This is a genomic window from Aliidiomarina sedimenti (genome assembly GCF_003986955.1).
Taxonomy (GTDB): Bacteria; Pseudomonadota; Gammaproteobacteria; order Enterobacterales; family Alteromonadaceae; genus Aliidiomarina; species Aliidiomarina sedimenti.
The window spans coordinates 57,672-171,807 of record NZ_PIPN01000006.1 but is presented as its reverse complement, the minus strand read 5'-3'; the positions used below and the strand labels follow the sequence as shown (position 1 = coordinate 171,807).

Annotated in this window: 110 protein-coding genes, 1 other RNA gene, 1 pseudogene and 1 riboswitch (2 of these 113 only partly in view); of the genes and pseudogenes, 76 read left to right on the top strand and 36 right to left on the bottom strand. The window is 52.1% G+C overall.

Annotated elements, in window-relative coordinates:
- The 3 genes from CWE12_RS13000 to CWE12_RS12990 all read left to right on the top strand — a co-directional run.
- Nucleotides 1-244: the end of a hypothetical protein gene (locus CWE12_RS13000; protein ID WP_126790140.1), read on the top strand. Its footprint begins 266 nt before the window's first position; the window shows 244 of its 510 coding nt (coding positions 267-510); its start codon lies off the left edge, out of view; it ends in the stop codon at nucleotides 242-244.
- Nucleotides 244-450: a helix-turn-helix transcriptional regulator gene (locus CWE12_RS12995; RefSeq protein WP_126790139.1), complete on the top strand. Its 207-nt coding sequence runs from the start codon at nucleotides 244-246 to the stop codon at nucleotides 448-450. The genes CWE12_RS13000 and CWE12_RS12995 overlap by 1 nt, the downstream gene beginning before the upstream one ends.
- A 117-nt stretch (nucleotides 451-567) precedes the next feature.
- The gene (locus CWE12_RS12990; RefSeq protein ID WP_126790138.1) at nucleotides 568-768 is read left to right on the top strand and encodes a hypothetical protein; all 201 of its coding nucleotides are present in this window, start codon (nucleotides 568-570) and stop codon (nucleotides 766-768) included.
- A 5-nt stretch (nucleotides 769-773) separates the two neighbouring features.
- Here CWE12_RS12990 and CWE12_RS12985 read toward each other — a convergent pair whose 3' ends face one another.
- The 3 genes from CWE12_RS12985 to CWE12_RS12975 form a co-directional block, all read right to left on the bottom strand.
- Nucleotides 774-1,307 carry a cytochrome b gene (locus CWE12_RS12985; RefSeq protein WP_126790137.1) on the bottom strand — a complete coding sequence of 178 codons (534 nt, stop codon included), beginning with the start codon at nucleotides 1,305-1,307 and terminating at the stop codon, nucleotides 774-776.
- Entirely contained in the window at nucleotides 1,304-2,347 is a 1,044-nt protein-coding gene (locus CWE12_RS12980) for a catalase family peroxidase (RefSeq protein ID WP_241984209.1), read from the bottom strand. The genes CWE12_RS12985 and CWE12_RS12980 overlap by 4 nt, the downstream gene beginning before the upstream one ends.
- Nucleotides 2,348-2,414: 67 nt before the next feature.
- Nucleotides 2,415-2,873, bottom strand: coding sequence for an ion channel (locus tag CWE12_RS12975; RefSeq protein ID WP_157981982.1), 459 nt, complete (start codon nucleotides 2,871-2,873; stop codon nucleotides 2,415-2,417).
- Between the two features lie 259 nt (nucleotides 2,874-3,132).
- Between CWE12_RS12975 and CWE12_RS12970 the strand changes: the two genes are divergently transcribed.
- Nucleotides 3,133-3,684 carry an Hsp20/alpha crystallin family protein gene (locus tag CWE12_RS12970; RefSeq protein ID WP_126790135.1) on the top strand — a complete coding sequence of 184 codons (552 nt, stop codon included), beginning with the start codon at nucleotides 3,133-3,135 and terminating at the stop codon, nucleotides 3,682-3,684.
- A gap of 83 nt (nucleotides 3,685-3,767) precedes the next feature.
- On the opposite strand, the gene CWE12_RS12965 is transcribed toward CWE12_RS12970, so the two are convergent.
- On the bottom strand, nucleotides 3,768-4,397 hold the full coding sequence (locus CWE12_RS12965; protein WP_126790134.1) for a peroxiredoxin: 630 nt from the start codon (nucleotides 4,395-4,397) through the stop codon (nucleotides 3,768-3,770).
- Between the two features lie 271 nt (nucleotides 4,398-4,668).
- Here CWE12_RS12965 and CWE12_RS12960 point away from each other — a divergent pair, with 271 nt between their 5' ends.
- Nucleotides 4,669-5,418 (top strand): SAM-dependent methyltransferase, encoded by a 750-nt coding sequence (locus tag CWE12_RS12960; protein ID WP_126790133.1) that lies wholly within the window; start codon nucleotides 4,669-4,671, stop codon nucleotides 5,416-5,418.
- Nucleotides 5,419-5,542: 124 nt separating this feature from the next.
- Complete coding sequence (locus CWE12_RS12955) at nucleotides 5,543-7,420, top strand: hypothetical protein (protein ID WP_126790132.1); 1,878 nt, start codon at nucleotides 5,543-5,545, stop codon at nucleotides 7,418-7,420.
- A gap of 1 nt (nucleotide 7,421) precedes the next feature.
- On the opposite strand, the gene CWE12_RS12950 is transcribed toward CWE12_RS12955, so the two are convergent.
- On the bottom strand, nucleotides 7,422-8,372 hold the full coding sequence (locus tag CWE12_RS12950) for a D-2-hydroxyacid dehydrogenase (RefSeq protein ID WP_126790131.1): 951 nt from the start codon (nucleotides 8,370-8,372) through the stop codon (nucleotides 7,422-7,424).
- Between the two features lie 247 nt (nucleotides 8,373-8,619).
- Between CWE12_RS12950 and pyp the strand changes: the two genes are divergently transcribed.
- Genes pyp through CWE12_RS12930 form a run of 4 tightly spaced genes read left to right on the top strand, consistent with a single transcriptional unit; the run spans nucleotide 8,620 to nucleotide 12,437 of the window.
- Nucleotides 8,620-8,997, top strand: a complete 378-nt coding sequence (gene pyp, locus CWE12_RS12945) for a photoactive yellow protein (protein WP_126790130.1) — start codon at nucleotides 8,620-8,622, stop codon at nucleotides 8,995-8,997.
- Between the two features lie 11 nt (nucleotides 8,998-9,008).
- A complete protein-coding gene (locus CWE12_RS12940; RefSeq protein ID WP_126790129.1) occupies nucleotides 9,009-10,274 on the top strand; it encodes an AMP-binding protein in 1,266 nt (421 codons plus the stop codon).
- Complete coding sequence (locus CWE12_RS12935; RefSeq protein WP_241984208.1) at nucleotides 10,271-11,839, top strand: HAL/PAL/TAL family ammonia-lyase; 1,569 nt, start codon at nucleotides 10,271-10,273, stop codon at nucleotides 11,837-11,839. Before CWE12_RS12940 ends, CWE12_RS12935 begins: the two co-directional genes overlap by 4 nt.
- A gap of 55 nt (nucleotides 11,840-11,894) precedes the next feature.
- A complete protein-coding gene (locus CWE12_RS12930) occupies nucleotides 11,895-12,437 on the top strand; it encodes a DUF924 family protein (protein WP_126790128.1) in 543 nt (180 codons plus the stop codon).
- On the opposite strand, the gene CWE12_RS12925 is transcribed toward CWE12_RS12930, so the two are convergent.
- A complete protein-coding gene (locus CWE12_RS12925) occupies nucleotides 12,434-14,335 on the bottom strand; it encodes a hypothetical protein (RefSeq protein ID WP_126790127.1) in 1,902 nt (633 codons plus the stop codon). The two genes, CWE12_RS12930 and CWE12_RS12925, sit on opposite strands and share 4 nt — an antisense overlap.
- 174 nt (nucleotides 14,336-14,509) lie before the next feature.
- Here CWE12_RS12925 and CWE12_RS12920 point away from each other — a divergent pair, with 174 nt between their 5' ends.
- On the top strand, nucleotides 14,510-14,953 hold the full coding sequence (locus CWE12_RS12920) for a hypothetical protein (protein ID WP_126790126.1): 444 nt from the start codon (nucleotides 14,510-14,512) through the stop codon (nucleotides 14,951-14,953).
- A 4-nt stretch (nucleotides 14,954-14,957) separates the two neighbouring features.
- Here the strand turns inward: CWE12_RS12920 and CWE12_RS12915 are convergent, their stop codons facing one another.
- The gene (locus tag CWE12_RS12915) at nucleotides 14,958-15,863 is read right to left on the bottom strand and encodes a pirin family protein (protein ID WP_126790125.1); all 906 of its coding nucleotides are present in this window, start codon (nucleotides 15,861-15,863) and stop codon (nucleotides 14,958-14,960) included.
- A gap of 9 nt (nucleotides 15,864-15,872) precedes the next feature.
- A complete protein-coding gene (locus tag CWE12_RS12910; RefSeq protein WP_157981981.1) occupies nucleotides 15,873-17,534 on the bottom strand; it encodes a S1 family peptidase in 1,662 nt (553 codons plus the stop codon).
- 135 nt (nucleotides 17,535-17,669) lie between these two features.
- Between CWE12_RS12910 and CWE12_RS12905 the strand changes: the two genes are divergently transcribed.
- The 10 genes from CWE12_RS12905 to CWE12_RS12860 all read left to right on the top strand — a co-directional run bounded on the left by CWE12_RS12905 (nucleotide 17,670) and on the right by CWE12_RS12860 (nucleotide 25,655).
- The gene (locus CWE12_RS12905; protein WP_126790123.1) at nucleotides 17,670-18,266 is read left to right on the top strand and encodes a DUF6990 domain-containing protein; all 597 of its coding nucleotides are present in this window, start codon (nucleotides 17,670-17,672) and stop codon (nucleotides 18,264-18,266) included.
- A gap of 409 nt (nucleotides 18,267-18,675) precedes the next feature.
- Nucleotides 18,676-18,975, top strand: coding sequence for a hypothetical protein (locus CWE12_RS12900; RefSeq protein WP_126790122.1), 300 nt, complete (start codon nucleotides 18,676-18,678; stop codon nucleotides 18,973-18,975).
- Between the two features lie 27 nt (nucleotides 18,976-19,002).
- Nucleotides 19,003-19,332 (top strand): hypothetical protein, encoded by a 330-nt coding sequence (locus CWE12_RS12895; RefSeq protein WP_126790121.1) that lies wholly within the window; start codon nucleotides 19,003-19,005, stop codon nucleotides 19,330-19,332.
- 212 nt (nucleotides 19,333-19,544) lie between these two features.
- The gene (locus CWE12_RS12890; RefSeq protein ID WP_126790120.1) at nucleotides 19,545-19,814 is read left to right on the top strand and encodes a hypothetical protein; all 270 of its coding nucleotides are present in this window, start codon (nucleotides 19,545-19,547) and stop codon (nucleotides 19,812-19,814) included.
- A 603-nt stretch (nucleotides 19,815-20,417) separates the two neighbouring features.
- On the top strand, nucleotides 20,418-20,738 hold the full coding sequence (locus CWE12_RS12885) for a hypothetical protein (protein ID WP_126790119.1): 321 nt from the start codon (nucleotides 20,418-20,420) through the stop codon (nucleotides 20,736-20,738).
- Between the two features lie 290 nt (nucleotides 20,739-21,028).
- Nucleotides 21,029-21,448 carry a hypothetical protein gene (locus CWE12_RS12880; RefSeq protein ID WP_126790118.1) on the top strand — a complete coding sequence of 140 codons (420 nt, stop codon included), beginning with the start codon at nucleotides 21,029-21,031 and terminating at the stop codon, nucleotides 21,446-21,448.
- Between the two features lie 119 nt (nucleotides 21,449-21,567).
- Nucleotides 21,568-22,239, top strand: a complete 672-nt coding sequence (locus CWE12_RS12875; RefSeq protein WP_126790117.1) for a haloacid dehalogenase type II — start codon at nucleotides 21,568-21,570, stop codon at nucleotides 22,237-22,239.
- 44 nt (nucleotides 22,240-22,283) lie between these two features.
- Nucleotides 22,284-22,562, top strand: a complete 279-nt coding sequence (locus CWE12_RS12870; RefSeq protein ID WP_126790116.1) for a hypothetical protein — start codon at nucleotides 22,284-22,286, stop codon at nucleotides 22,560-22,562.
- A gap of 91 nt (nucleotides 22,563-22,653) precedes the next feature.
- On the top strand, nucleotides 22,654-23,676 hold the full coding sequence (locus CWE12_RS12865) for a porin (protein WP_126790115.1): 1,023 nt from the start codon (nucleotides 22,654-22,656) through the stop codon (nucleotides 23,674-23,676).
- A 50-nt stretch (nucleotides 23,677-23,726) separates the two neighbouring features.
- Nucleotides 23,727-25,655 carry a methyl-accepting chemotaxis protein gene (locus CWE12_RS12860; RefSeq protein WP_126790114.1) on the top strand — a complete coding sequence of 643 codons (1,929 nt, stop codon included), beginning with the start codon at nucleotides 23,727-23,729 and terminating at the stop codon, nucleotides 25,653-25,655.
- Nucleotides 25,656-25,708: 53 nt separating this feature from the next.
- Here the strand turns inward: CWE12_RS12860 and CWE12_RS12855 are convergent, their stop codons facing one another.
- Nucleotides 25,709-27,250: an amidase family protein gene (locus CWE12_RS12855; RefSeq protein WP_126790113.1), complete on the bottom strand. Its 1,542-nt coding sequence runs from the start codon at nucleotides 27,248-27,250 to the stop codon at nucleotides 25,709-25,711.
- A gap of 201 nt (nucleotides 27,251-27,451) precedes the next feature.
- Between CWE12_RS12855 and CWE12_RS12850 the strand changes: the two genes are divergently transcribed.
- From CWE12_RS12850 to CWE12_RS12815, 8 genes are all read left to right on the top strand, one after another.
- Nucleotides 27,452-28,543 (top strand): porin, encoded by a 1,092-nt coding sequence (locus CWE12_RS12850; RefSeq protein WP_157981980.1) that lies wholly within the window; start codon nucleotides 27,452-27,454, stop codon nucleotides 28,541-28,543.
- Between the two features lie 82 nt (nucleotides 28,544-28,625).
- Nucleotides 28,626-29,654 (top strand): substrate-binding domain-containing protein, encoded by a 1,029-nt coding sequence (locus CWE12_RS12845; RefSeq protein ID WP_126790111.1) that lies wholly within the window; start codon nucleotides 28,626-28,628, stop codon nucleotides 29,652-29,654.
- A 154-nt stretch (nucleotides 29,655-29,808) separates the two neighbouring features.
- Nucleotides 29,809-31,200, top strand: a complete 1,392-nt coding sequence (pstC, locus tag CWE12_RS12840) for a phosphate ABC transporter permease subunit PstC (RefSeq protein WP_126790110.1) — start codon at nucleotides 29,809-29,811, stop codon at nucleotides 31,198-31,200.
- Between the two features lie 12 nt (nucleotides 31,201-31,212).
- Nucleotides 31,213-32,562 (top strand): phosphate ABC transporter permease PstA, encoded by a 1,350-nt coding sequence (gene pstA, locus CWE12_RS12835; protein WP_126790109.1) that lies wholly within the window; start codon nucleotides 31,213-31,215, stop codon nucleotides 32,560-32,562.
- Between the two features lie 33 nt (nucleotides 32,563-32,595).
- Complete coding sequence (gene pstB / locus CWE12_RS12830) at nucleotides 32,596-33,390, top strand: phosphate ABC transporter ATP-binding protein PstB (RefSeq protein ID WP_126790108.1); 795 nt, start codon at nucleotides 32,596-32,598, stop codon at nucleotides 33,388-33,390.
- 25 nt (nucleotides 33,391-33,415) lie between these two features.
- On the top strand, nucleotides 33,416-34,132 hold the full coding sequence (gene phoU, locus CWE12_RS12825) for a phosphate signaling complex protein PhoU (protein ID WP_126790107.1): 717 nt from the start codon (nucleotides 33,416-33,418) through the stop codon (nucleotides 34,130-34,132).
- 2 nt (nucleotides 34,133-34,134) lie between these two features.
- Nucleotides 34,135-35,388, top strand: a complete 1,254-nt coding sequence (gene arsJ / locus CWE12_RS12820; protein ID WP_126790106.1) for an organoarsenical effux MFS transporter ArsJ — start codon at nucleotides 34,135-34,137, stop codon at nucleotides 35,386-35,388.
- An 85-nt stretch (nucleotides 35,389-35,473) separates the two neighbouring features.
- Nucleotides 35,474-37,138, top strand: a complete 1,665-nt coding sequence (locus tag CWE12_RS12815; RefSeq protein WP_126790105.1) for a dipeptidyl-peptidase 3 family protein — start codon at nucleotides 35,474-35,476, stop codon at nucleotides 37,136-37,138.
- Nucleotides 37,139-37,198: 60 nt separating this feature from the next.
- Here CWE12_RS12815 and CWE12_RS12810 read toward each other — a convergent pair whose 3' ends face one another.
- Nucleotides 37,199-39,349 carry a BCCT family transporter gene (locus CWE12_RS12810; RefSeq protein WP_126790104.1) on the bottom strand — a complete coding sequence of 717 codons (2,151 nt, stop codon included), beginning with the start codon at nucleotides 39,347-39,349 and terminating at the stop codon, nucleotides 37,199-37,201.
- A gap of 91 nt (nucleotides 39,350-39,440) precedes the next feature.
- Here CWE12_RS12810 and CWE12_RS12805 point away from each other — a divergent pair, with 91 nt between their 5' ends.
- Nucleotides 39,441-41,342: a CASTOR/POLLUX-related putative ion channel gene (locus CWE12_RS12805; RefSeq protein ID WP_126790103.1), complete on the top strand. Its 1,902-nt coding sequence runs from the start codon at nucleotides 39,441-39,443 to the stop codon at nucleotides 41,340-41,342.
- A 105-nt stretch (nucleotides 41,343-41,447) separates the two neighbouring features.
- Here the strand turns inward: CWE12_RS12805 and CWE12_RS12800 are convergent, their stop codons facing one another.
- Complete coding sequence (locus tag CWE12_RS12800; protein ID WP_126790102.1) at nucleotides 41,448-41,657, bottom strand: cold-shock protein; 210 nt, start codon at nucleotides 41,655-41,657, stop codon at nucleotides 41,448-41,450.
- Nucleotides 41,658-41,977: 320 nt separating this feature from the next.
- Here CWE12_RS12800 and CWE12_RS12795 point away from each other — a divergent pair, with 320 nt between their 5' ends.
- Both CWE12_RS12795 and CWE12_RS12790 read left to right on the top strand, forming a co-directional pair.
- Nucleotides 41,978-43,042 (top strand): cysteine synthase A, encoded by a 1,065-nt coding sequence (locus CWE12_RS12795; RefSeq protein WP_126790101.1) that lies wholly within the window; start codon nucleotides 41,978-41,980, stop codon nucleotides 43,040-43,042.
- A 288-nt stretch (nucleotides 43,043-43,330) separates the two neighbouring features.
- Nucleotides 43,331-44,848, top strand: coding sequence for a methyl-accepting chemotaxis protein (locus CWE12_RS12790; protein WP_126790100.1), 1,518 nt, complete (start codon nucleotides 43,331-43,333; stop codon nucleotides 44,846-44,848).
- A gap of 31 nt (nucleotides 44,849-44,879) precedes the next feature.
- Here CWE12_RS12790 and CWE12_RS12785 read toward each other — a convergent pair whose 3' ends face one another.
- Together CWE12_RS12785 and CWE12_RS12780 are read right to left on the bottom strand one after the other, a co-directional pair.
- Nucleotides 44,880-45,347, bottom strand: coding sequence for a GNAT family N-acetyltransferase (locus CWE12_RS12785; protein WP_126790099.1), 468 nt, complete (start codon nucleotides 45,345-45,347; stop codon nucleotides 44,880-44,882).
- Nucleotides 45,347-46,795 carry a RimK family protein gene (locus CWE12_RS12780; protein WP_126790098.1) on the bottom strand — a complete coding sequence of 483 codons (1,449 nt, stop codon included), beginning with the start codon at nucleotides 46,793-46,795 and terminating at the stop codon, nucleotides 45,347-45,349. Before CWE12_RS12780 ends, CWE12_RS12785 begins: the two co-directional genes overlap by 1 nt.
- Before the next feature lie 163 nt (nucleotides 46,796-46,958).
- Here CWE12_RS12780 and hemH point away from each other — a divergent pair, with 163 nt between their 5' ends.
- The 3 genes from hemH to CWE12_RS12765 are packed head-to-tail and all read left to right on the top strand — an operon-like array spanning nucleotide 46,959 to nucleotide 50,375.
- Nucleotides 46,959-48,044, top strand: a complete 1,086-nt coding sequence (gene hemH, locus CWE12_RS12775; protein WP_126790097.1) for a ferrochelatase — start codon at nucleotides 46,959-46,961, stop codon at nucleotides 48,042-48,044.
- Between the two features lie 28 nt (nucleotides 48,045-48,072).
- Complete coding sequence (locus tag CWE12_RS12770; protein WP_126790096.1) at nucleotides 48,073-48,591, top strand: TIGR03546 family protein; 519 nt, start codon at nucleotides 48,073-48,075, stop codon at nucleotides 48,589-48,591.
- A gap of 2 nt (nucleotides 48,592-48,593) precedes the next feature.
- Complete coding sequence (locus CWE12_RS12765) at nucleotides 48,594-50,375, top strand: TIGR03545 family protein (RefSeq protein ID WP_126790095.1); 1,782 nt, start codon at nucleotides 48,594-48,596, stop codon at nucleotides 50,373-50,375.
- Nucleotides 50,376-50,451: 76 nt separating this feature from the next.
- Here the strand turns inward: CWE12_RS12765 and CWE12_RS12760 are convergent, their stop codons facing one another.
- Together CWE12_RS12760 and CWE12_RS12755 are read right to left on the bottom strand one after the other, a co-directional pair.
- Nucleotides 50,452-51,747: a GntP family permease gene (locus CWE12_RS12760; RefSeq protein WP_126790094.1), complete on the bottom strand. Its 1,296-nt coding sequence runs from the start codon at nucleotides 51,745-51,747 to the stop codon at nucleotides 50,452-50,454.
- 74 nt (nucleotides 51,748-51,821) lie between these two features.
- The gene (locus CWE12_RS12755) at nucleotides 51,822-52,439 is read right to left on the bottom strand and encodes a trimeric intracellular cation channel family protein (protein ID WP_126790170.1); all 618 of its coding nucleotides are present in this window, start codon (nucleotides 52,437-52,439) and stop codon (nucleotides 51,822-51,824) included.
- Between the two features lie 182 nt (nucleotides 52,440-52,621).
- On the opposite strand from CWE12_RS12755, the gene CWE12_RS12750 reads away from it, so the two are divergent.
- The 4 genes from CWE12_RS12750 (at nucleotide 52,622) to secF (ending at nucleotide 57,517) form a co-directional block, all read left to right on the top strand.
- Complete coding sequence (locus CWE12_RS12750) at nucleotides 52,622-54,196, top strand: sigma 54-interacting transcriptional regulator (RefSeq protein ID WP_126790093.1); 1,575 nt, start codon at nucleotides 52,622-52,624, stop codon at nucleotides 54,194-54,196.
- Nucleotides 54,197-54,340: 144 nt separating this feature from the next.
- Nucleotides 54,341-54,676 carry a preprotein translocase subunit YajC gene (gene yajC / locus CWE12_RS12745; RefSeq protein WP_126790092.1) on the top strand — a complete coding sequence of 112 codons (336 nt, stop codon included), beginning with the start codon at nucleotides 54,341-54,343 and terminating at the stop codon, nucleotides 54,674-54,676.
- Nucleotides 54,677-54,700: 24 nt separating this feature from the next.
- Nucleotides 54,701-56,551, top strand: a complete 1,851-nt coding sequence (gene secD, locus CWE12_RS12740; RefSeq protein WP_126790091.1) for a protein translocase subunit SecD — start codon at nucleotides 54,701-54,703, stop codon at nucleotides 56,549-56,551.
- Between the two features lie 9 nt (nucleotides 56,552-56,560).
- On the top strand, nucleotides 56,561-57,517 hold the full coding sequence (secF, locus tag CWE12_RS12735; RefSeq protein ID WP_126790090.1) for a protein translocase subunit SecF: 957 nt from the start codon (nucleotides 56,561-56,563) through the stop codon (nucleotides 57,515-57,517).
- Between the two features lie 48 nt (nucleotides 57,518-57,565).
- Here secF and CWE12_RS12730 read toward each other — a convergent pair whose 3' ends face one another.
- The 4 genes from CWE12_RS12730 to CWE12_RS12715 are packed head-to-tail and all read right to left on the bottom strand — an operon-like array spanning nucleotide 57,566 to nucleotide 61,905.
- Entirely contained in the window at nucleotides 57,566-58,003 is a 438-nt protein-coding gene (locus CWE12_RS12730; RefSeq protein ID WP_157981979.1) for a Csu type fimbrial protein, read from the bottom strand.
- Between the two features lie 23 nt (nucleotides 58,004-58,026).
- A complete protein-coding gene (locus tag CWE12_RS12725) occupies nucleotides 58,027-60,726 on the bottom strand; it encodes a fimbria/pilus outer membrane usher protein (protein ID WP_126790088.1) in 2,700 nt (899 codons plus the stop codon).
- Nucleotides 60,689-61,441: a fimbrial biogenesis chaperone gene (locus CWE12_RS12720; RefSeq protein WP_126790087.1), complete on the bottom strand. Its 753-nt coding sequence runs from the start codon at nucleotides 61,439-61,441 to the stop codon at nucleotides 60,689-60,691. Before CWE12_RS12720 ends, CWE12_RS12725 begins: the two co-directional genes overlap by 38 nt.
- Entirely contained in the window at nucleotides 61,441-61,905 is a 465-nt protein-coding gene (locus CWE12_RS12715) for a Csu type fimbrial protein (RefSeq protein ID WP_126790086.1), read from the bottom strand. Before CWE12_RS12715 ends, CWE12_RS12720 begins: the two co-directional genes overlap by 1 nt.
- Before the next feature lie 175 nt (nucleotides 61,906-62,080).
- A riboswitch (cyclic di-GMP riboswitch) is annotated at nucleotides 62,081-62,169 on the bottom strand.
- A 282-nt stretch (nucleotides 62,170-62,451) separates the two neighbouring features.
- On the opposite strand from CWE12_RS12715, the gene yaaA reads away from it, so the two are divergent.
- The 8 genes from yaaA to CWE12_RS12670 all read left to right on the top strand — a co-directional run bounded on the left by yaaA (nucleotide 62,452) and on the right by CWE12_RS12670 (nucleotide 67,940).
- Entirely contained in the window at nucleotides 62,452-63,228 is a 777-nt protein-coding gene (gene yaaA, locus CWE12_RS12710; RefSeq protein WP_126790085.1) for a peroxide stress protein YaaA, read from the top strand.
- Nucleotides 63,229-63,239: 11 nt separating this feature from the next.
- A complete protein-coding gene (locus CWE12_RS12700) occupies nucleotides 63,240-64,103 on the top strand; it encodes a DUF3014 domain-containing protein (protein ID WP_157981978.1) in 864 nt (287 codons plus the stop codon).
- A 15-nt stretch (nucleotides 64,104-64,118) separates the two neighbouring features.
- Nucleotides 64,119-64,700 carry a 1-acyl-sn-glycerol-3-phosphate acyltransferase gene (locus CWE12_RS12695; RefSeq protein ID WP_126790084.1) on the top strand — a complete coding sequence of 194 codons (582 nt, stop codon included), beginning with the start codon at nucleotides 64,119-64,121 and terminating at the stop codon, nucleotides 64,698-64,700.
- Nucleotides 64,700-65,365, top strand: a complete 666-nt coding sequence (locus CWE12_RS12690; protein ID WP_126790083.1) for a hypothetical protein — start codon at nucleotides 64,700-64,702, stop codon at nucleotides 65,363-65,365. The genes CWE12_RS12695 and CWE12_RS12690 overlap by 1 nt, the downstream gene beginning before the upstream one ends.
- Before the next feature lie 125 nt (nucleotides 65,366-65,490).
- Complete coding sequence (gene ribH / locus CWE12_RS12685; protein ID WP_126790082.1) at nucleotides 65,491-65,955, top strand: 6,7-dimethyl-8-ribityllumazine synthase; 465 nt, start codon at nucleotides 65,491-65,493, stop codon at nucleotides 65,953-65,955.
- 11 nt (nucleotides 65,956-65,966) lie between these two features.
- Nucleotides 65,967-66,386, top strand: a complete 420-nt coding sequence (nusB, locus tag CWE12_RS12680) for a transcription antitermination factor NusB (RefSeq protein ID WP_126790081.1) — start codon at nucleotides 65,967-65,969, stop codon at nucleotides 66,384-66,386.
- Nucleotides 66,387-66,400: 14 nt separating this feature from the next.
- Complete coding sequence (gene thiL / locus CWE12_RS12675; protein ID WP_126790080.1) at nucleotides 66,401-67,378, top strand: thiamine-phosphate kinase; 978 nt, start codon at nucleotides 66,401-66,403, stop codon at nucleotides 67,376-67,378.
- Between the two features lie 88 nt (nucleotides 67,379-67,466).
- The gene (locus tag CWE12_RS12670) at nucleotides 67,467-67,940 is read left to right on the top strand and encodes a phosphatidylglycerophosphatase A family protein (protein WP_126790079.1); all 474 of its coding nucleotides are present in this window, start codon (nucleotides 67,467-67,469) and stop codon (nucleotides 67,938-67,940) included.
- Here the strand turns inward: CWE12_RS12670 and dxs are convergent.
- Genes dxs through CWE12_RS12655 form a run of 3 tightly spaced genes read right to left on the bottom strand, consistent with a single transcriptional unit; the run spans nucleotide 67,935 to nucleotide 71,017 of the window.
- Nucleotides 67,935-69,797, bottom strand: coding sequence for a 1-deoxy-D-xylulose-5-phosphate synthase (gene dxs / locus CWE12_RS12665; RefSeq protein WP_126790078.1), 1,863 nt, complete (start codon nucleotides 69,795-69,797; stop codon nucleotides 67,935-67,937). The genes CWE12_RS12670 and dxs overlap by 6 nt on opposite strands.
- 3 nt (nucleotides 69,798-69,800) lie before the next feature.
- On the bottom strand, nucleotides 69,801-70,715 hold the full coding sequence (gene ispA / locus CWE12_RS12660) for a (2E,6E)-farnesyl diphosphate synthase (protein ID WP_198675759.1): 915 nt from the start codon (nucleotides 70,713-70,715) through the stop codon (nucleotides 69,801-69,803).
- Between the two features lie 47 nt (nucleotides 70,716-70,762).
- Nucleotides 70,763-71,017 carry an exodeoxyribonuclease VII small subunit gene (locus CWE12_RS12655; RefSeq protein ID WP_126790077.1) on the bottom strand — a complete coding sequence of 85 codons (255 nt, stop codon included), beginning with the start codon at nucleotides 71,015-71,017 and terminating at the stop codon, nucleotides 70,763-70,765.
- 289 nt (nucleotides 71,018-71,306) lie between these two features.
- Here CWE12_RS12655 and pomA point away from each other — a divergent pair, with 289 nt between their 5' ends.
- The 4 genes from pomA (at nucleotide 71,307) to CWE12_RS12635 (ending at nucleotide 74,937) form a co-directional block, all read left to right on the top strand.
- Complete coding sequence (gene pomA, locus CWE12_RS12650; protein WP_126790076.1) at nucleotides 71,307-72,065, top strand: flagellar motor protein PomA; 759 nt, start codon at nucleotides 71,307-71,309, stop codon at nucleotides 72,063-72,065.
- Nucleotides 72,066-72,068: 3 nt separating this feature from the next.
- Nucleotides 72,069-72,995: a flagellar motor protein MotB gene (locus CWE12_RS12645; RefSeq protein WP_126790075.1), complete on the top strand. Its 927-nt coding sequence runs from the start codon at nucleotides 72,069-72,071 to the stop codon at nucleotides 72,993-72,995.
- 129 nt (nucleotides 72,996-73,124) lie between these two features.
- Complete coding sequence (gene thiI, locus CWE12_RS12640) at nucleotides 73,125-74,600, top strand: tRNA uracil 4-sulfurtransferase ThiI (protein ID WP_126790074.1); 1,476 nt, start codon at nucleotides 73,125-73,127, stop codon at nucleotides 74,598-74,600.
- Nucleotides 74,593-74,937: a VanZ family protein gene (locus CWE12_RS12635; protein ID WP_157981977.1), complete on the top strand. Its 345-nt coding sequence runs from the start codon at nucleotides 74,593-74,595 to the stop codon at nucleotides 74,935-74,937. The genes thiI and CWE12_RS12635 overlap by 8 nt, the downstream gene beginning before the upstream one ends.
- Here the strand turns inward: CWE12_RS12635 and srmB are convergent.
- Entirely contained in the window at nucleotides 74,934-76,157 is a 1,224-nt protein-coding gene (gene srmB / locus CWE12_RS12630; RefSeq protein ID WP_126790072.1) for an ATP-dependent RNA helicase SrmB, read from the bottom strand. The genes CWE12_RS12635 and srmB overlap by 4 nt on opposite strands.
- Before the next feature lie 136 nt (nucleotides 76,158-76,293).
- Here srmB and CWE12_RS12625 point away from each other — a divergent pair, with 136 nt between their 5' ends.
- Entirely contained in the window at nucleotides 76,294-77,118 is an 825-nt protein-coding gene (locus tag CWE12_RS12625; RefSeq protein WP_157981976.1) for an HDOD domain-containing protein, read from the top strand.
- Nucleotides 77,119-77,133: 15 nt separating this feature from the next.
- On the opposite strand, the gene rdgC is transcribed toward CWE12_RS12625, so the two are convergent.
- Both rdgC and CWE12_RS12615 read right to left on the bottom strand, forming a co-directional pair.
- Complete coding sequence (gene rdgC, locus CWE12_RS12620) at nucleotides 77,134-78,030, bottom strand: recombination-associated protein RdgC (RefSeq protein ID WP_126790070.1); 897 nt, start codon at nucleotides 78,028-78,030, stop codon at nucleotides 77,134-77,136.
- A 50-nt stretch (nucleotides 78,031-78,080) separates the two neighbouring features.
- A complete protein-coding gene (locus CWE12_RS12615; RefSeq protein WP_126790069.1) occupies nucleotides 78,081-79,817 on the bottom strand; it encodes a sensor histidine kinase in 1,737 nt (578 codons plus the stop codon).
- Between the two features lie 268 nt (nucleotides 79,818-80,085).
- On the opposite strand from CWE12_RS12615, the gene phoB reads away from it, so the two are divergent.
- Entirely contained in the window at nucleotides 80,086-80,772 is a 687-nt protein-coding gene (gene phoB / locus CWE12_RS12610) for a phosphate regulon transcriptional regulator PhoB (protein WP_126790068.1), read from the top strand.
- Entirely contained in the window at nucleotides 80,773-82,089 is a 1,317-nt protein-coding gene (phoR, locus tag CWE12_RS12605) for a phosphate regulon sensor histidine kinase PhoR (protein ID WP_126790067.1), read from the top strand. It begins immediately after the preceding gene.
- A 41-nt stretch (nucleotides 82,090-82,130) separates the two neighbouring features.
- Here the strand turns inward: phoR and serA are convergent, their stop codons facing one another.
- The 3 genes from serA to CWE12_RS12590 form a co-directional block, all read right to left on the bottom strand.
- Complete coding sequence (gene serA / locus CWE12_RS12600) at nucleotides 82,131-83,363, bottom strand: phosphoglycerate dehydrogenase (RefSeq protein WP_126790066.1); 1,233 nt, start codon at nucleotides 83,361-83,363, stop codon at nucleotides 82,131-82,133.
- Between the two features lie 12 nt (nucleotides 83,364-83,375).
- Entirely contained in the window at nucleotides 83,376-84,029 is a 654-nt protein-coding gene (gene rpiA / locus CWE12_RS12595) for a ribose-5-phosphate isomerase RpiA (RefSeq protein WP_126790065.1), read from the bottom strand.
- Between the two features lie 95 nt (nucleotides 84,030-84,124).
- On the bottom strand, nucleotides 84,125-84,736 hold the full coding sequence (locus CWE12_RS12590; RefSeq protein WP_126790064.1) for a 5-formyltetrahydrofolate cyclo-ligase: 612 nt from the start codon (nucleotides 84,734-84,736) through the stop codon (nucleotides 84,125-84,127).
- An 83-nt stretch (nucleotides 84,737-84,819) separates the two neighbouring features.
- On the opposite strand from CWE12_RS12590, the gene CWE12_RS12585 reads away from it, so the two are divergent.
- The gene (locus tag CWE12_RS12585; RefSeq protein ID WP_126790063.1) at nucleotides 84,820-86,394 is read left to right on the top strand and encodes an amidohydrolase family protein; all 1,575 of its coding nucleotides are present in this window, start codon (nucleotides 84,820-84,822) and stop codon (nucleotides 86,392-86,394) included.
- A complete protein-coding gene (locus CWE12_RS12580) occupies nucleotides 86,387-86,851 on the top strand; it encodes a PH domain-containing protein (protein ID WP_126790062.1) in 465 nt (154 codons plus the stop codon). Before CWE12_RS12585 ends, CWE12_RS12580 begins: the two co-directional genes overlap by 8 nt.
- Nucleotides 86,852-86,855: 4 nt before the next feature.
- Here CWE12_RS12580 and ssrS read toward each other — a convergent pair.
- Together ssrS and zapA are read right to left on the bottom strand one after the other, a co-directional pair.
- Nucleotides 86,856-87,040, bottom strand: a non-coding RNA gene (gene ssrS / locus CWE12_RS12575) — 6S RNA.
- Between the two features lie 14 nt (nucleotides 87,041-87,054).
- Nucleotides 87,055-87,378, bottom strand: a complete 324-nt coding sequence (gene zapA / locus CWE12_RS12570) for a cell division protein ZapA (RefSeq protein ID WP_126790061.1) — start codon at nucleotides 87,376-87,378, stop codon at nucleotides 87,055-87,057.
- 197 nt (nucleotides 87,379-87,575) lie between these two features.
- Between zapA and CWE12_RS12565 the strand changes: the two genes are divergently transcribed.
- Genes CWE12_RS12565 through CWE12_RS12550 form a run of 4 tightly spaced genes read left to right on the top strand, consistent with a single transcriptional unit; the run spans nucleotide 87,576 to nucleotide 91,985 of the window.
- Nucleotides 87,576-88,148, top strand: coding sequence for a UPF0149 family protein (locus tag CWE12_RS12565; protein WP_126790060.1), 573 nt, complete (start codon nucleotides 87,576-87,578; stop codon nucleotides 88,146-88,148).
- Between the two features lie 44 nt (nucleotides 88,149-88,192).
- Complete coding sequence (gene pepP / locus CWE12_RS12560; RefSeq protein WP_198675757.1) at nucleotides 88,193-89,515, top strand: Xaa-Pro aminopeptidase; 1,323 nt, start codon at nucleotides 88,193-88,195, stop codon at nucleotides 89,513-89,515.
- 42 nt (nucleotides 89,516-89,557) lie between these two features.
- Nucleotides 89,558-90,796, top strand: coding sequence for an FAD-dependent monooxygenase (locus CWE12_RS12555; RefSeq protein ID WP_126790059.1), 1,239 nt, complete (start codon nucleotides 89,558-89,560; stop codon nucleotides 90,794-90,796).
- Between the two features lie 4 nt (nucleotides 90,797-90,800).
- On the top strand, nucleotides 90,801-91,985 hold the full coding sequence (locus CWE12_RS12550; RefSeq protein ID WP_126790058.1) for an FAD-dependent oxidoreductase: 1,185 nt from the start codon (nucleotides 90,801-90,803) through the stop codon (nucleotides 91,983-91,985).
- A gap of 18 nt (nucleotides 91,986-92,003) precedes the next feature.
- Here CWE12_RS12550 and CWE12_RS12545 read toward each other — a convergent pair whose 3' ends face one another.
- Nucleotides 92,004-92,837 carry a LysR family transcriptional regulator gene (locus tag CWE12_RS12545; protein WP_126790057.1) on the bottom strand — a complete coding sequence of 278 codons (834 nt, stop codon included), beginning with the start codon at nucleotides 92,835-92,837 and terminating at the stop codon, nucleotides 92,004-92,006.
- Between the two features lie 140 nt (nucleotides 92,838-92,977).
- Here CWE12_RS12545 and gcvT point away from each other — a divergent pair, with 140 nt between their 5' ends.
- The 6 genes from gcvT (at nucleotide 92,978) to CWE12_RS12515 (ending at nucleotide 101,117) form a co-directional block, all read left to right on the top strand.
- Nucleotides 92,978-94,066 (top strand): glycine cleavage system aminomethyltransferase GcvT, encoded by a 1,089-nt coding sequence (gene gcvT / locus CWE12_RS12540; RefSeq protein ID WP_126790056.1) that lies wholly within the window; start codon nucleotides 92,978-92,980, stop codon nucleotides 94,064-94,066.
- Between the two features lie 69 nt (nucleotides 94,067-94,135).
- On the top strand, nucleotides 94,136-94,525 hold the full coding sequence (gene gcvH, locus CWE12_RS12535) for a glycine cleavage system protein GcvH (protein ID WP_126790055.1): 390 nt from the start codon (nucleotides 94,136-94,138) through the stop codon (nucleotides 94,523-94,525).
- 98 nt (nucleotides 94,526-94,623) lie between these two features.
- Nucleotides 94,624-97,506 (top strand): aminomethyl-transferring glycine dehydrogenase, encoded by a 2,883-nt coding sequence (gene gcvP, locus CWE12_RS12530; protein ID WP_126790054.1) that lies wholly within the window; start codon nucleotides 94,624-94,626, stop codon nucleotides 97,504-97,506.
- 398 nt (nucleotides 97,507-97,904) lie between these two features.
- Complete coding sequence (locus tag CWE12_RS12525) at nucleotides 97,905-98,501, top strand: DUF6988 family protein (protein WP_126790053.1); 597 nt, start codon at nucleotides 97,905-97,907, stop codon at nucleotides 98,499-98,501.
- Nucleotides 98,502-98,622: 121 nt separating this feature from the next.
- Nucleotides 98,623-99,966 (top strand): hypothetical protein, encoded by a 1,344-nt coding sequence (locus tag CWE12_RS12520; protein ID WP_126790052.1) that lies wholly within the window; start codon nucleotides 98,623-98,625, stop codon nucleotides 99,964-99,966.
- Nucleotides 99,967-100,025: 59 nt separating this feature from the next.
- On the top strand, nucleotides 100,026-101,117 hold the full coding sequence (locus CWE12_RS12515) for an SIR2 family protein (protein ID WP_126790051.1): 1,092 nt from the start codon (nucleotides 100,026-100,028) through the stop codon (nucleotides 101,115-101,117).
- 244 nt (nucleotides 101,118-101,361) lie between these two features.
- On the opposite strand, the gene CWE12_RS12510 is transcribed toward CWE12_RS12515, so the two are convergent.
- Nucleotides 101,362-101,700: a helix-turn-helix transcriptional regulator gene (locus CWE12_RS12510; RefSeq protein ID WP_126790050.1), complete on the bottom strand. Its 339-nt coding sequence runs from the start codon at nucleotides 101,698-101,700 to the stop codon at nucleotides 101,362-101,364.
- Between the two features lie 598 nt (nucleotides 101,701-102,298).
- Here CWE12_RS12510 and CWE12_RS12505 point away from each other — a divergent pair.
- The 6 genes and pseudogenes from CWE12_RS12505 to CWE12_RS12480 all read left to right on the top strand — a co-directional run bounded on the left by CWE12_RS12505 (nucleotide 102,299) and on the right by CWE12_RS12480 (nucleotide 105,338).
- Nucleotides 102,299-103,303: a hypothetical protein gene (locus CWE12_RS12505; protein WP_126790049.1), complete on the top strand. Its 1,005-nt coding sequence runs from the start codon at nucleotides 102,299-102,301 to the stop codon at nucleotides 103,301-103,303.
- Nucleotides 103,304-103,449: 146 nt separating this feature from the next.
- Nucleotides 103,450-103,689: an addiction module protein gene (locus tag CWE12_RS12500; protein WP_126790048.1), complete on the top strand. Its 240-nt coding sequence runs from the start codon at nucleotides 103,450-103,452 to the stop codon at nucleotides 103,687-103,689.
- A complete protein-coding gene (locus CWE12_RS12495; protein ID WP_126790047.1) occupies nucleotides 103,686-103,985 on the top strand; it encodes a type II toxin-antitoxin system RelE/ParE family toxin in 300 nt (99 codons plus the stop codon). Before CWE12_RS12500 ends, CWE12_RS12495 begins: the two co-directional genes overlap by 4 nt.
- A gap of 66 nt (nucleotides 103,986-104,051) precedes the next feature.
- Complete coding sequence (locus CWE12_RS12490; RefSeq protein ID WP_126790046.1) at nucleotides 104,052-104,240, top strand: hypothetical protein; 189 nt, start codon at nucleotides 104,052-104,054, stop codon at nucleotides 104,238-104,240.
- Between the two features lie 102 nt (nucleotides 104,241-104,342).
- Nucleotides 104,343-104,918, top strand: coding sequence for a DUF4269 domain-containing protein (locus tag CWE12_RS12485; protein WP_241984207.1), 576 nt, complete (start codon nucleotides 104,343-104,345; stop codon nucleotides 104,916-104,918).
- 168 nt (nucleotides 104,919-105,086) lie between these two features.
- Nucleotides 105,087-105,338 (top strand): annotated as a pseudogene (locus CWE12_RS12480) (type II toxin-antitoxin system prevent-host-death family antitoxin).
- 175 nt (nucleotides 105,339-105,513) lie between these two features.
- On the opposite strand, the gene CWE12_RS12470 reads toward CWE12_RS12480, so the two are convergent.
- The 4 genes from CWE12_RS12470 to CWE12_RS12455 form a co-directional block, all read right to left on the bottom strand.
- Nucleotides 105,514-106,167: a polysaccharide deacetylase family protein gene (locus CWE12_RS12470; protein WP_126790045.1), complete on the bottom strand. Its 654-nt coding sequence runs from the start codon at nucleotides 106,165-106,167 to the stop codon at nucleotides 105,514-105,516.
- Complete coding sequence (locus tag CWE12_RS12465) at nucleotides 106,145-106,735, bottom strand: YkoP family protein (RefSeq protein ID WP_126790044.1); 591 nt, start codon at nucleotides 106,733-106,735, stop codon at nucleotides 106,145-106,147. The genes CWE12_RS12470 and CWE12_RS12465 overlap by 23 nt, the downstream gene beginning before the upstream one ends.
- 76 nt (nucleotides 106,736-106,811) lie before the next feature.
- Nucleotides 106,812-108,146 (bottom strand): MGDG synthase family glycosyltransferase, encoded by a 1,335-nt coding sequence (locus CWE12_RS12460; protein ID WP_126790043.1) that lies wholly within the window; start codon nucleotides 108,144-108,146, stop codon nucleotides 106,812-106,814.
- A gap of 9 nt (nucleotides 108,147-108,155) precedes the next feature.
- Nucleotides 108,156-108,917: a TVP38/TMEM64 family protein gene (locus CWE12_RS12455; RefSeq protein WP_126790042.1), complete on the bottom strand. Its 762-nt coding sequence runs from the start codon at nucleotides 108,915-108,917 to the stop codon at nucleotides 108,156-108,158.
- Nucleotides 108,918-109,163: 246 nt separating this feature from the next.
- Here CWE12_RS12455 and CWE12_RS12450 point away from each other — a divergent pair, with 246 nt between their 5' ends.
- The 4 genes from CWE12_RS12450 to CWE12_RS12435 all read left to right on the top strand — a co-directional run.
- Entirely contained in the window at nucleotides 109,164-111,110 is a 1,947-nt protein-coding gene (locus tag CWE12_RS12450; protein ID WP_126790041.1) for a sensor domain-containing diguanylate cyclase, read from the top strand.
- Entirely contained in the window at nucleotides 111,041-111,700 is a 660-nt protein-coding gene (locus tag CWE12_RS12445) for an EAL domain-containing protein (RefSeq protein ID WP_126790040.1), read from the top strand. Before CWE12_RS12450 ends, CWE12_RS12445 begins: the two co-directional genes overlap by 70 nt.
- A 25-nt stretch (nucleotides 111,701-111,725) precedes the next feature.
- A complete protein-coding gene (locus tag CWE12_RS12440; RefSeq protein WP_198675756.1) occupies nucleotides 111,726-113,348 on the top strand; it encodes a methyl-accepting chemotaxis protein in 1,623 nt (540 codons plus the stop codon).
- A gap of 134 nt (nucleotides 113,349-113,482) precedes the next feature.
- On the top strand, nucleotides 113,483-114,136 hold the 5' portion of the coding sequence (locus CWE12_RS12435; RefSeq protein ID WP_126790039.1) for a VC0807 family protein. The gene runs 75 nt beyond the window's last position; 654 of the gene's 729 nt are visible here — the first part of the coding sequence; its start codon is at nucleotides 113,483-113,485; the stop codon falls past the right edge of the window.

Sequence of the window (114,136 nt, the reverse complement as noted above, 5' to 3'; positions counted from 1 at the left end):
GCAGGCACTTGCAGCTGGTTACAGAATGGTAAGCTGGGTGCTGGTTGTGACGTCGCTGATTGTATTTTTCATAGCAGACGACATAGTGAGTCACTTGCTTTCTATAGAAGTTACGTTGACGCAACTGGGTGGTTCGTATGTATTGCTTGCGGCTCTAACCTGGGCTGTAACCATTATGCGTTTACTTAAAGATGATGGTGAAGACGCGTTGGACAGCGAGTCTATTGACTCGCGGAACCTGTAATGGAAGAAGCCTATAATCGCATTGCCATTGAGCGCAAACTGCGCGGCCTGTCACAGCAGGAGTTGGCGGATGCAATCCGGGTCTCACGTAAAACCATCAGCACCATTGAAACACGGCGCTTCACCCCGTCCGTGGTGGTGGCATTGAAACTGGCCTATTACTTTGAAATGCCGGTTGAGACTCTGTTTACCCTGACTAAAGAGTAGCCTGGCTAAATGTATCTGACTGATAACTTGCTGAATCTTGGTTGTGAACTGGGGTGAGCGGGCTACACTTTTGCTACTGACTTCGTATTGACGTGATACACATACAAAGGTGAACAGATGCCCACAACCGCCAAAGTTTTAACTGCGCTTTTAGTTCTCGGAACGCTTTTTGTTGCGATTTTTCTGGTGGTCTATTTTGCCTTGCTTGGGCTGGTTTTTATCCCGCTAGTACTGGGGCTGGCCTACCTCTTATTCAGAGGCATTAAAGCCAGCGCCAGTGACGCAAAAAGCGCGGCTAACGATAAAAGCTCTCAGTGAAATCTTTAACGTTTCCACATTGACTTCAACACCCCGTCCTGACGCAGCAGACCATGCTGCAGGGCGGCGGCAATGTGAACCACCAGCAACGCAATCAGCGCATAGGCTACCCAGCTGTGCATCTCTCGGAAGACGCCATACCAGACTAAATCCGCTGACATCAGCGGTGGCAGCATAAAGACGCCAAAGACATCCACTGCACGGCCCGCGGCACTTTGCATCAGGTAGCCGCTGATTGGCATGGCAAACAGCGCGGCATACAACAGAACATGAGAGGCTTTGGCTGCAAAGACCTGCCAGCCCGGCAGATCAGCGGGTAGCGCGGGCACCCGACTGCGCAGGCGGTTGATTAAACGCAGGAGCACCGCTACCAACGCGACCACTCCAAATGCTTTGTGCAACGCCAGCACCGTCGGCTGCCAGGTTTGTAGCGACTGCACCATGGCAAGTCCGGCAAAAATCATCGACAGCACCAATGCCGCCATCCCCCAGTGAAAAATACGCATGCTTAACGGAAAGGTCGTGACTGGCTGTGTCATTGTTGTTGCTCCTTGCCTAACCAGGTTTCCCGCGCCCGCCGACGATACGACTCAGCATAGGAGGCAGAACGGGCGCGCAGAATTGGGTCATTCGTCGCCTGCATACCGCGCGGCAGAATAAGTGGGTCAAAATTGAGGTTATTGCAGATTGCGGCGTCTTGCTCTAACTGGCGAATGACCAGTTGTCCGGCGGTTATCTGCTGACGAGACTCAGGCCAGGGCTGAGTCGGGTCATTTTCATCATCGTCACTGCTGGCCAAAGTAAAGACCAAATCAAAAACGATAGTGCCGTCCTCTAACTGGTCGCGAACATCCAGCGCCAGTGCGTTGGCAGCCTGGTCGGTATCAGCATACTGGTTCTCGTCAATCTGCACAGTAGGGACGGCGGCCCAGCGCACGGCCTGCTGTTCGCCTTGCTGGTTGATCAGGTAGAAGGCGTTGATGCTGTGATACTGCTCGCTGGAAAAACTCCCACTGGGCTGGTATTGAGCACTCCAGCGGCGAAAGTTCTCAGTTTCCGGGTGATTAGCAAAAAACTCGGCAATACGCTCGGGATTACGCTGTCCGGTTTCAGGGTCGGGCATTAAGGTTTGCAGTTGAGCATAGAAGTCTTCCGGGGTACCAACCGCCATAACTGGCGGGGTATTCATCGCCGTTCGCCATTGCTGGTCAGAGCCTGCATCGAAGCTGAGGGCGAGGCTACGCACGCCAGACTCGAGATCAGGTGCGCTTGGGTTACCGCCGCCAATCGAGAAACGGCCAATAAAAGGCGTACTGCCAATTTCAAATAGGGTAGAGCGGGTGTGGGCAGCAAGCTCGCCCGTGGCGATGAAGTCGCCGCGCACGCAAACCCCTTTGGCATGAGCACGGCGGAAGCCCAGATGCGGGTTTTCGCCTTGCTGGAAATCAACAAATTGCTGAGCCGTGACCTGCTTCTTACCAAACACACCAGCGGCATACAGGAAAGCACAGATTAAAGCGATTACTGCAAAACCTATAATCGCGATGGAGGTTACTTTGTGGCGTGGAATCATCGACATACGTTCACTCGTAGTAGTTGTACTGATTGCTTAACGTAATAAGCCATGGGCAGGATCACTGTGGCTATTATAACCTATTATCCAGCCGTTCTTTCCATTGGCGCTGCATTTCCAGAAAGGTGATCGACGCAGACCAGGTAATCAGAGTAAACCCGGTGAGTGACAAGGTACCAAAAAGAAAGCGAATACTCCCGGCGGGAAGAATATCGCCGTAGCCCAGAGTGGTGAAAGTAACCGCTGATAAGTAAACCAAATCCAAAAAGTTTACTGAGGAGCTGTACACAATGGAGCCACTGTCAGGAAGCATCAAAATGACATGAGCGGCGGAGGCGAACAGCCAGATTTGTGCAATGTGGGTCAGAATAAGCGTAAAGATAAGGTACAGCATTCTGCGGTGTCGCTGCTGGGAGGGGCTATCAAGGCGTTTGACCATCCAGGTTGAAACTTCGTGGTGCAGGGTAACGGCAATAATGACCGCAAATACCGTGATACCTACGATAGCGAAATCAGTATAGGTAAGATTCATATTCATTCCCGTTGTGGCGACTAAGAAGCTGAGTACTCAGTATAAACGAATTCATCATTCATCTTCCCATTGCATACTCACCGGCAGCCCGGGAGGCGCATTATTGATAAGGGCCAAACAATGCATGACCTCTGCTTGAGTTGTACAAAAAACACTCTATATAAATAGTTGAGGCTAGAGGCTCTGCTGTGAGTTTGCAGGCGGGCCTCTCAGTTATCAAGCACCCTTAAAACACAGATGAATATAGAGGAGGTTTACCATGAGCCAGAAGTCTTGGTCGGAATCAAAACTTGCGCCGTGGAACTGGAACAAGCATGAAGAACAAAAGCAGGCGGTCAGCGACGGTAGTGAAACCCACCCGATTGCGCGTTTTCATCGTGATATTGATCGTTTGTTTGCAGACACCTTTCGCTCGTTGAATGTGCCGGATCTGTTTGACCGTGGGGCGAAACATGAATCACTCTGGAACGGGTCGGCGCTGTTGCGACCGAACCTTGATATTCAGGAGCATGCGGATCACTACGAGCTGTCGGTGGAACTGCCTGGGGTTAGCAAGAACGATTTGAAACTGAACCTTGAGGGCAATTTATTATCCATCAGCGGTGAGAAAAAGCACGAGTCAAAGTCAGGTGAAGAGGGCAAGTACCATCGCATAGAGCGCAGCTATGGCAGCTTCGCGCGAACCTTGACCCTGCCTGATGATATTGATAGCAAGAGCATCAAAGCATCATTTAATGACGGCGTACTGAAGATCGAGATTAAACGAGTCAAAGGCAAGGAAAGCGCTGCCTCGGAAATTCCAATTGCTTAACAGTCAGTTTTTTAGAACCTGCAGAGACCAGAACTGAAAACGCCGCTTCCTGAAATGGAAGCGGCGTTTTAGCGTTGAGGGCGTTATTTGATTTCAGTAAATCGCAAGTAAGGGCGCACTTCATCCCAGCCCTGCGGGAACAGTTTAGCAGCGTCATCGTTGCTGACCGTGGGTTTAATAATAACCTTGTCACCCGGGCGCCAGTCAGCCGGGCATGCCACATTGTGCTCATCAGAAAATTGCAGCGCGTCGATAACCCGCAGAATTTCATCGAAGTTACGGCCAATCGCCATCGGGTAGGTCATGGTCAGGCGAATCTTGTGGTTTGGGTCAATAATAAAGACTGAACGTACGGTGGCGGTTTCGCTTTCACCCGGGTGGATCATGTCGTAAAGCTCGGCTACTCGCTTGCCTTTGTCGGCCACAATCGGAAATTCCAGATCGGTATTCTGGGTATCGTTGATGTCACTGATCCAGCCTAAGTGCTCATCGACGGTGTCGGTCGATAAGCCAAGAGGCAGCACGCCACGCTTGGCAAATTCATTGGCCAGCTGGGAGGTGCGGCCCATTTCTGTGGTGCAGACTGGGGTGTAGTCGGCGGGGTGGCTAAAGAAAAAGACCCATTTGCCTTTTGCCCAGTCGTGAAAGTCGATCTTGCCTTTAGTGGTTTCAATCTCGAAGTTGGGGGCGGTATCGCCAATACGTAAACTCATAAGGGTTACCTCGGTATGGTTATTTATGATGGTCTCAAAGTCGCCTCACGGTTTGCATTGCAAAACTCCGTAAGGCCGCTTAATCTTTATGGTTATAACTATATTCTTTTTTGAACTATGCGAAAATGAATCTAATCGATTACCAAAGTCGCAAATACCGATTAGGTTGCTTATAGGACTTTAGTAGCTAAGTGTAGATGACAAGTACCGGGCTGCGAGAGATAAGAATCGAATAACTTAGTACGCTCTGCTATTAGGAGGAAAGGCCGACATGAACAAATGGGACGAACGTTACGACAAGGGTGAATACCATTACGGGACTGAGCCCAATGAATTCCTGCGAGCCCAGGCTGAGCGTTTACTCGCCACCGCGAACCCACAGAAGCCAGCGCATGTGTTATGCCTTGCCGATGGTGAAGGCCGCAACAGCGTTTATCTGGCGCAGTTGGGTGCGCATGTGACAGCGGTCGATATTTCTCAGATCGGGCTGGATAAAGCCCAGCGTCTGGCTGAAGAGCGCGGCGTGACGATTCAGACTCAGCTCGCTGATCTGACCGAGTGTGAGCTTCCGGAGAACCAGTACGATGGTGTGGTGATGATTTTTTGCCACTTACCGGGTGACGCGCGACCTCGCTTGTACCAGCAGATTAAAAAGTCGCTCAAACCCGGCGGCTGGCTACTGGCTGAGTGTTATACCGAAGATCAGCTGGGTCGCGGTACAGGCGGACCTCCGTCTGCCGACCTCATGCTCAGTCTGAATGAGCTGAAAGACGCCTTTAATCAGTTCCAGCTCGATCACGGCAGCGAACTGGTGCGCCCAGTGCTGGAAGGAGAAGGCCATAGCGGCGATGGTGCTGTGTGCCAGTACATTGGCTTCAAACCACCCGCCCGCGACAGTATTTATCAGGTCTCCAGCACACGCAGCAAATCCTCGCGCAAAATCCGCTACGTCGAAAGCTCAGCCCCCGCCGTCGGCGAATGCAAATTCTGCCTCGGCTCGCTGGCGGATAAAGACGATTAAGGAGCAGTCGCAGGGACCATTAGGAGGGCAAAGACGCCTTTCATCGTTCCTGTGCGAAATATATACATTTACAGAGGCCCGCTGTACATTGGAAGAGCAACACAACAAGACATAGGGATATTCCATGAAGCTGAACCAAGTTCTCGCCTCGCTAAACCAAATAGAAAAATCTAAATTCATTAATTGTCTGGACAAACTTTGCAGCTCAGTAGAGCGCGGTGACGAGCGTCTCACCGAGCGACTAGATAAAATGAATCGCCAAATAAAAGATGCTTCGGGTAGTGAAATTACGCAGCTATTTCATGTGATTAAACCGCATTATAAAGAGTTTGTGCGTGAGCAACTGGAGATGTCAGGAGCTTCGTTAGCTTTAATGCTAAACATCCTCACTAGAGACGGTAACAGCATCGCGCGAGTAGCATGGCTTGAACAGCTTTACTCTCGTGAGCGGGAAGCCACTGAGCATTTGGCACAAAATATTAAAGCGCTACTTGCCGACAATGGTGAGCATGATGATTTTGGAAAAGAGCATAGGTTAAAGATATTCAAGGATTGTTTTGAAGTGGCCTTTACTAACGATCTGCGCGTTAACCGAGAAGCAAAGATCTCTGATGATGAGCGAACAATACTTAATCAATTGGCTAAACATCTTAAGATTTCTCGTGACGAAGTTATTGCTGTCGAGCACCTCTTTGAACCTGTGAGAGCTGAAGCAAACACAGTGGATGATTGTTTGCAGACATTACGTGAAATGGGGCTCGTATTCATCAATCGAAAGCGCTCCGAGGTGTTAATAGCGGATGAACTAGTGGCTTTGCTGAACGAACTACAAGGTAAAACCCTGGCGGATAAGCATATGTTGAGGGTCTTACGCTGTTTTAGTGATGCGGAATTATCAAATATTCTAAAAGCTTACGGCAAGCGTATTCGCGGCGTTTCGCGAGTCGAAAAGATTCATACTATTCAACAGTCAGGCATCGATATTAGAAGTATTTTAGCGACAGATCTGTTTGATAATGACGAGGGCCTGAACAAGCGCAAAGAGCGTTTAAAGCAGTTGATGGACGATTTGGATATGGATGTCGACCGTCTTGGAACCACGCTTGATGATCGTATTAATATTCTGATCCACGAATTGCAGGGTGCCAGCGAGCGAGAGTTTGTAGCCTTAAGTGCGAGTGGGTACAAAGAAATGTTTGATACGTTGGAAACCAATTTTGAAGGTGTTTCTCCTGACGGCAAATCGGAAAGTCTGACTCAGCGGATAAGACGTGAATTTGAGTTGGAGGATATTGAAGATATCAACACAGAACGATTGCGCGCGTTGTCTATCACACCGCATGACGTCCTTTATTTGCTTAGTAATGATGAAGTGAAGCGTGTACGTGATGTGCTTAAACTGTCTAAACGGGGTAATCCAAGAGCCTTGGTTTTAGAAGCATTTGCCAGTGCGAATGATAAATTAATTGAGAATTTTGCACTATTGGCATGTCGAGACTTGGCAGGCTTGAAGCAGGCCGGTATTGATATCGCTGAGTCAGATATCGGTAGTAAGTTTGAAGAAGCTGCGAAAACGATTCTGGAAGAGCTTGATCTCAATATTGATGAAGAACTCCGAAAGTCGATAAATACCGCGAAAGATAAGGCCGACATCATTATTTCTATTAGTGATGATGATGTAATTATCGGTGAGGCCAAAACCTTTAAAAACGGCGATTTTGCTAAATACTCGACGACCTCCCGTCAGGTAAAGGCTTACGCCAAGCGCTGTGAGAACCAGGGAAGACGCGTCGCGCAAGTATTGATTATCGCGCCGACTTTTTCAAAAGACTTTATTGAGTCCGCAGAAATGGATACGGAAGTAAACATCTCGTTGCTAACCGCTGATGGCCTGAAGCAAATTCACAACGCTTACACGACGAAACGAAAGCCCAATTTTTCTCCTAAGCTTTTTACCAAAGGCGGCTTGCTGAAAGCGGAGTTAATTGCAAAAAATTTGTAGGTTATGTCTCTGTCCGCGAATCCTTCTTTTTAAACTCCGCGATGTTGGTGGCGGTTAGCTCGACGATGCGCTGGCGTGCTTCGGGGGCGAGCCAGGCACTGTGCGGAGTGACGATCAGGTTGAGGCGCTCATTCATGGCGTCGAGTAGTGGGTTGCCGTGGCGCGGTGGTTCTTCGCTTAAGACGTCAACAGCGAGCCCGCCGATTTGACCGTTACGCAGAGCGTCGATGGCGTCCTTTTCATTCACGATGCCACCACGGGCCGCGTTGAGAACCAGCAACGAGGGTTTGCAGCGGGCGAACCTTTGTTTGTTGAGAAGATCACGCGTAACGTCGGTGAGCGGGCAATGAAAGGAGATAACATCAGCCTGGGGGAGCAAGTCGTCCAGGCTTGGTCGCGGGTCGTCACTGCGGCCCGGGCGGGCAGCTACTTCTATTTGCATACCAAAAGCTTCGGCAAGCCGGGCGACGGCCTGACCGAGTTCGCCGTGACCGACAATGACCAGAGTTTTGCCCTGCAGCTGTATCACCGGGTAGTCCATCAGACAAAACATTTTCGCTTTTTGCCATTCACCTGCGGCAACGGCACTCTGGTATTGAGGCTGACGGGTCGTCAGGCTAAGCATCATCATTAATGTGTGCTGAGCGACGCTGGCGGTGCCGTAGGCGGCAACGTTACGTACAGCAATGCCAAGCTCGTCAGCAGCGTCGAGGTCGATATTGTTGGTACCGGTAGCGAGCACACAGATAAGCCTTAGTTTAGGAGCCTGCTGTAATAATTCCCGGGTTAGCTGCACTTTGTTGGTGATTACCACCTCAGCGTCCTCAATACGCTCAGCGGCCTCATCGGGGGTAGTGGCTGGCCAGGTTACCAGTTCGGTTAGTTGGTCTTCCAGCGAGCTGAAATCGACATCTGTGCCCAGGCTGGCGGCATCAAGGATTACACCTTTCATAGTTTGGCTCCGTGTGATTTATACTGGGGCGTTTTTGTTTTGCAAATGGAGTGCAAATGCAGTGCAAATGCGGTGTAAGTTCTGTGCAAGCAGCTTGCAAAAACGCGCGCTGACTTAGGATAACGCACATCGGCAAAGACCAGCCAGCGCTTCGTATTAGGTTGAAAGTAATAAAAGTTCGATTTCATTGATCCAAATATGCTGTATTGTCCTATTACATGACGTTAATACACTTCAGGAGAATTACATGGAAATCGTTCAATTTGGTAGTGGCGACATTGAAAACACACTCGCTAACATGGATAAGAACCAACTGGATAACGTCGCATTTGGCGCGATTCAACTCGACGCTAATGGCTTGATTCAGCAGTACAACGCGGCAGAGGGTGACATCACCGGTCGTGACCCGTCTAAGGTTATCGGCAAAAGCTTCTTCCGTGACATCGCACCTTGCACCAACAGCCCTGAGTTTAAAGGACGCTTTGATGAAGGCGTTAAAAGCGGCTCACTTAACACCATGTTCGAATACACCTTCGATTATGAAATGAAGCCAACCAAAGTAAAAGTTCATATGAAAAAAGCGTTGGCCGGCGACTCATACTGGGTCTTCGTGAAACGCCTGTAAGCGGACCGCCAATGAACCAGCAGACCTTATCGAAAAGCGCCGTCATTGCAGTGCTCGGCGCACTTATTGCCGATGAACTGGCGCAGCTTCGCAAGGGCGATGCTGGTTTACTGAAGGGTGCTCAATGGCAGGCTGAGACGATTATTACCCTGCCAGACCGGCGCCCTGACGATGGCAGCGCGAATGAATTACTTGAAGTGGTCGTCGACTCATTCGAGTGGATGGCCCTAGCTACCCGCGTGGTCAGTTTCTTCCAGCTGCAAAGCAGTGGTCTGGAAGACTACCTGTTGCGGGTACACACCCTCGGCGATTGGGCCGATGTGGTGCTAAAAAGCCGGGATGTAGCGGCTTGCGACATTTGCTTTACCACCTCGGGTTCCACCGGAAGCCCCAAACCGTTTATTCATAGCTGGCAGACACTGACCGCAGAAGCGCAGTTTTTCGCCGACTATGTACAGAGCTTACCAACCAAACCAAAACGCCTGTTAAGCCTGACCCCCGCCCATCATATTTACGGGTTTTTATTCTCGGTATTGCTGCCTGAGCTACTCGACCTGCCAGTGGTTCGCGGGTTGCGCAGTTTTGCGACTGTGCACGGCGGACAGCTTGAAACCGGCGATTTGATCATCGGTTTTCCTTCTGCCTTGCAGCAAATCGAGCAACGGGTGCAGCAGTTCCCCGCTGGGGTTGCCATGGTTTGCTCCACGGGCCCGTGCCCGGCACACACCATCGACAGTCTAAAAGAGCAGGGCATCGAGCGCTTTATTGAGGTGTATGGCAGTACCGATACCTCAGGCATCGGCGTGCGCAGTTCTTCCGCGATGCCATACAAGTTATTACCTCGCTGGCGCGCGGATGGCGCTGACACCTTGTTTGACCAGCAGTTAAACCGCTCGGTCAGTTTGCTGGACCGCGTCGACTGGGCTGATCATGAATACTTTCGCCCGCAGGGGCGGGTTGATGACGCGGTGTCAGTTAACGGCGTTAATGTGTTTCCAGCCCGGATTGCCGAACAGCTGGCTCGCCACCCCCAGGTGGATGACGCCAGAGTTCGCTTGCTTGCCGACGACAACAGCCGTGGTTTAAAAGCCTTGTTGGTGGTTGGCGCCGAGGTCAGTGAGTCACAGGCAACGAATTTAGTCGCCGAGGTGCATGCCTGGGCCGGTCGTCACTTGTCAGCAAACGAGCTGCCTAAACGTTACACCCTGGCCAACCAGGTGCCGGTAAACGGCCTTGGCAAAGAAATCGACTGGGACTTAATGGATAACAATTCGTGACCGAAAACCTGAGCAATAAGTCCCAGAATAGTAAGCCCGTGGTGGTCTTCGGTGAACAGCGCTTAACCATTGAGGATGTGGTCGCTATAGCCTTTGAGCGGGCCGATGCAGTGATTAGCGAGCAAGACGAATTTGCGCAGCGAATTCACGCCGGTGAACAGTTTATTCAGCGTCTGCTGCATGACGAGGGCGCCGTTTACGGCGTAACCACAGGCTATGGCGACAGTTGCACCGTGGCGGTGCCGCAAGCGTTGACCAGCGCGTTACCAGTGAACCTGACTCGTTTTCATGGCTGTGGCTTAGGCGACATGTTCTCGGCGACCGAAACCCGCGCCATTCTGGCGGTGCGGCTTTGCTCGCTGACTCAGGGATATTCCGGGGTCAGCATGGAACTGCTTAAATACCTGGCGCTAATGCTCAAGCACAATATTTTGCCCTTGATCCCCCAGGAAGGCAGCGTGGGCGCCAGTGGTGACTTAACCCCACTGTCCTATGTCGCTGGCGCCTTGATCGGTGAACGCGAAGTCACCTTTCGCGGGCAGACCATGCTGGCAGCCGATGCCTTCGCGCAGCTGGGTGTCGATCCCTACCAGTTAAAGCCCAAAGAAGCCCTCGCCATTATGAACGGCACTGCGGTGATGACCGCCATTGCCTGTTTAGCCTGGCGTCGTGCAGACTACCTCAGCCGACTGTCGACCCGGGTTACCGCGCTGGCTTGTGTTGGTGTGGCTGGTAATCCGTACCATTTTGATGAAACTTTGTTTGCGGTTAAACCCCATGCCGGGCAACAGCAGGTAGCGGCCTGGCTGCGCGAAGACTTGCTGGATACTGAAGCGTCGCGCAACACCGCACGCCTGCAGGACAGATACTCATTGCGCTGTGCGCCACACATTATTGGCGTGTTATGCGATACCCTGCCGTTTTTACAGCACACCATTGAAAATGAGCTGAATAGTGCCAACGACAACCCGATTATCGATCCGGTTGGCGAGCGTGTGTTGCACGGCGGTCATTTTTACGGTGGCCATATCGCTATGGCGATGGACACCCTGAAAACGCTGGTCGCCAACCTGGCTGATTTGCATGACCGGCAAATGGCGCTGATGCTCGACGCCCGAACCAACAATGGGTTAGCCGCTAATTTATCGGCTGCAACCGGTGCCGAAGCGAGCATTAACCATGGCTTTAAAGCGGTGCAGATTGGGTGTTCAGCCTGGGCCGCAGAAGCGTTGAAACATACCATGCCGGCGTCAGTGTTTTCGCGCTCAACCGAGTGCCATAATCAGGACAAAGTCAGCATGGGCACCATTGCCGCCCGCGATGCTATGCGCGTACTTGAGCTGACCGAGCAGGTGGTGGTAGCGACCATGCTGGCGGCCTGGCAGGCCTCTCAGTTACGCTTGCAGTTTGAGTCAGGGGTGCCGGCGAGCGAGCAGTTGCTAAACTTCATGCAGCGCATTGACGAGGATTTTGTGTTACTTGAGTCAGACCGGCGGCTTGATCATGAGCTTCGCTTCTGGTTGCAAGAGGTACGTGCAGAAGCCCTTGATTTGTATGTTGATTAACGCCTAAGCTGGGACCTAAACTAACGATAATACCAAACACAATCAGGGTATGTTTATGGCGGTCCCCACTCAGGTACTAAATTTCTGGTTCAAAGAACTCACACCCGCAGACTGGTTTAGCAAAAGCGACAGCCTGGATGCGACCATCAAAGAACGCTTCACAGAGCTGCATCAGCAAGCCTCGCGTTGTGAGCTGTCTCACTGGCGAGCCTCAGCACAGGGGCGCTTAGCGGAAGTTATTCTGCTTGATCAGTTTTCCCGCAATATGTTCCGCGATACCCCACAGGCGTTTGCCCAGGACGCGTTAGCACTCGCGTTGGCTCAGGAAGCAGTCGCCAATGAAGCAGACCAGGCCATTCCGGCCCGTCAGCGTGCGTTTTTGTACATGCCTTATATGCACAGTGAGTCAAAGCTGATCCATGAAGAAGCGGTGCGCTTGTATAAGCAGCCGGGTCTGGAAGACAACCTTGAGTTTGAATACAAACACAAAGAAATTATCGACCGTTTTGGCCGTTACCCACACCGCAACAATGTACTCGGGCGCGAGTCTACTGCAGAAGAAATCGAGTTTCTGCAGCAGCCCGGTTCCGGTTTTTAGCTCTGCTCGTCGGATTCTGCATTACGCAGGTAGCCAGCGGCTTGGTCGTCTTCTTTCTGCGTCAGCTTAGCGTTGCCGCTGTCGCCTTCCTGGCCGCGTGACACCTGGTTCACACGCAGAATATTCTCCGCATGTTGCAGATCCTTGGTGTTGGTGAAGCCTGCGATATTTTCGCGGCCACGCAGGAAGTCACGGATCTCATCCACAATCATGTTCAGTTCGTCTTCGTTTTTATGCATCGACATCACGTAGCGTGGCATCTCAACATTGTTCTGACCACTGGTGGCGAAGGTGCTGGTAGTAATCCGTGAGCTGACAATCCATGGTGTAATGGACGATTTAACAATTACGTTTTCGCTGCGCGTGGAGTCATGAATTGACATCCCGGTGGAGATTTTCGATTCCGAGAAAGTGCCTTCAGTTTTCATGTACATCAGCAACGAGTTGAACTGAAGCTCGGCCCAGAAGACATGGGTGAAGCCTTCCAGTAAGCGGCCCATCATCGAGACCACTAAGAACGCAAACAACATCGCCACCGCGCCGACCACCACGCCTGATGCCTCTCCAAACCAGCTAATAGCCTGATTTTCGCTCATTTGGTTCAAAGCAGGTGCAGAGGCACTGAAGAACTGGTACAGCTCGCTAATTTTCCCGGTTAAGAGTAAAAATAGCAGCGCGCCGGTCACAATCAGCACCTGTGCCAGGCCGGTTGAAAGCAGACGCACCAGCGAATGAACCGGTTGCGCTTCATGCTTGGCAAAGGCTGGCTGGGTTTCAATCAGCAGCTCACCGGAGAAATCACCTTTGCCCTGGCTCTGTTCATTCAGTTTAGGGTCAAAGTTAATGTAGGTCCGGTTGGGAACCTCTTTGTAGCGGCGGTTCGCCAGTACAATGTTTTCAATGTTGATGAAAATCTCGTTCGGATGCACAGACTCCTGCAGGTTTTCACGGTACTCGGCGACTTCAGTCGCGGTGTTGACCTGTTGAGCACGCCCATTGACCAACACCATGACCAGGCCGGTAATAATGACGGCTAAGCCAAGCAATAAGAACAGCATCGGCCAGGCACTGAATAATTCAATGTTCTGCCCCATAAAGCTTAGTTCTGCCAGCGTCTGTGGTGAGTTAGTCTGTAAATAGTGGTAGCCAAGACCGATCAGCACCGGAAAGATAATCGAGAAGGCAATGATCTTGGCAACACTGGCCGCGTTTGCGCTCTGCAGCTGCTTGACCCGGTCCAGCTTGACGTTAATCGCCGCGTTGCGCCAGGTAGAAACCAGGTAAATAAGCAGCAATACCGAGAACGCCGGCAGAATAATATGCCCGGCGGTTCCGGCTAAGCCGGTGGTGGCAACAAAATAGGTTAAGCCAAAAGCGACGAAGGCAATAAGCGTGGTCACTACTGCCGAAGCCACCTGCTGAACCACATTCCGGATCGGGTAGGGCATGAAAACCAGGCGTGGAAACACCGAATGAACCAGGCGTCCCATCCAGCCTTCAGGTTCGCTGAAGGTCGAGTTTTTGCGCCCCATCAGCATCGACTCAAGCGACCCCGCGGTGTATGCCAGCGAACCCTGCTTCGCTTCAATATCGGCGTTTTCACGCTCACTCTTGGTCAGGTTACGGGTCAGGGACGACGGCACCGAACGGCCGACGAAGAATTTGAACAACTGCATCAGGCCGCTGCCACAACGGCGTAGCCCCGTAATCAGCAGTAAAAAACCGGCCGCGGCGTAGATCCAGGCAGAAATGAGTTGTTCTGCAATTAAAGAGGTCACCTGAAGCAGCGCATAAACGCCAAGTAAGGTAATCACCAGTCCCCCGACCAGACGAATTGCCCCTTCCTTTTTAAACGGGTTGGTTATCCCCAGGCTCTGTGAGCCGAAATCATAAGCCATAATGTGTCCCTGTGTTGCACATGTTATTGTAATATTCCGAGTTCGGAGAAGAAGTTAGCCTTGTTCGGTATTTCCGTTTCACTGAATTCGCATGGAAATGCTATCACAGCGTTCGAGTAGCGCCCATAAAAAACACCTGGATCTTCAGGTGGAGAAGTATTTGGAGAAGAGTCCGTGAAAGTTATTGTAGGTACGGTAAGTGTGCTCGTCATTGTTGTGTTAAGTGTGTTTATATTCAACCGACAACAGGGCCCGTGGTCACTCATTGCTGAGCAGTTGGCTGTGGCCGAGAGCGGACAGATGATCGAAATAGAAAATGACCAACTCTTCATAAGCCATTTTAGCTTTTTCACCGACAGTGACAGCTTGTGTCGGGTGTATAGCGTTGGTGGCGATGGGAGCATGAACGAGCAGCTTGCCTGCTTTGATCCGGAGCAAGGCTGGTTGACTTTTATCGAGTTTCAGCGCGTCAGGGCAGAGCGGGACGATGAATTCGAGATTACACAGCACGCCTCTGGGAGCCGTACTGTAAATCAGAAAATGGGTGAACTAGGCGCCGGCCCGACCTTGTCGCTTGAAGAGGAGCGTAATGCTTTGCGCCAATTGCAGGCAGAGTAGCGCCTTAGTCGCTGCCCGGGTAAGGCACAAAGTCGTCTTCGTCGCCGGGCACCTTAGCAAAGCGTCCGGCTTTCCAGTCCTCGCGGGCCTGTTTTAAACGTTCGGTGCTGGAGGCTGCGAAATTCCAGTCCAGGTAACGCTTGCCCACCGAACTGCCACCGAGCATAACCAAATGGCAATCGTCGCTGCACTGAAGCGACAGTCCGCTGCGGGATAATACCACCAGTTGATTGGGCTGGACTTGCTGGGTACCGACGCTTGCTGAGCCGCTAAGCAGGTAAACCCCGACTTCGTCGTACTCCGGCAACTGAATGCTATCACCGGCTGACAATCGTGCTTCGGAAAACAAGGTTGGGCTGAAGGTTTTAACTGGTGAACGCAGCCCGTTGACCTCGCCAATAAGTACCTTGATACCCTCGTCGCTGGGGAGTTCATCGGCGCTGTAGTGGTGGAACTCAGGAGCACACTGTTCGTCGGCGTCGGGCAATGCCAGCCACAGTTGAAGGCCATGCATACTGTGAGCCTGTTCTGTCAGCTCAGCCGGTTCCCGCTCTGAATGGACAATGCCGGAGCCCGCCACCATCAGATTGATCGCCCCCGGGGTAATCACCAGCTCACTGCCGAGGGAATCGCGATGCAGGATCTGACCATCAAATAAATAGGTAACCGTAGCCAGACCAATATGCGGATGCGGCGGCACGTTGACACCGTGGCCCGGCTGGAAATCGGCTGGTCCCATGTGGTCGATAAAGATCCACGGCCCCAGGCTACGCTGCTCGCGGGTCGGAATCGAACGGCGCACCACAAAGCCGCCGAGCTCAGTTTCCCGCGGCGTGATAACACGCCGCACCTCGTCGCTTCCAGACTGTGTGTCACAGGGCTGTTCAGCAGTTCGGGCCATATTGGTCATGGGGACTCCTTACGGGACTTCTACACTCATCTCGGTAAAGTGTAGTTTGCCACTTATGTAATTGCCCTGACGATAGCTGCCAATCCAAATATCATAGCGACCTTCGCCACTGGTCCCGAGATCAAGCATCGGGTTCAGGGTGGAGCCATGGGCATCGTCATTGCAGTGCCAGCTACCGTCTGGCGTATTAATAACGATAGTGGCATCTTCTGTTGGGTTGTCTGCAACGAAGTAAGCTTTCAGTCCTGCAGTAGAGCCGCTGAAATGCATACGGACGTCAGGGTTGCCAGCGGCGAACCCGGTGCAGCCAGAGCCGTCGATGGTCTCGCTGATATCGACATTACCACCTGCAACCACCTCAATAGTCTGCGGATCCGGAAGGAAAAAGGCGCTTAATTGGTGGGTTCCGTATAAGGGGTCACCATTCAAGTTGAATCCACCACTGGCCTCTGCTGTGGTTGTGTCTACACCTGCGGAATAGGCGGTCACGTTGCCGCTAAAAAAGTCACTTGGCTGATAGCCACCGACCCATACCTGGTAGTCGCCCGGCTGAGCCTGCTCAAGATAAAGTCCCGGATTCAAATTCCCTGCTTCGCGGTCATCGTTGCAGTGCCAGCGATTATCAGGCGCTCGCACAACCATGGTCGCATCTTTGGTGCTTTCGCTGGCATTAAACTCGATAGTCAGGCGTTCCGTGACTTCACTCAGGGTCAAAATGGCGTCTGGGTTTTCTGCCGCATACCCAGTGCATAGCTCGCCGAGGTAACTGGCACTGCGGCTGCCCCCTGCGGTCAATGGTAAATTCAGTTGTGAACCGGCAAGAGTGTGCTGGCCATAGGTCGGCTCACCCTCCGGATTGAGGTGATCGTCTGGGTTGTAGTAGTCATCCCAGCTGGTTAGTAAGTCATCGCTTTGCATAACCGCGAAGGCCAGTGGAATCGAAAGAATACTGCCAAGCCGGCCACCGGTGCGCTCTTCCATTGCAACCATGGTTGGGATGCCAATCACGCGGCCATCATTGGTTAATGCAATACCACCGCTGTTACCGGGCGACATTTCCGCGTTGGTCCGATACCAGGCAACCATGCGTTTTTGATTAAAATCAGTCATCTGCACAGAAGAAACGATACCAGCGGTGTAAACCAGCTCGTCACCAGCTAACCCTGGGTAGCCAAGCAAGGCGAGTGGTGTTCCGCGACTCAGCACCTCGTCGGCATCAATAAATTCGAGTTGTGGTAGCTGATATTCCCAGGGGTTATCGCTAGTATCCAGCTGCTCTGCAGTGACCGTGCGGCCCTCTATATCTTCGTTGACTTCGTAAACAGCGAGGTCGTACTCAGCTGAAAATACTCGTAGTTCACCCCTGAATGTCGGTACCGCAGGTTCGTGCACATCTTTAAGAATAGCGATTTCTACACTGTCATGGCCTTCAGTGACATGGCGGTTGGTGAACACCATCAGCCGGCCCTGGTAAACCACCATGCTGCCCGAACCGGTCGAATTTGGAGTGCGGATCTGTACCACCGCTTTCGACAACGCGTTAATGTCTTGCTCGCTCTCCGGCTCAACCAGAACCGGCGTTTTTGATGCAGGACTGGATTGTGCATACGCCGATGTCGTATAAAAGCAGACAAAAGTGGCGAAAAGAGCGCTGAGATAGATATATCGCATAAATAAACTTGGCAGGTGTAATGATAAGGTAAATGTACCGGATAACAGCCTCATAGCCAATAGCGAAATCGGTTTGTAAGACTCAAGTGGCATTCCTGTCGTATCCAGCGCGAACCAGGATTAGGAGGTTAAAATATGAAAAAAGCAGAACTGATTAAGTATTTTAAAAATCGCTATCCGGCGGTGAATGAGGGAGGAGGAGATTGGCGGTTTACCCTCAAAGATGATGACATGGGTTATGCTCATATGCGTCCCAAACTACGTGGCAGAACCCGGAAAGAAATTGTCGGTGTATCTTTAGTGATGAAGCCTCGGTGGTTTTGCCACTTAACTTCAGAAATTTACCAGAATGATGGTGGCTCTTATTTATTTGTCACCGGCGATGGCAATGTATTCATTGAGACTGAGGGTGAAATCACCGAAGCGCATCTAACGGAAATTACCCAAATGGCGCTGGACTGGTTTAATAAGTGCTGTACTGAAGAGGTTATTGCGCCGGAGTTAAAGCGTAAATACGAGATTTATAATCGCCCGGGCGGTTGGCAGTTTACTCATATTATCGCCTGTGTCCTTAAAGGCGACGTAGAGAAGCTGCAAAGCTACTTAGACGCCTTCAAACGCGGTGACCGGATGGAATTCATTCCTATTATTCAACAAGAATATTTCGAGCGAGCGATTCCGCTGGCAGAAAAGTACCGTTCAGGTGAGCTAATCTCTCCGGTTCGGTTTTAGCCCACTCCCCTTCTGCAATTGCCTCCGCTATAACGGATAGTTTTACTTAACACTTTAAAAGCGGGATCTTCCGTTGTACCGTTCATAGCTTGCACACATGTGTTCAACAGTGATGGAGCTTCTGAGCGATTTGACCTGTATTACAATACGGTCGATAACCGAGCAAACTTTTTCGGGGCTGGTCACCAATATGAGCCGAATATTGGCTTGGGGGCGGAATGGTATGGTGGAGCTGAGTTTGTGACGCGGGCGCCTTGGACGGGGCTAGGAGCAGATGGCAGTGCTTCCTGGCTAACATTTGGCGTGGGTGCACTTACATTTCCATCGACGTACAATTCGTTTACCAGCTCAGAAATATACGAATGCCAGAAACCGATCCTCAACCGTTTGAGAATGGAGACGGTTAATCATGACAAGCAAAAGGTATACCTGGAAAGCATTTTGGTTGAGGAACTTGAAAGCCTATATGCCGTTCACTTTTATGTTTCTGGGAATGTGGAACGGAGTTGAGTTAGGGAATTTCTTAAAAGAGTACATCGAGTGGTGGAGTATGGAGGGGTCCGGGCCGCCTCAGCAACGGTGGTATAGGGTTCTTGCTAGTTTCTTTTTGTTTCTAATGTTGTTTGGAAGCTTTATCGATGCAATTAGTACCTGGCACTACTTAAAGAACCCGGATGAAATCCCGAAAGAAGACGACGAAGTTAAGTGATTTTATCTGGTCCAGGTGAATAATAGTATGACAGTAATAAAGATGAAAGAGTTCATTTGGCCAGATAAGTGGATTCCCTTTAAGGTTAGGTTTTCGCTAGTTATCGTCGGTTGGGTTTTATGGATTGTTACGGGTTATTTGAAATATTTTATTTTTGATGCGGACGGATTGTTTCATGTTTTTGGGCCTATCTTAATGGTGTGGATCTATCCTTACTTATTCAATAAAAAAATTTACTTATCTCTTACTTCTGCAGCATTTGATGAGGATGACGTAGGCCTTCAGAGCGCTCGTAGTGGAGTTTTCTGGATTTCTTCTATTGCCTTTTTAGCGGTTATTTTCATTGCTGACTGGTAGATGATTAAGTGTTTCTAGACTTATCTCAGGGCAATATACTCACTTCCGTTGAAAAGCAGGGTTTTGCTAACAATGGTAGCTGAACCAGCCACACCTCGTGATTCGTTAACAGGCAGACCGTTAGATGACACAGGTCGTTATAAGGTGGGGTACAATGTGGATGGGAATATATATATAGCGTGCCACATTATTCCTGTGCGACAGCCGATTGCTTGTCTCAGCAGCTGAATGTTGATTGGAGTTCACCTGAAGGGCAGGCTTATCGCAATGCGCTTACCGCACAGGGACTTGATGACGCTACCGACGCGGCGACTGTGACCTCCATGTTTACCCCGGCAGGGGTTACTACTACAGCTCTGGGCTACTTTAGCATGGCGGCGTTATCTCTACTTGGGTTGCATGAACGGATAGGGGACGGCGCAGGTATTCTTGAAGAAAGCATGAATAACGAAGGCTTGAGAGAGGAAGACAGCGATGATTAATAAATTCATTTGGCCATCGAATACTATCCCAGTAGTATGGAGGGTTACCTTTGTTTCTTTCCTGGTTATTGTTTTTGGGGCGTTACTGTTAGTTAAATATATATATTCTGGTGCCAATAAGCAATTGAGTTTGAACTGTATTGTTTTTGCTTATACGCTAATATCAAGTTACGGTTTTTTATTCGACCGTGATATCCCGGCTCCTCCATTTACTGGTTCGTTTGATAAAAACGATATCAATTTGCAATGTGTAAGGTTAACTGCTTTTTTAGTTAGTCTATTGGCTTTGGTTTTGATTACAATTCTAATGTGATTTTTTGCTTCTACTGATCTTTCAATAGTCTCATCGCTCCAGAATTTTCGAATAATCAGTGGCTCACTTGATTATTTAAGTGAGGTTGTTTTGTGGTCACATTTGACCTTTTATTTAATCATTTTACTCCTTAGTGTTAATGTATTTAATCTTACTTTTTCGGTGATGGGTTTGACGCTGCATATATTTAGGAATGAAGTAGTCCAGACTAAGGTGCTTGGCTTCCATGTCAGGATTCTAACGGAGGATGATTGCTGAAGCGTGGCCTCTAGGATCAACAGATTAATCTCATGATGATGAATAAACTGATTTGGCCGGATAAATGGATTTCTGTTAAAGCTAGAATGATTTTTATTGCGGCGATTTTTATTTTATGGGTTTTTATATCTTACTTAAAGTATTTTGTTTTTCATGTTGATGGTGTTCTGCAGGTTGTAAGCTTTTACGCGTGGTTAATTATATGGACCTACTTATTTGACAAAGATATCCCTACAGGGACAGGAAGTATGACATTTGATGATGAGGATGAAGCGGGGCAGATAGTTAGAACACTCTTTTCTTTGATGGCGCTGGTTGTATTTTTTCTCGTTCAATTTTTTGGTGACTGGTAAATAGCCTCTAAGAAGATGCAGCGCCTTTTGAAGACTGATCACTGCAACACTTGTGCTAGAGGGTGGGGGGCGACATGTGGATTGTTGAGTCGCCTTACTCCTTGAATTGCATAAGTTTATCCGAGCAAACTAACGAGAAAAGTGATGTGATTAAGGCCCGAATTCAATTACAATGCTGACTGGTAAGCATGGCCAAAAAGCATGCGCACGTACAGTCGTATTTGCACCACGGCTTTAGTTTGGCTGCGAAGGTCGAATTGCGTTCTAAAAAAACAAAAAAGGAAAGAATAGTGAAACGTTATAATATTTTTCTGGTGATTTTTTTATCATTCCTGTTAGGTGGATGTTCAATGATGAATGTATACAGGAATGCATATGAGGCACCAGATAGAGAAGGAAAGGAAACATGGGCGTTAGTTTCAGCTGAGGAAGGACCGGTAGGTAGAATTTTAATTAGTCCACGGCCTAGAGATAATAAATTTAAGGCAGCAGTATCGGCGAATAACATGCAAGCTCGGAGCCAAATCCTACTTGAACCAGGGGTCAGAGATATAAACGTTTACGCATTTAATGGTGGTAGAAATGCAATTTTTTCCGTAAGTGACATTGCTGTAGAAGAAAATGAAGAATACGTTGTGCGATACAATGTTGACGGTAATAGAATTACTGCATGGGTTGAAAACGCTGACGGAGAAAAAGTTAGCGAGTAAAACTGGTTGTAATGAAAAGGTAAATTTGCCGCATATTAGACTTTAAGCCAATAGCGAAATTCGCGCGAAGCACGCAAACTTAGCAGTCAACGCCAGGATGAAGGAAGGAGAGCGCTGACGTGCAGTGTACTTTGGCATTTGATGTCTACGGGACTTTATTTGATCCTCAGGGGATCGAGCGGGCAGTGGCTGCGTTTGCGCCGGAGCGGGCGACCGAGGTAGCGGCGATGTGGCGGCGTAAGCAGCTTGAGTACGCGTTTCGCCGTGGCTTAATGCAGAGGTTTAAAGATTTTTCGGTGTGTACGCGGGATGCGCTTCGCTATTGCGACGAGCTGTTTGGGTTAAAGCTGACTGATACCGACGAAGCGGTGTTGATGGAAGCCTACAACCTGCTGCCGTTATTCGACGACGTGCAGCAGGCGTTGCAGATGCTTGGCAAACAGCATCGTATTTATGCGTTCTCTAATGGTTGTAAGCCGATGGTGGAGTCGCTGCTGGAAAACGCCGGTATTGCCAACGAGTTTAATGGCGTGGTCTCGGTAAGCGACGTGAAGTCGTTTAAGCCGGACCCTAAGGTCTATACGCACTTTCTGCGTGAAGCGAACAGCCACCCTGAACAGACCTGGCTGGTGTCGGCCAATGGGTTTGACATTATTGGCGCAGGGTCGGTGGGCATGCGCACGGCCTGGGTAAAACGTGATCCGGCCGCTGCATTTGACCCCTGGGGGGCTCAACCTGAGCTGGTGGTTGAGTCGCTAATCCGGTTGCCAAACCAGCTGCCTGTGCGATAATCGTGGCCAGTCATTAAGCGTCTTCCACTTAATAGAGAATTATCGTGAAACCAGGCTTCCTCCAGAAACTAGTCTTTTTTGCGCTGCTTATTGTGGCGCTTGTCTTTGGCGTCTTCGTAGCGAGCGCATTTTTGATCCTTGGGTTGCTGTTGGTGCCTGTTTTTCTGCTTCGTGTTTACCTCCAGCGTAAGGCCTTTCAAAAGGCCTGGCAGAAGCAAAAAAGACAGGCTAACGGCGCTGGTGCGGCTGACTTTAGCTCATCGGAGCAGCGCGGAAAGACCCGTGGTACAGTAATTGAGGGCGAAATCGTCGATAAAGATTAAAATTCTTCTTAAGCCCCCCCTGTTGTTCCCGATACATAGATAAACAAACCTAATAAAGGGATTAGGTTTGCTATGTTAAAGAGGAACAACCATGTCAAAACTGCTAACCAGCATCGTAGTAATTTTGCTGGCCGCTCTGAGTACTGAGCGAGCTCATGCACAAACATCTGAAGACGTAGATATAGAAATTTATGGACGGGCCCATTTGTCACTGGATCAACTCGGTGACGGTGAGAGTTCCGGCCTGAATGTGTCCAGTAACCTCAGTCACCTGGGTTTTCGCGGTGACTACGATATTAACCAGGACTATGAAGTATTTTTCCAGATTGAGCAGTTGATCCGTTACGGTCAACGCGGCTCAGAACTGGCTTCGCGCGACAGCTTCGCTGGCATTCGCAGTGACATGGGGTCGGTTCGTATTGGCTACTTTGAGCCTCCGGGAACCACCCTGCGCTCGCGCGTGGACATGTTTAACAGCCGTATTGGTGATGCCCGTAATATTGCCAGTGGCAACAATATGGCGTTCGATGTCCGTTTCCGTAACGGTATTCATTACACCAGTCCAACCCTGCAGGGTTTTACCTTTGACCTGCAGTACACCCCCCATGATGACACCGGACCGACGGTCAGCAATGACCAGGAAGGGCTTAGTGCCCGGGTAACCTACACCACCGACGCGCTTTATCTGGGTCTCGCTTATCAGGAGTACGAAGAGTTTGCGCTGACTCCGCAGGCATGGCGTCTGGGCATGGAATATAGCTTCAGTTCGAGCTGGATTATGACGGGTTACTATCAGCGTGCTGAGCAGCTCGAAGGCGGTCCCCGCGATGTTTACGGTGTGGGCCTGGCCTATCGGTTTGGCGACTATGCACTGCGTTCGCAGTGGTATACCTCTTCGGCTAACAATGACCCCAACACCGGGGCGAGCATGTGGGTGGTGGGGCTGGATAAACGCTTTACCCGTCGTTTTTCCGGGTATCTGGTGTATGGCTTAACTGATAACGAACCAGCCGCTGACTTCAGCGTCTCCGCAGGCGGCCGCGACACCGGCCTTACCCCCTTGCTCGGGGAAACAGCAACCGCGCTGTCCTTAGGTATGATTTTTAATTTCTAACTTCTGGTAACGACTTAACCCTAAGTAGCTGGTAGCTATTGGAGAGACTCATGAAAAAATTCTGGAATAATTTAGGTTTCGGGGGCCGCCTGTCAGCGATGATTATCGCGCTGGTGTTGTTCTCGGTGGTGATTGTTGCTGCGATGGTATACAACGAATACCGCAGTACCTCAAATGAAGCGGCATTGAACCGTTTGCAGGGCACCAGTGAAGGCGGCGCTCAGTCGTTTATGGACTGGTTGCTGGCGCGCCAGGACGAACTGCGCCTGTACGCGAGCCTGGATGCGTTTGTTGAGCAGGATGAAGCGCAAATGGAAAACCTGCTGGTCCGGCTTGCCGAGGAACACGGTTACTGGGATACGATTTACTTTGTTGATACCAGTGGCGTCGGTCAGTTTGCTGTGAGCTATGATGGCAGCGCTGAGGTGCTCACGCAGCAGCAGGCGAATCAGTTTGTGGTGGCTGACAGAGACTGGTTCCGCAGTGCGGTTCGCGGCAACGAAGTGTTCTCTGAGCCATTGGTATCAAGAGCCTCGGGTAATCGGGTAAGTACGGTGGTGATCCCGGTTTACCGTGACCGCGAGATAATCGGCGTGTTGCGCGGTGCCGTGATGCTGGATACGGTCACTGACCGGGTCCAACAGCTGCCGGTCAGTGACGATGCCGAGGTATTCGTACTGGCGGCGGATGGCACCGCCATTACCCGCAGTGATTCGATTCGTAATCTTGATGATGCCATCGATACCCAGGCCTCCGGCGCGATTAGCAGCAGCCAGGACGGTGCAGGTATTTACCCCAATGCGCAAGGCACTATGGTGGTGGGGGCGTACAACTACATTGACCTGCTGGGGTGGGGACTGGTAGTTGAGGAACCGCAAAGCGTTGCTCTTGCTGCGGTAAGCCGGATGTTCTGGTTACTGGTGGTGGTGGTGAGCATTATTGTTGTGATAGCGGCAGCCATCTGTATCGCGATTGCGCGCAATGTACTTAGCGTGATCGGCGGCGAACCCAGTTACGCGTCTGCAGCGGTTTCTAAAGTGGCCGAAGGCGACTTAAGCACACCTATTACCCTGAAGGCAGGGGACGACAGCAGCATTCTGGCATCTATATCCTCGATGCAGCAGCGCTTGCGTGAGGTGATCAGCGATATCAGCAGTTACTCACAGCAGGTGGCTTCGGCGTCGACCCAGTTAAGTCAGGTCAGTGACGCGACTCAGCGCGGCATTACCGAGCAGAACGCGCAGCTTAGCAATGCGGCGACGGCGATTAACGAAATGAGCTCAACCGCAGAAGAAGTTGCCCGTAACTCGCAGGACGCGGCGGATGCAGCGCAAGCGGCGAACACCGAGGCGGACAAAGGCCAGAACGTGGTGGGTGAAACTGTGGAAACGGTGCACATGCTGTCGAAAGATATCGCCCATAGCAGTGATGTGGTGGGTCACCTGAAAGAAGACAGTGACAAAATTGGTAAAGTGCTGGATGTCATTGGCCAGATTGCTGAGCAAACCAACCTGTTGGCGTTAAATGCGGCGATCGAAGCGGCCCGGGCTGGTGAAAGTGGGCGTGGCTTTAGCGTGGTAGCGGATGAAGTTCGCACGCTGGCGTCGCGTACTCAGGCCTCGACACAGGAAATTCAGCAAATTATCAGCACCCTGCAAAATCGTGCCGACAGCGCTGTCCAGGCAATGAAGGGCAGTTCTGAAGCGGTTGACCAGGCGGTTCACAAAGTCAGTTCAGCGGGTGAGTCGTTAAGCAATATCACCATGGCTGCGAATAAAATTAATGAGATGATCCAACAGATAGCCAGTGCTGCCGAAGAGCAGACTATGGCGACCCGGGAGATCAATCAGAGTATTCATTCGGTGAGTGATATCGCTGAACAGGCGAGCGGACATGTTAAAGAGTCGGTTGAGTCGAGCGAGTCACTGGCTCGACTGGCCGAACACCTGCAGGATATGGTCAAGCGCTTCCGTCTGTAAATTGCAGCAACGCTTACCAGCAAAAAGCTCAGCAAAAAAGACCAGACAGCGACCTATTCGGTCGCTGTCTGCATGTGTGGGGCAACAAAACCACTGCCACTGGCTTCGAGTACGCGGGCCAGCTCCAATAGTTGATAGTCGCTGAAGTTAGGCCCAATCAGGCTGATACCCAGCGGTAACTTATTCTCAAACCCGGCACGCAGGGTCACCGAGGGGTATCCGGATACCGCCGCAGCGGTGGACGTGCCAAAGTTAAAGCCATCGCCGTTTTCGTGGTCAATTGGCCAGGCCGGACCATAGCTTGGGATAACAATAGCGTCTGCGCCATGCTGCTCGAGTAAGTTGTCGAGAAACTCGCTGGCGAGTTGTCGCCCTGACTGCAACGCCTGCAGGTAGCTGTCTTCGCTGGCTTCAAGATCAATAGCACTGGCCTGCTCAAAATACTCCTGACCGAAGTGAATCAGCACACGGTCTGCATGTGTGTTGTTGTAAGCGATGACATCATCGATAGTTGCCGCTTGCGACGGTGCGTCGTAGTCACTTAACCACTGGTTGAGGTCGCGCTTAAATTCGTACAGCAAAACCTCCAGTTCGGCGTCGCCAAGTCCTTCCGGGAGCTGCCACTGGTCAGTACTGACCACGTCAATGCCGGCTTGCTCTAATTGCAGCTCGACACGTTCGGTCATCGCTTCCACACCTGCAAAGTGATCATCGTAGGCACGTACTAACAGGACTTTCTTCGTATCCCCTTGTTGCTGTTCCATTTGCTCGCGCGCGGCAGGCGTTAGCATGGCATTTAGCAGCAGGCGGGCGTCGTCCACATACCGCGCCATCGGGCCGGCGATATCCTGCGCCGAGGCAATCGGAATAATACCGTCGCCGGATACACTGCCGCGGGTGGATTTAACGCCGACCACTCCATTTATCGAGGCCGGGCACATAATCGAGCCATCGGTTTCCGTGCCAACGGCGAGCAAGCTAAAGTCAGCAGCAACGGCGACCGCGGAACCGGAACTTGAGCCACAAGGGGTGTGAGTTGGCAGGTATGGGTTACGCGCCTGGCCACCGAGCCCTGACCAACCGCTGGACGAACTAAAACCACGGAAATTTGCCCATTCAGAGAGGTTGGCTTTACCCAGCACGATCAACCCTTGTTGGCGTAACTGGGCGACAACCTCGGCGTCACTTGCGGTGTAATGGTCCTGCAGGACTTCAGCTCCGGCGGTGGTGGGCAGGCGGTCATGGGTGGCGATATTTGCTTTTAATACCACTGGCATTCCGTGCAGCGGTGAACGAAGGGTGCCGTTAGCCCGTTCCTGATCCAGCTGACGGGCAATTTGTAATGCGTCCGGGTTCAGGTCAATGATGGCTCTGAGCTGCATACCCGCGTCGTTATTCGCGGCAATTCGTGCCTGATAATAGCGGATGAGTTCCTCGCTGCTGAGCTGATTGCTGCTATACAGTTGCTGGATCTGCGCCACCGAGGCGAAGGCCAGTTGTTCTTCTACTGGTGGCTCTGTTGCGGCACAGGCAATTAATGAAGTGGCCGCTAACAGCGCGAAAAACTGCAGATAACACCGACGTAAGAAGGTCATGCGAAGCTCCTGAATTGAATAACGTTCATTACCATGCCTTAAACAGACCTGAGCAGACAAGAAAAAACGGTTAAAAAGGAAGCGAGGCTGTGGATAACTTATTTCTGTCATCAAAACAACACAGGAATGACGCGGCATGGTCAAATAAACGCAACAAAAATGTCAAATTGTCATTTTAGTGTCACAAAGTGTAACTATAGTATGTCTCCAGCAACCCCTTACTCGAACTTTGCTGGAGACAACACTGTGAAACTTAATCCGATATTTGCTGCATGTGCAGTAACACTTGGCCTTGCGAGCGCAATGCCAGCGCAGGCGACTGACATTGAAGTGTATGGGCGTGCTCATATCAGTACCGACATACTGGGCGATGGCAGCGACTATGGTCTCAACGTTTCAAGTAACTCGAGCCGTTTAGGTTTTCGGGCGAAACATCAGGTCGCGCCTGGTCTCGAAGCCTTTGTTCAGCTGGAACAAAACGTTCGCTTTGATCAGCGTGGCGGTGACTTCGCCACCCGTGACTCCTTTGCCGGATTGCGTGGCAGTTGGGGGCAGATGCGCTGGGGCTCGTTTGATACCCCGGGTAAAAAATTACGCGCTGATGCGGATGTCTTTAATGACCGCCTGGGTGACTTGCGCAACGTTGCCCAGGGTCCGGGGATGAACTATGACCAGACCACTGGCCTTAATAGTGACCCTAACTATGATCAGCGTTTCCGCAACAGCCTGCATTACCGCAGTCCTTCATTCAATAATATTACCTTTGACCTGCAGTATTCTCCGCACAATCAGACGGATGCAACAACCGAGAATGATTTCCAGGCAATCAGTGTGGCGCTGAACTATGAAGCCAACGGTTTGTGGCTGGCCGGCTCTTATGAAATGACCGAAGGTGCTGAGCTCGACCCGAGCGCGATGCGGCTGGCGGCAAGTTACTGGTTCACCGACCAGTGGCAGGGGATCACCTTTTATCAGAGTAGCTCTGACATGCTGTTTGGTGACCGCGATGTGTTCGGTGGTGGGTTTAAATACCTGTTCGGTGACTACGGGCTAATGGGCCAGGCCTACCAGGCTAGTGGCAACGACCTTGACGACACCGCTGCGACATTGTTTGCACTGGGTCTCGACTATTATATGCATGACGACTTTACTTTATACGCAATTTTAGGTCTGACGGACAACGACGACCAGGCGAATTTCCTCGTATCTGGTGGTGGCCGGGACGTCAAATTAACCCCTGCGGTGGGTAACCAGGCGACCGGTTTGTCACTCGGGTTTATTTACAATTTCTAACCGACGGATTGTCATATTGCTGCAACATTGGTGCGGCATTATGACAGCAATCTTACTTGCTAGACCCTAAGGGGACGTACTTATGAACATGAAACGATTTGCAACACTGGCCTGCGCCACAGCGGCTTCGCTGGTAGTTTTTTCTGCTTCAGCACAACAACGTGATGTGATTCAGATCGCTGGTTCTTCGACCGTATTGCCATTCAGTTCGATTGCGGCGGAAGAGTTCGGTAACAACTTCACCCGCTATCGCACGCCGGTGGTTGGCTCTGGTGGTTCTGGTGGTGGTTTACGTCAGTTTTGTCAGGGCGTTGGCGCTAACACCATTGATATCGCCAACTCGTCGCGGGCAATTCGGCCTAATGAACTGGAAAATTGTAAATCGAACGGTGTTGAAGAAGTCATCGAAGTGAAAATCGGTTATGACGGCATCGTATTCGCTTCCCGCGCTGGCGGTGGCCGTTTTGAGCTGGAACCAGAGCATGTATTCCTGGCCCAGGCACGACGTGTTCCACAAGACGGCGAAATGGTGATGAACCCGTATTCCAGCTGGGCTGAAATCGATTCGTCGCTGCCTGATCAGGAAATCGTGCTGGCAATCCCGGGTTCAAACCACGGCACCCGCGAAGTCTATGAAGAAAAAGTTATCATGGAAGGCTGCATGAAGTTTGAGCAAATTCAGGCGTTAGACTCAGACGCCCAGGACGATGCCTGTCTTGCCATGCGTACTGACGGCCGCGTGGTTGAAATTGCCGGTGACTACACCGAAACCCTGGCGCGACTGGAATCCAACCGCAATACCGTGGGTGTCTTTGGCCTTAGCTTTTACGAAAGCAACCGTGACCGTCTGCAAGTTGCCACGGTGTCAGGCGTGACTCCAAGCATTGATAATATCATCGCTGGTGACTACCCGGTTTCGCGTCCTTTATATTTCTATATCAAAGGCGCGCACATTGGCGTAATCCCGGGCTTGCAAGAATTTGCTCAGTTCTTTGTCAGTGACATGACCTCAGGCTTTGGCAGCATTCTTGAGTCGGCTGGATTGATCCCACTGTCAGACGAAGAGCGCGACCAGGTACTTCAGACTATTCGTGAGAAAGAGTCTCTGTAACAAGAACTTATCGACCATTCAAAGGCCACCAGTCAGTGTGGCCTTTTTTAATTTGAACGAGTGAAGCATGCACCTTTGTCATATTGCTGTCATATTTGTGTCTTAGACTCGTCATCATGATGTCATAACCCTTGTTGCCAGTTATGGAGCAAACATGAGTAACCTCACCGTAATTGCTGTACTGCTTATATTGATGGGCCTGGCGTATCAGCTGGGTACTGCCAAAAGTAGTAAGCAGGCCTCGCGTGCAGCACGCGATAAGACAACCCCATCGATGCATTCCAGGCCACACCATCATGGTGCGTTAGTTGCGTTCTGGACAGTGGCACCAGCGCTGTTGCTGGTGCTGTTGTGGAGTTGGTTTTCGCCCTGGATGATAAACCAGATGCTGATAAGCCAACTGCCGGAACCTATGGCAAGTTTCAGCGGCAGTGAGCTGGAGGCCGTTTTGCGGCGTGTGCACAATGTGGCGGGCAACTTCGTCGCGGCCGGTGTACTGGCCGACTGGGAAATGCAGGCGGCGCAATACTATCAGGAGATGCGTGCGCTGAGTCAGGCGATCATGGTAGCGGCGGTGAGCGCGACGGCGGCAGCTGGCTTGTTCCTAAGTTACCGGCAGGTCAACCCTCAGCTGCGTGCGCGTAATGCGATGGAGCGGGTGATTAAAGCGGTGCTGATTGCGTCTTCCACCGTGGCCATTCTGACCACCATCGGCATTGTGTTATCAATGGTCGGTGAAACGCTGCGTTTCTTTCAGTTTGTCAGCCCCATGGACTTCTTCTTCGGCACCACCTGGAACCCACGCTTCTCGACCGTAGGTGGCGGTGATCAGGGCGAGTTTGGCCTGTTACCGTTGTTGGTCGGTACTCTGTTAGTCGCATCGGTGGCCTTGTTGGTAGCGATTCCGCTGGGGCTGCTCACTGCTATCTATTTAGCCGAGTATGCGCCGTCGCGTTTGCGCAGCATTGCCAAGCCGGTCATTGAAATCCTTGCGGGTATTCCGACGATCGTCTATGGCTTTTTTGCTTTGGTCACCGTGGGGCCGTTCCTCGCCTCACTCGGTGCCAGCGTTGGACTGGATATCAGGGCAACCTCGGCGTTAACCGCTGGCGTGGTGATGGGCATTATGATCATTCCGTTTATCTCGTCGCTGTCCGATGACATTCTGACCCAGGTGCCAAAAGCATTGCGTGACGGTTCATTAGGTTTAGGGGCAACGAAATCAGAAACGATTCGCAAAGTGGTGCTGCCTGCGGCCTTGCCCGGTATTTCCGGAGCGGTGTTATTGGCCGCCAGCCGCGCGGTGGGTGAAACCATGATTGTGGTACTCGCAGCAGGTAACAGCCCGGTTCTGACCGCCAACCCGTTTGAAGCGGTGTCGACCATGACGGTTACTATTGTTAACCAGCTGACCGGCGATAATGACTTTTCCAGCCCGCAGTCGCTGGTAGCGTTTGCCCTAGGCTTAACGCTGTTCGCGATTACGTTGGTACTTAATATCATTGCACTTCTGATTGTTCGGAAGTTCCGTGAGCAATACGACTAAGGCGGCTTTAGTATGTCTCAGGATAATTCAAACTTAACTGTGCAGGATAAAGTAGTGGCGTCGCTAAAACGTCGCCGCCGTCAGGAGAAGCTGTTTCGCACTTTGGGGCTGGGCAGCGTGATACTTAGCCTGGCGCTGGTAGCTATTCTGTTTATCAATATTTTCTCCAAAGGTGTTCCTGCATTCTGGCAAACCAGTATGACGGTGGAGGTCTATTTTGACCCTGACGTGATCCGTATTTCTGAAAAGCCGGAGCAGCAACCCAATGAAACGTTCGAAGACTTTGACGAGCGCTTACTGGACTGGGAGACGCAGCTTGGTTTCGTTAACTTTAACCGTATTTTAAGTGATTCGATCACCCCGTTGCTGAGCGACTTTGAACGCTCACAAACCCGTTATGTGACGCAGTTGGTAACCTCGGGTGAACGGCATGCGTTACGTGATATGGTGATGGAAGACCCGTCAATTGTGGGCGAAACCCGTAGTCTGACGTTGTTAACCTCAGCCGATGTAGATGTCTGGCTGAAGGGCAATATTGACCGCTCATTGCCGGATGACCAGCTACAACTGCCAGCGGTGGTTCGTGAGTGGGCGGATGAACTGCATGCCAATGGACATATTCAGAACCGCTTTAGCACGGCGCTGTTTATGAACCCTGATTCGCGCAGTTCACTTGCATCGGCAGGTCTGGCGGGGGCGTTCGTTGGCTCGTTCTACATGCTGCTGATTGTGATTTTCCTCGCTATTCCGATGGGGGTGGCTGCGGCTATTTACCTTGAAGAGTTCGCGCCGAAGAATAAACTGACCGATATTATTGAAGTGAATATCAATAACCTGGCTGCGGTGCCTTCAATTATCTTCGGTTTGCTTGGTGCGGCTGTGTTCATTAACTGGTTTAAGCTGCCAATGTCAGCGCCTGTGGTAGGTGGCCTGGTATTGTCACTGATGACCTTGCCGACGGTGATTATTGCGACCCGCGCCACTTTGCGCGCGATTCCGCCTTCGATCCGCGCAGCAGCGCTGGGCCTGGGGGCGTCAAAAACGCAAACCGTGTTCCACCATGTGTTGCCGCTGGCGATTCCGGGTATTCTGACCGGCTCGATTTTAGGTGTGGCGCAGGCGTTAGGGGAAACGGCTCCGTTGCTGTTAATCGGAATGAAGTCATTTGTGGCCAGTATTCCGCAATCACCGATGGACCAGGCAACGGCGTTGCCAGTGCAGATTTATCTTTGGCAGGGCAATGAACTGCGTAACTTCTTTGAAGCGCGAACCTCGGCGGCAATTATTGTATTGCTGATGCTTATGATTAGCCTCAATAGCCTGGCTATCTGGCTGCGCAGAAAGCTCGAAGTGCGTTGGTAACTCATTCAATATTGATCACAAAGGTTTTAAACTATGCAGAATTCACAATCATCCCCGGATATCGCGTCTCAGCAGACCGCAATAACAGCGCGCAATGTTGAGGTGTTTTATGGCGATACCCAGGCGATCAAGGGCATTGATCTGGATGTTCGCAACAACGAAGTGCTGTCATTTATCGGCCCGTCAGGCTGTGGTAAGTCAACTTTCCTGCGCTGCCTGAACCGGATGAATGACACCATCGATTCCTGTCGTGTTACCGGCAGCATTGAACTGGATGGGCAGGATATCTATCATTCTTCAGTCGATGAAGTGCTGCTGCGGGCTAAGGTTGGCATGGTTTTCCAGAAGCCAAACCCGTTTCCTAAGTCGATCTACGACAATATTGCCTATGGCCCCAAATTGCATGGACTGGTTGAGCGCAAACCTGAACTGGACGAAATTGTGGAGTCGAGTTTACGTCGTGCCGGCCTGTGGGAAGAAGTTAAAGACCGTTTAAATGAACCCGGCACCGGTTTGTCCGGTGGGCAGCAACAGCGTTTGTGCATCGCACGGACCATTGCGGTAAGCCCGGAAGTGATTCTGATGGATGAGCCATGTTCGGCGCTGGACCCGATTGCGACGGGTATTATTGAAGAGCTGATCCACGACCTGAAAGAAAAATTTACCATTGTCATTGTGACTCACAACATGCAGCAGGCGGCGCGGGTGTCAGACCGCACGGCATTTTTCCACCTGGGTGAAGTGGTGGAAGTGAGCGAGACCGATGACTTGTTTACCAACCCGAAACATAAGCGTACCGAAGATTACATTACCGGTCGCTACGGCTAAGACGCTAAGAGGCAAAGAGACAGCTATGGAACATGTAAATAGTGGCAGACATATTTCTTCGCAGTTTGACGAAGAGCTAAAAGAGGTGCGCAACGCTGTCCTGTCAATGGGCGGCGTGGTGGAAAAGCAACTGACCGATGCGATTCAGGCTATCAAGACCAGTGATCATGAGCTGGCTGACAGAGTTCTGAGCAATGATACCCGGGTCAATGCTCTGGAGATGGATATCGACAATGCCTGTACTCAGCTTATCGCCAAACGGCAGCCGACGGCGCGTGATTTACGTCAGATTATCGCGACCTTCAAAACCATTGCCGATCTTGAGCGGATTGGCGATGAGGTGAAACGTATTGCGGCGGTAGCAAAAGAGAGCTTCAGCAGCGAACAGCAGCACTTGCTGGCGGCGCTGGAGAACCTTGGCCAGTTAGTACTGAACATGCTGCGCACGGTACTCAACGCCTTTGCCCGCATGGACGCTGAAGAAGCGCTGGAAGTGCACCGTACCGACCAGGGCATCGACCGTCAGTACGAAGGCATGCTGCGTCAGCTGATGACCTATATGATGGAAGACCCGCGTAGTATTCCGAAGATCATGGATGTGGTGTTTTCTGCCCGTTCGTTAGAGCGGATTGGCGACCGTTGTCAGAATATTGCCGAGTACGTGATTTACAACGTGCATGGCAAGGACGTCCGCCACACCAGCGATGAAGATATGGAACAGACTGTGCGCAAGAGCCGTTAACCATGCTGTTCAGCCAGCTGTCGCCAGCAATCCGCCAGTACCTGCTTGTTACCGGTAACTATTGGGCGTTTACCCTGACGGACGGCGCGCTGCGCATGCTGGTGGTGCTTCATTTCCATCAGCTTGGTTACAGTGCGCTTGAAGTGGCGATGCTGTTCCTCTTTTACGAGTTCTTCGGCATTGTCACCAACCTTTTTGGTGGCTGGCTGGGCGCTCGCTGGGGGCTAAACAGGACGATGAACATTGGCCTCGGGGTGCAGATCCTGGCGCTGGCCATGTTGCTGGTGCCGGCGGAGATGCTGACCGTGGTGTGGGTGATGGCCGCGCAGGCGCTGTCCGGCATTGCCAAAGACCTGAATAAAATGAGTGCCAAAAGCACCATCAAGCTGTTAGTGCCGGACAATCAACAGCAGCAGCTGTACAAATGGGTGGCGATTCTAACCGGTTCGAAGAACACTCTGAAAGGGGTTGGCTTTTTCCTCGGTGGCCTGTTACTTACGCTGCTTGGCTTTACCGGCGCGGTCCTGGTTATGGCGCTGATGCTCAGTGTGGTCTGGCTTTGCAGCCTGCTGTTCCTTAAAAAAGAGTCTGGCAAAGCGCAGTTTAAACCGAAATTTAACGATATCTGGTCGAAAAGCCGACCTATCAATGTGCTCTCAGCCGCGCGTTTTCTGCTTTTTGGTGCCCGCGATGTCTGGTTTGTGGTGGCCTTGCCTGTGTTTCTGGCTAGCCAGCTTGGCTGGGGCAACTGGCAGGTTGGCAGTTTTCTTGCGCTGTGGGTAATTGGCTACGGGTTCGTTCAGGGGCTTGCGCCAAGGCTTACTCAGCAAGCAGATGCCAGCCCGCGTAATCAGGCGGTGTTGTGGGGCGCGTTGCTGACCCTAAGTCCGCTATTGTTGTCGCTGGCGCTATGGCAAGGGTGGCCGGTCGCAACCAGCATTATTATTGGCCTGGCCGCTTTCGGTATTTTGTTCGCTATTAACTCGTCGCTGCACAGTTACCTGATTGTGTCCTACTCGCGCGCCGATGGTGTGTCCCTGGACGTGGGTTTTTACTATATGGCCAATGCGGCGGGCCGACTGCTTGGCACTGTGCTCTCGGGCTGGGTTTACCAGCAGTGGGGGCTGCTTGCCTGTCTGCTAATCTCTACTGCGTTGATTTTCTTCTCTACCATTGCCATCAGCGCGCTACCGCAGCGAAGTGAAGGCCCGGCCGGGCCACTGTCTGGCGAGCCAAACCAGAACGGCGTAAACTAAAGCCAGGATAAACCAGATTCGCGCAACCTGCGCGAATTTGGTATATACAATCAGGCTTTCAAAATACGTCATATAAGGTTTTGCTATGAAATCGATTACATACCTCTCGCTGGCGGTTGCGGCCGCCTTAAGCGTCGCAGCCTGCAGCGCTGAACGTAGCCCGACAGACCAACCCGGGGCCAGTCACGAGCTTGTTGCCGGCGCCGAACAACGTCTGGATATTTACCAGCCGGTTCGCTTAGATGCGGATCTGTCGCACTTGTCTGATAATCAACGGCAAATGGTAGCGACCCTGATCGAAGCCTCAGAAATTATGGATACTCTGTTCTGGCGGCAGGCCTACAGCGGTGACCGTGAGGAGTTGCTGAACGGTATTAACGACCCACAAGTGCGTCGCTTTGCCGAGATCAATTATGGGCCGTGGGACAGACTGAATAATAATCTCCCATTTTTAGCTGGTTACAGCGAAAAGCCGCTGGGCGCTAATTATTACCCGGCTGATATGAGCCGCGAAGAATTCGATGCAGCGCAGTTCGACGACAAAGACAGCCTGTATACACTGGTACGGCGCAATGACGAGGGCGAGTTGTATGCGTTGCCCTACCATGAAGTCTATCGAGACGAACTGCAACGCGCGGCGTCACTGCTGAATGAGGCCGCGGACCTGGCCGATTATGAGCCCTTTGCTGACTACCTGCGCGCCCGTGCTGAGGCGTTCCTTAGCAGTGACTATCAGCCATCGGACATGCAGTGGATGGACCTTGAAGACAATCTGGTTGATGTCATTATCGGTCCGATTGAAGTCTATGAAGACCGCCTGTTCGGCTACAAGGCAGGTTTTGAATCGTATGTATTGATTAAAGATCTGGAGTGGAGTGAACGTTTAGCGGTGTATGCAGAGCATCTGCCAGCCCTGCAGCGTGGCTTGCCGGTGCCAGAGCAGTACAAAGCGGAAGAGCCGGGCAGTGATGCGCAGTTAAACGCCTATGACATTGTGTACTACGCGGGTCATTCCAATGCCGGCAGTAAAACCATTGCGGTTAACCTGCCGAATGACGAGGAAGTCCAGCTGGCCAAAGGCACCCGACGTTCGCAGCTGAAAAATGCGATGCGGGCGAAGTTTGACGAGATCCTGCTGCCAATTGCAGATGAGCTGATTGTCCCTGAGCAGCGCGACAACATTACCTTTGATGCGTTCTTTGCCAATACCATGTTCCATGAAGTAGCCCATGGGCTGGGAATTAAAAACACCATTGATGGCCGTGGTACGGTGCGGGCGGCTCTGCGCGAGTACAGCTCACCACTGGAAGAAGGCAAAGCAGATATTCTGGGTTTGTATATGGTGACGCAGCTGCTTGAAGACGGCGTTATCAGCGAGGGTGAGCTGGAAGATTACTATGTTACCTTCCTCGCTGGTATCTTCCGTTCGGTGCGTTTTGGTGCGTCAAGCGCGCACGGGCAGGCCAATATGGTGCGCTTCAATTACTTTGCTGACGCCGATGCCTTTACCCGCAATGACGACGGCCAGTATTCAGTGAACATGGACAATATGCGTGCCGCCATGAATGACCTGTCGGCATTGATTCTGCAATTGCAGGGCGATGGCGACTATCAGGGTGTCGGTGAATTGTTTGCCGAGATGGGCCATGTTGGCGAAACGCTGCAGTTTGATTTAGACCGTCTGCAGCAAGCGCAGATCCCGGTTGATGTGCACTTTGAACAAGGAAAGTCGGTGCTGGGTCTGGATTAAACCGCCGGTTCGCGATGTTGGATATAAAAAGGCCCGGTCAGATGACCGGGCCTTTTGTTTTCAGGCTTTGTTTTTGTCGGTGTCGCTTGCTTTGTCGTCGTCACCGTCGTCGCCATCGCTACCTGCCAGTTTGTCTTCCCAGATAGCTTCCGGATCTTCCTCAATATCCAGCTCTTCATCATGCTTCGCCATATCCCAGGGCAGCGTGCTTGGGCTGATCTTAAGGAAGGCGAGGTAGTTTTCGAACTGATTGAGAACATCGTCCATCAGATCCCGCTCGTTGTAGCCGTAGACGTCGTACGCCTGGCCACCCTGGCGCAGGAAGACCTCTGCGGTTGAGTAGTGCTCTTTTTCCTTTATGTTGCGGCGCAACATCGGGTAGGCGTAGTCAGGCAATTCATGCTCGCGCAGACGCACCTCATAGAAGAAATCGAGCTGATCTTCGAGTTTAACCTCCAGGTAGACACGCTGATTTGACTCGTCCCAGGACACGTCGGCTGGCCATTTCTTTTCCACCAGCGAAGCTTTCAGCTTGTCCAGGGTTGCCTGTACGTCGTTCTCAATGTACTGCAGCACCTGGTCCTTATGCGGGAAGTCGACCAGACTGCTCAGGCGCCGCTCCCAGGACCCTTTGCCAGCGCCACTGTTGGTGCGGGCGCCTTTCATATGGCTGCGCAGGCTGCCGGACTGATGCCCTTCAATGATCAGGGCTCGCCACATACCAAAGGCTGCTATCAGCATAATGACCGCAAATGGCAGGGCACTGGCGACGGAGGCCGTCTGCAGGGCACTTAAGCCACCAGCAATCAGCAGCACCGAGGCGACCACCCCTTCCAGCGTGGCCCAGAATACACGTTGCCAGACGGGTGTGTTCATCACCCCACCTGAGGCCAGCGAGTCAACCACCAGTGAACCTGAGTCAGACGAGGTGACAAAGAAGGTGATAATCAGAATAACCGTCGCTATCGAAATCAGCGTGGTAAAGATCGGCGGATAGCCTTCCAGCAAGGCTGCGTACATTCTGAATAGGGCAACCGCTTCATCCGCCTGCACCTCTGCAATGAGCGAGGTATAGCCCTGCTGCATAATCAGGTTGAGCGCGGTGTCGCCGAATACACTGAACCAAAGGAAGGTGAACATAGTTGGCACAAACATAACACCGAACACGAACTGACGAATGGTCCGGCCGCGGCTGATTTTTGCAATAAAGAGGCCGACAAAGGGTGCCCAGGCAATGGTCCAGCCGAAAATGAACAGCGTCCAGTTACCGATCCAGTCACTGCGCTCATAAGCCTGCAGGTTAAAGGTCCGCTCCACAATATTGTTAAGATAAGAGCCGGTGTTCTGGAGGAAGGTTTCGAGCAGGAAAATACTGGGGCCGAAAATAAAGACGGCGGCCAGTAAAAACAGTACCAGAGTCATGTTAATGACTGAGAGTCGTTTAATCCCCTTGTCCATGCCGGCCGCTACGGAGGCAATAGCCGCCAGGGTAATGATGCCGATAAATATCACCTGCACCGTGGTATTGACCGGGATCCCCCATAGCTCGTTAACCCCGGCATTAATTTGTGCCACCGACAGCCCCAGGGTGGTGGCGATACCAAACATGGTGCCGAGAATGGCAAAGGTGTCGACGGTGTGACCAATAGGCCCGTAAATTTTATCGCCGATAAGCGGGTAGAGCGCTGAGCGCATCGACAGCGGTAAACCGTGGCGAAAGGCAAAGTAGGCCAGCACCAGGCCGGTCAGGCCATAAATAGCCCAGATATGAAAGCCCCAGTGGAAAAACGAAATCTGCATCGCCGCTTTGGCAGAATCGAGGGTTTCAGGTGCTCCAATGGGTGGCGTTGAATAATGCAGCACCGGCTCGGCCACGCCGAAGAACAGCAGGGCGATACCATAACCGGCTGAAAACAGCATAGCGAACCAGGCAGGGAAACTGTACTCTGCCTCCGCGTGGTCAGGGCCCAGTTTTATCCGTCCCCATTTGGTCAGTGCTATACCGACGACAAAAATCAGAAAGATCGCCACCGCCAGCATATAAAACCAGCCGAACCGGGAAGTGATTTCTGCTAACGTGGTTTCAAAGATGCTTCCGGCCAGATCAGGATTACTAATGGTACCAATAATGAGTAGAGCAATGACTATAATGGCAGGAAGGAAAACCGGTAAAAGTAGTGTGCTTTTTACCTTTGAGGACGTTGCACCCATGCAAATACTCCCTAAAATGAAGAACTTATTAGCGTAAGTTTATGTAAAGACTAGCAGCACCTGACTTGAATACAAGAAACAAGGACAACAGATGTTTCACCTCAAACTGATTGATCACCTCAAGTTTTACCTCGAGCGCCAGCTGGCAAAGGGGGCTTTCTATCAGTTGCTGGTGGCCTGGATGCTGGTGGTGCTGGTCTCGGTAACCGGCGGAGTTCTGGTAACCGCTCTGCATGGTCCGCAAGAGGTCTACGCGGAGAATATATGGTGGGCTTTTCTACGCCTGACGGACCCGGGTTACCTGGGCGATGACCAGGGTGTGATGCGCCGGGTCATTTCCACGATACTGACGGTATTAGGTTATGTGCTCTTTATGGGTACGCTGGTCGCGATTATGACCCAATGGCTGTCTGCCAAAATGCGCACCCTGGAGCAGGGCCTGACACCGGTGTCGTTGCGCCGTCATATCGCGGTGCTGGGCTGGACCTCGCGAACCATACCAATCCTACTCGACGTACTGGGCCGGGGGGCACTGCTGGATGAGCGTGATAAGCGGACCCAGACCCGTATTACGGTGCTGGCTGAAGACATTACCGAGGGTGCGACGGCGCAGTTCTACAGCAATGCTGAACTCTCCCGGCAGCGCCGTCAGGTTATTCTGCGTTCTGGTTCGATGCTTAACCCCGAGCACCTTCACCGTGTCGCGGCTGCCAATGCGCGGGTGGTCATTATTCCGTCGCCGGCGGTAACCCCGGCAGAGCTGCTGTCAGCCGATGCGGAAGCGATTAAAGTGCTGTTGTACCTCAGTGCGCAACGGCCGCCGGAGCAGTTGCCGTTGGCGATTGTTGAACTGCAAAGTGCAGAAAAAATAGCCTTAGCCCGGCATTCGTACCGCGGGCCCTTGCAACTGGTCGCGAGTGATATCGCCATTGCCCGTGCTTTTAGCCAAAGCGTACTTCAGCCCGGGGTTTCCGACATACTCGATAATCTGCTGGTCGATGCCTATGGTTGTCAGTTCTATACCAGCCCGGCCGCAGCGCTGCAGGGACAGCCCTGGCGTACGGTGAGTCAACATTATAAAGCAGCGATACCCTGCGGGCTGATCCGGCGTGAAGAGGGCCGTAGTTTTCCGGTTCTGGCGCCTGCGGATGATCTGGTGATTGGCCGCGACGACAGCCTGGTGTTACTGGCTAAAGCTGAACGGGATATCGTAATGCTGCCGCCTGACGAGGCTCAGGAACCCCGGTTACCGGCGCCGGACTGGTCTGATTATCCACCTGCAAAGGCGCAACGGTCAGTGCTACTGTTGGGGTGGAACGGACGTGTGCCTAGATTTGTTGAGCACATTGCGCAAGCGACCTCAGAGCAACTGTCGTTAACCTCGATTTCGACCATGCCAGCTACCGAACGCGCGCAACAGCTTGAGTCGTTGGTGCTGGACTGCCAACTGATAGAAGCGGATTACACCAGACCTTCTGTGCTAAGCAAACAAAGTCTGTCGGCCTATGACAGTATTGTGGTGTTCGCCAGTGACCGGCTGGAAAGTGGTGAAGAAGCGGATGCGCGCAGTATTGTTGCGAATCAGCTACTGGATCTGCTGCTCGATGACGAACAACAACGGCCCCAGGTGGTGGTTGAACTGACCGACCCGAATAATGCGGTCTATGTCAGTGCGAATAAGTACAAGTTACGCAGCGAAGTGGTACAGAGCTCAGCGATTATCAGCCATTTACTGGCGCAACTGGCGGTTTACCCTGAATTACGAGCCGTGTATGACACCCTGCTAAGCCCGAAAGGGGTTGGTTTGCAGGTGCGGCCTGTGCCGCACAAATGGCTGGGGCAGCATTATTTTCGTACCCTGCAGCAAGCGGTAGCCGCCGAAGGGGCAGTTTTGCTTGGGGTTAAACATGCAAAAGAGCGTGCTCAACTGAATCTCGCGCCCGGCTTCAGCGTAGACTGTACAGAGCAGACCAAACTGGTCGTCATGGGCTAGTAAGGTTAGCCCGTCTTTATTGCTGCAGAGCGGATCTGAGGCAAAGCAGCAGACAAAAAAAGGTCGGCATTTGCCGACCTTTTTCGTCAAAGATTCTGTGACTCCTTAGATAGGAGTGACGTTCTCAGCCTGAGGACCTTTTTGACCCTGGGTAACTGTGAAAGAAACTTTTTGGCCTTCGGCCAGTGAACGGAACCCGTCCGCATTGATCGCACTGAAGTGTACGAATACGTCTGGACCGTCTTCGCGCTCAAGGAAACCAAAACCTTTAGACTCGTTGAACCATTTAACGGTACCAGTAATTACGTCAGACATAATGTATCCTGAAATTTAACATATTAATTGCGTAGCCTTGCGGCTGATTTAGCTGGAAGCAGCTAGGACTTATTTAGAACCGGACGAGAATCTTCTGAAGGGAAATCGTACGTGTTTATAAATTCGAGCTGGTATTCAAGCTATTCTCAGTATACATCCGATAGGGCACTGGTCAAATTAAATAGCCTATTATTTCAGCACTATCGCGTAGGTTATGACGTAAAATAACGAACCTTTACAAGAGGTGATACCGGACCAACACTGCTTTATACTAAACGCCTGTTATCAGTGCATTTACCCAGCTAGGGAGTTTCATCATTATGCCCGGATTACGCCGTGCTACCAATCAGGCTGAATTAATTGGCAACACCGATTTACTGCGAATTTCATCATTATCTGAATTATCCGGCAGTGATATTTTCGTCAAGTGTGAGTATCAGAACCCGGGTGGTTCAATCAAAGATCGGGCTGCGTTGCAGATGGTGCAGGACGCTCTGGCGCGAGGTGAACTGAAACCCGGAATGACCATTGTTGAGGGCACAGCTGGGAACACAGGTATTGGCCTGGCGGTGGTAGCAAAGTCGCTGGGGCTCAACTTGCTGGTGGTGATGCCAAATGATCAGGCCGCTGAGAAAACCCGTATGATCGAATTGCACGGGGCCAAACTGATGGCGGTCGACCCGGTACCCTTCAAAAACGACAACCACTTTTACCACACAGCGCGTCGTCTGGCCGAAGAGAACCCGGACTATTGGTGGGCGAACCAGTTTGAGAACACCAGTAATATGCGCGCCCACTATTTGAATACTGGCCCTGAAATCTGGCAGCAGATGGAAGGTAAGCTGGATATTCTGGTGTCCGTGTCCGGAACCGGCGGCACTATAGCTGGCAACTCGCGTTACCTCAAAGAGCGCAATCCGCAACTGGAAGTCTGGCTGGCTGATCCGGACGGCTCAGGCAGCTACAATTTCCTCAAAACCGGCGAATACAAAGCCGAAGGCGGCTCGATGACGGAAGGCATTGGGATCATGCGTCGGGTTGAGAACTTTCGTCAGGCAGAAATCGATTACGCACTGAATCTACCGGATCAGGATTTGGTCAGCATCGCCAATTACGTGCGCGAAGAGGATGGGATTGTCCTTGGAAGCAGCTCAGCGCTGAACGTGGCAGCGGCTTACTTCGCTGCACTGCAGCGACCGCCTGGTCAGCGCATTGTCACCTTTTCCTGCGACCTTGGTGAGCGCTCCGGTTCAAAACTGTATAACCCTGAGTATCTGGTAAGTCGTGAGCTGGACCCTTCCGCCGAGCCGATAGCCAGTTTAACTGCGCGCTACCGCCAGGGGGGTGAGCGGGTATTAAAAGTTAAGCGGGACTATAAAAACTAAATAGACCGTTCTAAAAACCGAATCAAAACAGATGGTTTTTTGATGAGATACAGATAAATACCCTATACGCTATAAAATTGGTCTTAGGTTGTTTGTTTTAAGTTGCATGTAGGGACTTAAGAGCCCTTATATGCCATATTAAATGTTGATTACTTATTCAAATCCTGCTGAAACACATGGCTTTATTGGTTTGTAATATAAATTCAACCTATTCCATTCATTTCTCCGCTCTATTGCTCATAATGGTACTCTTAAGCCTTTAAGGTAATCAGGGTAAACAGTAACGTTATGCAAGCAACGACTAGCTCCTCTGCTCAACTGAACGACGACAGCGTTTTTGTATTTTCTCTTAACGTTAAAGGCTCTGTGCGAACTGCCTTGCCGTCGTTTCAGACCCTTATGGGGAGCGACCAGACTCAGTTAAAATCACGCCACCTGCACGATTTAATTGATGCAGCGCCACAGGCTGTGTTGAATGAAATAGCCAATGCCCTGGAGAGTGACCTTCCATGGCGTGGGGTTCTGTGCTTCAAAACACGGGCCTGGGGCAATGTCTGGCTGGATGTGTTTGCCCGGCCAACCTACCGTGCTGGTAAGCGTAACGGGAGTCAGTGGTTACTGACCAAAGCCACGCCAGAATTGGCGCAACGTGCCAGTCAGCTGTACCGTAAGAAAAATCCGGCGCGGATGTTCAACTGGCAAGGTTACAGCGCGCTGGCGTTAGTGCTGCTAGCGGTGCTTATTACCAGCAGTGTCGGTCCGTGGTGGCTTGGCGTGGTGCCATTACTCTGTTCCGCCATCATGCTAATGCTGTTACGGCCACATGCCTATGTACGCAAGGTGATGTCTGAGCTGGATGGGCGGCACAACGTGATTCAGCGCCAGGTATTTGCCGGTCAGGATCTGGCCGGTTCATTAATATATGAGATTGCGTTACGTGACAGTTCGATCATGGCCATCACTTCCCGTCTGGAATACGGTACGGAAGATCTTGCGTCGACCATGAACTCGACCCGTCAGCGCTCCGAGAAAATCCTCGATAAGACTCAGTTCAGCGTCGACTCCGTGACTCAAATAGCAACCGCGATGGAAGAGATGTCGACCACGGTGCAGGATATCGCCAGTAATGCGTCGGATTCGGCCCGGGTATGTGAAGAAACCACCAGCAATATTGACCGCAGTGCAGCCATTATCGCCAATACCGCGACCCGGATGAATGAGCTGGTGGATCGTGTGTCCAGTGCTGCTGATGAAACGGCCACTCTGGTAGGGCATTCCGAGCAGGTTCGTGCGGTGAGTCAGCAAATCGATGCAATTGCCGAGCAAACCAACCTGCTGGCGCTGAATGCTGCTATTGAAGCGGCTCGCGCCGGTGAGTCAGGACGTGGTTTCGCGGTGGTTGCGGACGAAGTGCGTAATCTGTCTCAACGTACCCAGCATGCGGTGAATGAAATTGAAAATACCATTTCGTCGATGAGTAACGCGATGCAGCGATGGGAGCAGGAAATGCACTCGCAGCGTGAAATGGCGACTGAATGTGGTGAGCTGAGTCGCGAATCTGAAAAGCATATGACCAGCATTACCGGTGACGTGCGGGCAATTAATGACCGCATGATTCAGATCGCAACGGCAGCTGAAGAGCATAGTTCTGCAGTGGGTGAAGTCCAGAGCAGTGTGCAGCAAATCAATGATGCCTCACAGGATACTCACCAGCTAGCGATTGAGTCGGCCAGTGACGTGGAAAGTGTCGGCAAACGTATCCAGGAATTCCGTTCACTGGTGGAAGCGTTCGAAGAAGATGATTAACAGAAAGTGACTAACAGAAAGCGACTAACGGCTAGTTCCAGCTGAGCTGCATTTTATAGCCGTCAGTACCATCTGAGTAGTAGCCGGGAAGTATATCGGTCACTTCAAAGCCCAACTGGCGGTAGAGAGCAAGCCCAGCCTGGTTGTCGCATTTGACCTCAAGGCGCATCCCCTGCGCCTGAGGTTTTGCCTGCTCAAGCAGATAACAAAGTAATGTCTTACCCAGCCCGAGGCCGCGCGCCTGGGCACTGATAGCCATCGAATACAGCCGCCAGTAATGACTGCCCCGACGGGTAAGAATAATGGCATAGCCGACAAGCTCGCCGGAGTTGCTGCCACGGGCAGGTTCAATCACATAGACCTGAGCGCTGGGGCTGCGCAGCATATGGGCAAAGCTCCGTCGACCCAGCTGATCATAGCTGAAGGTCGCCGCCTCGAGGGCACAGAGCGCGTCCAGATCAGCTGGCTGTGCCTGGCGAACTCTGTGTTCAGCGGCCATTAATGCTCCAGACGGCGCACGAAGTCGGCCATGATGATGCGATACAGCTCATCACTAAGGTGCAGGTCCTCGACCCCATGATCGATAGAGGGGTTGTCATTAACCTCGATGATAACCGGTCCACCCGGGGCTTCTTTCATGTCGACCCCATAGAGTCCGTCACCAATCAAACGGGTCGCCTGCAGTGCGACTTTAATCACTTCTTTAGGCACCTGATGCACGCCCATGCACTCAAAATCGCCGCTACGATGGCGCGAGCTTTCTGCATGGTTGTATATCTGCCAGTGGTTGCGCGCCATATAGTATTTGCATGCATAGACTGCCCGGTTGTTAAGGACACCGATACGCCAGTCGAAGTCAGTGCGCATAAATTCCTGCGCCAGCAAAATGGTCGATTTTTCAAATAACCGATTTGCGGTGGCGCGCAGTTCGTCTTCGTTACTGGCTTTTTCCACCCCAATCGAGAATGCGCCGTCTGGAATCTTTAGCACCACCGGGTAGCCAAGTTTGTCGCCAATGGCGGCATAGTCCAGATTGTCGCCGTCGATAAGTAACTCGGAACGGGGCATCGGCACTTTATTCTTTTCCAACAACTCATGTAAAAAGACTTTATTGGCGCATTTTAAAATCGCTTCCGGCGAGTCAATCACCACCAGCCCGTTGGCCTGCGCTTTTTTGGCAAAGCGATAGGTATGGTGGTTTATACGGGTGGTTTCGCGAATAAAAAGAGCGTCAAATTCGAGCAGGCGGCTGTAGTCATCGGCCGTGATCAGCTCAGAGTCCATGTCATTGTAGCGTGCGGCCTGAATAAATTTTTGCAGCGCCTTTTTATCACTGGTCGGAATTTTTTCATCCGGGTCATGCAGAATTGCCAGATCGTAGCGGTATTCTTTGCGCGCACGGGCTTTGCGCCAGACCCGCTTGTTGAAGGCATCCAGTGCATTGGCAAATAAAGTCTGCTGCTCGTCGTTAAGCTCGTTCAATGGCCGGTTGCTAAGCTTCTCGATTGTCCAGTTCTGCCCGTTACGGATAAAGGTCGCCTGCAATGTCGGGCATGGATAGGCTTCAAATAAATGGCGTGCCAGCTCAGTTAACTCGCTGGACTCTGTTTGTCCGAAACAAATCAGAATGCTGGCGCGCTCGGAGTTGCTATAGCGGTTCAACTGGCGGCTCATGTCCCGCAAAAACAGCTGGTAGTGATCCAGGTTAGCCAGGTCGTTCATTACGCCTGCCGAGGGCAGTGCACGCTGACCTCGCGCTTCGGCAAGCAGGCTGACGTAGTAGCCGGTCGAAAGGTAAGACAAATCGGCACATAAATTAATAATCGTACCGCGATGCCGTGCGCCCGCCTGTTGCATATATTCACGGGCACTCATAACGGATTGGCTCGGGTGGTAGGGCTGCCAGTCGGCCAGGTCATCAACGATGATCAACGCTGTATTACGCATGTTACTCCAAAAATATGAACCCAAAATTTTAGCTTAAAACCAGGCCAGGGGCGAAGTCTGTCAACGAACTGAACTTTAGATTAAGCTAATTCGTATAAAGCGCACTTAATGGCCAGGATTGTCGTTTATAATGGCGCAAATTTTGTAGAAAGGAAAACAGAATATGAAGTACAACGGGCGGTCTGACTTTAAACATGGCGAACGCGGCAAAATTGGCGTGCTGATTACCAACCTTGGCACACCTGAAGCGCCAACCACGTCGGCGTTACGGCGCTATCTGGGCCAGTTTCTGTCCGACCCGCGGGTGGTTGAAGTACCGCGTTTGCTGTGGAAAGTTATTTTACACGGGGTGATTTTGCGGATTCGCCCGGCCCGTTCAGCGAAAGCCTATCGGACTGTATGGACTGACAAAGGCTCGCCACTGATGTTTCACACTCAGGCGCAGCGGGACGCCTTAGCGGTTAAGCTGGCTGAAGAGTTCGGTGATGGCGTCGAAGTCGCCTTTGCCATGCGTTATGGGCAGCCGTCTATCCATAACGCCATTGAAGGACTGATGCAGGCCGGTGTGCGTAAGCTGGTGGTGCTGCCATTGTATCCGCAGTATTCGGGCTCCACCTCGGCGTCTACCTTTGATGACATTGCGGCGGACTTTACCCGTCGTCGCTGGTTACCGGATTTCCGTTTTATCAGCCATTACCCGGATTACCCGCCATACATTGCCGCCGTCGCCGAGAAAATTAAGGCGCATTGGGCCGAACACGGACGCACCGACAAGCTGCTGTTTTCCTACCATGGCGTGCCCAAACGTTACCTGCTTGAGGGCGACCCGTACCACTGCGAATGTTATAAAACCACGCGGCTGGTGGCGGAATACTTAGATTTGGGCGAAGATGAGTACATGACAACCTTCCAGTCGCGCTTTGGTCGCGAGGAATGGTTGCAGCCTTATACCGATGAAACGTTAAAGGCGTTGCCTGCAAAAGGCGTCAAGTCGGTGCAGATGGTTTGCCCGGGTTTTTCTTCCGATTGTCTTGAAACTATTGAGGAAATTGGTGAAGAGAACCGCGAGTATTTTATCGAAGCGGGCGGCGAAACCTATCAGTACATTGAATGTCTCAATGCCGACAATGCGCACATCGATATGATGGCTCAGTTGGTATTGGAAAATACACAGGGATGGCAGCCTCAGGATCCCGCGCTGACAACACAAACCGCGCAGAGGGCCAAAGAGCTTGGGGCAGCTGACTAACCAACCATTACTTTAACGAGGGTATTCTATGTTAGGAATGCTTGCCCGTTTGCTCAAAGCGCTGAACTCGGAGTCGGGGCCCTGGGCAATCGCCTGGGCCTTTGTCCTTGGCATGATCATGGGGCTGACGCCGCTATTTAGTCTGCATAATTTAGTGATTCTGTTTCTTGCCATGTCGCTGCGGGTTAATTTCAGCGGCTTCCTGCTGGCCTGGATTTTCTTTTCCGGTGTGGCCTATTTGTTTGATCCGGTCGCCGACTGGATTGGTGAGGCCTTACTTCAGGCCGATGCCTTGCAGGGCCTTTGGGTCAGTCTGTATGACAACCCGCTGGCACGGCTGCTGCAGTTTAACCACACCATCACCTTAGGATCGCTGGTTTTTGCACTGGCGTTTGCACCAGTCTGGTTGTTTATCAGTTATTATCTGATTATTAATTATCGCAAACGGGTTCAGGCCTGGTTTGTGAAACTCAAAGTTGTGCAGGCGTTGAAAGGCTCCAAATTCTGGAGTGTGTATCAGCGTGTTAACGGGCTACGGGGAGGCTAACCATGAATAAGTATATTCGCTGGCAGGGCCTGCTGACGTTCGTTGGATTTTTTGCCGTTCTTTTTCTGCTGGTGTATTTATTTGCGGCACCGCTGATGCGTTGGGGCCTGACCACCGGCCTAACCCGGGTAAATGGGGCAGAAGTTAATATTGATAAGCTCGACTTACGCTGGTCACCTTTCGCGCTGGAGCTGCAAAAGGTTCAGTTTACCGACCCTGAAACGCCTGAGCTAAACCGCTTTCAGGCTGATCGCGTCGCCTTTGAAATGCAGCTGTTGCAAGCGATGATTGGGCGTATCTATATCGATGAGCTCAATGCTGATGGCATTGTGATGGGGGTTGAGCGCGAAAGCCGGGGTAAAGTTCGTGCCGATTATATTGCTGAGCGGGAAGCTGAGGGTGACACGCCGACCTGGGGCGAGCGCTTCGCCGAGCTTGGCTTTGAATTTCCGGACGTCGATGAGTTACTTGAACGCAGTGAAATTCGCACCCCTGAAGTTATTGAAACTACCTCAACCCGCAGCCGCGAAAGCCGTGACAATGTTGAGGGTCGTCGTGACGAGCTGCCGGATAGCGAGCGTATTGAGAGCTATGAAGAACGGTTAGAGGCTTTGCGCGAAGCGCGGCCGCGCTCGATAGAAGAGTTCGAAGAATTGCGTCAGACCCTGAGTGAACTGCGTGATGACATGCGCACGGATCGCGATGCGGTACGCGAGTTTAAAAACTCGGTCGAAAGTGCGTACCAGCAGGTCAGTGAAGACGTCCAGCGTTTGCGTGATGCGCCCTCGGCAGATATTGACCGGGTCCGCAGACTGATTGCGATGGACGATGACGCTATTAGTGATATGGCTGGTATTTTATTCGGGCCGCAGGTGCAGCGATGGACCGATTATGCACTGGTCGCTTATGACTTTGTCGCGCCGATGCTGCAACGTGAAGCAGAAGACAAGCCTACTCGCTGGGAAGGGCGCCATATTGATTTCGACCGTGGCAACCGGCCGGTATTTTTGATTGCACTGGCGACGACCTCGATGCGTATCGGCGACGTTGACCTGGCGCTGCGCTGGGACAATATTACCTGGCAGCATGAGCGTATTGGCAGCCCGACCACCTATCGTCTTGAGCTTAGTGAAACCCCTTACTGGCAGAGTCTGAATGCGGACGGTAACTTCTTTATTAATGAAGCTATAGAATTCAGCGGTCAGCAGCAATGGGCGCTGCAAGGGGCTCAACTGTCGGCGCAAACGCTGCTTGAGCAGCGTGATATTCGTATTGATATGGCCGAGGCGATGATTAACAGCCGCGGTGATATCCGCATTGAAAACGGTCGCTTTAGTGGTGGCGGCAATGCTGACCTAAGTGCGGTTGAGCTGAGCACAGAAGGAGAGCGCAGCTGGACCGGGATGCTTGGCAGTGCGTTGCAACAAATCAATGCCTTTGATCTCGATATTGGCCTTGAAGGCAGCATTGGTTCACCGCGACTGCGGATTGATTCTGACCTTGATAATCAGCTCTCATCCGCCTTATCAGGCGTTGTTCAGGAGTATGCCAGTAGTCAGTTGGCTGATGTTCGGGCGCGCTTACAGGGCCAGGTGGACGAAGCGCTAGGCGATATTCAACCGCGCCTGGAGCAAATCCAGCAACTGCGTAGCCTGGCTGAAGAGCGCGAAAGCACCCTTCAGGGCATGCTTGATGAAGAGCTGGATAATCTGCGTGACAGCGCCCGGGATGAATTAGAAAACCGTTTGCGCGACGTAATCCGGGGTCGGCTCGGCGGCGGTTAAGCAGAGTTGATTGCTGACCAGGGAGTGCTTTTCAGAGGCACTCCCTGGCTCGTAGTGGTCTTAGAATAGCGTCTTGTTAGAATAAATTGAACAGTGCAATAGCCAGCGCCAGACCGACCACTGGCACCACGACGGTCACCGCAGCAACCGGCCCGTAGGCGGCGCTGTGGGTTTCGTTGCAGATGGCACGGATGGTGGTGACCACGTAACCATTGTGCGGCAGGGAGTCGAGTGCGCCTGATGATATCGAGACAATCCGGTGCAGTTCGTCAGGGTGAACGCCGGCATCCAGATAATGGGGACCGATTTCCGGCAGAGCAATTGCCTGACCACCGGATGCACTGCCGGTTAACCCGGCAATAACGCTTACCGCGATGGCCGCGCCAACCAGTTCATTGCCCGGGATTGCCGTCATCGCTACAACCGCCGCCTCAAACCCCGGTGTCACCTTAGCCACCGAACCAAAACCGACCACTGCCGCAGTGTTACCAATTGCAATCAGGGCCCCTGTGGTGGCGTCGCTTATGGCGTTCTGCATGTTGTGAAAGTAGCGCCAGTTAATCAGGGTCAGACTCAGAACACCGCCTGACAAGGCGACGATGAGCGCCATTTGCTGCAGCCGCTCGTGAAAAAAGAATGACAGTGAAAGCACCACTAACAGTGGAATAAGGCCCGTAATCGGGTGTGGACGCCGACGGTCAGCCACCTCAGGATCGCTGGCCCGCGACTGAAACTGCTCACCGCGGGCAATTGCTGCCAGAATCATATGGCGCAACCACCAGTAACCGATAATGGCCATAAATACCGCCACCACCAGACTGACTTCCCAGGCTGCGTACGGCGAGGTGCCAAGGTAGGCAATCGGGATCCAGTTCTGGATCTCCGGTGAACCCGCTGAGGTCATGGTGAAGGTGACTGAGCCAAATGCCAGCGCGGCGGGAATAAAACGGCGGGGCAGATTGGCGTCCTTGAATAAAGACAATGCCATCGGGTAAACGGAAAATGCGACGATAAACACACTGACGCCACCGTAGGTTAAAATGGCACAGGCGAGAACCACTGCCAGCACCGCGTTTTTCATTCCGATACGACCGACAATCCACTCCGCCACGCTGTCGGCAGCGCCAGTGTCTTCCATGAATTTACCGAACATAGAGCCGAGTAAAAACATAAAGAACCAGGCAGCAACAAAGCCGGCGAACCCGTCCATATAATTTTCGACGAAGTTTATCTCACCGATAAAAACCGGAATACCGCTGGTCAGAGCGACCAACAGCGCACACAGGGGAGCACTGATGAAAAGGTTCCAACCCCGCAGTGTCATTGCAATGAGCAGCCCCAGGCCGCCAACCAGTCCTATGATACTTAACATGCATTACCTCAAACTAGTGATTAGTAATTTTTATGACGTTAAGAGCCGAAGAGTGAATGCAATTCCGGTTTCGTTTAGTGCTTATCCTGTTGCTCGTTAAATACCGGCAGCGACCAGTGGTAGCGCAGTGCGCCCATCCGTAACGTGAAGGTGATAACCAATGCGACAATCATCGCCAGAGCGTCGCTGTACGGGTACAACAGGACGAAGGCGGTGGCCCCGGCAATGCAGGTCGTGGCGTAGAGCTCGCTTTTCAGTACCAGCGGTACTTCGCGGGCGACAACGTCACGCAACATACCGCCAAAGACCGCGGTCATGGTGCCAAGAATAATGGCAGTGAAACCGCTAACACCGCTGTTGAGTGCTTTCTCTGCACCGAGCACGGTGAAAAACGCAATACCCAACGCGTCCGCTAAGAGGAGCCGGTTAACCGGAATATAAGCGCGAAAACGCAGCCAGCCAATGGTCAGCATGGCCGCGCTTAGAATGACCACGAAATACGTCGCATCGTGCAACCAGAAAACGGGTGCATCGAGAATCAAATCGCGAGTGGTGCCGCCGCCAATTGCAGTTAATGACGCCAGTACGACCACGCCAAACCCGTCCATGTGCTTGCGAAACGCGAGCAGTGTGCCTGACACTGCAAAAACAGCAACGCCCAGCAGATCTGTAATATAAAACCAGTCCAGCATAAAAGTGGTGAGAACCCGGATAATGTGTTGAAAGAACAAAGTGTGCCAGCATTATATCTGGTTTCAAACGCTTTTAGTTATTAGTATGGCCATTACTTATGGAAGAATGGAGTGGAAGAATGAGCACAAGTCACTCTAAACAACTGCAATAACAAGGCGATGCCGTTTAAAAAGGAGGGCGCGTGAGTAATCATTTTGACGAGCCTACACAACAGTTCTCTAATCGCGGTCAGGCGGTATGCAAGAGCAATCGGGATGCGCTGTTACCCGTTGCAATTATTGCCTGTCACCCGGATCCGAACCGACTCGGAGAGTTTTGTGCTTTGGATGGCTTAATGCAGTTTGGCGAGCAGGAAATTAATCGCCATTGGCCGGAGTTTCATACCACTACAAGCAGTATTGGTCAGGGCTTGTCGGTACCTCAGGTCAGCCGCAAGTCGATGCGGCTGGTGCGGGAAGGTGGGTTGACGTTTATATTGCGGCGTCAGGACTATTCAGCGCCGGTTTCACTGAACGGCGAGGTATTACAGGATCAGCTTCGAATAGACCAGCAGAGCCTGGAGCAGGGGGTCGAACTTTGCCTCGGTGACCACGTGATGCTTTTCATTAAGTGCATGCCGGAACCCGCTATGCTGCAGGATGATCTGGGTCTGGTTGGGATTAGCCATGGCGTGCAGCAGGTTCGCGAGCGCATCGGTAAAGTGGCGTCGATGGATGAGCCGGTTCTTATTCGCGGGGCCACAGGTACCGGTAAAGAACTAGTGGCTCAGGCTATCCGGCGTCAGTCAAAGCGTTTTGGCAAGCCGTTTATTGTCGCAAATATTCCAGCCATGCAGCCGTCGCTGGCAGTGTCCGAGTTATTTGGCGCGGTCAAAGGTGCGTTCACCGGCGCCTCCACGGACCGCAAAGGGTACTTTCAGGCTGCTCATCAAGGGACTTTGTTTCTGGATGAAATCGGCGAGGCCTCCCAGGATGTGCAGGCGATGTTGTTGCGTGCACTGGAAAGTCAGCAAGTGGTGCCGGTAGGGTCGACTGAGGCCGACCAGGTGAATGTGCGGGTTATCGCCGCGACCGATGCCAACCTGGAAGCGCAGGGCGAGAACGAATTTAAGCAGCCCCTGTTGCACCGCCTGAGCAGTTATCAGATATTCTTACCGCCGTTAGCAGAACGACGTGAAGATATTCCGGCTTTATTACGTAATTTTCTGCGGGGGCACTGGCTAAAAGTTGAAGGCAGCGATAGTCTGCCAGTCTCATTTGAGGCGCCGTGGCTTAGTTGCGACCTGGTTCGTCAGGTGATGCAGGCTCCCTGGCCGGGAAATGTACGTCAGTTGCTGAATATAACCCGCCAGTTGGTGGTTGATAGTCGTGGCGATCAGCACCTGCAAATGGATCCGCATGTACTGGCCAGTTTAAGCCACAGCTCAGTAACGGGCGAAACCGGGCGTGTTGAAGAGCCAGCGACAATAAAACGTCGCAAACCGAGCCAGATTACTCAGGACGAGCTGCTTAAAGCACTGCAGAATCAGCGCTACGACATGCAGGCGACCGCCGATGAACTAGGTATTTCGCGGGGCTCTGTGTACGAGTTGATAAAACGTCATCCGCAGTTGCGCGCGGTCGGGGATATCCCGGACAGTGAGCTGCGGCAGGCCTATCAGGACTGTGCCGGCGATCTGGAGCAAATGACAACGCGATTGCAGGTGTCGAGAATTGGTTTACTCAGACGCTTACGAAGTATGGGGATCGACGCCTGACCGTTTAGATTTGCGCCGCTTTTAGGTAGAATGCGGCGCTATTTTAAAAATATTTTAGTCGGTAATGCTTGTGTGTCACTCCGGTGGACCCAATAACTCACTGGAATGACGCCCTAATTTATTACAATTTACAGAGGAACTACTATGGATTTTCTAATTTCAAGCGCACACGCTGCGGCACCGGGCCAGGCGGAAGGTGGCACATTTTCATTGATTATCATGCTGGCACTGTTTGGTCTGGTTTTTTACTTCATGATTTATCGCCCACAGAGCAAGCGAGTAAAAGAGCATAAAAACCTGGTTCAGGCATTGGGCAAAGGTGACGAAGTGCTGATTCAGGGTGGCCTGGTAGGGCGCATTGTGAAAGTATCAGACGACAATGATTTCATGGTAGTTGAAGTTGCAGAAGGCGTGGAAATGACAGTGCAGAAAAGTGCTGTTGCTGCGGTTCTGCCAAAAGGTACTATCAAAACTCTGTAACGCCCGCTCTGGAAGGACGTACTCGTGTTAAATTATTACCCGAAGTGGAAGTACCTGATGGTGATCGCCGTGATCCTCATCGGGGCCCTGTATGCGTTGCCTAATTTGTATGGGGAAGACCCTGCTGTTCAGATTTCGGCAACGCGCAGCGGGGAGATAAATACCACTACTCTGCAGCAGGTCGAGTCCGTATTGCGGTCTGAAAGCATTGAGCCACGTGGAATTAGCATGGAAGACGGTCAGATCCTGATCCGTCTTAACTCGGATGGTGCACAGCTTGCTGCGCAGGACGTGTTGGCGACTGAGCTTGGTCGCGATTACGTTGTTGCGCTCAATCTGGCCCCTGCTCAACCGGCCTGGCTGGCGGCCCTTGGTGGTCAGCCATTAAAACTGGGTCTGGATTTACGTGGCGGTGTTCACTTCCTGATGGAAGTGGACATGGAAGAAGCGATGAAGAAAATCCGTGAGCAAATGGTGACTGAAGTCCGCAGTAGCTTACGTGACGAAGGTATTCGCTATAGTGGGGTTGAGGAAGACGGTAACGATGTTCTGATCACCTTGCGTACCGCTGAGGATTTAGAGCAAGCCAACAATGCCTTGCGCAATACCTACCAGGGTTACACCACAGATGCCGATGGTGATTCGAATTCGCTTCGCCTGGAAATGACAGATGAGTATCTGCAGGAAACCCGGGTCAATGCGATTTCTCAGAATATTACCATTCTGCGCAACCGGGTTAACGAACTGGGCGTTGCTGAGCCGGTGATTCAACGTCAGGGGCAAGACCGTATAGTGGTTGAGCTACCGGGGGTGCAGGACACCGCACGGGCGAAAGAAATTCTTGGCGCCACGGCAACTCTGGAGTTCCGTTTTGTGGATACCGAGAATGACTTACGTGATGCACAGGAAGGACGAGTACCTTTTGGTAGCCGCCTGTATGACGTGCGCGGCGGCGGTCAGCAGTTGCTGGAAAACCGGGTTATTCTTACCGGTGACCACATTGTTAATGCAAACTCGGGTTTTGATGAAAACAATCGGGCGCAGGTGAACATCCAGCTTGATTCTGCCGGCGGTAATATGATGTCACTGGCAACCCGTGACCGCATTGGTGACCCAATGGCGACGGTTTTCATTGAATTTATTGCGACTGGTGAAACCACTGAAGACGGGCGCATTGACTTTGAGCGTGTGGAAGAGGTTGTTTCAGTTGCGACGATTCAGGCGCGTCTGGGCTCGAATTTCCGCATTACTGGTGTCGGTTCACCTGCCGATGCACAGAACCTGGCGCTCTTGCTGCGTGCCGGTGCACTGATAGCACCGATTCAGATTGTTGAAGAACGCACTGTGGGCCCAAGCTTAGGAGCACAGAATATTCGTGACGGTCTGACTGCCATTGTGTCGGGCTTTGTTCTGGTGCTGCTGTTCATGGGTATTTACTATCGCAAGTTCGGTTTAGTTGCCAACGCTGCGCTGTTTACCAACTTAATCCTGATTGTCGGCGTTATGTCGCTTATTCCGGGGGCTACTCTGACCATGCCGGGCATGGCCGGTATTCTGCTAACGGTGGGCATGGCGGTTGATGCCAATGTGCTTATTTTCGAGCGTATCAGGGAAGAGCTAAACGAGGGGCGCAGCCCGCAGCAGGCGATTAAACACGGCTATGACAACGCGTTGTCATCGATTGCGGATGGTAATATTACCACTCTGATTGCGGCCATTATCCTGTTCGCAGTGGGCACCGGACCTATTAAAGGGTTCGCAGTGACACTGGCGATAGGTATTTTGACGTCGATGTTTACCGCTATCATCGGTACCCGTGCCATCGTCAACTTCGCGTGGGGCCGTCAGAAACGCCTCAGCAAGCTATCCATTTAGGGGATTAGAATGTTTGAGATTACAAAGGTTGATGAAAACCGCCCCTTAAACTTTATGAAACTGAGCACTCCAACGGCGATTCTCAGTGTCATATTGTTACTGGTGGCGATAGTGAGTATGGCTGGCAAAGGGCTGAACTGGGGACTCGATTTCACCGGTGGTACGCTGGTAGAAGTCGGTTTCTCGCAGCCAGCAGACTTAGCCGAGCTACGTGATGTGCTGGCAGACAACGAACTGGGTGACGCCGTGGTGCAAAACTTCGGTTCGTCACGCGATATCCTGGTTCGGGTGCCGCCACGGCCAGAAATGGCGGACGCTGATTCAGTCGGCGATAACCTGTTCCAACTCCTTCGCAGCGAAGTCGACAGTGATCTGGAGATGCGCCGGGTTGAGTTTGTCGGCCCGAGTGTCGGTGAGGAGCTGGCAGAAGCCGGTGGCCTGGCGATGATAGTAGCGGCGATTTGTATCCTTATCTACGTGTCATTCCGCTTTGAATGGCGGATTGCGCTGGCGTCTGTGATCGGCTTGGTGCAGGACGTAGTGATGATCCTCGGTTTGTTCTCGATCCTGCAAATTGAAGTTGATTTGACGATTCTGGCTGCATTGCTTGCGGTAATCGGTTACTCGCTGAATGACAGTATTGTTATTTCAGACCGTATTCGTGAGAATTTCCGTAAGCTGCGCAACACGGAAGTGCCGGATGTGATCAATATTTCACTCAGTCAGTGTCTGAGCCGAACTCTGATTACCTCGTTGACTACCATTATGGTGCTCTTCACGCTGCTGTTTTTCGGCGGTCAGATGGTCAGTGGGTTTGCTCTGGCGATGCTGGTTGGTGTGGTAGTGGGTACCTACTCGTCGACATTTACCCGTACTACCATCATGGTAGCGCTGGGTATTTCGCGGGAAGATCTGATGCCACCAGAGGTGGAGAAAGAAGGCGAAGAGCAGGACAACCTGCTGTAGCGCTACGTTTACTCAATGAAGGCCAGCTTTTTAGCTGGCCTTTTTATTTTAAAACTCAACGGTCACTGTGATGGTGTCGGTATACAGGCCGGGGGTTACATTCTGTCGCGCTGGAATACGTCCGTACAGATCATGGTTCGCTGCGCCATCGGTTGTACCTGAGACCACGGTGGAAACTCCGCTGCCGTCCCCCCACACCTGGCTGTAGGCTGCATCTATATAGAGGTTATAGATAAGTGTTGACTGGTCGCCCGTTAAATAGCGTTCAGTGTAGCTACCCGTTCCTGCACTCAGCAGCACGGTATAGCTGGTTGATGGCGTACAGCTGACAGTCAGGTTACCTACGCCTTCAGTGGGCGACTCGTCAAACACGTCATACTGGCCGAAACTAAGCCCTTCAGCACTAATGGTGCAATCTGCCAGAGCAGGTGCTGAAACCAGCAGGCAGGCGAGACTGGCTAGAGCCGTGCACTGTTTCGTTGTCATAGTAGGTACCTTTATCAGAACCATTAGTGTGCCTCAGGGTGACAGGTTGCCGTGCCTAAATCGAGCAGGGCGTCATCGCTTAGCGGCACGCTGAGTACGAATGAACAGCGTTGCCGGCCCCAGCGCACATGGACTTCATTGCGCTCTTGCAGCGCGGTCATATAGGTTTCGCCGCGGTGCCCAACCATAAAGCTGTTGTCGTTGGTACTGCTTGCGGTCGCTCCGACCGGGACCGGCTCACCGTTTGGCAACAGAATGCGGAAAAAGGCACTGCGTGTCAGCCGCACCGGAAACTCAAGTTTAATCCCACTGCGATAATATGGCGCGACTTCCTGTTCCAGCGAATCAATCGTAGCGTTCATGGGTAAGTCGGCTTGCTCAATCCGGATGCGGTTGCGCTGATAGGGTCGTAAACGCGGGATCATCGCATTACCCTTGTCGTTGGTTCGTCCAACCAGCTGGTTATCTGCGTACACCCGGACATTCGGAAAGTCTGGCAACTGAACCAGCGCAAAACTTCGGTTGAGCTGGCGACTTGCTGATAATTGTCCATGCATGAGGGTAAAGGCGCCACGCAATCCGGCGCGGGTTGCGGTCATATCCTGGCGTTTTGAAATGTCCATACTGTATCGGGCATGGTCGTTTTGATACTGAATGCTCGCCAGGCTTAAATCCCGCTCACTGAGACCCTGACGCAGGCGGTAGCCGACCCCGGTGCCGCTGGGCAGACTCCGTTGCAGTTGCGCATAGCCTGACGTGTCGTCGCCACGGTTTTGCGCGGAGACGCTGGCACTGGTGCGGTTCCAGCCTAGTGGAACACTCAGGGTCAGGTTGAACCGGGTGTCCTCGTCATCCAGATAGTGCAGAGCGGAGAAGCGCAGGCTGACAAAGCGGGCGAACTGGATGCTGTAGCCCGCATTTATAAACTGGATGCCTTGCCGGGTGCGAAAATCCTGCTCAGTATAGGACAGACTTAAGGTGCCACTGCGTGCGGTCGAGTAGCTACTGAAAGCGCGCAGTTGCTGGCGCGGAACAAAAGCGAAGCGGGTACTGCCCACACGTTCGAAGTTATCGCTGGCGATTTCGGCGTCTATGCCGAAATTGAACCGGCGACGCTGGTACTGCATACCAATACTAAGCAACTGACCACGACGGCCATCACCATAACTGGTAGCAACCGCGGCGTGAACCAGGCTGTTCCAGGGCAGGGTATAGCTGGCGCCCACCCCACCAAGCTGCTGCTCTGTGGTGGCCTGAAGATGCACCTCGGAGGTGAAATTATTGGTCAGGCCAAAGCGATGCAGCCCACTAACCATCCCCGGCCCATAGTCATCGTTGCGTAAGCCGAAATTTTGCCGGATATAACCCAGCTCGATGGAGTAATCATGCAGGCCTGCCCGCAGCATACGGCGGTTGGCAAAATAGTTTTGCTGGATGACCTGCTCGCGGCCAAGAATATCGGTAACCACCATGCGTGCTTCGCCGTAGCCGGTAATAGCTGGCAGATCGTCGATACTGAAAGGCCCCGCGGGTACCTCAGTACGGAAGCGCAATGCTTCGTTGATAAAGAGATCAATCGTCGACGGCTGGCTGGCTTCGCCGACAAAACTGAGAGTTGGCATGGTCAGCATCTCGGGCTGGGTACTGAAATTGGTGCCCCATTGCACGCCGGCAAAGCGAGTGGCCCGGTTCCAACTGGCACTGCGGCTGATACTGTCGCCAACAATAAGGGTGGTCATGCGCTCGGGGTTGTCATAGCGCCATTGGGTATCGAGTCGAATGACCCCTTGTTCATGGTACTCGGATTCGTTGCGCGCGAGTACCCGGGTGGAGCCACTGCCCCAGCGGTTAAACAGGCCGAGTTCGAGTAACCCGGACGCACTTAGGTCGTCCTCGCGCTCAGTGGCATTCAGGTCGTAGTTGAAAAATGCGCCAAGACTGGATGCTGTCAGTTGAGGGCGTTCCCGCTCGTGACCGCGCAGGCGCAGGCGGGCAAACTGAGCAGCAGGTACTTCAATATTGAGCTGCAATTGCTGCGGGTTTATCTGATAGCGCACACCAAGCTGTCGCAATGAATAATAAGGCTGCTGGTAATGCGTCACGTAGGCCTCAGCGGGCAGCTCGATACGCCAGCGCTCAAGGTCACTGCCAGCCAGAAATACATCGTGGTCAAGTGTGGTAAGTGCCAGCACCGTGCCAAAGCCCCCTTTATTGTTTATGAACACATCCAGCCATTGCTCACTACTGACCTTCGCCAACTGATAGAAATCAAGCACCAGCCGGAACTGGAACCCTTCCATTGGACGCAAATCAAATATGTTGAGGCTGACAGGGCTATGGAAATGAAATCTGACGCGGGCGCTTTTACTCTGAAGATCGCTTATCTGAACGCGCTGTAACGCTGGGTGGTCGCCCGGAATGACTTGCTCTAACCAGTTTGGAAAATCGTGTTCTTCAGGGAAATAAAATAGCAGTGACAGTTCGGTGGCCGAACTACCATGCTCTATCTCTGCACTCATTCCGCTGACACCTTCCAGTACTAACCGGGTTCTGTCCTGCCAGTCACCTAACCGTACCGTGCTTATTGCACTGGCTACTGGCTGGCTAAAAAGCGGCCTGGCCACGGCTGGCGAGGTAACCAATGACAGCAAGCAACAACCAGTAAAGACAAGTATTGAAAGGAATTTAGTCCAGCTGAACGGTGCGTGACTGTTCGTTGCCATTCACTCTCGCTCTTAATTGCAGGGCGCTGCTGTCGCTTACTGCAAAGTCAGACGGCAAAACCCATGTGCGACTGGCGCCCGGTAACACATAATCGTTCAGTGACCGGCTAAAATCCTGACTTAAAGAGCTGGCTTGCAAGCGCGTTATTTGCGCATGACCGTTGCCGTGATTCACCACTGATATCACCTGCCTGCCTTGGTTATTGAGCAAGGTCTGCCATTCCAGCTGGTGGTTAGCGCTGCCGGTAGTCGGTTCGACAAATACCGGTACACCGATATTCAGCGCCATTTTGACTCCACTTGAATGGTCGTCTGCCGGCGGCAGTTCACGCAGATAGAGGCGATAGCTTAGCTCCAGCTCCGGATCCGGTGCCCGACGCAGGCCGACACGAATAGTCTGAGTCTGGTTCGCCGCCACCGTGAAAATAGGTGGGACTGCGAGAAGTTCATCGGTGTCTGTGTAGAGCTCGTGGCCGTTGGCCTGTTGCCATTGTTTAACATCAAGCTGAATCGAAACGTCGCTTGAACTGGTGTTGCGCACACGCATTGCAAACACTTGCTGATTGGCAGAAAGCTCGGCGCGAATGGGTTGCACGGTGAAGCTACTGGCGTGGGCCGGGACCAAAAGCAAAAGTACCAGCAATAATACCAGCGAGCCGCAAACCAACAGACCGGTGCGACCGGTCTGTTGTAGCTTAGTTGCAGGGGACTTCATCAGAAGTTAACGGTTACGTTTACGGTTCCAGTGTAAGCACCAACTTCCGTGGTGTTATCAATGGCCAGTTGAGCAAACACGTCGTAGCTTTGTAAAGCACCGTCACCTGTTTCGGTGCGGGTATCGGTTGTATCGTTCCAGACTGTGGTGAATGCAGCATCCTGGAACAGGCTATAGGTAACCGGTGCAGCAGTAGCGTGGGTTAGCTCTCCTGAGTGGCCTAACAGAATATCGTAACTTGCGCCGTTGGTGCAGGTTATATCGAGGGTTGCTGGTGCCGCGGCGGTCACCAGATCAATGTCGGCGAATACGTCGACATCACCAAAATCGACCCCGTTGGCAACTAAATCACAGCTGGCAACAACGTTGACATCGATATCAAAGGTTCCAACTTCCTGAGCCTGCGCAGTCATAGACATGGTGGTTGCGGCCGCAATGGCCGTCGCTAGTACGAGTTTTTTCATGGTCGTTCTCCTGGCAGGTAAAGACCTGCGTTGTGTTGCATTGTTATATATGGGACATGCCCATGGGTACTGCTTGGTTGATGAACAGTATTGAAGTAAACAACGCAAGGCTCATTGGCGTAATCCAACGGAGAAGGACAAAACATAACCGAAGTGCACTAAAATGACAGTCAAGTTAGGTATCCCCTCGATCCTGGAATGTTGCCATTCTTTAGACAGGTAGCTTTGCGTCCCCACCTTTCGATGAGTTTGCCTTTTCAATATGCGTAACCCGTTATTAAGCGCGGTTACCAGCAACTTTTAATAATTTGTAATATTGCTGTCAGGATCGACTGTAAAGTAATCAAACCAATAGAACAAGATTAATTTTTAAACAAACATTCTACTGGGTTCAGTTTAACGGGTTGAAAAATTGGTTTAATTCGAAAAATACGCTGGTACAGCAAGAGGCTAAAGCGGGTTGCGGAGGTAAATTGGGTCAACTCTTGGTAGTATACGAAAAGAAATGTCATGAAACGTTATTCAACTTCAGTGAGGCGGTTACCTATGTTATTTGTTGTTTCCCCAGCGAAAAATCTCGACTATCAAAGCCCGGCAACAACCGAGACCTATAGTCAGCCGCGGTTACTCGATGAGGCGGAACAACTGGTAAAGCGGGCGCGAACTTTATCGCCTCAGGAACTGGGTTCATTGATGAAAATCAGTGATAAATTAGCGGGTCTTAATGCTGCACGCTTTAGTGACTGGCAACGGCCGTTCACACCACAGAACGCGAAACAGGCAGTATTTGCATTTAACGGCGATGTGTATGCAGGGCTGGATGCGACTACGCTAGGCGCAGACGCGATTGACTATGCTCAAACGCACATGCGTATTCTGTCCGGCCTCTATGGTGTTTTGCGGCCACTCGATTTGATGCAGCCGTACCGGCTCGAGATGGGGACCAAACTCACTACCAGCCGGGGTAAAGATCTGTATCAGTTTTGGGGTGACCGGATTAGCGAACAACTGAATCAAGATCTGGCCAGTGCTGGCGATACAGTGTTGGTAAATCTCGCGTCCAACGAGTATTTTAAGGCTGTTAACAAGGGTAAATTGCAAGCAACGCTGGTAACACCTGTATTTAAAGACAGCAAAAATGGGCAGTTAAAGGTAATAAGCTTCTATGCTAAGAAGGCACGGGGCTTAATGGCGCGTTTTATCGCGGAAAACCAGCCAGCCGACGTGCAGGCATTAAAAGCCTTTAACAGCGCGGGATATAAATTCGATGCGGCGTTGTCTTCAGATACAGAGTTGGTATTTACCCGTCCAGAACAAATTTAAAGGATTTAGCCATGAGTGAACACGATCCTGCTCAATCGAACACGCCTAAGCGCGGCCTTATAACGCTTATTGCCCTTGCCCTGGTAATTTTATTACTGGTGGTTGTCGTTTTATGGTGGTCAGGTTCTGATGAGGAGCCGGATAGCCGCCAGTCAGTGCCGGTCGAGGTCAGTGAGCCTGAGCCATTACCGGACCCTGAGCCCGAACCTGAACCATTACCGGACTACATGCCCTTGCCTGAGCCTGATTCGACAGCAGACGTCGACCCTGAGCCAGACCCGGAGCCGGAAATTGAACTGCCAGAGCTGAATCAAAGTACGGAACCACTGTTAGCAGAGCTCGAAGAGCGCGAGCAAAATGTGCGTCCTTTGCGCAGTGAGCACCTGGTCCGTGATATGGTTATTTTTGTACATAACTTAAGCGATGGTGAGGTGATCCGGGAAAGCGCCGGTGTGAGTAGCCCTGACGCTCGTTTCACCACTCAGGAAGTCGATAACCAGTTGTATATCGACGAACGCAGCTTTGCCCGTTACGATGAGTTGGTAGACTGGTTTGTGAGCCTTGACAGCGAAGTGGTGGTCAACCTGTATGAAGCCTATCAGCCTTTGTTTGAACAGGCCTTTACTGAAATAGCCCATCCGGATGAGACATTTCAGGTACAGATTCAGGACGCCATCGATGTGCTGCTGGCGACCCCGGAACCTGAAGGACTGCTTGCCTTATCAGATGATAGTGTAATGTATACCTTTGCCGACCCGGATCTGGAGTCTTTGCCTGCGGCGCAGAAGCAAATGCTACGTTTGGGTCTTGAGAACCAGCGCAAAGTGAAGCGTAAACTGCGGGAAATTCGGGCGCGTCTCGAAGAACTCAATTAACAGGTACAGGCGCGTATGACACAACGAACGGCCGGTTTGCCAGTAAAAGCGAACCGTTTCCTTTACTGGTTGGGTGGCGTCGGGCTTCGTCTGCTCGGCGGCTGGAGAATTGAAGGGCAATTGCCAGACCTGGCGAAAGGGGTCATTCCTATCGCGCCACATACCTCCAACTGGGACTTCATGGTTGGTTTGATGGTGAAGTTTCGGTTAGGTTTGCAAGTTGCCTTTCTGGGTAAGCATTCGTTGTTTCGTTTTCCACTCAAAGGATTTTTCACTCGTATCGGTGGTATTCCGGTGGAGCGCGGGAAAGGGCAAGGGGTGGTCGACACCATGTGTGAAGCCTTTGCCAAACGTGACCAGCTAATTCTGGTAATCGCGCCGGAAGGCACCCGTAAGAAAGTAGCCGCGTGGAAAACCGGCTTTCTCCATATAGCCAGTCAGGCGAAAGTGCCTGTTATTCCAGTCGCACTTGATTATGCCCGTAAAGTGGTACGGATCGGCGACCCTATGGACGTTTGCGATAATATTCAGCTGGCGCTGGAAAAAGTGCAGGCATTTACCGGACAGGCGCAGGGCAAGAACCCGAGGAATGGTTAATGGAAAAACAGACTGAAAAGCGATCCGCCCCTATCAAGGTCAGCATGGTTGGGCCCTTGATCTTGAGCATGCTGCTATGGGCGTTCACGGCGACAGGGCAAAGCGATTTAACGCAATATGAAGCTCCCCAGGAATATCAGGACGACTGGCGCTTCGTGGTACTAAGCGAGAACGACAGTGTGGCCTATTACGGTGCCGCCCAGGCATCCCGCCGAATGTTGTATGAGACCTTAGGCTGGGGCTGGCCGACCTCGAAACAGACTCTGGAAAGCCATACCGACACCATTCAGTTCCATGTTCAGCAGCACAACGAGGGTGCAGCCTATACCTACGTCATTCTCGAACCCCAACACCGCCAGCTGCGCGGCGCATTGTTTATCAGTCGGGTGCAAGACCGCAGTGACGTACCCGGGTTTGATCCGGAAGACTATCAGTTTGAAATAACCTTTTGGTTAAATGAAGCGGGGCAATCCGCTCAACACAGCAACCGCTTAGTGGCCAACATAGCGCAGTGGGTGCGTGAAGAGTGGGACGTCGAGTCGGTCTTATTCCCGACTTCGCGGGCCAATATCTTTGCCCGCAATCAGTTTGAACAGAACAATTTCGAAATGGTTGCTGAAGATGCCGCTAGCAATGAGCTTTTGTACAGGTTTCGTGCGCGCTGATACGCAATGTGGTAAACTACGCGCCATTTTTAGACTGGGTTTGTCGCAACCGAGAGCATGAAAGCAGTCTGCGCAACCTGGTGTACTGGGTATTTTACGGTCAATGACCGTATTTAGGACATAAGATGAAGACAATTGAAGGTGGCGTTGCAGCGCCGGGTAAAAAATTTGCCATCGTGGTATCTCGTTTTAACAGCTTTATCGTCGACGCGTTACTGGAAGGTGCAGTAGGCACACTTCAGCGTATCGGCCAGGTCAACGCGGATGACATTACCGTGATTCGTGTGCCAGGGGCGTATGAGCTGCCGTTAACGGCGAAAAAAGCCGCAGAAAGTGGCCATTATGATGCCTTAATCGCGATTGGCGCGGTTATTCGCGGTGGTACACCACACTTTGACTTTGTTGCTGGTGAGGCGAACTCAGGTCTGGCTCAGGTTGCCATGCAATCCGGCATTCCGGTAGCTTTTGGTGTAATTACTACCGACACCGACGAACAGGCCATTGATCGGGCTGGCGTAAAGCACGGCAATAAAGGCTCAGAGGCTGCATTGAGCGCCCTTGAAATGGTCAACGTTCTGCAACAGTTGTAAGGATAATCATTGTGAAACCAGCAGCACGCCGTAAAGCACGTCGCTTGGCTATTCAGGCTATTTATTCATGGCAGCTTTCGAAAAACAGTATCAGTGATATTGAGGCTGAGTTTTTGACTGACAATGACGTTAGCAAGGTCGATGTTGATTACTTTCAGGATCTGATCCGGGGCGTCGCAACCCAGGCCAGTTCACTGGACGGCTCATTGTCGCCGTTTACCGACCGGCCGTTTGCGGATTTAGATCAGATCGAGCGGGCGATTTTGCGTGTCTCCGCCTACGAGCTGAAATTCCGCGTGGATGTGCCTTATAAGGTGGTCATGAACGAAGCGATTGAGTTAGCCAAAGCATTCGGCGCCGATGACAGCCACCGTTTTGTCAACGGCGTGCTCGACAAAGCGGTTGACAGTCTGCGTTCGGCGCGACAATAAAACTGGTTTGCGATATGTCTGTTCTTAGCGAGTTCGAACTAATCGAGCGTTATTTTCGTCATCATGGCCAGTCGCGCCGTGACGTTCAGCTCGCGCAGGGCGACGACTGTGCAGTGGTAAAAACCACGCCGGGCACAGAAATCGCGGTTACCACAGACACCATGGTAGCGGGCGTTCACTTTGATGACAAAGTGCCACCGCGCGCCCTTGGGCACAAACTGGTGGCGGTCAATCTGTCAGACCTGGCGGCAATGGGTGCTGAACCTGCATGGTTGTCGCTGGCGATTACCCTACCCAAAGCCGACCATACATGGCTGAGTGAATTCGCTGCAGGAATGCATGAACTGGCTGGTTATTACCATTGCCAGCTGATCGGCGGTGATACTACCCGTGGCCCGTTGACCTTAACCCTGACTGCTCAGGGCCTGCTGCCGGAAGGGCAAACCCTGGTGCGCCACGGGGCTAAACCAGGTGACTGGATATTTGTCAGTGGTACCTTAGGCGACGCCGCAGCTGCGCTTGCTGCGCAGCGTGACGATTTAGAGCTATCCAGCGCGGGTCAGAAAAAGCTCGAAGAGCGTCTCTTTTACCCCACACCGAGAGTGTCCTTAGGGCAGGCTCTACGCGGCATGGCGACCAGCTGTATTGATGTCTCGGATGGATTAGCGGCCGATCTGCAACATATTTTAAAACGTTCTGAGGTTGGCGGGCGTTTGTTTCTGACCCAACTGCCATACTCTGATACGCTCAACACATTGCCACTTGAGCAGAAACGTCACTACGCATTGCACGGTGGCGACGACTACGAACTTTGTTTTACCATTCCTGAAGAAATGCGTGGCTCGCTGGAAACCGCGCTGACCCATTCCGGGGTAGATATTACCTGTATTGGTCAGATCGACAGACAGCCAGGATTGCGTTTTTTTGATGGCGATAACGAAGTAACCGCCTCTGGATTAGGCTATCAACACTTTGGTATGGCTACACTTTAGTACCTGAAAGTAAGTCAAAACAAGTGAGAGCTGGGTAGCTTAACCCGGCTTATCTTTACTTCAGCGAACAGACGATAAGGACACCCGGATGAGTTACCGTCACCTGTTAAAAAACCCGCTTCATTTCCTTTCATTGGGGTTTGGTAGTGGCCTGTTCCCGAAGGCGCCAGGTACCATGGGGACAGTAGCCGCGATTCCGGTGGTGTGGCTGGCATCGTATCTGGGCACTACAGGCTTCATTATTGCCACGGTAGTGGCATTCCTGGTCGGAATCTACCTGTGTGGCTATACCGCTAAGGCAATGGGCGAGCATGATCACCCGTCTATTGTGTGGGACGAAATAGCGGGCTATATGGTGGCGATGATTGCAGTTCCAGTAAGCGTAAGCACCTTATTGCTGGCGTTTATTCTGTTCCGTATCTTCGATATTCTCAAACCATGGCCAATCCGTTACCTTGACCGCCATATGCATGGCGGCCTGGGCATTATGGTGGATGACATTCTGGCTGGTTTAGCGAGCCTGGCAATCATTCATGCAGTACTCGCTATGGGCTGGTTATAAGCGCTTTCGGATCGAGGCTTCAATACCTGCCGCATCAAGTTCCAGTTCAGCCCGTATTTCAGCCTGTGAACCATGTTTGATAAAGCTGTCCGGTAGGCCCAGCATAAGCAGTGGGGAAGGCTGTGGCTGAGCCATTAGCAATTCGGCGACGGCGCTACCAGCACCCCCGGCAACCGCATTTTCTTCCACTGTAACCAGCAAGTCGTGCTCAGCCGCGGCTTTTTTAACGGCCTCTGCATCCATCGGTTTGACAAAGCGCATGTCGATAACAGTGGCATCCAGCGCTTCGGCGGCCTGCATGGCTTCAGGCAGCAAGGTGCCGAAATTAAGGATCGCAACCTTACTCCCTTGGCGGCGCACGGTCGCCTTACCCAGTTCCATCGCCTGCAAAGACTCCAGTTCGCATCCTGTGCCGCTGCCGCGTGGATAGCGCACCGCAGCAGGTTGTTGCAGGTGGTAACCGGTATACAGCATCTGACGGCATTCGTTTTCATCGCTGGGTGTCATCACGACCATGTTTGGAATGCAACGCAGGAAGCTGATGTCAAAGGCGCCCTGATGGGTCGGTCCGTCGGCACCGACAATACCAGCCCGGTCAATCGCAAACAGCACCGGCAGGTTCTGCAGCGCAACGTCATGAATCAGCTGGTCATAGCCACGCTGTAAGAACGTTGAGTAGATAGCAACCACAGGTTTGCGTTTACCAATGGCAAGGCCGGCAGCCAGGGTAACCGCGTGTTGCTCGGCAATGGCCACATCGTAATATTGGTCAGGGAAACGTTGTGAAAACTCAACCATGCCAGACCCCTCGCGCATGGCGGGGGTAATAGCGACCAGCTTATCGTCCTCGCTGGCCATCTCACACAGCCAGTCACCAAAAATTTTCGAGTATGACGGCAGCCCAGGTTTACTGGCCGGCAATTGATTAATGGCGGGGTCAAACTTCGGCACACCGTGGTAGCCGATTGGGTCTTTTTCGGCTGGTTCGTAACCTTTACCTTTGCGCGTCACCACATGCAAAATTTGGGGCCCCTTCAGTGAGCGCATGTTCTCGAGGGTTTCCACCAGAGTGGTCACGTCATGGCCGTCGACTGGGCCGATATAGTTAAAGCCTAGTTCTTCAAAAATGGTGCCCGGGGTCACCATCCCTTTCATGTGTTCTTCGGCACGGCTGGCCAGTTCGCGGACTGTGGGCATACCGCGCAGCATTTTTTTCGAGCCTTCGCGCAGCGAGGTATACACCTTACCGGATAGCAAGCGGGCGAAATGATTGTTCAGTGCACCGACATTTTCCGAAATCGACATTTCGTTGTCGTTCAGGATCACCAGCATATCCGGTTTAATATCGCCGGCGTGGTTCATCGCTTCAAACGCCATCCCGGCCGTCATCGCGCCATCACCAATGACAGCGACTACCCGGCGGTTCTGACGTTCTTTCTCAGCGGCAATGGCAAGGCCTAAAGCGGCACTGATTGAGGTACTGGAATGTCCGACTGAAAGCACATCGTATTCGCTCTCATCGCGCCACGGGAAAGGGTGTAAGCCGTCTTTCTGGCGAATACTGGACAGTTCATCGCGGCGCCCGGTCAAAATTTTATGCGGATAGGCCTGATGACCGACATCCCAAACTAACTGATCAAAAGGCGTTTGATAGACTTTATGCAAGGCGACGGTCAGCTCAACCGTACCAAGACCGCTGGCCAGGTGGCCGGAACTTTGACTGACTGAACTTAGCAGGTACTGTCTTAACTCTTTACACACCTGGTCGAGCTTTTGCCGGGGCAACGCGCGCAGATCTGCAGGGGAGTCAATCAGACGTAACACAGGGTACTGTGTTGTAGAGGTGCTTTCAGTCATGAACTAACGGTCTCTTGTGATCAGGTAATGGGTGAATGCTGCTAATACCTCAGTATTGTACGGGATAGCATCCAGCGCGTGTAGCGCTTTTTGCGCTAACTCGGTGAGGTAGCTTTGGGCGCTAGCAAGCCCCATTAACGCTGGATAGGTGGATTTTTGCTGTTCGGCATCGGCGCCTTGTTGCTTGCCGAGGACCTGAGTGTCGCCGATAACATCAAGAATATCATCCTGAACCTGGAAGGCTAACCCGATCAAACGGGCCCACTGGCGCAGATGATGACTCGTCTCCAGCCAGCTCTGCTGGTCTGCCCTGGTGTTAGCTGCCACGTCACTGGCAAGCAAAAGGCCCAGTTCAACGGCAGCTTCGATGAGTGCACCAGTTTTATAGTGGTGAATACGTTCAAGGGTATCCAGGTCGACGTGGCGGTTGGTGGCCCGCAGGTCAAGCGACTGGCCGGCACACATACCCTGCGCGCCAGCTGCCTGCGCCAGCGTTCGTACCATGTTTAGCTGGACCACGGCACTGACACCCGGAAGCGGACGGCTGATTAGCTCAAAGGCGAGGCTCTGCAGTGCATCGCCGGCAAGAATGGCGGTCGCCTCGTCGAAGGCTTTATGGCAGGTTGCCTGACCGCGGCGGAGATCGTCGTCGTCCATCGCCGGTAGATCATCGTGAACCAGCGAATAGGCATGAATGCATTCAATCGCTGCCGCTGCCCCATCGAGGTTTTTCGCCTCGGCACCGAGCATTTCACCCACCGCGTAGACCAAAAATGGACGGACTCGCTTGCCACCCAGCAAGACGGCATAGCGCATGGCATCATGCAGGCGAGGGCAGACGGGATCGATGGCAGTCAGCTGGATCTGCAGGAAGTCACTGTGACGCTGGCGGTACGCCTGTAATTTGTCGCTAAGCACAGGATCCTCAGTCGTTGACGTCACGCTGTTGTCCGTCATCTGACTGGTCATGCTGACGGGGCCTCGTCATCGGACATAGGCTGCAGAGTTTCCTGTGACCCCTGGCGCACTAATACGCTGACTTTTTGCTCAGCCTGTTGCAGCTTTTGCTGACTGATACGCGACAACGCCACGGCACGTTCAAATTGCTGCAGGGACTGCTCAAGGGGCAAATCGCCTTGTTCGAGCTGGTTAACAATGTGTTCAAGCTCACTCATCGCTTGCTCGAAGGTTAACTCAGAGGTGTCTTTGCTATCAGTCATCAGATGTTCTCCACGGAATGCTGCCACATCGGTGTTGCAACACGGGCCGCCATGTTAATCTCGCAACCTTACAGAACCTGCAGGCTAAATTCAATTGCCAGCGTTGCCAGGCGTGCTCTGCACGGCTGCCAGTGGGCTTTGCGACTGAAGTAATTTGCAAAGAGTTAGTAAAGAAATAGACACGGGCGCCGATGAATTAACAGTACCGACAAAAATTGCGGTTGTTAGTGTAGCGCGGATGATGAAAAATAGCGCCTCTTCTTGAGACACACACAACGGGGAGATCTGTGTGGATATAGCAACAATAATCGGCATTATCGGGGCGCTCGCCTTCATTGCGATGGCGATGCTGTTCAACGGAGACATTGGGCTCTATGTGAATGTGCCGTCTATCTTTATCGTATTTGGCGGATCATTATTTGTCGCCCTGGCCAGCTATCCGTTAAGTCAGTTCCTTGGCGCGGGTAAAGTCGCCGTTAAGGCCTTCATTTTCCGTATTGAACAGCCCCAGGAGCTGATCGACAAAGCGGTGGAGATGGCTGATTCTGCGCGTAAGGGTGGTTTTCTGGCATTGGAAGAAACGGAAGTCCCCAACCCGTTTTTTCGCAAAGGCATTGATATGCTGGTGGATGGCCATGACGCCGAAGTCGTGCGCACTACCATGCAAAAAGACATTGATTTGACCTATGACCGACACGACCGTGGCGCCAATATTTTCCAGACTATTGGCGATGTGTCGCCAGCGATGGGGATGATAGGGACGCTGATCGGTCTGGTTGCGATGCTGGCTAACATGGATGATCCAAAAGCGATCGGCCCGGCTATGGCGGTCGCCTTGCTGACCACGCTGTACGGTACTTTCATCGCCAACATTATCTGTGTGCCGATTGTGAACAAACTTAAACTGCGTATGGAACAGGAAAAACTGAATCAGGAACTGATGCTGGATGCAGTGCTTGGTATTCAGGATGGCCAGAACCCGCGTATTATCGAATCGCTGTTAAAGAACTACCTCGCTTCGTCGAAGCGTGTGGAAGAGGAGCGTTAAGCTATGGCTCTGCCGGAACCGCAAAAAAAGTGCCCTAAGTGCCCACCGAAAGGTCTGGCGCCCTGGATGGCTACCTTCGCGGATCTGATGGCACTGCTATTATGCTTTTTCGTCCTGCTGCTGGCTTTCAGTGAAATGGATGTGCTTAAATTCAAGCAGATTGCGGGCTCGATGCAGTATGCCTTCGGTGTGCAGAATCGCATTGAAGTGGAAGACATTCCCCGCGGTACCAGCGTGATTGCCCAGGAGTTCAGTCCGGGCCGTCCGACGCCGACGCCGATTGAAACTATCCAGCAGGTCACCAGCGACATGACCGAGTCGACTCTGGACTTCCAGGACGGTGAGGACGACTATGTGGGTGGACCGCAACAGGAAGAAGGCGGTGAGGCGGAGCCTGAGGAGCAGTCTCCTGAGCAAATGGATATGATGCAGATGCAGGAGCAGACTGACCAGGCAATGAACCGCATCCGCGAAGAAATGGAACAGGAAATTGAAGACGGTGCATTAGAGCTGGAAAACCTGGGTCAGCAAATTATCATTCGGGTGCGCGAACAAGGCACGTTCCCACAAGGGTCAGCCTTCCTGCAGCCGCAGTTCCGTGGCGTGATTCGTCGCATTGGCGAAGTGCTGAATGATATTCCGGGTGAAATTACCATTTCAGGACATACAGATAATCGTCGTATTCGTTCAGAAATGCACAGTTCTAACTGGGATTTATCCAGTGCACGCGCCGTGGCGGTGGCTGAAGAAATGCTCAATGTCGAGAATTTTGAAGAGAGCCGTCTGACCGTTCGTGGTCTGGCCGATACGCGCCCATTGGTCCCTAACAACAGCGATGATAATCGTCGTCGCAACCGCCGCGTTGAAATTTCAATTCTGCAGGGCAGTGCGATGGAGTCACGACCAATCAGCACTCAACAAGGCAACTAGCCGACTCCCCCCGTTTTTTGTATAATTGCCTGCCATTGGATGGCCTTGCCGGTTTAACCGGCAGGGCCATCGTCGTTGTAGCATCTTGCTGTCCTAAGATGCCGTGCACACCCCAGGTTAGGTATTTCCATGAAGTATATTGTTCGGTTGCAGGCCGAAATTACGGTTAAAAGCAAATCAGTGCGCTCGCGTCACGGTAAACTGCTGACCGCGAATTTGCGTATTCAGCTGAAAGCGCTGGATCCGCTGATTAAAGTAAAATGGCTCTGGGATCGCATCGAAGTTGTGTTGCCCGAGCAACCCTCTGACGCCCTCTCGACCGCCGTGGTTGAGCGTTTACAGTCAACTCCGGGCGTGCTTCATTTTGAACGTGTGCAGTATCATCCACTGACGGATTTCGAGACTTTGCTCGACTGGGTTCTCAGCTTCAAGCGTGCTCAGTTAGTGGGTAAGTCATTTGCTATCCGGGTCAAACGCAAAGGGCATCATTCGTTTTCCTCCCAGGACCTGGCGCGCTATATAGGCGGCGGTGTGAAGGAACGGGTCGAAGGCACTCAGGTGAAGTTAAAAGGTGCCGAGGAAGAAGTGGTACTGATGATCGCTGAAGACGACGTATTCCTGGTTGAACGGCGTTTTGCCGGTCTCGGCGGGTTTCCGTTACCAAGTCAGGAAACTGTGCTGTCGCTGATGTCAGGCGGGTTTGATTCGACAGTCTCGAGCTATCAGATGATCAAGCGGGGGGCACGCACCCATTACTGCTTTTTTAACTTAGGCGGCGACCTGCATGAGGCAGGAGTGCGTGAAATCTCCTACTATCTGTGGAAGCGTTTTTCACCGACCCATCCAGTGAAGTTCGTAAGCATTGACTTTGCGCCACTGGTGGATGTCATTCTCACTCATGTTGACAATGGCCTGATGGGCGTCGTTTTGAAGCGCACCATGTTGCGGGCTGCTGCGCTGGCCACTCGCTATGTTAATGCCCAGGCGCTGGTCACCGGTGAAGCGATGGGGCAGGTATCGAGTCAGACCCTGAGCAACCTGGCGGTGATCGACGAAGTCACCTCGAAGCTGGTGTTACGGCCGCTGATCGCGATGGATAAGCAGGATATTGTTGATATCGCCCGCCGCATTGGCACTGAACCTTTGGCCGCCGCGATGCCAGAGTATTGTGGCGTGATTTCGAATAAGCCAACGGTCAAAGCGGATCTGGAGAGAGTGAAGCAGGCCGAGCAGGCGATCACCGACGAAATGATTGAAGCTCAGGTCTATAATGCAGAGGTCATCGATATTCGCCAACTGCATGACGCCCAGATGGAAAAAGTGTCCCTGGCGGCAGCGGTGAACGATACAAGCTTAGAAAAAGTGATTCTGGATATTCGCAGCAATGACGAAGTTGAACAGGCTCCGTTGCAGAATACCGAATACTCAGTTGAACATTTACCATTTTTTAAACTCGAATCTGCCTTTGCAGGGCTTCCAAAAGACCGTCAATATTTGCTTTACTGCGATCAGGGAATTATGAGCCGAATGCAGGTGCTGCATTTGCGCGAACTTGGCTACACCAATGTGGCGGTTTATGAACGAGCGGAGAAAACTGTTGAATAGCGTAGTAGCGCGAACTCTTTTTGTATTTACTCTTTGTCTGGTCTCGGGATTGTTTTTCTGGCAGTCGCCACCCGCAGGCCCCACATCAGTGGCTCACCTTGATAAGGTGGTTCACTTTGGGCTGTTCTTTGTGCTGGCAGCGAGCATGCAGTACGCCTTTCGTCTGCGCTACCTATGGTCATTGAGCTGGCTGTTGCTGTATGCGGTTGCGATTGAATGGATTCAGCATTATATACCGGGCCGCGGTGCCGATGGCTGGGATGTCGTGGCGGACATGGCTGGGGCATTGAGTTTCTTCATTGTTTTCAGCTGGTATAAACAAAAACGCCGCAATTAGCGGCGTTTTTGTTTGCTGGATGGCTTTTTCTTTGCCGTCGCTTTCTTCTTTTTACTCTTTCCGGGCTGTGGAAACTTGTATTGCGGGCGCAGCTCTTTAATCACCCGACGTTCGATTTTCTCGCCAAGATAACGTTCGACCCGACCCAGCATATCCGCATCATGGGCTTCTACCAGCGACACAGCGAGCCCTTTGCGACCCGCGCGACCCGTGCGGCCGATACGGTGGACAAAGACATCGGCGCGGCGCGGCAAGTCGAAGTTAACCACCAGTTGCACGTCATCAACATCAATCCCGCGCGCGGCGACATCGGTTGCGACCAGCACCGCATTCTTGCCCTGGGAAAAGTCTGCCAGCGCCTGATTGCGCGAATGCTGCGGCATGTCACCATGAAGCATGCTGACCCGGTATTTCAGAGCACGTAGCTGCTCGGTCAGTGCCAGTACCCGCTCTTTGGTTTTAACAAACACCAGCACCGACTGAGTATGTTCATTCAGCAATGCCTGCAGTAACTGGGTCTTGTGTTCGAGGGTGTCGGCCTGATGCAGCCACTGCGTGATCTTGCCACGCTCGCGCTTTGGCGGTTGGGCATCGATATAGACAGGCTCCAGCAGGGTACTTTTACTGAAGCGCTGAATAGCAGCGCCTTCCAGCGTGGCGGAGAAGAGCAGGCGCTGGCGGACATGGCGGGCTTCCGCCAGAATACTGCTGACGGCATCGGTGAAACCCATATCCAGCATACGGTCGGCTTCATCCAGAATCAGCCATTCGATATCTTCAGCGGAAAAGCGCTCCTGACCGAGGTAGTCAAGCAAACGCCCCGGTGTGGAAATGACAATATCCAGGTTGCTTTCAAACGCACTCAGGTGACTGCCGAAATTGACCCCGCCGGTCACCAGTAAGCTCTGATGGCCGGTGTGTTGACAGATAATCGCCGCCTGCTCGTGGATTTGTGCAGCCAGTTCCCGGGTCGGTGCTAACACCAGTACCCGCGCACTGCCTGGTTCGCTGCGCGGAAAATCCAGCAGGTGCTGGAACGCTGGGACCAGATAGGCCAGGGTTTTACCGGTCCCGGTCGGGGACGACGCCAGGATGTCATGCTCCGCCATCGCCTCAGGAATAACCTGTTGCTGGATGCGGGTCGGCATTTTATGGCCGAGTTGCAACATGGCTTCTATCAATTCCGGGGCGATGTCGAGATCGTGCCAGCTTGGAGTCATGGATATCAGGTGCCTTTCAATGAGTAAATTGGTGGCTATTTTATCCTGTTTTTGTGACGACGGCGATGCTTGCGTTCACAATCAATCCACGACAAACTATGCCTCTTGCGAATAGTCCAGAATACACATGGTAGCTATGCATACTTATACGGATTTATTGAACCAGGTTAGTCAGCAGTTAGAGGATGACAGCATTAAGCTGCCAGGCTTGCCCGAAATCGCGATTCAGGTGCAGCAGGCGGTCGCCGATCCCATGATGACATTACCCAAACTGTCAGCGATCATTGCACGCGATCCGGCCTTAAGTGCGCGTCTGGTGCGGATCGCAAACAGTGCCTGGCTGGGGCGCCCGGTAAAAGCAGAAAATCTGCCGCAAGCCGTTATGCGGCTGGGGTTCTGGCAAATCCGTAATGTCGCATTGGCGATGGCGCTGGAAGGGTTGTATGAAGCGCAGGATGCGATGGTCAAGGACGAACTGCGTGAGGCGTGGCGACAAAGCCTGGATCTGACCGCTGCCGCGGTCACCTTACTCAATCATTATCCGGGCGAAATGGATTTGCATAGTCATACACTTGCTCTGGCCTGCAGCTGCAGCCGGATTGGCGTGTTGCCGCTGCTCAGTGTGGTTGAACAGGACCAGCTGAGTGATATTGAGGATTATTATGCGGCGAAACAGGTCCTGGCAGTGCCTCTGGGAACTAAAGTGTTAACCAGCTGGCAATTCAGCACCGATATTATTCGTTTACACAAGCAATGGCGTGAAGGGATCGGCAGCTTACAGCCGTCGTATCTGAGTTTTATGCAGCTGGCCGGAGTTTTGACCGGGCAGATCAAGGTTACGGATGAAAAAGAGTTGCTTAAAATGTATGCCAGCAGTGGCTGTATCACCCGTCCGGGTGTCTGGCAGCAGCCTGCGGTGCAGGCTGACTACCAAAGCATTCTAAGTGCCTTACGCGACTAGCAGGACGCTGCTGCGTTAACTTTCCGTCAAAGCTTGGTCAAGGGCATCCAGTAAGGCATTGCATTCCAGTGCCATCAGACTGAAGTCTGCATCCAGCTGGTCTGCTTTATCAGCGCCCGCCATGTCGTCGTTTTTCTCTTTGACCACATCACTGAACTGCAAACGCTTAATAGCAAAGTCATCTTCGAGAACGAAATTCATGTGCTCGTCCCATATCAGGCCAAGCTTGGTCGCCACTTTGCCGTGTTGCAAATGACTTTGAATTTCTTCACTGGCCAGTTCCTGCTTTTTCAGCCGCACCACAGCAGGTTCATCGCCGCTGCCTTTCAGTTCAGCATCACCGCCCAGTTCGAACGGGGCAGGGGCACTTTGCTGTTCCAGCCAGGTGGTGAAAAAGGTCTCGGCAGCCTGCTCAGCACCCCAGGGTTTGACCGGTAACGAGCCAATGGCACCGCGCAGCAGCGCGCTAAAGTCTTCGGCTTTGTTGCTTGAGGAGGCATCCACAAAGAGCCGCTGTCCTTTCACATCAAGGTATGCCCATTGGGTACTGAAACGGCTAAACGCCTGCGGCAGCATCTGGTGGACGATGTCTTCTTTCAATGCGCTGCGTTCTTTCTTTGGCATAGGCCGGGCGTATTCCTCGGCATAGGAGCGGGCCTTTTCATCCAGCTCCGCATTAATCGCACTGGCTGGCAGCACTTTTTCTTCTTTGCGCGCACACAACAAAATATTATCGCCGATGGCGTGATGCAACACTTCACTCTGCTCGCCGAATGGGGAGACAAAGCCAAAGCTGGCCAGTTGATGGCGCTGGCACGGCTGATAAAGGTACTCAGCAAGGCTGCTGTCAAAATCAGCGGGGACGGCAAAAGGTTGGGTAAACTGGTACACGCGCAGGTTTTTAAACCACATGGGGTTACTCCGGAAACAAGGGTTAGGTTGGGGCGAGCAGGCATTGTAGCCTAGTGATCGAGCACTTCAACGGGAAAATGGAAATCATAACGTAAACCTTTGCCGGGAGCGCTATGAGCGGTGATGTCACCGTGCAGTGTCTGGCACACAAGGTTACGGATAATATGGGTGCCAAGACCGCTGCCGCCGTCATTGGGTCTGGTGGTGAAAAACGGGTCGAACAGGTGGTCAAGGTTATCCTGAGTCATGCCGTTGCCGTTGTCCTGAAAGGTGCAATTGAGGGTGTCGTTGTGGACCCGCAGGCGGATGCGGATCACGCCTTCGTCGATGCCATCAAACGCATGCAATAACGAATTCAGGATCATATTGGTCAGAATCTGTGCCAGCGAACCGGCCAGGCAGCGAATACGCACGTCGGTTTCGCATTCAACTTTGACCTCATGGCGGGTGTGCTTTAATTTCGGTCGCAACGACTGAACCACGCCGTCTACGTACTCGCATATGCCGATCTCTCGCATGGCGTCCGAGGTCTGGTCCACGGCCACCTGTTTAAAGCTTTCAATCAGGTCTTTCGCCCGGTTCAGGTTACTATCCAGTAATTGCACACTTTCACGGCCGTCGGCGATGAAGTGACCTAACTGACTTTGGGTCAGACTTTTATCATCGAGCGCAATGGCGAGCTGCTCGAGACGGTCAGCAAGGAACGAACTGGCGGTTACACCAATCCCGATCGGCGTATTAATATCATGTGCAATACCAGCAACCAGGCCCCCAAGCGAGGCCATCTTCTCTGATTCAACCAACTGGCTTTGCGCCCGTTGCAGGGTTTCGAGTGATTCTTTGAGTCGCTGGTTGGTTCGTTTTAGGGTACTTTCGGTCAGCTTCCGCTGGCGAATTTCCTGCTCCAGCTTGTACTGGCGTTGCTCCAGTTCGTGGCGTCGGTTTTCCAGGTCCATCATCAGATGGCTAAGGCGAGACGTTTTACGCGCAACCTCCTGTTCCAGCAGGTTGTTCTGTGCGTCCAGTTGCTGATTGGCGTGGCGCAGCTTTTGTTCAGTCAGGTGGAGGTCGGCCTGGTGGCTTTGCAGGTTATCGATAAGCCGGTTGTAGGCGTCTTCCACCTGGGTGAACTCGTTGTTGTGCTGGTCTTTGAGGTGAATACGCGAGTTATCCAGATCATCGATATGAAAGGTTTCAATTTGCTTGCTTAACTGCTGGAAAGGGCGGCTGAGCAGGCGGCTGAACGCGAGCGAGAAAATCAGAATAAGCAGGGTGCTTTTGATAATGGCATTGCCGATGAGGAACGCCAGACTCACTTTGAGCCGGTCAATGGCAACATTGCGGTTGGAAAAAATGGCCACATCGCCGACCCGGGTTGATTGCCCGGAGAACTCAAAAATAAGCGGGCTGAAATGGCCAAATACACCATTTTGTTCGGTCAGGTTAACCGCTTCATTCTGATCGCCGGGTAACTGGGCAGGCTCGAAGGTGGTGCCTGACTGAACCAGAATACTGCCTTCGTCGTCGCGGATAATAACGCCGCCAATCGAGGGGATATTAATTAAACCTTCGGCGATGGCATTGATTTGTGGGGAATTGAATTCCCATAAGGCACGGGTCAGGCTGCCAGCAAAGGTGTGCTGCTGGTTTTCCAGCTCTGCGACAAGGTAACGTTTGGTATTAAAGTACTCGCCTGCGATGTGCACGCAGGTAATCATGAAGGTGAGTAAAAAATATACCGACAGGACACGAGTAAGCAGTGACCGGGAAATTTGCTGATTCTGCATCACTTGGCCAACCCTGCCGTGAAAACATCTATTGTCATGCCCTAAACCCTGGCTACCTGATTAAAGTTCTTCTTATGGTCGATGCAGGTTTACTCTACCAAGCTGACCAAGGGGCGCAACTAATTTTTTTAACAATTGATGACACAAGCGTTTAACAACTCATGGCGCAACGGTTTTTTACCAAATGATGACGCAATTGCGCTGTGGTCATAAAAGTGTCATACAATACTCCCATAATGCCTGCATTAACCAAAAGAGAGGATTAGGCATGGCGCGCAAGATTCTGATCGTAGAAGACGAAGCTCCGATTCGGGAGATGTTGGCATTCGTTATGGAACAGCATGGTTATCAGCCGGTTGAGGCAGGGGACTATGACAAAGCACTGGATGCAGTGGTCGAGCCCTATCCGGATATGGTGCTGCTTGACTGGATGTTGCCCGGTGGGAGCGGTATTCAACTGGCAAAAACCCTGAAGAGCCAGGATCACACCCGACACATCCCGATTATCATGCTCACCGCGCGCAGTGAAGAAGAGGATAAAGTGAAAGGGCTTGAAGTGGGAGCCGATGATTACATCACCAAGCCTTTCTCACCCAAGGAACTGATGGCGCGGATGCGGGCCGTATTTCGCCGGGTGTCTCCGACCAGCCTCGATGAACCACTCGAAATCGAAGGGCTTAAACTGGACCCGGTGTCGCACCGTGTCAGTGCCAATGATGGCGCGATTGATATGGGCCCCACCGAGTTCCGTTTGTTGCACTTCTTTATGACCCATCAGGACCGAGTCTATTCCCGTGAACAGCTGCTTGATCACGTATGGGGCACCAATGTCTTTGTTGAAGACCGTACCGTGGATGTACACATCAGACGGCTTCGCAAAGCCATCGAAGGGGCGGGTCATGATCGCCTGGTCCAGACAGTGCGTGGTGTTGGTTATCGGTTTTCGGCGCGTTAAATGGGACGTAATTATACCTTAAGCGCTATTCTCCGTGGTTTGCTGGTTTATCTGCTGCCGTTTGTGCTGGTCGGCTGGTACCTCGATGTTGTCTGGCCGGCACTGGCGCTGGCATTGCTGCTTAAGCTCTGCTGGCACTATTACTATATTAACCGCCTGACCGGCTGGCTGTGGGACAGCCGAACCCTGTTACCGCCAATGGGCAAAGGGGTGTGGACCGATATCTTTGACGGTATCTACCGCACCCTGCGCCGCAACCAGGTACGGCAACGTTCACTGAGTACACTGATCAAGCGTTTTCGTCAGGCCTCTGAAGCGATGCCGGATGCAGCGGTGGTGCTAAAAGAAGACGGCACCGTGACCTGGGCCAACAAGTTGGCTCAGTTGTATTTCGGACTGCAGTGGCCGGGTGACAATGGCATCCGTATCACCAACCTGATCCGTCATCCGCGCTTCGTTAAATTCTTTAAAAACGGCGATTTTAGCCAGGCGGTAACCATGCATTCACCGGCACATGCGAGTATGGAAGTGGAAGTACGGGTTATGCCTTATGCTGACAACCAATTTCTGCTGATAGCCCGGGATGTAACGCAGCTGACCAAACTTGAGCGGATGCGCAAAGACTTCGTCGCCAACGTCTCGCATGAGCTGAAAACACCGCTGACGGTGATGCAGGGGTATCTGGAAATGCTGGATGAGCCGGATCTGCTGCCAGCCAAACAGCTGCACAAAGCGATTCATGACATGACTGCGCAGACGGCACGGATGCAGAATATGGTGAATCAGCTACTCGAGCTGTCGCGTATTGAGTCCAGCGGCCCTGACAGTTTTACTGAAGAAGTCGACATGGCCGCCCTGATCCGCAGTTGTGTGCATGATGTCTCGTTACTGAATAGCGAAAAGCAGCACCGCATTGAAGTGAGCCTGGACGATCACCTGAATGTGTATGGCAGTGCTGATAAATTGCGTGCTGTGGTGATGAACTTATTAACCAATGCAATTAAATACAGCCCGGCAGGCGGCACTATTAACCTGAGCTGGCAGCGCCGCCATTTAGCGGCGGCGTTTTCTATCAGCGATACCGGGCCGGGCATCGGCTCTGAACATCTAAGCCGTTTAACAGAACGTTTTTACCGCATTGACGCGGACCGCAACAGTGCCACCGGCGGCACCGGACTTGGCTTGTCCATTGTGAAACATGCCCTTGAACATCACCGTTCACGACTGCAAATTGACAGCAAGGTCGGCCAGGGCAGCCGCTTCAGCTTTGTTATACCTGCTGAATTGATAGTGCAGGCAAAAGGCAGCGCAACTTAACGTCGGCAATGGTTTGGGTAATGTTTCGTTTCGGACAACGGTTAGTGCAGTACCCGCGCCCGAATAGTGCCCTCGATGTTCTTAAGTTTTTCCAGCACGGCGTCTGCCTGGTCGCTGTCAATATCGACCACTACATAACCAATCTCGCTGTCGGTTTGCAGGTACTGCGCAGCGATGTTGATATTTAAGTCGGCAAAGGTCTGGTTTACTTCGCGCAACACCCCGGGCTGGTTTTTATGAATGTGCAGCAAACGGCTGGCATCGGCATGCAACGGCAGCGACACCTCGGGGAAGTTCACCGCGGATAAAGTCGAGCCGTTATCCGAGTACTTGGTCAGCTTACCGGCAACTTCGACGCCGATATTCTCCTGCGCTTCCTGGGTTGAACCGCCGACATGGGGAGTCAGAATCACATTATCAAAGGCTCGCAGTGGCGAGACAAACTCGTCGTCGGTGGCTTTAGGCTCAACCGGGAACACGTCGAGGGCAGCGCCACTAAGGTGTCCGCTTTGCAGCGCATCGACCAGGGCGTCGATATTGACCACGGTGCCGCGCGACGCATTAATAAGTTTACTGCCGGGTTTCATATAGGCCAGTTCACTGGCGCCGATCATCTGTTGCGTTTCGCGGGTTTCCGGTACATGCAGACTCACCACATCACTTTGTTCAAGTAAGCTCGTCAGCGCATTGATTTGCTGTGCATTACCGAGCGAGAGCTTTTCCTCAATATCGTAGTACAGCACCTGCATGCCCAGTTGTTCGGCAAGAATCCCCAGCTGGGTACCAATATGACCGTAGCCAATAATACCCAGTACTTTGCCGCGAACTTCATGCGCGCCACTGGCGGTTTTTGGCCATTCACCACGGTGGCAGGCGGCATTTTTTTCCGGAATCCGGCGCAGCAGCATAATGATATTGGCCAGAACCAGCTCAGCCACGCTGCGGGTATTCGAAAACGGCGCGTTAAAGACCGGAATGCCAAGTCGTTTCGCTGCGTCGGTGTCGACCTGGTTGGTACCAATGCAAAAGCAGCCAATGGCCGCCAGTTTCGTGGCTTTGGCCAACACCTCTGCACTGAGCTGAGTACGTGAACGGATACCAACAAAGTGGGCGTTGGCCAGTGCCTGGTCAAGCTCGTCGCCCGACAGGGCAGTCGGGTAACAGTCGATATTGTGATAGCCCTGGCGCTTGAGACAGTCAATGGCGCTTTGGTGGACCCCTTCAAGTAGTACGATACGAATGCGGCTTTTATCCAGTGAAACGGTCGGCGCCATCAGGCTATGTCCTTAATCCAGTGTAGTCAGGGTTTGGCCATCGCTGAGCAGTGCGATATCAGCACCGCGTGCAGCAAACAGCCCATTGGTTACAACCCCTGTAATTTGATTGAGCTTTTCCTCAAGCTCAATAGGGCGTCCGATATTTAGGTTATAAACGTCGAGAATGACGTTGCCGTTATCGGTGACAAAATCCTCACGTAACACCGGGTCGCCACCAAGCTTCACCAGTTGTCTGGCGACATAAGAACGTGCCATCGGAATCACTTCAACCGGCAATGGAAAGTCACCGAGTGCAGTCACCAGCTTGCTTTTATCGGCAATGCAGATAAAACGGTCGGCCACCGCAGCAATAATTTTCTCGCGGGTCAGTGCGCCGCCGCCGCCCTTGATCATTTGCCGGTGACGGTTAATTTCATCCGCACCGTCAACGTAAACGGGCAGTTCGCTGACCCCATTCAGGTCAAAGACTGCAATACCATGTTGTTTTAAGCGTTCGGTTGACGCTTTGGAGCTCGACACCGCACCGTCGATGTCATGCTTCATGCTGGCTAAGGCGTCGATGAAATAGTTGACCGTGGATCCGGTTCCAACACCGACAACAGTGCCGGGTTTGATGTACTCGAGTGCCGCTTCCGCGGCCATTTTTTTAGCGTGATCAGACATGATTGACTTCTTCTTTTGGTGAGCGCTGGATGCTGTCTAGTATACGTGGCCCCGGCAGCTTCGCCAACTTCAGGCCGGCACTGGATCACCTCGGCTTAAAAGCGCCAGATGCGACCCGGGGTGATCACGCCGTTAATCGGGACATCCCAGCTTGCTACCGGCAATTGCTCGACCTGCTGACAATCGTGGGCCAGTCCGAACACGGTTAAGCCGGGTAGCTTGCCATCCAGCCAGGGGGCCAGGGTGCGGTCGTAAAAGCCACCGCCCATTCCGAGCCGGTTGCCATGGGGGTCAAAACCAACCAAAGGGATCAGCAGGCAGTCTATCTGCGCTAATGGCACCACAGCCTGGCAGCTCAGCACCGGTTCCGGGATAGCAAAGCGGTTGGGGCGCATAGGCGTTGTTTTGCTGTAGTCGAGCATCAGCAGGTGGCCCGGGTTGAACGGATGTAAAACCGGCAGCGCCAACTGCTTGCCCTGCTCCAGCAGGGAGTCAATTAACGGCGCGGTATTCAGTTCGCCCCCGACACTATGGTAGAGGCCGATGCGCCGGGCTTGCTGCAATTCGGGTAGCGCAAGCGCCTGCCTGGTTAAGGCGCTGGCGGCGTCTTGCTGCTGCGCTGCATTCAATGCATTGCGCTGGCTAATCAGGCGTTCGCGCAACGAACTGCGAGCCTGCTCTGAGGAGGTTGTTTTCTGCGTTTGCATACCGGCTTGCCTGTGCTCCGCCATTGACTGTCCTTTCGACCCTTGCGACACTCGCAGGATAAATCGAATAACAGGACAATGCCATGTTAACCCGCCGTCTTTCCACCCTGATTGTTGTTTGCAGTATTTTAGCCGTTAGTTGGGCTGCATCGGCAGCGCCGCCGAGTGCCACTGAGCGCAGCAATGGTGAGGGCCCGTATCAGCGAATGATCCTGCGTGGTGGCACCCTGATCAATGGCGAAGGCGCGCCAGCTGTAGGGCCGGTTGATATCGTTATCGAGCAGGATCGCATTGTTGAGGTGGCCGTGGTCGGCTACCCCGGTGTACCAATTCGCAACGAAGGCCGCCCTGAGGCTGGCCCTGATGATGTCGAAGTCGACGTCAGCGGGCATTACATATTACCGGGGTTTATCGACATGCATGCACACATGGGCGGCTCGGCGGAAAATATCCCGGCTGACTATGTGCTCAAACTATGGCTTGCGCATGGTATTACCACGGTTCGCGAACCCGGTAGTTTTAACGGCTTAGACTGGACGTTGGAGCATGCACAGCGCGCCGAGCGGGGAGAGATCGCGGCACCGCGCATTATTCCGTACGTTGGCTTTGGCCAGGGCAGTGTCGAACCTATTATCACTGCAGAGCAGGCTCGTGACTGGGTGCGCCATATTAAAAGCGAAGGCGCCTCGGGGATTAAATTCTTTGGTGCACCGCCACGGGTTATTGCGGCGGCACTGGATGAAGCAGAACAGCAAGAGCTGGGCACCATGATGCACCACGCCCAGCTTAATGTAGTGCGGACCAATGTGCTGGATTCAGCGCGTATGGGCCTGGATAGTATGGAGCATTGGTACGGGCTGCCGGAAGCGCTGTTTACCGGTCAGCGTATTCAGGACTATTCACCGGACTACAACTACCAGAATGAACAGGATCGCTTTGGCGAAGCCGGACGTCTCTGGCAGCAGGCGGCAGAACCAGGGTCAGAGCGCTGGAATCAGGTGCGTGACGAACTGATCGAACTCGACTTTACCATCAACCCCACGCTGACCATTTATGAAGCCAGTCGTGACCTTGAACGGCAGCGCACCGCGGTGTGGCACGATGAATACACCTTGCCCACGTTATGGGACTTCTTTACCCCAAGTCGCTATGCCCACGGCTCCTATTGGTTTGACTGGACTACCGATGACGAGGTCGCCTGGCGCGAGAACTACCGTCTGTGGATGCGCTTTCTGAATGACTATAAAAACCACGGTGGACGGATAACGCTGGGGTCGGACGCGGGCTATATCTATAAAATTTATGGCTTCGGCTATATTCAGGAAATGGAGCTGTTACGCGAGGCTGGCTTTAATGCGCTGGAAGTGATTCAGGCGGCGACCTTGCACGGCGCCGAAGCGCTTGGCCTGGACCACGAAATTGGCAGTGTGATTGCAGGTAAAAAAGCGGATCTGGTGATTGTAGAAGAGAATCCGTTGCGCAACTTTAAAGTCTTGTATGGCACCGGCCACTATCAGCTGGATGAAAATAATCAGCCAACGCGGACCAGCGGCATAAAATATACCATTCGTGACGGAATTTTGTACGACGCCAGTGAACTGCTGGACGACGTCCGCGCTATCGTAGCGGAAGCTAAAGAGGAATCAGGCAATGGATAAGATCCATAATTCAAAAGTGGATAGCTGGCTGATGCTGCTGGTGGTCACGCTGGCGTTATTCGTGCTGTTGGCAAGTTCATTGTTGGCTATCAGCGGTTGGGCATTGCTGGCGCTGGTATTGCTACTGCTGGCGGCGGTGTTACCGATGTGGATCCTGATGTCGACCCGATACCATATCATTGGGGATGAATTGCGGGTGCGCGCCGGGCCCTTTCGCTGGCGGATTGAACTGGACCGAATTGATGGTGTCGAGCCTTGCCATAATGCAGCGCTGGCGCCGGCATTGTCGAAAGAGCGTCTGCGCCTTCAATACCGGGCAAGCGGGCGTGATAAATCCGCTGGTACAAGTCGCTATGTGTTGTTGCTGTCACCGGAAGACCGGTATCAGTTTATTTTTGATTTAGGGGTGGCGGACCCGGAAACTTTTGATCCTGAAACCGACCCGGAAACTGAGTAGAAGGGTGCTCCCCAAGGTGCCGCTGCTGCGTGGTAGCCCTTGAACCCACTGGCTCAAGGCGGGTGCTGAATTGAATGGTCGCAGGCTTCCCGGTACATGCCGGGCTTGCGCACTGACCACCAAGCAGGACCCTTAACTGAAAACATCGGCTCAGGGACATTCACCAACTGGCTAACACCCCAGGGAGCATAATTCTGGTCTACTTAGTTGTACTCGTCGCCGTCCTGGCTGGATGCTTGTTCACCCATGGCTTTCTCAATCGTTGCCTGGAGCAGGCGAACCTTGTCCTCCAGCGCAGCTGTATGCTTTGACTGCTGAGTTTTATCTTCTATCCATTCATGGCATATATTAAGCGCGGTCATGACCGCTATCTGCTCAACATTGGTCAGCTTGGTGGCGCTCTTAGTTTCATTCAGGCGCTGGTCAAGTTGGCGAGCGGCTTCGCGAAGCGCGCTTTCCTGACCATCCGGGCACATAACCCGATAATTTCTATCGAGTAATCTGATGTCCATTGCGTGACCGCTCATCTACGAATTTCCTCTTGATTCTATAGGGCGGAGCATAGCTGTACTGCTATCATTATGCAACTGGAGCCTATCTCAGTTGCAGCATTCTTAAGCGGGGGAAAGTCAGCGCGCTGGCACTTTTCTGGCTCCGTCTTGCTGCCAGTGTTAGGATAATGGCAATTCTTTTGGGCGACATTCACATGGCTTGGAAAAAATATATGTCAGAATCAATAGCACGCGCATATGATGCGCTCAATCAACATCTTGAGCGCGAAAATATGCTCCTATGTGCCGCAGAAATCCACGGCATGCTATGCGGGCTGGTCGCCAGTGGCGCGCCTCTTAAGCAAAGTGAATGGCACGGTCTGATGATCGACCTGGCGAATGAAGGTCAGGCGTTCAGTGTCGGCATGAAGTCACTGCTGAACGACGTCCACCAGCAGGTGGGTGAAGACTTGTCTGATCCGCAAATGAGCTTCCAGTTATTGCTGCCAGGCGATGAAGAGCCACTTGCTGAGCGACTAAAGGCCTTAACCGACTGGGTGCAGTCGTTTCTGGTCGGGTTTGGGGTGAATCAGCAGAATTTGGCCGAGGCTTCGGAAGATTTACGCGAGGCAATTCAGGATTTAAGCGAAATCGCACGTCTGTCTGACGATGTCGAGCCGGATGACGAAGGCGAGCGTGCGTACTACGAAGTCACTGAGTACGTACGGATTTCTGCCATTATGTGCTTCAACGAATTAGCCGGCTTGCGTCACCCGCAAGCGCCAGGCTCGGACACATTGCACTAAACACTGTCAAGCGACAGGTCATGCGACAGCGAGTTCAGGAGTAGATGGTGAAAGACGCGATTGCAGTGGAAGAACTGAAGCAACGCCGCCAGGCGCTGGCTGCCTGTTATGCACCAGGTACGGTGCTGTTAATCCGTGGTGGCCGCCTGGTTACCCGCAGCAATGATACCGAATTCCCGTTTCGTCAGCGCAGCGATTTTTTCTATCTAACCGGTCTTAACGAACCGGATGGCTGGCTGGTGCTGGTCAGCGGCGAACCGCTGGACGAGTTCCTGTTTGTGCTGCCACGCGATAGCGAGCAGGAAATCTGGCATGGGCGTCGGCTTGGCTGTGACAAGGCCGCTGAGCTGTCCGGAATAACCAAGGTTCGTGAGCTCAATGAACTCAACCGCAAGGTACTGTCGCTGCTCGGTAGTCATGATGCAGTGGCCTGGTGTTATCAGGTTGATAATGACGAACGCCAGCAACGTCAGCGCTGGCTGGACAAGCTTAGTGAATCACGCAAGCACGGCTGCCCGAGCCAAATCCACGACCTGGCACCTGCTATTCACGAACTGCGCTTATTTAAATCCAAAGCTGAAATAAACTTAATGCGGCGCTCTGCGCAGATAGCGGCGGACGCCCATCGCCGGGCGATGTCGATGTGCAAAGTGGGCCGCTATGAATACCAGCTGGCCGCCGAAATACACCACGAATTTGCCATGCGCGGCACCGCCGGGCCCGCCTACGGCACCATTTGCGGTAGTGGCGACAATGCCTGCATTTTGCATTACACCGAAAACGAGTCCCAACTCAAAAATGGCGACTTAGTCCTGATCGACGCCGGTTGCGAGTATCAGGGCTACGCCAGTGACATTACCCGCACCTTTCCGGTCAATGGCCGTTTTAGCCCAGCGCAAAAGCGTCTCTATAACTGGGTGCTGAAAGCACAACAGGCGGCGATTGCTCAGATCAAACCCGGGGTGACGCTGCCGCAACTGTACAAAGTGGCCGCCAAAATTCTGAGCGAAGGCCTGATTGATGTCGGGGTGTTAAAAGGCTCCGTGGCGGAGAACATTAAAGGCATCCATTACCGGCCTTATTTTATGCATGGCCTTGGCCACTGGCTGGGACTGGATGTGCATGATGTCGGTGCCTATAAAATCGATGGCGAACCACGCCTCCTGGAGCCGGGGATGGTGCTTACCATTGAACCGGGTCTGTATATCGATAGTGCAACCGAGTGTCCGCCTGAATACCGTGGGCTTGGTATCCGTATCGAGGACGACATCCTGGTCACCGAGGATGGCTGTGAAAACCTGACCGCCTCGGTGCCGGTGACCGTGGAAGAAATTGAAGATTTGATGACGCCCGGTGCATTTACCTAAGCCCGGGTACATGCACGGCTGAACAGCGAAGAAGAAGCAAAGATGAGCGCAAATTCTGTGGACATTACCATAAGTGGCGGCGGCGTTGTTGGCGGCTTAGCCGCGCTATTGCTGGCCAAAGCGATGCCGGACCGCTCGATACTGGTACTCGATGGCAGTGCGCCTGGCAGTAATGATCCGCGGACACTGGCGTTAGCCCATACCACGGTGATGGCAATGCAGCAGGCCGGGCTGTGGAACCCGGTTGCAGCGCTTAAAGGGAAAGGGAAAGCGAACGAAACGAATGAACCCGCCGGACAAGCCCAGCGTCTGGCGCAGGCGATTCAGCATATCCATGTATCTGAACGTGGTGCGGCCGGAAGTTCCTCCTTGCACGCTGCTGATTTCAATCTCGACGCACTTGGTCAGGTAGTCCCCGCTCAGGCACTGCAACAGGATGTTCGTCATGCCTGCCAGCAGGTAGCAAACCTGACCTGGCTGGACAATACGCCTTTGACTGCGTTCGAGCATCAGCGCGACAACGTGGTACTGAACGCTGGTCAGCAAACCCTGCACAGCCAGCTTTTAATTGCTGCCGATGGCGGCCGCTCCATGATCCGCGATCAACTTGCGATTCAGCGTCGTGAAACCGATTACCAGCAGACCGCGCTGATTGCCAATGTAACCTTTGATCGTGACCATCAGGGCGTGGCGTATGAGCGCTTTACCGAGCACGGGCCGATTGCCTTATTGCCATGTGGTCCGCGGCGAATGGCTCTGGTCTGGTGCGTCGCAGGCAGCGATGCAGAGTATTACAATGCACTGAGTGACGAAGACTTTTTGCGCGCTCTGCAGCAGGAATTTGGTTATCGGGCCGGCCGCTGTATAGGGCTCGACACCCGAGCGAGTTACCCACTGTATTTATTGCTGGCAGATCGCGCTGTGTATCATCGCACAGTGTTACTGGGCAATGCCTGTCATACGCTGCACCCGATTGCCGGGCAGGGCTATAACCTCGGCGTTCGCGACGTGCTTGATCTGGTTGAGGCACTGAGCGCCGACCATGATCCCGCGCAGCCGGGGTGGTCGCACCAAACCCTGCTTGCCTATGAGCGCAGGCGACAACAGGATTACCAGCGTATCGGTGGTTTAACCGATGGTCTGGTACGCACCTTCTCCAACCATTACCCGCCATTGCGGGCAGCACGTAATATGGGTCTGCTCGCCCTGCGCAGCTGCAAACCCCTGGCTTACCCATTGGCACGTGCTGCCATGGGCTATCGCTCTTTAACAGGAGACTGAACAGATGGCATTGCATCGTACACAGGTAGTGGTGGTTGGCGGCGGGATGATCGGCCTGAGCCTGGCATTAAGCCTGGCCAAGCGTGGTCGTCAGGTGGTAGTCGTAGAAAAACGGACCGACAAAGGCGTGATCCCGGATACCCAGCAACTGCGGGTGAGTGCTATTAGTGAAGGGTCACGCCACTGGCTGGAACAAATCGGCGTGTGGCAGGCGCTCCCGGAAGCACGGCTTGGCCCGTACACCGGCATGCAGGTTTGGGATCGCGACAATGGCGCTGAGATTGAATTTGCAGCCAGCGATGCCGGCTTCACAACGCTCGGTCATATTGTTGAAAACGCGGTACTGGAAGCGCTGCTATGGCAGCAAGCTGAGGCCGCAGGCGTGCAGCTACTCAGTGGGGTCGAGCATGAGGCGCCGGTGTTCAGTGAGCAGGACGTAACACTAAGCTTAAGTAATGGCGACATTGTACTGGCGCAGTTGCTGGTGGCCGCCGATGGGGCGCAATCCACCTTACGCAGCCAGGCAGACACGCCGATGGTGTTCAAAGACTATGAACAGCAGGGTTTAGTCGCCACCATTCGCAGTGAAAAACCGCATCAGGGCATCGCCCGACAGGCCTTTATGCCGGGTGGCCCTTTGGCGCTGTTGCCACTGGCTGATCCCCACTTGCTGTCGATTGTCTGGAGCCAGCCCAGCGTGCAGGCAGAGCAATGGTCGGTGGAAGATGAAGAGGTATTTAATCATCGCCTGACCGCCGCCAGTGATAACTGCCTTGGTTTGTTGACCGTGGAAGGGCCGCGACGTAACTTTCCGTTGCAGATGCGCTATGCCGAACAATGGTTGTACCAGCGTCAGGTGCTGATTGGTGATGCCGCCCATACCATTCACCCGCTTGCCGGGCAGGGTGCTAATCTGGGTCTGGCTGATGCGCGAGATCTGGAAGCACGGCTGGCCGCGTTAGGCACCTTAAATGGGGTCTGGGATGAAGCTGAACTGATGCGCACCCTGCGAGGCTATCAGCGCGCGCGCAAGGCCGCTGCTTTGCAGCATATTGCGGTCATGGAAGGCTTCCATCAGCTGTTCCGTGGCAGCAACCCGCTGCTGCGCTTTATTCGCGGACGCGGCCTTAACCTGGTCAACCGCCAGCCGCTGTTAAAACAGTTTTTTCTTTCTCAGGCAAGTAAGTAAGCCAGCAAATAAGCCGCGTCAGCGCAGCGCCTCTTCGATATAACGCAGCAGGCGCTCGGCTGCGTCTTCACTGCGGCCATGGCGCTCAAGGTAGATATTAATCTGGCCCAGCTCCGGCAGTGTAGGGTGTTTAACTTCATGCAGTTCGACCGGTACGCTGGAGCGAGCTAGTACAGTGACCCCCAGTCCGCTGCGCAAGGCACTGGAAATACCGGCCAGATCGCTGTTGGTGTAGCTGATTCTATAGCCATGCCCGCTGAGCATTTTTTCCGCACGGCGACGATAGACACACCCTTCCGGCGCCATCACCAATGCCAACGGCTGTGAGGGTTTAAAGTCGGGACTGCCTGCAACCCAGACTAACTGATCGGTTTTGACCAGAATGGCATTGTCCGGCGCGCTTTCGGCCACGGTCAGAATAATATCAAACTGCCGGCGGCTGGCGCCGAGACGCAAATCGCGGCTCAGCCCTGAGGTCACCTGCAGCGCCACCTGCGGGTAACTGCTGGCAAACTGACCGAGAATACTGGGTAACAAGGTCGAGGCAAATTCACTGGGTATCCCCAGGCGAACCTCACCGGACAGATTGGATTCGCTATGCAACGCGATGATCTGGTCATTTAGGTTCAGCAACTGCTGCGCCATCGGGTACAATTCGACGCCGGCATCGGTCAGCCGGATGCGGTTCTCCTGGCGCTGCAGCAACTTCGTATTAAGCATTTGCTCAAGCCGTTTTATTTGCAAACTAATCGCCGGCTGCGAGCGGCCCATGCGCTCACCCGCCAGGGTGTAGCTTTGCAGATCGTAAACGCTTAAAAATGCGCGTAAATTTTCGCTCGGAATGTGTTTCATCGGCCACCTTTCTATAACGACAGATTATTTTTACCACTTATTATTAGTTTTATAAATAGTGTCATTTGCCTTTTTAATTTGTTGCCGGGCGCTCAAACCTCTATAATCCGCGTTAAATTTAAGCGAATACGGTAAACATAATGGCTAGCAAAACTCCTTTGTACGATGCCCATGTGGCAGCAGGCGCGAAAATGGTCGACTTCCACGGCTGGGATATGCCGCTGAACTATGGTTCTCAGATAGAGGAGCACCATGCTGTACGCCAGCGCGCGGGCATGTTTGACGTCTCGCACATGACTATTGTGGATGCCACCGGCCCTGAAGCTAAGGCCTATTTGCGTTATTTACTGGCCAACGATGTGGCCAAGCTGACCCAGCCGGGTAAAGCGCTTTACACCGGTATGTTGAATGAGCAGGGCGGCGTGATTGATGACTTGATCGTGTACTACTTTGCTGATGATTCGTATCGTCTGGTGGTTAACTCAGCAACCCGTGACAAAGACATGCAGTGGCTGCAAAAGCAGGCAGGTGAGTTTGACGTGTCAGTCACTGAGCGCACCGAGTTTGCGATGATTGCCTTGCAGGGTCCGCAGGCACAGGAAAAAATTGCTATTTTGCTTGGTGACGACCAGTTCGGCCAGGTTAAAGAAATGAAACCATTCTTTGGTCTGCAGCTGGGTGATTTGTTTGTCGCCACCACTGGCTATACCGGTGAAGCTGGCTATGAGATTATCGTCCCCAATGAATTAGTCGTCTCGGTGTGGGACAAGTTGCTCGACAATGGCGTTGAGCCATGTGGCCTTGGCGCGCGTGATACCCTGCGCCTGGAAGCTGGCATGAACCTGTATGGTCAGGACATGGACGAAACCGTATCACCATTAGCCGCCAACATGGGCTGGAGCGTTGCCTTCGAACCGGCTGAGCGTAAGTTCATTGGTCGTGACGTTCTGGAAGCGCAAAAAGCAGAAGGGACTGAGAAGTTAATCGGTCTGGTGATGGAAGATAAAGGCGTATTGCGTGCCGGACTGAAAGTGAAGGTTGAAGGTGGTGAAGGCGTGATAACCTCAGGGACTTTCTCGCCAACCCTGGGTTACAGCATCGCCATGGCGCGGGTACCGACGCCAGTGGGGGACACTGCTGAGGTGGAAATGCGCAAGAAAATGGTTACAGTAAAAGTTGTGAAGCCAGGTTTCGTTCGTCACGGCGCTGCGGTGGTGAAAGCTTACTAAGGCTTCATCTGGGCCTGACTACCTTAGTTAATCAATGTTTTTAAAAAGCTATATAAAAAGGACAAGACAATGAGCAACGTTCCAACAGAATTGAAATACGCAGCGTCGCACGAATGGGTGCGTAACGAAGGCGAAGGCGTTTACACCGTCGGTATCAGTGAACACGCGCAGGAACTGTTAGGTGACATGGTGTTTGTCGAGCTGCCGGAAGAAGGCGATACCTTCTCAGTGGGTGACGACTGTGCAGTTGCAGAATCAGTTAAAGCGGCGTCTGATATTTACGCGCCAATTAGCGGCCAGATAGTGGCTGTGAACGAAGACCTCGAAGACTCACCGGAAATGGTCAATAACGACCCGTACGGTGACGGCTGGTTATTCAAAATTAAAGCAGACGATGAAAATGAATTAAACAACCTGCTGGATGCAGAAGCCTATTCTGCGTCAATCGAAGACGAATAAGCAGGTTGTCAGAATGTCAGGGCCCCGGTTATGCCGGGGCCTTGTTTTTCGCTTAGCCAACGTAAGCGACATTGCCATTAGCTAAATCAAGGTGAATCATGAGCGGTAAAACCCTGGAACAATTTGAACGTCACGACGAGTTTGTGGCCCGTCATATCGGCCCGAGTGAAGATGAGCGCGCAGCCATGCTGCAAGCCGTCGGTGCATCGTCACTGGAAGAAATGACCACGCAAACCGTACCCGGTGCGATTTTGCGCGAGCCTTTTCTGAACATTGGCACGGCCATGACAGAACGTGATGCGCTGGCAAAATTGAAAACCATCGCGAGCAAGAACCAGGTGTTTAAAAGCTACATTGGGGCAGGTTACTACGACACCCTGACGCCGAACGTGATTCTCCGTAACGTGCTGGAAAACCCGGGTTGGTACACCGCGTACACCCCGTACCAGCCAGAAATTGCTCAGGGCCGCCTGCAGGCTATTCTGAACTTCCAGCAAATGACCATGGATTTAACTGGCATGGAGCTGGCGAGTGCGTCGCTGCTGGATGAAGCCACAGCGGCAGCCGAAGCAATGGCCATGGCCAAGCGGGTAGCTAAGTCGAAGTCCAACGCATTCTTTATTGCTAACAACGTATTCCCGCAAACCATTGACGTGGTTAAAGCGCGCGCTGACATGTTCGGTTTCGATATTATCGAAGGCGACTGGACCGAAGCGGCCGACCACGAAGTCTTTGGTGCCTTGCTGCAAAGCCCGGCCGACAATGGCGATATTCTTGATTTAAGCGACGTGATTGCCGCGGTGCAGAAGCAAAAAGCAGTAGTAGCGGTCGCAACCGACCTGATGAGCCTGGTGATGTGTAAGTCGCCGGGTGAAATGGGCGCGGATATGGTCTTTGGTTCGGCGCAACGTTTTGGTGTGCCAATGGGCTATGGCGGACCACATGCGGCATTCTTTGCCACCCGTGACAAATTCAAACGTGCCTTGCCGGGCCGTATTATTGGTGTGTCTAAAGACTCACGTGGCAACCTGGCGCTGCGGATGGCGATGCAAACCCGCGAACAACATATCCGTCGCGAGAAAGCCAACTCAAACATCTGTACCGCGCAGGTCCTGCTGGCCAACATGGCCTCGTTCTACGCGGTTTACCACGGTCCTGAAGGGCTGAAGAACATTGCCGGGCGCATTCACCGCCTGACTGATATCGTTGCCGCAGGCCTGCAGGAAAAAGGTCTGACGGTCACCAACGGCAGCTGGTTCGACACCCTGACAGTGAACGTGCGCTCCAGTAAGAGCGATATCATTGAGCGTGCCCGTGCCGCTGAAGTGAACCTGCGTCTGGATCACGACGGTCAGGTTGGTATCAGCATGGATGAAAGCAAAACCGCTGCCGATGTCGCGCAACTGTTTGATATCCTGCTTGGCGAAGGCCATGGCCTGAGTGTCGGTAAACTGGATTCTGAAGTAAGTGGCGGCGACGACAGCTTGCCTCTTAACCTGCAGCGCGATACCGATTTCCTGACTCACGACGTATTTAACTCGTATCACTCAGAAACCGAGATGCTGCGTTACATTAAGTCGCTGGAAAACAAAGATCTGGCACTTAACCACTCGATGATTTCACTCGGCTCCTGCACCATGAAGCTGAATGCCACAGCTGAGATGATCCCGGTGACCTGGCCAGAATTTGGTGGTCTGCACCCGTTCTGCCCACCTGAACAGACCCGTGGCTACGCGCAAATGATTGCCAGCCTGTCAGACTGGTTGCTGGACATTACCGGCTATGACGCCATGTCAATGCAGCCAAACTCAGGGGCTCAGGGCGAATACGCTGGCCTGATGGCGATTCAGAAGTATCATCAGAGCCGTGGTGAAGGGCATCGTGATATCTGTCTGATCCCAAGTTCAGCGCATGGTACTAACCCGGCTTCAGCGCAAATGGCGAGCATGAAAGTGATCGTGGTTGACTGCGATGACCAGGGTAATATCGACGTCAGCGATTTCCGCCAGAAAGCCGAAGAAGCCGGTGACAACCTGTCCTGCGCCATGGTGACGTACCCGTCGACCCATGGTGTGTACGAAGAGAAAATTCGTGAAGTCTGCGACATCGTGCATGAATTTGGTGGCCAGGTGTACATGGACGGCGCCAACATGAATGCTCAGGTTGGGGTTACCTCGCCGGGCTTTATTGGCTCGGATGTATCGCACCTGAACCTGCATAAAACCTTCTGCATTCCACATGGCGGCGGCGGACCAGGCATGGGCCCTATCGGGGTCAAAAAACACCTGGCACCTTTCTTACCGGGCCACGTAATGATGGACGGCGAAGGGCTGGCGCATGGTAACCATGCCGTATCAGCAGCGCCATACGGTAGTGCCAGTATCCTGCCAATTTCGTGGATGTACATTGCGATGATGGGCAGCGCCGGCCTGCGTGAAGCGACCGAAACCGCCATTCTGAACGCAAACTACCTGGCGACTAAGCTGGGTGAGCACTACCCGATTCTGTACAGTGGACGCAATGGCCGCGTCGCGCATGAGTGCATCATCGATTTACGCCCGCTGAAAGACAAAGCGGATATCGCCGAAATCGATATTGCCAAGCGCCTGCAGGACTACGGCTTCCACTCGCCAACTATGTCGTTCCCGGTCGCTGGCACGCTGATGGTAGAGCCGACCGAGTCCGAGTCGAAAGCCGAGCTGGACCGCTTCATTGAAGCCATGGTCTGCATTAAAGGCGAGCTGGAGAAAGTAGCCGCCGGTGAATGGCCAGCGGACAACAACCCGCTGGTGAATGCGCCGCATACCCTGGCCGATATCGTCGATAGCAGCTGGGATCGCCCGTACGACCGCCAACTGGCCGCGTACCCGGTACCTGCCGTAGCCATCGATAAGTTCTGGCCAAGCGTGAACCGTATTGATGATGTCTATGGTGACCGCAATCTGGTGTGCAGCTGCCCGGATATTGATAGTTATCGGTAATATCTGAGTTTCTAGAACGCAGGAAATAAACCGTTTAATGCCCTCCAATTAGGAGGGCATTTTTGTTTGTGCTGATGGCAGTTTTGAGCGCATAACCGAGCTATGAGCTTGATAAACTCCCTTGCCTGATTCAGGCCGTTGCGCGCTTATACAGGAAAGATTGCTCGGTTTGTTGTTGTTTTGTGTTTTTAAGTCGTTTAATGTCAACTACATAACAAAATTCAAAGTTAGATATCGTACTCACCCAATAGGGTGACTGAGCATGCTCAAATGGCTTTTTCGTGTTCTGGAAGTTTTGCGGAAGAATGAGTTATTGGACAGCAATTTACGCATTGGTAATCATTAGCTGAACGAACTGCAAAGTGCGCAGACACACTATACAAAGGTTAGAGAGCTTTATGGATATCAGCGAAAGCGTCGCGAAAGCAAAAGAAATTGGGGCGTGGATTCATAGCAAGACAAACGACATACCCGTCCAAAACAACAGCCGCATTCACATGGGCGTGGCCTTGCTCCAGCATGCGCTGGATATCACGGACGCAATGACCCTGCTCGTAGACCGAAATCTTCCAGGCCCTGCATTTTCTCTTTTAAGACCTTTGCATGAGGCCTACACACGGGGCGTGTGGTTGCTTGACCATGCGTCGGATGAAGCCGTAGAAAAATTCGGAAAAAGAAAATATCCAGGATTTAAAGACATGCTCAAGGATATTGGTGATGATCCTGAAACAGGTGGTGCATTCATTAAAGGAATGTCTGAGCTAAATCGTGAGGACTTTCATGGCCTTACTCACGGAGGAATAGAGCACATCATCAGGCGTATTTCACCTTCGGCTATTGAGCCAAATTATCCGGTCGAAGAGATTCAAAAGCTCTTAAAGGTTCGAAATCAATATTCAAGTTTAATTGCGTGCTTTCTATTGCAGTTAGTGGGCGATGAGGGTGGCGTGAATCAATTGGCAGAGAAGCGGAACGAGTGGCGTGGCGCTCTCTAACAAGCCGATCCTGAGCGACAAAAGTATGTCGTCACGCCTTTTGCAAAAAACGCAAAAGCCACGCCAACATCTTTTCGCGCCAGATCAGGGGCGTTATGCTTCCTAAGAGATTAAGGTATCCATGAGCACACAAACTATTGACCAGATTCGAAGCCTAAGAGACGAGATTCGAAAATCCCTAAGAGCCATCAAGGTGGCTCACTATAAGGGGCAACAATTTGGGCCAGAGCAAGAGTATACGGCGAAAGGAATTAAAGGCGGTATTGACGCCATTCTCGTAGACATAACTGCTGCTCTTAAATCTGAAAATAAGTTCATTCAAGCTTCAACACACAGCGAGAGGAATTCCTTTGCTTCTCAACTTTCGAATATAAATACTCAATTAAAAAATAGAGATTTAAATTCCGTGTGTACCTACTTGGACAATATCAAACCTGTCCTGAGAGGCTGGGGTGTTCGAAAATCATTCGACCGCCAGGAAGTTTTTGAAGAACACCTTGATAGCCTTCAAAAGCGAGCGGCAGCTTTGACGGAAGAGATAGAGGCCATCTTGGAAGTTAAGAAAGAAGGTCTTGTGCTAAAAAGTGAAATCGAGAGCACGCATGCCGATTTGGGTGAAAAAATGAGTTCGCTGCAAGAAGAATTGGATGAGTTGAATATGTTATCCGATGCAACATTGCAAAAACGCACAGAATTAGAATCAATGCTTGACCAAGACGAGGAAAGGACTGAGCAAATTGAGAACTTACTTTCAGAAGCAAAAAGTCACAACGAAGTTATAGAATCTTTTAGTGAAAAAGTTTTAGAGAGGGAAACACAGCTAGAAAAACAAGAGCAAAGAACAAAGAAATACATAACAACTCTGGAGCAATATGAATCTGATCATAAGGAATATAACGAAGAAGCGGAAAGCTTAATTAAAAGCGCAAAATTAGCTCTGGAGTATAAAACTGCAGAAGGATTGAGTGCGGCCTTTACCGAACAATTCAATAGGGCTAGTAAGCCAAATTTAATCCGTGGGTGGATAATTTCTTCGGTCGTATTTGTAATTGCATCTGTACTTATGGGTATTTGGCTTGTGAGCGACCCTAATTTAGGTGCTGGAGCAATGGTTGGTAGAGTTTCATTACTTCCAATACTCATAGGTGGTGCTTGGTTTTCAGCAGCCCAGTATGTAAAGCAGAAGAATATCGCAGAAGACTATGCATATAAAAGCACTCTAGCCAAATCAATCGTCGGGTTTTCGGATCAATTGTCCTCAGAAGCTGGCAAGGGAGAAGAGTATTCACATTATGTGAGAAGTGTATTGATGCAAATTCACAATGATCCGCTTCGAAAACACGGATTAGTGAGTGACGAGCCTACTAGTCGACGCACCAAAGAGCAAAGTTTATCACCCGAATTAAAAGATATTCGAGCGACTCTTCAGAAATTGGAGAGCAAGCTAAGTAAAATGGATGCATAACAAGCCACTGAAGAATGACGCCGCAGGCGGCGCATTATGCATAAGGAGACTCTTACAACATGGGTGATATAGTTTTTATTCTAGGCGCTGGGGCTTCTAAAGATTGTGGTGCGCCTTTAATGAACGATTTCCTGGATACAGCTTCCAGGCTTCTAAGTACTAATGATGTGGCAGGGAAAAATGAAGACTTCGAGAGAGTATTCAAAGCCATATCTTCACTTCAATCTGTTCACTCAAAATCACAAATTGACCTAAACAATATTGAGTCAATATTTACTGCTTTAGAAATCGCAAATGCACTTAAAAAGTTGCCTGGATTTGAACCTGACGAAATACCGTTCGCGATAGCGTCTCTAAAAGAATTAATTGTCGTAACTCTAGAGAGGACGATAGATTTTCCGACTAGAGGACGATACATACTTGCACCAAGTAGCTACGAAAAATTTGCTGAGTTACTTAGTTATTTGAAACAAGAAGCTCACCCAGTTAAAAAACCAGCAGTAATATCGTTTAACTACGATATTGCTCTAGATGTTGCAATGCATAAATGTGGTCTAGGCCCTGTTTATGGCTTCGGCCCTTCCGTTAACGCAAGTTATCCTGTTTCGTTATTAAAGTTACACGGTTCTCTTAATTGGGCAGTGCGAGAAGATAGTGGTTCCGTTCAACCACTTACATTGCAGGAGTACTTTTCTAAATATAGTTATCAAGGATTTAGTGAAGAGCGAGGGAATTGCAAAATTCCAATTGGTAGCCAACTTCAAGAGTACTACACGAAACATACTGATGTAAAAGTGAAACCAGAGCCAGTCATAGTTCCTCCTGCGTGGAATAAAGCAGACTACCATCAATTACTCTCAACTATTTGGAGTACCACCGCTAAGGAGCTTGAGGAGGCAGAGTATATATTTATCATCGGGTATTCGCTTCCAGAAACGGATGCTTTTTTCAGACTACTATATGGTTTAGGCACTGTCGGTGATACTGTTCTTAAAAAGATTATTGTCTACAATCCTGACGAGTCTGGCGTCACGGAAGCGCGGTTCAAACACCTTATGGGGCCAGGTGCGTTAGCGCGATTTGAGTACAGGCCACTAAAATTTGATCAATCGATTTCCGAAATTAAGAATTTTTTTCCTAAGCGTAAATAATGCATAACAAATCAATCAACTACGCGCCTTCGGCGCCGGACGTAGCAAAGCTGAACCGGTTATTGAGGCGTTATGTTTTCGATAAACAAGTAGTTAAATCAAGGAGGTGGGCATGGATAACTTGGTAGGTGGTGTGTTCTCTGATATTTCGGCAAGCCTCACCGCTCTAGCGAGGCGACCAGCCACGACGGGCTCTGTCGCATCGGGTAACCAAATCCAGACGTAAGCTTCTTTATAGTCTTGCTTAGAAGTCATCTATTACTTTCCTTTTAGCCTTGCGGGCGCTTTTAGGAAGCAGAGCAAGTTTTGCTTCGACTTGTTTTAGCTGCATAGTTAGTCGGCCAGGCTCTGCTTCAAATAAGGTCACTCCTACAATTCTGGCGACCTCAAAAGTTGCGCCTATTTCGCATTTGGGATCGGCTTTCTCTATGCGAGATAGCATGCCCCTGGAGATGCCAGCACGATCTGCCAGCTCCTGAGCGCTCATCTTTTGTTCAAGCCGGGAGGCACGAATCAACTTCGCCAACAATGTTAGCGCTTCTTCAGTGTAGCGAGAGTAACTTCTTGCTGCGGACTTTGGCATTTTGTATCGCGTATAGTGCATTAAAATGTTTAATGATTCACATATAGAGCAAAACCTTCTACTCGTCAATTTCGAAATTAAATTTAATGTTATGTATATAGTTCTTAAAGATTTCTTATGTTTTATATATGGAGCATTTGCGTGTACGTTTCTAGCGCTTTCTACTGTAGGGGCAGGATAAGTTATTATCACAAAGTAGCCACTTCGAAACGTCCAAGGTTGTCGGTTTTGTTACTTGTCGAACCCCAAGCAATCTTGTAAGTTAGAGCTATAAATAAAAAACGCGCACGCCGATGGATGATGGCGAAGCGAACGCAGTTGCCAATGCAACCGCTCATGAGCGCGCTCACGTTGTTTCCTCAAGGAAGAGCCCATCTCACATTCGTTTTCGCTGCTTACGATTGCTCATTTTGCCCCTAGATTAGATTAGTGTTTGGCACGTTCATGCCAGTGGTCGTTACTAACCACAGAGGCTGCATTAGCACATTCTTGAGTTAGTGCGCATGCTCGGTTTGCTTGTTATCGCGCACGCTCAGTTTATAGGGGATAGCACGCGCGCTCACTATTAAAATGTTACGCACCAGAGTGAGGGAACCTCATGTTCGAAGATTTGATTAAAGAGTTGAAGCGAATGAACGGCCAATCCGTCTCTGTCCCAATTCACTCTGACGAAAAAGGCTATATAGACAAGCAGTGTCCGGAAGAGGCCTGTGAGTTCATATTTAAAGTGAACGAAGAAGACTGGGGTAATATCTTTAAAGATGAGGCAGTGTGGTGTCCCATGTGTAGACGCGAGGCGCCGGCGGATCAATGGTTCACTATCGATCAAGTTGAGCACGCGAAAGAGGAGGCGTTTGCAGTAGCCCAAGGAAAAATACACAACGCCATGCGGAGTGGCGCGCAGAAATTTAACCGAAAGCAGCCCAGAAACAGTTTTATTTCAATGTCGATGAAAGTGACGGGCGGACCAAAGCGCACGCATGCCATCCCTGCCAAGGCTGCAGAACTCATGCAGCTCGAAATTCAATGCGAAGAATGCCGTTCAAGATTTGCGGTTATTGGTAGTGCATATTTTTGCCCTGCTTGCGGGCACAACTCCGTAACGAGAACGTTTTCAGATTCACTGCGTAAGATCCGAGCCAAGAAAGACAATGTGGAGTTGGTTCGCACTACTCTTTCAGAATCGGTGGGAAAGGATGATGCCGAGGTAACATGCAGATCTATAATAGAAACATGTATTTCAGACGGTGTCGTAGCTTTTCAAAAGTATTGCGAGGGGATGTACGCTCGCTTCGGAAACGCTCCTTTCAATGCATTTCAGCGCTTAGATCAAGCTAGTTCTTTGTGGGAAAAAGCAGTGCAAAAGGGATTTGATGCTTGGTTGTCTCCTGATGAGCTTAAGAAGCTAGCTATCATCTATCAGAAAAGACACCTGCTCGCGCACAACGAAGGAATTGTGGACGAACGTTACATAGAAAAATCCGGTGATGCCACCTACAAGTCTGGGCAAAGGATTGTGATAAAGGATAAAGATATTGATTTTCTGCTTAGTGCTCTTCAAAAGCTAGGTTTGGGTATAGAGAGAGCTTGCGAAAATGCGTAACAAAGCGCTGCTGTCGAACAAACTTTCCGCTGTGCTACAAGTTTTCCGCAGAGCGCGGCGTTATGTGCTTAATGCTGGTATCCAGCTTCATTTCCGCATTCTCGTGTAGTAGAGTGTTAATGGTTAAATATTGAACGAGGTGGTTTATGACCATATCAGCAGAAATCCTCGAGTCTGAGGCGCTTTCTCTTCCAAAAGAGGATCGGACTCGGTTAATCGTTCACCTGCTAGAGAGTATCGATGAGCGCCCTAACGTTGATCCCCGACGAGTGGAACAAGCTTGGCTAAATGAAGCAAATCGCAGGTATCAAGCATATCTTGAGGGCGGCGAGCAAACGATCTCATCTGACGACGTATTTGCGGACCTTCGGGCTGATGATCGTTGAAACCTGTACGTTTCCTTGAAGCTGCCCGAGAGGATGTTCGGCGGGAAAAAAGCTATTATCGCAAAATCAGCCCTGATTTAGCGGTACAGTTTCAAAGTGCCTTAGAAATCGCGGTTAAAGCGATTGCTATGCGACCGTTGGCGATGCAAATTCTTGAAAATGAAATACGACGCTGGCCTCTCGATACATTTCCTCATGGAGTACTCTATCGGAATGAAGACAACTTCATCCTCGTACTTGCAGTATTTCATCCTAAACAAGCGCCGGAACGATGGCAGAATCTACCACGCACATAACAAGACGCATCAGCACGCACCTGTTGAGCTGGACAGGTTATAGCAGATATTCTATTCGAGGGCTATATGTATAAATTAAGTGGTCTTTTTTTAAGTGGCTTGGGTTTAGCAGTAATGCTCTATTTCAATCTATTTTCATTAAAAGCGCCAAACCCAATGTTTGCCCTTATAGGTTCAGTTATATTTGCGATAGGGTTAGGGAGCATTTATATAGGACGTTATAAAAACAAGCCTGATAAAAATGGCCAAGCCTAACAAGGCACATCAATCGCTCTCTTTGGTATTGGGACAGCCAAAACGCAGCCCTTATTTGGCCGCTCTTGTGAGCAGGTGTTATATACAAGTCAAGATCATTGCATGAATCAAGAAGAATACGATAGAAAAGTTGAGACAGATAATAAGGATTCTGGGCGAGTGAACAGCAAGATCGTCCGTGCCGAAAAAGCGATACACGTATCGGAGGTTCTTAATAAACTGCAGTCGTATTCGCCGGAAGTCGTTAGTACGATATTTGTTTCTCTGGATACGAGCGAAAGCGACATCGATATCGTTTGTACGTACCAGGAACAGGAAGCGTTTATCGAGGAATTTGAATCGGCATATTCTGGCTATGAAGCATACAGCCTGAGCCCACGCAACGATCACGCTTTAGGTCGGTTTCACTGTAACCAGTTTTTATTTGAAGTCTATGCGTCAAAAACCCCAGTGCAGTTGCAGGCTGCATTTCGTCATTATCAGGTAATGAAACGCCTTGTAAAGGTCGGGGGTAATGAGTTCATCGACAGAATACGCCAGCTTAAAGAAAGCGGTCTCAAAACAGAACCCGCTATTTGTCGGGTTCTGGGGATTTCTGGCGAACCCTACGCTGCAGTCCTTGAACTGGAGCGCTGGTCCGAACAGGAGCTTAAAGCGCATGTTGCAAATTGCATATAGCAACATGTTACCCAAGGCAACAAACAGGGCTTGTCCGCTCTGGAGCGACTACGAACAAGAACTCAGAGTTTTGAAGTGTCAGAGTGGTGTTAGGCCTGTGTGCACGTAGCACTCGACGAAAATATGGGCTAATTTATGACCTGAATATAGGCCTGAATAGAGGTACTTATGCGTCAAGTATTAGCTAATTTCTCTGTAAATATATCAGAATTAAAGAAAAATCCGTCGGCTTTGCTCTCCTAGACCAGTGGTTCGCCAATAGCGGTGTTGAACCGCAATAAACCTGTAGCCTATCTGATTCCTGCGGAAACTTATGAAGCGCTGATGGACATGATCGAAGACTGCGAACTTTCTAAGCTCGTTGAGGAGCGTCGCGCTGATAAAGACCAAGCGATAACGGTTTCCTTGGATGACTTATAAGCTGCGGTCTATTCCAGCCGCTTTGAAGGAATAGGAAAGCTTGGCGCTCTCATCAAAAGCCAGTTTAAAAAAAGCTAGCGGAGCGACTGGAGAATCCCAGAGTGCCTGCGGACTAGTTAAGTGACTACGATTCAGTTTATAAAATCAAACTTCCGTCCGCTGGGTACCGGTTAGCCTACGAGCGAGCGTGTCTCTCCCCGGTTTTTTCTAATAGCTGCGAAAGCCCACAAAAATTCAGGCTGGCGGCTTTGTCGGTGAGCAGGAAATTCTGCAATGCGGTCTGGGTAACCTGTGGTCGGTTGGCATCAGGCCGTGCGTCGTGCATTAATACGATATCCCCCGGTCGTACTGCAGCGAGGCGTCGGCTTACTCCGCTTAAGGTTCCCCACGTGCCCCAGTCAATAACGCTGCGGCTCCACAACACCGTACGCAACTGCAATGCGCTGGCTTGCTGCAGGGTGGCTGGCCGAATGCGCCCGTAAGCGGGGCGGAACAGGCGGGGAGGGCTTCCGGTTATGTCGGCCAGCGTATGGTAGCAGCGGCGCATTTCTTCACGGGCTTCGGTTTCGGGTAACCGCCAGGGGTGTGCGTGGGAGTAGCTGTGGATACCAATATCGTGCCCGGCCTGTGCTGCCTGACGGACCAGCGCCGGATGAGCGGCACAGGCTTCGCCGAGCACGAAGAAACTGGCTTTGATCTGATGTTGCGCGAGTGTATCCAGTATCGCTGGCGTAAACCGTGGGTCCGGGCCGTCATCGAAGGTCAGATAAACCTGCGGTTCAGACCGACGCCCCCGGCTGGTGATATTAAGAAAGCCGTTGGGCCACATAGGAGCTCTTTCCTTCGACGGTATCACGCAGCTGTGCAGGGGTTAGCCAAAACCTGTGGGGTATAAGCTGACGGTTCTGGTGCGCCTGCAACTGTGGAAAAAGGGCTAACAGCAACAGGCGGAAGTGCCAGTGCAATAGCCACCGCCGCCAGCCTTCCGGCAATGGGTGGCTTTCAAAGCCCACTTTGTCACCGTGAGTTTTAAACCAGGTGACGCCGGTGATGGCTTTTATTTCTTGTTGGGCACACTGCACCTGCAGGCTCTCATGCAGCCGCGCCATGGAGCTTATCAGCGCTTTACCAAAAAACCAGGCCACGCGACGAGACGATGTTTGCTTAGTGCGCTGGTGTAACTGTGCCATAAAGTCATTGTTAAAATGCAGCACCAGTATCGCGTCACCTGCCTTGACCTGGGTACCGTCCCGAAATACCTGAGGCTCCCCCTGATAAAGCTGCTTTTTCACCTGCAAAAAATCATCAACCGGCTCTAATTTATGCCAGCGGCGGTAGGCTCTGTCGTAGCACAGGTAGCAGGTGTTCAAAAGTCGCCAGGCATATAATCTGAACATAATCTGAATCCTTGGTTTATTGGGCAGCTAATTATTGGACAACTAGCTACTGAACAATAAGTCAGTGGGCAGTTACTTACTGAGCGACCTTGGGCTCAGCCATTGGGCTGCACGAAGCCGGCAGGCGCTCGATAACACGCATCGCTACCTGCTCTGCCGCATTGCGGTGGCCTGTGAGATAGGCACGTTCCTGCATTGCAGCGAGTACTTCAGGCTTAGCAAATAACTGCTTTAGGCGAGCCGCCAGTTGCGCGGGAGCGAGTTTATCGCCGACGCCTTGCTGCCTTAAAAATTCGACATTATGGGCTTCCTGGCCTCCCAGAGAGCAGGTCGCAAAAAAGGGCCGGCCACAAGCCAGCGCCTCGCTGACCGATAAACCGCCGGGTTTACCAACCACCACATCGGCGGCGGCAATCAGCTGCGCCATATTGTCGACCCAATCGAAAAGTATCAGCTGAGCGGGGCAGGTTTGCTGTAAACGTTGCAAAGCGGCTTGGTCGCTGCTGGCATTGCCGACAGTGACCAGTATTTGCCATTCATCGGCGGCCTTACACAGGTAGTCGACGGTTGGCAGCAGACCAATTCCGTACTGACCGCCGGTCACCAGCACCGTCGGTTTACGCGGATCCAGTTTTAATGCTGCCCGCGCCTCGCTTTGAGGCGGCGGGTTATTGAATTGCCGGTCCAGAGGAATTCCGGTTTCATGGATACTGCCCGCTGGTACGCCCCACGCCAGCAATTGATCGGCAACGCCCGATGAGGGCACGCAATAGCCATCTGTGGTGGGTTTTACCCACACTTTTTGCAGGCCGTAATCGGTCACTATGCCCAGCGAGGGGATATCGCTGAACTGTTGCTTTTGTTTCAGTCGCGAAAACAGCGCAGCCGGGTACATTTGGGTGGCCACGATAACGTCAGGTGCGATGCGTTCTATCTGTTCTTTCATGCGGTGTAACAGCACCGTTCGTATGAGCATTAATAAGCTGCGGAGTATGATCGAATAGCGGCTTCGTTCATCCTGGTTAATCAGCAAACGGAAATAACTGGTTAATAGCGCGCTATCCAGCTTATGTTGGCTCATAGGCAGCCAGCGGGTCTGGCGGGGAAACCAGTGCAACTGCTGGTCGGCGACGAATTGTTTAATGCCTTCGTCTAAAGGGGTTTCGCCGCTGAGCTGTTGCCAGACACTTTTATCCAGGTCATAAAGTTTTTGATAATAGTCCGGGTAGTCCTGGGTCATTCGAAGATAGCTGCCTTTTACCGCAGCGGCGACTTTCTCATCTACCAGCGACCACAAGTCAAGATACTCACAGCGTACGTCTGGGTAATGGTCTTGCAACGCTTGCTCCACCGCATTGGCGGCCCGTATATGACCAAAGCCTAACTGCGAGGTGAGAAATAATATTTTCATTGCTGTTCCTTAGTCGCCCAAATCACGGGAGTCCTTTGAATCATCAGAGTCACTTAAATGGCTGGCTGAGCTGGCATATTTGGTTAACGCCAGCAAAACAAGTAATAAGACGATCCCCAGCCCGACCATGGTGTATTGCCAGGGCCCGAAAGAGGCTCCGGCGCTGTAGATAACACGCCCTGTCACTCCGAAGTACACCATGACCAGGGTAAAAGGGGCGCTACCGAACAAGGTTCCCCACACATAACGCCGTAGGTCGGTGGTGGCGGCGCCGTACAGGTAATTGTGCAGGTTGAAGGGCACCAGGGGGTTCATGCGTAGTAAGGTGATAACCCTGATGTTGTTACTGGTGAGAAGGCGCATGGAGCCCGCCCGGAATGAAGTGCTGGAGCTACCGCGGCGTAGCAAATGACGTAGCGAATGGCCTAACAAATGACGGCTGATTAAGAAACTGAGTAAAGCGCCGGTATTTAAGGCGATAAGTGCGATTAGCGCGCCTTGCCAGAAACCAAACAGTAGACCTGCAGTGACCGCAAAGGGTGACAGCGGCAGCAAAACGATAACGGCCAGACTATAGATCCCGATCAGGGTCAGGCTGGCCGCCCAACCCTGGTCAGTAAGCAGGCTCTGCAGTAGAACCTGCCATTGCTGGCTGGAAACATTGAATGCCAGAGCAATTATCGCTACAACGGCAATTAACCCCACCACTAGCTGCCAGCGCGCCAGTTTGGCCGGGGATATTTTAGCGCTACGAAACGATGTTTTTTGCATAAGCTAGTGCCGGTAACAATCTGTTTTGATTGTTCAGTTAAAAAATAAGCCTCGGTTAAGCGGCCTGCGGTACTGCATAGCGTTCTACCTGAATAGATAGTACATCGCGGGGGACTCTGCCACTGCTGAGGTTATTTGTGTGCACTGCGGCGCAGAAGGTACACTGGCGAAGTTTCAGGGCCTTTTTATATTATTCTTCTAGTATGCTTACGAGGGCTTCGCGACAAATTAACCTAAGGACTATGCGTGCAGGTTGTTACCTTTACCCAGGCTCAGACCGATTTAACCCAGGCCTACGCGGGCGAGCATGCCACCTGGCTGGTTGCATTCTCTATCCTGATTGCGATGCTGGCCTCCTTTGCCAGTTTTAATCACGTTCAGCTAATCCGTCGCCGTGAGCTGACCAATAGTCGTGTGTCCTGGACTTTGCTTGGTGCGGTGGCATTGGGCTCCGGGGTCTGGGCCATGCATTTTACCGGCATGCTGTCTTATCAATTGCCGATGGATGTTAACTACCATACCGGACGCACCGCGCTGTCAGTGGTGCCAGCAGTACTGGCGGGTTACGTTACGTTAACCGTGATTAGTAAACCGACACTGCAGATCCGCGATGTGCTGGTCGGCGGGGTGCTGATGGGGGCGGGCATTGGGCTGATGCATTATATCGGCATGAGCGCGATGATATTGCCTGCCGAGCGCCTGTACCAGCCGCTTATGTTTGTGTTGTCTATTTTGATTGCCATTGTCCTTGCGACGCTGTCATTGTCAGTGCGCCCACTGCTGTCGTCGGTGCTTAAGCACCCGTTGCTGTTAAACCTGCTGGCCTCTGTTTTTATGGGTCTGGCGATCACCAGTATGCATTATGTAGCCATGCACGCGACGGTCTTTATGCCGTTAAGTGAGGCCTACCAGCGGCCTGCTGTAGCCATGCTCGACAATAGCGCGCTGGTTACCATCGCGGTGGCAGCAGCGGTGTTTATTGTGCTGATTTCATCTCTGGCGGTGGTAATGCGTTTTCGTTTACTGCATGTCGAACTGGGTCAGAAAGCCGCCGAAGCCGAAGCGAGAGCTTTGGAAGACCGCTTCCGCACCATTGCCGAACGGGTACCCGGTATGGTCTACGAGTTCAGGTTAGATGCCAGCGGTCAGATGAGCTTCCCGTACACCAGCGATGCCGTACGCGATATCTATGGTGTGACTCCGGAGGAGATACGTGACGATGCACTGATACTGGAACAGATCATACATCCCGATGACCTGCCGTTGGTTTACCAGGGGATCGAAGAATCAGCGCGGACCATGCAGCCCTGGCAATCGGAGTATCGGGTTATCCGCCGCACTGACGGCGCTGAACGCTGGCTACTGGGCAGCGCAGCACCCTTGCCTGACGCAGACGGGGCCGTTATCTGGAGTGGCGTGATAACCGACATTACCGAGCGTAAAAAGCATGACGAGATGGTCTACCAGCTGGCGTTCTACGATGCCCTGACTGAGTTGCCAAACCGCCGGCTTATCTACCGCCAGCTCGAGCAAAAAATGGCCGACGCCCAGCGCGAAGGCTGGTGTGGGGTTGTTATTTTTATCGATGTGGACAGCTTTAAGCGGCTCAATGACTCGCAAGGCCATAGTGCCGGTGATAGCTTGTTGCGCCAGATCGGCGCCAGGTTGAAAAAAGCGTCGAGTGAAAGTGCCCTGGTCGGGCGCCTTAGTAGTGACGAATTTGTGGTGGTCGAGGCTAAACTGGCAGACAGCTATCAGGCTTGTGTACCGCACGCAAAGCAGCTCGCGACTGAGCTGCTGACGACCCTGAATGGTGAGTTTGATCTTGAGGGGCATCGTTTTGCATGTGCGTTAAGCATGGGTATCTGCATGTTCCGCCATCACAAGGTTGATGCGGCCGAGATACTAAAACGCGCCGATATTGCAATGCATGAAGCGAAAAGTGCAGGGGGCAACCAGTGGCGCTTATTCGACCCTGCTATGCAATCAGGCTTAGCACACCGTTATCAACTGGAACAGGCGTTACGCAGTTTAGTTAATCATCCGGATGACCAACTGAGTCTGCATTTGCAGCCACAGGTTAACGCCACTAATAAGATTGCAGGGGCCGAGGCGTTGTTACGCTGGCACACCCTGATTTTGGGCCAATTTCGCCGGGCGAGTTTATTCCTCTGGCTGAAGAAACCGGTTTGATCGTGCCGATTGGCCAGTGGGTGATTGCGCAGGCGTGTCAGCTGCTGACTCAGTGGCAACAGTCGGCTGACCTGGCAGAGCTGACACTGTCAGTCAATGTCAGCGCTCGCCAGTTCTATCAGCCGGATTTTGTCGAGTCGGTGTTACAGCAAGTGGCTACAATTGGCCCGGTTGCAAACCATCTGGTTCTCGAATTAACCGAAAGTCTGATCCTTGAAGATATTGAGGAAGCGGTTAAACGCATGCTCGCATTAAAAGCGCATGGGGTCCGCTTTTCGATGGACGATTTCGGTACCGGGTATTCCTCATTGTCGTACTTAGCGACCTTACCTTTTGACGAAGTGAAAATTGATCAGAGTTTTATTAGCAAGGCGAACCAGGGAGATAGCTCACGCGAGTGGATAATCATTGAAGCTATTATCGGCCTGGCCGATAAGCTGCGTATGCAGGTGATTGCCGAAGGCGTGGAAAGCGAACAACAACAACAGGCTTTACTGCGCCGGAATTGCCGTGCATTCCAAGGCTTCTATTTTAGCAAGCCGCTGGCACAGGAAGCCTTTGCCAGCTTAGTTAGGACACAACGGGTATAGGATGAATGCCCACAAGGAAATTTAAATGATACGAACTATAAATATTGGGGTGCGCTCTGCACTGTTTTTTGCAGTGATGGGGCTTTTGGTGATTGTGCTTGGGGTTGTGGCCCTGGTGGGGCAATCACAGATGGAAAAAGAAAAAGAGGATATTACCGAAGTCGCTGTACCCGCGATGATGCAGGTGCAGGATATAAACCGTGAATTTTTGCGTACTCGTGTGCACACCATGAATGCCATCGCTGCAACGACCGAGGATTTTCGTCGTCAGTATATGCAGGAGCTGCAACAATCCCGTCAGATACAGGACGACTTTAAGCAGACACTACGTACCTATATGACAACTGAAGGTGGCCGGGCATTGTTGCAGGATTATGAGGACCTGGAACAAAGTTACTGGCAAGCCAATGTCGAGGTTATCAACATTGCCCGGGATCAGGGAGTGGGGCCGGGGGTCCGCGCCCGCAACCAGCAGCTGGATCCGATTGTGGCTGAGATGCGTACTCAGCTCGAAACCATGGTGGATTGGCAGCAGAATCTAGTCGATACCGCCGACGACGAAGCGAGCAGTATCGCGCAGCGAGTGCAGATATTAGTGGTGGTACTGATTGTAGCTGCGATTGCTCTGGTGGCGATTCTGGCGACCATCTTCACTCGCAGTATTGTACGTCCTCTGCGTGACGCAGTAAGTCACGCACAGACCATTGCTGACGGTGACCTGACCCGGCATATTGACAGCGATGGAAACGATGAAGCGACTCAGCTGACGGACGCCTTGCAGCGGATGCAAAGCAGTCTGCGTGATTCAATATCACTGATTGCAGATTCATCGCAGCAACTGGCGTCGACCTCTGAAGAACTGAACTCAGTAACCGAGGACTCGACCCGTGGCTTGCATCAACAAAGCGAACAGCTTGAACAAGCGGCGACGGCGGTTAATGAGTTAACCGCAGCGGTTGAAGAAGTGGCACGCAATGCACAGGCAGCCGCCGAAGAGTCTATTAATGCTGACGAGCGCGCTCAGTTTGGTCGCGAGCAGGTTAATACCACGGTGTCCAATATCGAAAACCTGGTTGCTGAACTGAAAGCATCCTCGGCGGACATAGAAACCCTGGCCAGCAAGGTAAAAGATATTACCTCAGTGTTGGATGTCATCGGTGGTATTGCTGAGCAGACCAATCTGCTGGCACTGAATGCCGCTATTGAAGCTGCCCGCGCCGGTGAGTCTGGTCGTGGTTTTGCGGTCGTCGCCGATGAAGTACGCGCGCTGGCGCATCGTACTCAGGAATCGACCAAGGAAATCGAGACCATGGTCTCTGCGGTACAGAAATCCAGTGGGGATGCAGTAAAAGGGATGCAAGTCAGTACTGAGCAGGCAACCCACACCCAGGACGTGGCGAAAGCGGCAGGCGAAGCACTGCAAACGATTGCGGTAGCGGTCTCGCAGATCTCTGAACGTAATGCCTCAATTGCCAGTGCGGCCGAAGAGCAGGCTCAGGTGGCGAAAGATGTCGATAAGAACCTGGTCGCAATTCAGGACCTGTCGAGCCAGACTGCATCAGGTGCGAACCAGACGTCCGCATCGAGTCAGGAACTGGCCCGTTTGGCGGTTAATCTGAGTGAACTGGTTGGCAATTTTAAAGTTTAAACAAAAAACTGTGTAAACAGCCTGCAAGGCCTGCCGTTATATGACGGCAGGCCTTTTTTATTGAGGGCTGTAGGCATATACTGGGAGCTACTATGCGGACCTAACCGACGACCTAACCACAGGCCTATTTGTTCATGACACAGACTCAGCCCAGGCAGGCTGGCTTCTTTTCTAACCTGCTGTTTAATATTCTCATTCCAGTCATTATCCTGATGAAGCTCAGTTCACCCGAGTATCTGGGGCCGGCACTGGGTGTGGTGGTGGCACTGGCGTTTCCGATTGGCTATGGCTTGTATGACCTGAAGCGCAGCCACAAAGTGAATGGTTTTTCGGTGCTCGGTGTGGTCAGTGTTATTTTAACCGGCGGGATCAGCCTACTGGAGCTTGATCCACAATATATCGCGATTAAAGAAGCGGCGGTGCCGGGCGTAATCGGGGTGGCGGTGTTGGTCAGTCACTTTACCCGTTTCCCATTGATTAAAAAGTTACTGATGAATGACCAGGTAATCAATGTGGCGCGTTTTGAACAGGCTGTCGATGAACGGGGTAACCGACCTGCATTTGAACGGGTGCTGCGTGTGTCAACCTACCTGGTCGCGGGCGCGTTTTTTCTTTCAGCGACTCTCAATTATATTCTGGCGCGCTGGATTGTAGTAAGCCCGGCTGGCACCACTGCCTTTAACGAGGAACTTGGGCGGATGACCGCGCTGAGTTTCCCGGTCATTGCGTTACCCACCATGCTGGTTATGTTTGCTGCTATATTTTATTTGTTTTACCAAATGAAAAAG

Bases quoted from the DNA above. Each gene is read 5' to 3' on its own strand.
- CWE12_RS12995 (WP_126790139.1), top strand. From the start codon at position 244: ATGGAAGAAGCCTATAATCGCATTGCCATTGAGCGCAAACTGCGCGGC.
- CWE12_RS12990 (WP_126790138.1), top strand. From the start codon at position 568: ATGCCCACAACCGCCAAAGTTTTAACTGCGCTTTTAGTTCTCGGAACG.
- CWE12_RS12985 (WP_126790137.1), bottom strand. From the start codon at position 1,307: ATGACACAGCCAGTCACGACCTTTCCGTTAAGCATGCGTATTTTTCAC.
- CWE12_RS12980 (WP_241984209.1), bottom strand. From the start codon at position 2,347: ATGTCGATGATTCCACGCCACAAAGTAACCTCCATCGCGATTATAGGT.
- CWE12_RS12975 (WP_157981982.1), bottom strand. From the start codon at position 2,873: ATGAATCTTACCTATACTGATTTCGCTATCGTAGGTATCACGGTATTT.
- CWE12_RS12970 (WP_126790135.1), top strand. From the start codon at position 3,133: ATGAGCCAGAAGTCTTGGTCGGAATCAAAACTTGCGCCGTGGAACTGG.
- CWE12_RS12965 (WP_126790134.1), bottom strand. From the start codon at position 4,397: ATGAGTTTACGTATTGGCGATACCGCCCCCAACTTCGAGATTGAAACC.
- CWE12_RS12960 (WP_126790133.1), top strand. From the start codon at position 4,669: ATGAACAAATGGGACGAACGTTACGACAAGGGTGAATACCATTACGGG.
- CWE12_RS12955 (WP_126790132.1), top strand. From the start codon at position 5,543: ATGAAGCTGAACCAAGTTCTCGCCTCGCTAAACCAAATAGAAAAATCT.
- CWE12_RS12950 (WP_126790131.1), bottom strand. From the start codon at position 8,372: ATGAAAGGTGTAATCCTTGATGCCGCCAGCCTGGGCACAGATGTCGAT.
- pyp (WP_126790130.1), top strand. From the start codon at position 8,620: ATGGAAATCGTTCAATTTGGTAGTGGCGACATTGAAAACACACTCGCT.
- CWE12_RS12940 (WP_126790129.1), top strand. From the start codon at position 9,009: ATGAACCAGCAGACCTTATCGAAAAGCGCCGTCATTGCAGTGCTCGGC.
- CWE12_RS12930 (WP_126790128.1), top strand. From the start codon at position 11,895: ATGGCGGTCCCCACTCAGGTACTAAATTTCTGGTTCAAAGAACTCACA.
- CWE12_RS12925 (WP_126790127.1), bottom strand. From the start codon at position 14,335: ATGGCTTATGATTTCGGCTCACAGAGCCTGGGGATAACCAACCCGTTT.
- CWE12_RS12915 (WP_126790125.1), bottom strand. From the start codon at position 15,863: ATGACCAATATGGCCCGAACTGCTGAACAGCCCTGTGACACACAGTCT.
- CWE12_RS12910 (WP_157981981.1), bottom strand. From the start codon at position 17,534: ATGCGATATATCTATCTCAGCGCTCTTTTCGCCACTTTTGTCTGCTTT.
- CWE12_RS12905 (WP_126790123.1), top strand. From the start codon at position 17,670: ATGAAAAAAGCAGAACTGATTAAGTATTTTAAAAATCGCTATCCGGCG.
- CWE12_RS12900 (WP_126790122.1), top strand. From the start codon at position 18,676: ATGACAAGCAAAAGGTATACCTGGAAAGCATTTTGGTTGAGGAACTTG.
- CWE12_RS12895 (WP_126790121.1), top strand. From the start codon at position 19,003: ATGACAGTAATAAAGATGAAAGAGTTCATTTGGCCAGATAAGTGGATT.
- CWE12_RS12885 (WP_126790119.1), top strand. From the start codon at position 20,418: ATGATGATGAATAAACTGATTTGGCCGGATAAATGGATTTCTGTTAAA.
- CWE12_RS12865 (WP_126790115.1), top strand. From the start codon at position 22,654: ATGTCAAAACTGCTAACCAGCATCGTAGTAATTTTGCTGGCCGCTCTG.
- CWE12_RS12860 (WP_126790114.1), top strand. From the start codon at position 23,727: ATGAAAAAATTCTGGAATAATTTAGGTTTCGGGGGCCGCCTGTCAGCG.
- CWE12_RS12855 (WP_126790113.1), bottom strand. From the start codon at position 27,250: ATGACCTTCTTACGTCGGTGTTATCTGCAGTTTTTCGCGCTGTTAGCG.
- CWE12_RS12850 (WP_157981980.1), top strand. From the start codon at position 27,452: ATGTCTCCAGCAACCCCTTACTCGAACTTTGCTGGAGACAACACTGTG.
- CWE12_RS12845 (WP_126790111.1), top strand. From the start codon at position 28,626: ATGAACATGAAACGATTTGCAACACTGGCCTGCGCCACAGCGGCTTCG.
- pstC (WP_126790110.1), top strand. From the start codon at position 29,809: ATGAGTAACCTCACCGTAATTGCTGTACTGCTTATATTGATGGGCCTG.
- pstA (WP_126790109.1), top strand. From the start codon at position 31,213: ATGTCTCAGGATAATTCAAACTTAACTGTGCAGGATAAAGTAGTGGCG.
- pstB (WP_126790108.1), top strand. From the start codon at position 32,596: ATGCAGAATTCACAATCATCCCCGGATATCGCGTCTCAGCAGACCGCA.
- phoU (WP_126790107.1), top strand. From the start codon at position 33,416: ATGGAACATGTAAATAGTGGCAGACATATTTCTTCGCAGTTTGACGAA.
- arsJ (WP_126790106.1), top strand. From the start codon at position 34,135: ATGCTGTTCAGCCAGCTGTCGCCAGCAATCCGCCAGTACCTGCTTGTT.
- CWE12_RS12815 (WP_126790105.1), top strand. From the start codon at position 35,474: ATGAAATCGATTACATACCTCTCGCTGGCGGTTGCGGCCGCCTTAAGC.
- CWE12_RS12810 (WP_126790104.1), bottom strand. From the start codon at position 39,349: ATGGGTGCAACGTCCTCAAAGGTAAAAAGCACACTACTTTTACCGGTT.
- CWE12_RS12805 (WP_126790103.1), top strand. From the start codon at position 39,441: ATGTTTCACCTCAAACTGATTGATCACCTCAAGTTTTACCTCGAGCGC.
- CWE12_RS12800 (WP_126790102.1), bottom strand. From the start codon at position 41,657: ATGTCTGACGTAATTACTGGTACCGTTAAATGGTTCAACGAGTCTAAA.
- CWE12_RS12795 (WP_126790101.1), top strand. From the start codon at position 41,978: ATGCCCGGATTACGCCGTGCTACCAATCAGGCTGAATTAATTGGCAAC.
- CWE12_RS12790 (WP_126790100.1), top strand. From the start codon at position 43,331: ATGCAAGCAACGACTAGCTCCTCTGCTCAACTGAACGACGACAGCGTT.
- CWE12_RS12785 (WP_126790099.1), bottom strand. From the start codon at position 45,347: ATGGCCGCTGAACACAGAGTTCGCCAGGCACAGCCAGCTGATCTGGAC.
- CWE12_RS12780 (WP_126790098.1), bottom strand. From the start codon at position 46,795: ATGCGTAATACAGCGTTGATCATCGTTGATGACCTGGCCGACTGGCAG.
- hemH (WP_126790097.1), top strand. From the start codon at position 46,959: ATGAAGTACAACGGGCGGTCTGACTTTAAACATGGCGAACGCGGCAAA.
- CWE12_RS12770 (WP_126790096.1), top strand. From the start codon at position 48,073: ATGTTAGGAATGCTTGCCCGTTTGCTCAAAGCGCTGAACTCGGAGTCG.
- CWE12_RS12765 (WP_126790095.1), top strand. From the start codon at position 48,594: ATGAATAAGTATATTCGCTGGCAGGGCCTGCTGACGTTCGTTGGATTT.
- CWE12_RS12760 (WP_126790094.1), bottom strand. From the start codon at position 51,747: ATGTTAAGTATCATAGGACTGGTTGGCGGCCTGGGGCTGCTCATTGCA.
- CWE12_RS12755 (WP_126790170.1), bottom strand. From the start codon at position 52,439: ATGCTGGACTGGTTTTATATTACAGATCTGCTGGGCGTTGCTGTTTTT.
- yajC (WP_126790092.1), top strand. From the start codon at position 54,341: ATGGATTTTCTAATTTCAAGCGCACACGCTGCGGCACCGGGCCAGGCG.
- secF (WP_126790090.1), top strand. From the start codon at position 56,561: ATGTTTGAGATTACAAAGGTTGATGAAAACCGCCCCTTAAACTTTATG.
- CWE12_RS12730 (WP_157981979.1), bottom strand. From the start codon at position 58,003: ATGACAACGAAACAGTGCACGGCTCTAGCCAGTCTCGCCTGCCTGCTG.
- CWE12_RS12725 (WP_126790088.1), bottom strand. From the start codon at position 60,726: ATGGCAACGAACAGTCACGCACCGTTCAGCTGGACTAAATTCCTTTCA.
- CWE12_RS12720 (WP_126790087.1), bottom strand. From the start codon at position 61,441: ATGAAGTCCCCTGCAACTAAGCTACAACAGACCGGTCGCACCGGTCTG.
- CWE12_RS12715 (WP_126790086.1), bottom strand. From the start codon at position 61,905: ATGAAAAAACTCGTACTAGCGACGGCCATTGCGGCCGCAACCACCATG.
- yaaA (WP_126790085.1), top strand. From the start codon at position 62,452: ATGTTATTTGTTGTTTCCCCAGCGAAAAATCTCGACTATCAAAGCCCG.
- CWE12_RS12700 (WP_157981978.1), top strand. From the start codon at position 63,240: ATGAGTGAACACGATCCTGCTCAATCGAACACGCCTAAGCGCGGCCTT.
- CWE12_RS12695 (WP_126790084.1), top strand. From the start codon at position 64,119: ATGACACAACGAACGGCCGGTTTGCCAGTAAAAGCGAACCGTTTCCTT.
- CWE12_RS12690 (WP_126790083.1), top strand. From the start codon at position 64,700: ATGGAAAAACAGACTGAAAAGCGATCCGCCCCTATCAAGGTCAGCATG.
- ribH (WP_126790082.1), top strand. From the start codon at position 65,491: ATGAAGACAATTGAAGGTGGCGTTGCAGCGCCGGGTAAAAAATTTGCC.
- thiL (WP_126790080.1), top strand. From the start codon at position 66,401: ATGTCTGTTCTTAGCGAGTTCGAACTAATCGAGCGTTATTTTCGTCAT.
- CWE12_RS12670 (WP_126790079.1), top strand. From the start codon at position 67,467: ATGAGTTACCGTCACCTGTTAAAAAACCCGCTTCATTTCCTTTCATTG.
- dxs (WP_126790078.1), bottom strand. From the start codon at position 69,797: ATGACTGAAAGCACCTCTACAACACAGTACCCTGTGTTACGTCTGATT.
- CWE12_RS12655 (WP_126790077.1), bottom strand. From the start codon at position 71,017: ATGACTGATAGCAAAGACACCTCTGAGTTAACCTTCGAGCAAGCGATG.
- CWE12_RS12645 (WP_126790075.1), top strand. From the start codon at position 72,069: ATGGCTCTGCCGGAACCGCAAAAAAAGTGCCCTAAGTGCCCACCGAAA.
- thiI (WP_126790074.1), top strand. From the start codon at position 73,125: ATGAAGTATATTGTTCGGTTGCAGGCCGAAATTACGGTTAAAAGCAAA.
- srmB (WP_126790072.1), bottom strand. From the start codon at position 76,157: ATGACTCCAAGCTGGCACGATCTCGACATCGCCCCGGAATTGATAGAA.
- CWE12_RS12625 (WP_157981976.1), top strand. From the start codon at position 76,294: ATGCATACTTATACGGATTTATTGAACCAGGTTAGTCAGCAGTTAGAG.
- rdgC (WP_126790070.1), bottom strand. From the start codon at position 78,030: ATGTGGTTTAAAAACCTGCGCGTGTACCAGTTTACCCAACCTTTTGCC.
- CWE12_RS12615 (WP_126790069.1), bottom strand. From the start codon at position 79,817: ATGCAGAATCAGCAAATTTCCCGGTCACTGCTTACTCGTGTCCTGTCG.
- phoB (WP_126790068.1), top strand. From the start codon at position 80,086: ATGGCGCGCAAGATTCTGATCGTAGAAGACGAAGCTCCGATTCGGGAG.
- phoR (WP_126790067.1), top strand. From the start codon at position 80,773: ATGGGACGTAATTATACCTTAAGCGCTATTCTCCGTGGTTTGCTGGTT.
- serA (WP_126790066.1), bottom strand. From the start codon at position 83,363: ATGGCGCCGACCGTTTCACTGGATAAAAGCCGCATTCGTATCGTACTA.
- rpiA (WP_126790065.1), bottom strand. From the start codon at position 84,029: ATGTCTGATCACGCTAAAAAAATGGCCGCGGAAGCGGCACTCGAGTAC.
- CWE12_RS12590 (WP_126790064.1), bottom strand. From the start codon at position 84,736: ATGCAAACGCAGAAAACAACCTCCTCAGAGCAGGCTCGCAGTTCGTTG.
- CWE12_RS12585 (WP_126790063.1), top strand. From the start codon at position 84,820: ATGTTAACCCGCCGTCTTTCCACCCTGATTGTTGTTTGCAGTATTTTA.
- CWE12_RS12580 (WP_126790062.1), top strand. From the start codon at position 86,387: ATGGATAAGATCCATAATTCAAAAGTGGATAGCTGGCTGATGCTGCTG.
- zapA (WP_126790061.1), bottom strand. From the start codon at position 87,378: ATGAGCGGTCACGCAATGGACATCAGATTACTCGATAGAAATTATCGG.
- CWE12_RS12565 (WP_126790060.1), top strand. From the start codon at position 87,576: ATGTCAGAATCAATAGCACGCGCATATGATGCGCTCAATCAACATCTT.
- pepP (WP_198675757.1), top strand. From the start codon at position 88,193: ATGGTGAAAGACGCGATTGCAGTGGAAGAACTGAAGCAACGCCGCCAG.
- CWE12_RS12555 (WP_126790059.1), top strand. From the start codon at position 89,558: ATGAGCGCAAATTCTGTGGACATTACCATAAGTGGCGGCGGCGTTGTT.
- CWE12_RS12550 (WP_126790058.1), top strand. From the start codon at position 90,801: ATGGCATTGCATCGTACACAGGTAGTGGTGGTTGGCGGCGGGATGATC.
- CWE12_RS12545 (WP_126790057.1), bottom strand. From the start codon at position 92,837: ATGAAACACATTCCGAGCGAAAATTTACGCGCATTTTTAAGCGTTTAC.
- gcvT (WP_126790056.1), top strand. From the start codon at position 92,978: ATGGCTAGCAAAACTCCTTTGTACGATGCCCATGTGGCAGCAGGCGCG.
- gcvH (WP_126790055.1), top strand. From the start codon at position 94,136: ATGAGCAACGTTCCAACAGAATTGAAATACGCAGCGTCGCACGAATGG.
- gcvP (WP_126790054.1), top strand. From the start codon at position 94,624: ATGAGCGGTAAAACCCTGGAACAATTTGAACGTCACGACGAGTTTGTG.
- CWE12_RS12525 (WP_126790053.1), top strand. From the start codon at position 97,905: ATGGATATCAGCGAAAGCGTCGCGAAAGCAAAAGAAATTGGGGCGTGG.
- CWE12_RS12520 (WP_126790052.1), top strand. From the start codon at position 98,623: ATGAGCACACAAACTATTGACCAGATTCGAAGCCTAAGAGACGAGATT.
- CWE12_RS12515 (WP_126790051.1), top strand. From the start codon at position 100,026: ATGGGTGATATAGTTTTTATTCTAGGCGCTGGGGCTTCTAAAGATTGT.
- CWE12_RS12510 (WP_126790050.1), bottom strand. From the start codon at position 101,700: ATGCCAAAGTCCGCAGCAAGAAGTTACTCTCGCTACACTGAAGAAGCG.
- CWE12_RS12505 (WP_126790049.1), top strand. From the start codon at position 102,299: ATGTTCGAAGATTTGATTAAAGAGTTGAAGCGAATGAACGGCCAATCC.
- CWE12_RS12500 (WP_126790048.1), top strand. From the start codon at position 103,450: ATGACCATATCAGCAGAAATCCTCGAGTCTGAGGCGCTTTCTCTTCCA.
- CWE12_RS12490 (WP_126790046.1), top strand. From the start codon at position 104,052: ATGTATAAATTAAGTGGTCTTTTTTTAAGTGGCTTGGGTTTAGCAGTA.
- CWE12_RS12485 (WP_241984207.1), top strand. From the start codon at position 104,343: ATGAATCAAGAAGAATACGATAGAAAAGTTGAGACAGATAATAAGGAT.
- CWE12_RS12470 (WP_126790045.1), bottom strand. From the start codon at position 106,167: ATGTGGCCCAACGGCTTTCTTAATATCACCAGCCGGGGGCGTCGGTCT.
- CWE12_RS12465 (WP_126790044.1), bottom strand. From the start codon at position 106,735: ATGTTCAGATTATATGCCTGGCGACTTTTGAACACCTGCTACCTGTGC.
- CWE12_RS12460 (WP_126790043.1), bottom strand. From the start codon at position 108,146: ATGAAAATATTATTTCTCACCTCGCAGTTAGGCTTTGGTCATATACGG.
- CWE12_RS12455 (WP_126790042.1), bottom strand. From the start codon at position 108,917: ATGCAAAAAACATCGTTTCGTAGCGCTAAAATATCCCCGGCCAAACTG.
- CWE12_RS12440 (WP_198675756.1), top strand. From the start codon at position 111,726: ATGATACGAACTATAAATATTGGGGTGCGCTCTGCACTGTTTTTTGCA.